Origin of the sequence: Methylicorpusculum sp. (genome assembly GCF_030651835.1) — a bacterium.
Taxonomy (GTDB): domain Bacteria; phylum Pseudomonadota; class Gammaproteobacteria; order Methylococcales; family Methylomonadaceae; genus Methylicorpusculum.
Genome location: NZ_JAUSBX010000128.1, coordinates 1 through 115,343, shown reverse-complemented (window position 1 = coordinate 115,343; position 115,343 = coordinate 1). Strand labels below are relative to the sequence as shown.

Genomic DNA, 115,343 nt, shown 5'->3' with positions numbered 1-115,343 from the left:
GAAACGCAACATCCAGGTTTGCTACCAGGTATTTCCATGCCTGCAACCTAAAACCAAAGCCTCCGCTGGCGAGACTGAATTTACTGTCCACACCCGGCAGCACATCCTTGGACCAACCTTGGCCTGCATCCAAAAACACGAGCCCCTTCAATTTATTGACGAATTCCCATTCTTCATTAACAGGCAGCAAATGCGGCGAATACAGTTCGAATGACCCTTGAATGCCGTCATCCGATAACACCTGGGTTTCAAAATAGCCACGCACACTTTCGTCGCCACCGATTGAATATTGTTCGTTACTGATGATGGGCGAGTCTGAGACTTGCCCGGAAACCCGGCTGATAAAATCAATCCCTTTGGGCAAATTGTGGGTGTAGTCGATACCCCCGTTAAAAATCATATAATTCGGCTTTGCCAAAAACCGCTTATCGGCAAATTCCTGTTCATCGTTTCCGAGGCCCCGAATCGAAAAATTCAGCCCCGTATTGAATGACAACAACGAGGATTCACCGCGCAAATTACCGGAATATTGCACCATGAACGGCAGATAGGTAATCGGCGTTTTCAACTTATCGGCACCGATCAAATTCAAATCCTCTTCAAATGATTTGTAATCCACACCGGCGGTAAACGTATGAAAATAATTATCTTTGGCGGTCAAAGGCAATACAATTCGCGCACCGTAGATATCACCGATACCGATGACGGATAACGCACCGGCACTGGCAATTTGAGAATCGGATGACGAACTCACCCCGTAAAGTGCCAAGCGGGCATCGGTTTGGAACACCGGCATTACATACGTCCCGACAAAGACTTCCACTTGCTCCGGTGATTCAGGCGCGGTCTGATACATGAAGGAGGCACTGTGAAACTTTTGCCATAAATTGTCATAACGCACCGAGGCAATTGTTCTTAATCGGCTGGTGTCGGCAACGTTACGTCCGTTAACCTCGACTTTGCCGTGCAACGGCAGCTCATCTTTTACTTTTAAATCCACTTCCAGCGTTCCCGGCGTTTCCCCTGCCCGCAAAATCGGCACGACAGTCCGGTCCGATGATTCCTTGCCCAGTTCTGCCAGCTGTTCCTGCATTTTCGGTAAATTGGGCACTTTGCCCTCCGCCAGTTCCGGCACTTTGGCCTTAATACTGCCTAACGAGAAGTAGCGCGAATCGGTCACGCGCAAGCGAGAGACACGGCCCTCGGTTACTTCCAGATAGACCACACCGCCGACGACATCCTGCTCGGGAATGTCGACTGCGATAGTCTGATAACCTTTGCCATGGTAGGCTTCTTCCAATGCGGTACGGGCTTTTTCAACCGTGTCGATATTTTTGCCTTCTCCCAAAAAGGGATAGACGGTTTTTTCAATGTCTTTGCGTTCCAGCAGGGTATTCCCCTTGACTCTCAATTCCCATAAATCGAAATGGTCGGCATCCTCGGCAAAAACCGAACGGCATAAGCCGGCTAACACGAACCCTCCTATCAGCAACCAACGAAACCCGCAATTTTCCTTCCTGACCATAGCTAATATTTTTAATGTTTTACAAACAGGTCAGCCCCCGCCGAAGCGGGGGCTGTTTTTTGCATCCTTGCCGGCCCCGTTGCGGAGTCCTAATCCATTGACACGTTGTCGATAGCTAATTACAGAGGTTTCTTGGTGACCGCTGCCGGCAACATAGGTACGACACAGTTGTTGATACCGGCGCCGGTGTTATGTGTGTACGGCCAAATAGGTGCGTTTTCGTTCAGCAAGCCGGTAAAGCTTGGTGAAGTCGCAAAAGGAACCGCAGGCGCCAGATAACCTGACTTACCGAAAGGGTAGTTCGATGCCACGTTCAGCACACTGCCAACGACAATCGGCTGACTGGCTTCTTCGCGCATTTGGTCGATAATCACCTTGACATCTTGCTCAGGCGGTCTTGGTCCGCAGGTCGCAGGATGTGAGCCTAATTGACCGTATGCGCAAGCCGGCAGTTTGTTGGTGTTGGGTTTCAACCATTGGTAGGTCATCTCGACTACATCCATATATTTGCCGGTGAAAGCATTTTCCAAAGTTGGCGCTACGCCGTCGATCTTGACAAACTTATAAGGCCATTGCGGATTGGCATTAGCATCATTTTTCTCCAAGCTTTGTACGCCGAAGGCCCAGGCTCTAGCCAGTGGTGCCAAGCCAGAAACACCGTTCTGCCCGGTATTGTTCAAACCCAATTGATAGTCGTTCAAGCACAGCTCGATGTCTCCTGAACCCGAGTTTTGGATAACGATAGGACCGGTCGTGAATACTGAGGCTTGCATGGGTTCAGCTGCACCGTCCGTACAAGGATTATGCAAAAATTTGGCGTATTGCTGCGCGCCGGTTCCGGAACCGTTGACGCGTTTGCAATAACGAACAAAGTTTTTGGATGCTTCGCGGGCCGCCGTGCCGCCCAGCCTTGTAGGAAGCGAAAGCCCCTGAACACCTCCGGCAATACCGTCGCTCACGACATCTACCAGACTTCTACCGGTCGCGCTTCCGTCGTCGATCATGTATTGAGTCCAGGAAGCAACACGGCCGTTCATCAATGACGCCACATCGCTCTTGCTTAAGCTGGGAATACATTCCTCACGGCTGTATTCGCCGATCGCACAATCGCTGGGAATCGGACCGAACTGTCTTTGTGCATACTGCAACGCGTTATACAGACTGTTGTTGACCGGAACACCGAAAATCAAAGCTGCGACCGAAACGCTGTCGAGGTCGTTCGCACTTTCCGGATTGACCGGGTTGAAACCGGCCGGCGTGTTAACACCCCTGAACATTCTGACGTCAACATCCGAAATCCCGATATCCGAGTATCTCAATTCCAAATCGCCTGGCTGGCTGGTCCGGCACAACCATCTTTTGGGGTTGTTGGCGGTAGGGCTCAGCGTACAGTTGTTATTGAATATATTTAAGGCTTGCAGTCTTTGTTGATCGATGATCGGATTGACGCCTTGAGCCGAACCGCCCGCTGAACGTTTGACGAACAACACTTTCAATGGGCTGACCGACAATCCCGGTACCTTATTGGCCGTCAATGTGCAATAGAACGCGCGGTAGGCATTGCCGGGATTCGCGCTATCATTGAAATAACTGTCCAAGGTGCCAGGCTCGCACAAGGTTGTGAACAAACTGGTGATCGAGTTGTCCATGGCCGTCGCGCCGGACATGTTGATTTGTAAGTCCGGCGCGCCTTGGCTCGGCGTCCAGGCAGACGCCAAGCCGGAAAAGCCGGCTAATGTCACGGCCGCAAGGACCGCAGTAATTTTTTTGTTCATTGTTATGATTCCTCAATTCAAATTGGGTCAAAAGCTAATTTCCCGACACCGATAACGCCGGGAACGAGCGTTATTAAGCCTTACGGCGTTTGGCCGCCAACAAGCCCATCAGACCGGTTCCGAACAACCAGACCGCGGCAGGCACGGGTACCACAGCAGGAGCACTAGAAAATTCCAGATTCGCTGTATTACCCGCAACAGTGAAGTTCCAGTAGCCCAACAGTGTTGCAGTTGGGACATGATCGCCCAGCTCTTCATCAAACGGCTGGCTTAACCACCAAAATTCGGCCGCTTCGCCGGCACTCACCGCTACGCTGCTACCGAATGAATTGCCTAGGTTTGAACCCCAGTTGACCGGATAGTACGCCGCCGTTCCCGGAGTCGAGAAAGAATCCAGATTAACGGCTTTATTACCGGTCTGTTGATTGGTTCCGGTCAACTGACCTGAGCGTGAATTTAACTGGTCAATATGTTGCGAAACTTTAGCCACACTATTGTTAAATCCATTGAAATCCTGAAGTGCTGGCTGGCCTTTACTGGTCACAAACAAGCCCAAATAGTCCAGATCCGGGAGATCCGAGAAAAAATTGTTGGCGCCAACAATACTGTAAACAAGCGATTGTCCTGCCGATGTACCGGCCATGAACGATAAAAATGCGTTGCTGGAAATGTTGAAGCTAAGCGGTTTAGTTGGATCGAAGTCTTTAGTCCGGATACCCAAATCCAAGGCATAGGAAATTTGACCTTCCGCGTTGTAAACGCTTAAAAACAATTCAGAGCCCAAGGGATCATTTTCAAAACCCGATAATGCAGACGATGCAACTCGCGCCTGAGCGCCAGTCGCAGCCAGTGCCATCGCACCGACTAATAATGATTTACTCACAATGTTCATAACTGCCTCTTAAAAAGTTAAAGTTTGTTAACAAAAAAACCGGGAGCTGTGCCCATTCGTAGTAAATGGCTGCGACTCGGCTATCTTGCTGGCAAGACCCGTGGCTTTCCGTCCCCGCCTCACGACGGGTTTGGCAACATCATCACACCCGGCATATCCAGCCTTACGCCGGAACTGCCTGTCCGTGTCCTGGTCGTTGCATCATCTTTATTCCTTAAACTGATTGGTGCAACGACTGGTCTATCTCCCTTTTCCATTATCGACCTACCGAACTCCTTCGGCTTTCAACTTGGCGCAAATTCTTTCATACTCAATGCACTCTAAGTTTTACAGTTGTGTTAAATTTTGATGACATGTAATACGAATTGATCAAAATCCAATTCAAAACAATTAGATTAGTCCTGTTTGATTACACGATTTTGACAGCCTTAAATTTGACTGATTTTTGAAATTCCTGATAAGAAACAATCGACTTTAAATCCGGCTAAAGGACTATTAATGCTGTTTTACAATGACTTTTATGTGACATAACGTCTAACATGATAAGTGATTCGCAAGCACTATTCGGCATCGGATTTATTGGCCCTTCCATTACAGACTAACCCTATTTCCTAGAGCACTTTCTTTTTTCAAATTGTTCATTGTCGCAATTCTGTCATATTGATCTTTTAAATTGTCCTGATTGATGTAGCGTTAAACCGGGTATTTAAAGTGAGTGAAATAAAACAGATTGTTTCGATGCGGCTGGAAAACACCAAGCGAGAACAGGTCCAGGCGCTGGCCACCCGCCTATATGTAAGAGAATCGGATTTGTACCGTTTTGCGGTGGCGTATCTTATAAGCAAGTTGGAACTCATCATGGACAGTACGCACGTCGGCAGTGAATTACTGCCTTTGTTACTGGAACTTCGAGAAGAAATTAATACCCATTTGAATATAAAAAAACATCAACTCTTTAAAATCGTCAACTCAGGACATACCCCGCCCGACAAATTCGTCGCAATGGCCGACATAGAATTATTGCTGATGCCGGAACACATTCTCAAACAGCACCTGCTCAAACTGGGCGAACGACCTAAAGACAGCAATGATGCTGATGAGTGGCTTAAACGCTATCTTTATGAGAAATACGACTTGATCGGACCGGACCCATTGCCGGATCTGATCTAACGCCAATTTGTCAATCGACAGATGCGACCGTCAAGGCCCCTGGAAGACACAGTGAGCAATCCACTTCAACTAATTGACCGATATGCCGTTGACGCAATGGGCGTGATTTTCCATCGCGTCGATTCATTGCGTTAAACAGCATGACTTCCATTTTTATCACTTCACGCTCATGCTCAAAGAGATACAGGCTTGGCTTCATGCCGCCTTCCGCAATAAACCGGCCGGTGTCGTTAAGCATGATATTCACATGCAACAGTTCGTGCAGCAAAGCGTCAGCCGGTGCGATATAACAAGCAGGATTTCCTGAACATTGGCTATGAAATCCAAATTTAGCGCCCGTCCGGGAGTCAAAAAATACAGTCGTTGAATCAACCCTAAATCGGTTTCCATACGCCTGGGTTTCCCAGGCATTTTTCCGGTATTGCAGACTGAGTGATTTATTTTCGAGGCTTTTCAGTAATTCAATGGTGTCGCTAAACTGCGCGTAATAGCGGGCCATCTGATCCAAATCGGCTCGAATGCCTGCCGGATCTCCAGGCTTTTGCTGATAGGCCTGTTGTAATAATCGCCTGATTTGCCGGTAGGCGGCCTTATCTACTGTCATTTCAGTGCGGAGTTGCCGACTGAAGGGTTTTACAGACGGCGCCGAACGCGTCAAGCGCAGATTATTTTTCTGATCTTTTTGGAGTTTTAAAGCATCGATTCTATTCAGAAGTGCGACAGGATTTGAGCTGATTGAAACTGTCATCGGTTGCTGACTTAGAGAGTCCGCTTTTGATTGTGTTGTGGCAATCAGTAATCCGATACACAAGGACAAAACCATGGCTGATTTTTGCCTGCGCTCAGATCCGTATTGCTCGACTTTTTGGACCCTGCTGTCTTCTTTTAGGCGAATGCCACAGTGTTTTGTTATCTCGGATAAAGCCTCAAAGGCTTTAGGGTGCGTGTTGTTTAGATTTTTATTGCAGATTAAAGCCCGTTGTTCGTCAATCAGGCAAGGATGAAGAAAATCACACTCTGAATAGTCTTGCGACCACTTCCTTAACTTTTCAAAAAAAACAGTGAGCTGTTGAATTTGACTATCCGTCTGAGGACGGTAAACGCTGATTATGGCGGAAAGTGCGTTCATTAATATCCTGTGCAATTTAAGCTGATTTTTCCGACATGCATGCTGTAGTCGTGTAAAGCATGCATCCGGTCATGATTTATTAATCATTATCAGAATAGATTAAACAGATAATTCCTGCAGTAATTACAGTTTTAAATTAGAAGGGTGGTGCAAGCCTTGCGAGGAACCCGAAAACCCATTGCCCACTTCAAGTTAAGCGTATTTTATAGGAACGAGCCATTCCTGCGGTTGAACCACCTTAGATCGCGGGCATTACCCGCTCCTACGATACGTTATCGATTTATTACGATGGTCGCCATTGAACCCATCCTTGGGTAATTGCTGCCGCATAGGGGTGTTTACAACTTGAGTTAATCAACCGATAAGTATTTTAGTTTTGATTCAATCCGGGAACTTGAATGGTTTGGTTAGGTGATGATTTTAAAAATACCTGATCATCTAACTGGTTTAGCAAAATAGCATTCAGTGTTATTTCTTCATATAACCAAAAGTAGAAATCTTTTTCAAAGACACGGCGCCGGTTGAAATATCGGAACTTTAACCAACGATTTAAACCGAGCTGACTTGTGCAACCGTCTGATTCAATTTCGCATTCATTTAAATTCAGTGTGAACGGACTGAATCTAACCCTATTATTTTTATACTGTGAAAAAATCAAATCAGACTCAAAGCTGCCAAATCGGTGATGATCTATGAGGCATTTTTGATCGCAAATAAAGGTTGCAGGAGGAATATTTACAGGGAATTGGTCTGGAATGGCTGATCTTTTTTCTGTGTGATAGTCCGTCAATTCACTTTTATCCCACTGTTTAAGGATGGTTTGCAAAATAATTAAAGTCACTTAATCACGCGTAAGTTGAATACATATTTTGCGATTTTTCATAAATCTGACGGACTGAAAGCTTAAACTTTTACCATTGTGATTCGCCGGTTTCCGGGTCATACATTTCATGGCTGATTTTATGCCGATTGGCAATCAACTCTTCAATGCTTGGCGAGTTACTCAGTGCGCGTTGGATAGCTAGCTTCATTGCTTCGTAGTTGGTTCGATATAAATCTTTTCGATCCAAATCCGGATTGGTGGCGCACTCAGGCGCTATCCAAATCATCGCAATAATACACAGATCATTAGCTTGAATTCTGGGAATGACACCTTCTATAACGCTGTCAAGCACCGCATCAGCAACGGCCGATTGAACGGGGCCACCCAGAAGATTGACATAGGCATTGGATTTAATCGTAACTTTTGGAACCATCAAAGTTGCCGGGCGAACCTGTTGGTTGCAGGCGCGAATAGCAAACATGCGCGTATGTCCTGCAGTTTGCCCCATCAGATTGGCAAAAGCATGACCTGCGGGACCTTTTATATCGCCAATTAAAATTTCGGGCATCGCATCTGTTCCCTGCCCTTCGCTCGAAAATACAGTCGCTTCGCCGGTTCTAAACCAAATTGTTTCTGACATGATACTTTTGCCTCCCAGAAAATATTTTAAGAGTATTCATTTTAGGTGCTAAGTCATCAAGCGGCAACTTTATACTTTTCTTGGATTAAAGTTATAACTTTCGCACTTCAAATTTCGGCAGTACCTAAGGAAGCAACGGGTTGTTCGGCAAAGGCTATGCCAGCATGGATGCTGGCATAGAGCCTATAGGGATGTATTTACGGCGTCCTTTGACGGGCACCCCGGTGCCGAATTTCGATCTACGATAAGTATATAAGTGCATTCCTAGTCAAATTCAGCGCATTCCGTTGCCGAATAATGAGCCTGCAGCGGCGCCTATTCCAGCTGCAATAGGATCGCCTCTACCTGCTTCATACCCGAGCGCACCTCCCAATGCGCCACCAACCAAACCGCTTGTTGTTCTTCTATCGTCATAATAGCGGTCCGGTTCACGATAATATCGATCGACCCGCTGTGGATAATAACGGACTTCTTCTCGGTAATAATGACGTTCAACCGGAACATAATAAACCGGGGCGGCATATCGGATTCGGTGATGAGGATGAGGATGATGACTATGACGATAACCTCTTTCACGGTGACCATGGCCACCTGAGGCTAAAGCAAATGGAGAATAGACAAGACTGACAATCAATATCGCGATCAGTTTTTTCATTTTAATGACCCTCAGGTTAAGAGAAAATTTAATTCCGTTTCGATTGAATAATACGGGGAAGTAAATTAATGAGGGCTTAATCGAATTCAGTTTATCAGATGTAAAAGATTGAGAGGGTTTAAAAAATGGGCACTTCTATCACAATAAAATGCCCATATGCCCTGGAAGGTTTTGGGATGGATTTATCTTCGAGACTTAAGCCTGATTATTTCGGAGAAACGCTTCAAACATCAGTAATGACCAAATGGACGCGCTGTAATCTCTCAAGCCACTTTGGTGCTGATTGACCATTTTAGTAATGAATTGCTGGTCAAACAATCCGCTTTGCGCCATCGTGTCACCCAATAACGCTTGCCTGACCTTGTCTTTTAGAGGTCCTTTAAACCAATTATCCAATGGCACAGCAAAACCCATTTTTGGCCGGTATAAAATATCTTCGGGTAAATAGGGTTCCAATGATTTTTTAAAGATAAATTTGCCTTCCTTTTCTCTAAGCTTAAGGTCGGGTTGTAAACTGGCCATCCATTCAACCAGTTTATGGTCCAATAAAGGCACTCGCACTTCTAATGCATGAGCCATGCTGGCCCTGTCGACTTTGGTCAGGATATCGCCCGGCAAGTAGGTTTTTATGTCAAGATATTGAACCATCGATTGTGCATCTTCTATGTTGACATCTTTAGCATAGCGCCTGAATACTTCAACGGCCTGGTAGCCTTGTAACTCTTGTTTCAGCTTGGGACTGAACAAAGCGCTTCTTAGTCCGTTTGAATTTACAGAAACACTGTGAAAATAGCCTTCTAAAGAATCGCGGGCTATTGATTCGAAAGTGGTTTTAGCTCTGAACATTTTAGGCGCCCAATCCGCTTTCGGATAGGCGGCTCCTAAAAAGCCGAAGAGTGGTTTACGAATAGCGGTGGGCACCAATGACCTCATTCTATCTTCGTAAGTATGCCAGCGGTAACGCCGGTAACCGGCCAGATTTTCATCGCCGCCATCGCCTGAAAGCACCACGGTCACTTGTTTTTTGGCTAACTCACAAACACGGTAAGTCGGCAAAGCCGACGAATCGGCATAAGGCTCATCATAAAGATCGGCCAACTTATCGATCAAATGAAAGTCATCCGAATCTACCTGTTCTACCCGGTGAGCGGTATGGTAGCGGTCAGCCACCATTTGTGCATATTTTGATTCATTAAAAGCCGGATCACCGAATGAAATTGAACACGTGTTGACCGGTTGATCTGATAAACCGGCCATCATTGCAACAACACCACTGGAATCTACGCCACCGGATAAAAAGGCTCCCAAAGGCACGTCAGCCATCATGCGGATTTTAACGGCTTCACGGAATCTTTCGATTAATTCTTCGCCTATTTCCGCCTCACTTTTAACGTTTTGCACTGAAAAATTAACATTCCAATACTGTTCAGGTTTAAATTGGCCCTGCCCTCTTTTAATTTTCAGCTTATAGCCAGGCTCCAACTTATGAACGTTTTTGTAGATAGTCTTAGGGTCCGGAATATAGCCAAAGCCGAAATAATCTTCTATTGCGCTAGGGTCAAGTTCACGGGGAAGATCGGGGTGGACTTTTAGCGCTTTGAGCTCTGATCCAAAAATGAATTGTCCATTAGGCAATTCGGCATAATACAGAGGCTTTTCGCCAAGCCGGTCACGCGCCAGAAACAAAACCTCTTTGGCTCTGTCCCAGATTGCAAAAGCAAACATGCCGCGCAAGCGATCTACACAGGCTTCACCCCAGGCCTGCCAGCCTATCAATATCACTTCTGTGTCGCAATGAGTCGTGAATCGGTAACCCAGTGCCTCTAACTCCAGCCTCAATTCAGGAAAGTTATACACTTCGCCGTTATAAGTCAGTACGACATTGCCGTCCTGGCTGTGCATAGGTTGCTGACCGCTGGATAAATCTATGATTGACAAGCGCCTATGACCAAAGCCCAAGCCTGGTTCAGTATGCAATCCCCCTTCATTGGGTCCGCGGTGAAATTGAATTTCATTCATTCGCGACAGTAAATCCTTGTTGATATCGCGTTTTTCTTTTAGATCAAAAATTCCGACTATTCCACACATACTGGTTGTTTCCACTTAAAAGTTAAAAATGGCACGCGTTGTTCAATCCGCTAAATAATCATAGACGCTTAAGTAATGCTCAACCATGATGTTTAAAGAAAATTCCTGATGAATTCGTTTAAGTCCATTTTCGCCATGAGTTAATCGCTTTTGTTTGTCAGTGACATACTCATTTATAGCATTTGCCATTTCAACAGCGTTTTCTTTCTGAACCAAGCGCCCAGTCACGTCATTGATGACCAATTCCGGATTGCCGCCGACGCGTGTGGCTATGACGGGTAAACCGGTTGCCATCGCTTCAAGAATCGTATTGGATATCCCCTCTGCCTTTGAAGGCAAAACAAAAACATCAAAACAGCGCATCAAATCAGCGATATCGTCTCGTTCACCCGGCAGCCAAGTCCATTCAGTCAACTCATGTTGTTTGAGCAGTTCCAAAGCTTCATTTCTTAAGGGCCCGTCACCGATAATGACCAGCCGGACAGACTGCTTTAATTCGGGGTATTGATGGCACAGGTTTATAAACGCATTAACCAGGGTAATTTGGTCTTTTACGCCGTGCATTCTGCCTACAGCGCCGATAATGACTGTATTTTCATTCAGTTGAAAAGGGATTGTCTGCTCACAGTGTTTGGCGTCTTTTGCCGGAAAAAATTTTTCAGTATCAACCCCATTACAGATTCTTTGCACTTTTGACGCGGGGATTTTTGCCTTTTCTATAAGGTAACGCTCAAGATGGCCGGAAAGAGGAATAAAACGCTGAATGATGAGCCCCATCAACCGCCTGAGTCTTTGATATTTTTTTTGGGTGCCGTCCGGATCAAACACATCCCAGCCATGTTCGCCATGAACTCGACGTTTAATACCAGCCAACAAAGCCGGGATTTGATATTCAATAGCCGCCAAATTACGCGTATGAACAATAGCCGGTTGAATTTCTCTGAGTAAGCGGTACATACGAACAAAAGAAGCCAAATCGTGCCCTTCTTTTTTATTAAGCTCGTAAATTGCAACATCATCTCGTTGCAGCCGTTTACTAAAGTCGGTGCTTGCTTTCAGGCAAATAATGGCGTGGCGGTATTTTTCTTTAGGAATCCGGTTAATTAAATTAACCAGGCCATTTTCCAGTCCGCCCACGCCAAAACTGTAAATAACATGGGCAATGAGCGGGGGCTCCGTGAGTGTCTGATTCATCAGCGCCTTCTGAAGATGAGTTGCGGAGGCAATGGTTTAGCCATTTCAAAGACGGTAATAGTCCCGGTACCAATTAACGAACCGCTCAATACCAATTTCTATGGGTGTGGAAGGTTTATAGCCAACGTCCTGGACCAATGCTTCCACATCGGCATACGTATCAGGAACATCGCCGGGCTGCAAAGGCAGTAATTCTTTTTCAGCCGTTTTGCCTAATCTTTTTTCTAATACTTCGATATAGTCCATCAATTCAACGGGGTTTTGATTGCCTATATTATAAACCCGCCACGGTGAGCGACTGGTTCCTGGATCCGGGTTTTTCCCTGACCACTCGGGATTGGGCTGAGCAGGATGATCCAGCGTTCGAATAACCCCTTCGACAATATCATCGATATAGGTGAAGTCCCTGCGGTGCTTTCCATAATTGAAAACCTTAATCTTTTCTCCCGTAAGAATGGCTTTAGTAAATAAAAACAAAGCCATATCGGGACGCCCCCAGGGGCCATAAACGGTAAAAAAACGTAATCCGGTTGTCGGTAAACCGTAAAGGTTACTGTAGGTATGCGCCATCAATTCATTGGCTTTTTTTGATGCCGCATAAAGACTGAGCGGGTGATCAACATTATCATGCACTGAAAAGGGCATGCTTTCATTAGCCCCATAGACTGAACTACTGGATGCATAGACCAAGTGTTCAACCCCGTTATGCCTGCAGCCTTCCAAAATATTAATGAAACCCACAATATTGCTATCAATATAAGCATGTGGATTTTCGATTGAATAACGCACGCCGGCTTGAGCGGCGAGATTAACAACCCGTTGCGGTTGATGTTGTTTAAAGATCCCTTCCATCGCGGTTCGATCGGCCAAATCGGCTCTAATATCGGTATAACCCGCATGGTCTCCTATTAATTTGAGTCGTGATAACTTCAAATTAACATCGTAATAATCGTTCAAGTTATCAACACCGATAACTTCGTCGCCGCGTTCTAATAATTTTTGGGCTAAACGGTTACCAATAAATCCGGCTGTACCGGTGACTAAGATTTTCATAGGTTATAAACGGGCATCCGTCTGATCAGTTGGAAAAAGGTATTTTAAATCATAAATAACCGAGTCTTTTTTGGTCAGCGCTTTAATTGAGGCAATCGGCATTTCCTTGAATTGCTGATGGGCAACGGCAAGTATAATCGCATCAAACTTTCCTTCTTCAAGCTTGGTTAAAGGTTTAATTCCATACTCAGCGATGGCCTCTTCTGCATCCACCCACGGATCGTAAACTTGAACATTAACACCATAGCTTTGCAATTCATGGTAAATATCAACCACTCTCGTATTGCGCAGGTCGGGACAATTTTCCTTAAATGCCAAGCCCATAATCAGGACCTCGGCTTCCTTGACATGAATACGTTTTTTCAACATCAACTTTACCAGTTGATTGACTACATATTCACCCATACCATCGTTGATGCGACGCCCGGAAAGAATCACTTCGGGATAATAGCCTATAGCCTGAGCTTTATGGGTCAAATAATAAGGATCCACACCGATACAATGCCCACCGACAAGACCCGGTCTGAAAGGTAAAAAATTCCATTTGGTCCCTGCTGCCAGTAAGACTTCCTCCGTATCAATGCCCAAACGGTTAAATATAAGCGCCAATTCATTGATTAAGGCAATATTGACGTCACGCTGTGTATTTTCAATCACTTTAGCAGCTTCGGCGACTTTTATACTGCTCGCCTTATGGGTTCCGGCAGTGATAATGCTTTTATAAAGTCGGTCGACTTTTTCGGCAATTTCAGGGGTTGAGCCGGAAGTCACTTTGAGTATATTGGTGACTCTGTGTTCTTTGTCTCCAGGGTTAATCCGCTCCGGACTATAACCGACAAAAAAGTCCTGGTTAAAAACCAGTCCGGATACTTTTTCAAGTATAGGTACACAGACTTCCTCGGTCGCCCCCGGATAAACCGTTGATTCATAAATGACAATGTCATTGGATTTGATAACTTGACCGAGTAGATTACTTGCCTTTTCAAGTGGAGAAAGATCAGGTTGTTTAAATTCGTTGATGGGCGTAGGTACCGTAACAATATAAATGCTGCAATCTTTAATATCATCAATGGATGAGCTATACGTCAGTTGATTTGCTTCACTTAGCTCTTCTGAACTGACTTCAAGGGTGTGGTCATGGCCCTGTTGTAATTCCTTGATTCTGGCAGCGTTAATATCAAAGCCTACCGTAGAATATTTTTTGCCGAATTCAACAGCAAGAGGCAGACCGACATAACCTAAACCTATCATGCCTAACTTTATGTTTTCTAACATGTTCAAGCCTTTTTAAGGTAAATATTTATGAGCTGTAAATTTTTTGGATTCGCTAATTAATCATAGCGATTAATTTCTCAGTGCTGCTGTACCAACTAAAATGATCAATAACAAATTGCCGGTTCGATTCGGCTTTATTCCGGTCTTTTTCAGTCAAAAGATGGCCGGCAAGTTTCGCAGTCTGCAAAGGGTCATCTTCTATAAAGACTCTAAGCTGGTCATTTACCGGAATCCCTTCGATAGCGGCCGCAGTACCTAATACGGTTTTTTCCATGGCCATAGCCTCCAATACTTTATTTTGAATACCCCGGGCAATACGAAGGGGGGCGACCACCAGTGCAGCAAAAGCCAGATAAGGTCTGACATCTTCAACACGTCCGGTAACAACAATGCCTGGCAGCTCGATCAAGGCCTGCACGTCTTTGGCAGGTTTTGATCCTACTATATAGAATCGGGCAGAAGGATCTTTAGAATAGATAGCTGGAAAAACAGCTTTTGCAAACCAAACGACCGCATCGACATTCGCCCAATAATCCATGGCACCGGTAAATACAATCGGTGTTTCACTCGCTTGATAAGGTGATGGGTAATTCAGTAAGGGCGAAAAATAATCGGTATCCACCCCATTATTGACAAAACTAATTCGGTCTTTATATTCGGGGACTAAAGCTTGAAAATGCGCGGCTTCTTGTTCTGAAACAAATATTCCGGATATCGACCTGGATACAACTTGACGTTCAAAGCTTAACAACTTTTCTGATTCTCGCCGGTAAATCCAACTCTCCGGCCATCTTTTTTTCAATGCATATTGCCGCCATTTATCGGAATCCACATCAACATAGTCAGTGATAATCTCAAGATCCTGTTTATTTAAGACAAACTGCGCCATGACAGAAGAAAAAATCAGGACTTTTTTTATAGCTGCTGATTTAAGGATTTGATCGATCCAATCCTGCATTTCTTTATTTTTATAATAGGGAAGACTTAAAGCTTCACCGGATAATAATCCAGTCAAGCTCTTAACTTTTGAAATGCGCGGATTAAGGCTGACAATACAGGTTTCCTGGCAATAGCTTTTAACGGTTTGCTCGTATTGCCAGTCTTCAGGATCATCTACAAAGGTGCCCAGGTAGATCTCATACTGTTGAGATAAGGCCTTTAGAAAGTGAAAAGAACGTATCTTATCGCCTTTATTTGGCGGATAAGGTAAGCGATGCACCAAAAATAATAATTTTTCCATTAAGCCGGTTATCCTAAATCTTTAGATAACCAAGGTCCGACAAATTGGCTCATAGCCAGCGGAAGTTTCTTCCAGGCGGCTATGAACAACTGGTATTTCGGATTTAACGGATTAATATCTGGAAGCGCTTCGGCTTTGACCAGGTGAAATTCATAAAATAAGGGTTCAGGCTCAAACCCCCAATGTTTTTTAAAGCTATAAGATCCTGTTCCAATTTTACTTCGACCATAGTCAAAGACTTTGACGCCATTTTCAACGGCTCTTCTCATGACTTCCCAATACATAAAGTCATTACCCTGAACGGCTCTGGCTAAATCTGTGCCGCCGCCATAATAAGGCAGAACCTCATCCTTAAAATAAAAACTCATGACACTGCTGATCAATTGGCCGTCTTTTTCAACGGTAAGAATTTCGCATTGATCCTGAAATATTTCTTTAAGGATTTTAAAATATTTTTTGGAGAAAACCGGCGTACCCAGGTTTCTGACACTTTCTGAATAAGCCTGATAAAAGCGTTCGACATTCGAGTCAAGATGGCTTTGTAAACCGGCAGCAATACCTTTTCTTATCATTGCCCTTTGTTTACGAGGGATAGCTTGCATGTTTTTTTCAACATCGGTATCCAGCGTTTTTCTAAAAGTGACATAGAGATCTTTAAAGGGCCGATCAGGTGTCTGGCGGGTCCGGTTTCGAAGTTCCAGATAATCCACACCGAGTTCTTCGGCTAATTCGCAGGCTCTTTTGTCCAGCAGTTGCATGGATTCTTGATCTGATCCGACAATGCCACCATAAACACAAAACGATAATGAAGTGAGGGCGTTTCCAAACAAAGCACTTTTGATATGGGCAAGAGGCAAAATAGCCGTAATGGCACCATTAATTTCAACATAAAGATAATAGGTTTTATGGCCAAATGATCGCTCGATGACTTCCTTCCATCCTGACAGATGAAAAAAAGTAGCATCGTGATGGTTATTTACAAAATCATCCCATTTCTGGTAATCAGTAGCATCCAGTATTTTTATCATTTACAACGCAATAATGTATAAGTAATTGTATCGGGGGTATTAATGAGGCTTTTGCAAAAAAACGTTGGCCATCGTATCCCATTTAAAATCGGTCAAAAGTCTGATTATTCGATGTTCCATTTTATCCAGATTCAAATAGTGCCTGAATCTGGATTTTAAATTGATACCTTTCTGTCTAGGTTGTTCCGGATCGATTTCCCATGGGTGAAAATAGAAGATACCGGATTGCTGTTCTTTATTATTAATGACCTGGAAAGCCCATTTTGAAAAAGCATACGGATAAAACCTGAAGAACCCGCCGCCTCCACAAGGAAAATTCTTGTTTCCAATTGTTACTGTCGTTATGGGAATTTCTTTAAAGTGACTGTTTTTAAGCGGTTGATAAATATGCCGTGGAGCATCGGGCATACCATAAAGATCATGTTTAACTGGATAAACACTGGAACTGTATAAAAAACCGACTTCATTCAGAATGTCGTGAGCCCAGAGATTTTTTGCGCCAATTGAATAACTCGGTGCTCTATAGCCATTTACGGCTTGCCCACCAAGATCTTCAAGCAGGGTTTTTGCTTTAATAATATCGGAGCTAAATTGCGCAGGGGTTTGGTCTGTTACACGTTGATGGGCATAGCCATGACAAGCCAATTCGTGTCCCTCATTCACTATACGTTTAACCAGGTCAGGGTTTCGTTCCGCAACCCAACCGAGAGTAAAAAAAGTCGCATGGATATTATGTTCGGCAAATACATCCAATATCCTATGTGTATTTTGGCTTGCACGCTGAGGCAGTGAATCCCAATCGCTGCGATTTATATATTTTTCAAATGCAGAGACCTGGAAATAGTCCTCGACATCTACTGTCATCGCGTTAACTGGGCTTGTCAATTGCATGTGATCCTACTGATGCAGGGAAAGAAAAATCAACGTTCAAAAAAACGCCGACAAACCTAATGTAATGCGATTTTCATCATATTCATTTTCGGCATCATCAGACATTTGTTTAAAATAACGATATTCTAAATTACCGCTTATGTTACGACCGAGGACTCTGCTAAGTCCGATAGAGGCATCTATCAACTGATTGCTCGATGATGGCTGGTTTGCTACCGTATTTGCATCTGTGTTTTGCCAGTTTGTTCTGAGAAAGGTCGTCATTTTAGGACTGTATTGCCAGAACCAGGAACCAGAAATACCATAGACTTCATCTTGCGTAGTCTGTACTTGATAATCACGTGTCTCAGTAAAGGCTTGGGCACTTAAAACAGATTTTCCTGTATTGTACGAGTAACTGATTTCGGCTCTTTTTCTTACAAAAACTTCATCAATAAACAGTGGAAGTCCCAAGTTTCTGCCAAATAAGTTAGGATTATTAGGGTTGTTTAAATTGTTCGGATCGTTGCCAAACAAGCCGCCCTGAAGTTGCTGTTCAAGTATAACCTGCTGAACTGTGGTCGTGTCTTCGTTATAGGTCACCCCCCAAACAGACCGGCGGGTTACATATCGTAAGTTGGTTTGCCAGACACTACCGGTATTCGTGCCAATGTCATTATTTCTGTAAGTTGTGGTCCATTGTAGACGTTGAATCGGGGCCACATAGACTGTAACAAATGAATTATTTCCACCGCCCGCTGAAAGGGAGAAAATCCGGCTAGGCTGCCACGTCCCGCCAAAGGTATAAAAGAAACCGTTTTGGTTTGTGTCAGTCGTCGTTTCAAAATCATTGTTACTGTGCCCGCCCTGGGCAAAAACGCTGAACAAACGATTTAGATTATATTGAATAAGGCCTGACGAACTTTGGAAATTAACATCGTCACCATCGGCGCGTTGATTCATTTCATTGTTGAAATTGCCCGACCAGTTGATTTTAGAAAAATACCGGCCGCTGGTTAAGCCAATATTTTGTGAGATATTATCGGTATCTGATAACTCGCCCCCGTCGGAGGTGACTCTATCATACGAAACACGGGCTATGCCGTTGGCATAATTACTAAAGTGCGGTGTCCAGTAAGGTGAGAGTCCAAATGTTGTCACTGTAGAAGTGTTCTCGGAACCCACCACATTGTCTGTTATGAGGCGATTATTGTTGATATTTTGTTGGCTCATTGAGCTACGCGTATCTAGAAACAAACGACCGGGCGCCACTACATAATTGGAATTGTAATTAAGCTGATGATTAATATCGATATCTGAAGTGCCGCCTGCATTGTATAGGCCCTGCAGGCGATAATCGAGGTTCAATCGGTAGCGAGGAGCAAGACCGAATACTGACAATCCAGGACTGACTTCAGTCACAAAAGCGCTTTTTTCGGAACCTGACGGTGCCAGACTAATATTATCTGAATAAATTTCATTCACCGTCATACTGGGCCTTGCTGTTATATTCAAAGCCCACGCGACATGACTGGGTGAGAAAATACAGTACACACCGAGGGATGCGATTAATATTCGCCGATTATTTTTGCCCGGGTTTTTCATTGTTTCCTAGTATTGCCCATAGCCATAATAATTCATATCCAACCCGCGTTTTGTCTTGTTTAAAAGTGCGAGGACAACATCACAGGCTTCCAGTTTTTTTACGGACTCCATCACTATATTTTGTGCTGTTTGTTCTGCTTCAATCACCAAAACAACCTGACCCACCATTGAAGATAATACTTCCGCCTGAGTTGCAGCGAGTAAAGGAGGAGAGTCAAAAATCACGATACGGTCAGCGTACCGTTCGCTTAATTCTTGAGCTAGACTAAGCATCTTGTTACTAGCCAGTAATTCGGTTGAAAATTGGTGACTTTTACCCGCAGGGACAATTCTGAGACCATCTATCTCAGTTTTTAAAATAATATCGGAAAGTTTAGTATTTTTTCCTTCAAGGTATTCAATCAATCCAGGTCCTTTTTTTATACCTAAAACTCTGGATATTGAAGGCTTGGCGACGTCGGCATCAATCAATAAAACTTGCTTATCTCTCTCTGCAGCAATACTTATCGCAAGATTAATTGCAGTAAAGCTTTTTCCTTCGCCAGGAACACTGCTTGTTATCAAAATGAGATTGGAACGCTCAATGCCCCTTTCCATTCCGCTTAATGCATTGATAACCAAAGGTCTTTTGATTGTTCGAAACTCTTCGGCTATCTGAAGATACTTAACTGTGGGATCAATGAAGCCATTTTCACGTAAATAGTCCCAATTAAAGGTTTCTATTTCAGAATTAGATTTATCATTTTTATGAGCCATCGTTTGTGATTCATAAAAAACAATCTCAGTTTCGTCTGAAGCATCATCATGTATCGATGGGTTATCAAGCTCGGTGTCTTCTTCATTGGATGCGTTAGAGTCGTTTTCAGCTGTTGCTTTCTCTAAGGCTTTTTCAATCAGGTTCATAAGACTCCAATAATCGATGTCAATTTCATGATATTAAGTACTTCATTCCAATCTAAAAAATATTACTCGTATATTGCGCAGGGTTGGCAGTCAGGTTTTAAATAACATAATGCCTGTATAAGCAGATATCAGCAAACTGCATGATAGGCCATAGAGGACCAACTCTTTACTAAATTTTTTCTTTCTGTCTACATTTGAAATGATTGAAATACTTCCAAGCACAGGCAATCCGGTTAGATTTCTTACCTGATTAACGGCAATAAAAGTGGGTTTAATTAACACAGAAAAGAATGCAACAGCTAAGCCTAACGCAATTCCAACACCGAAGGCTGCCGAATAAAGCAGTGCTCTGTTAGGCGCAGATGGCTTGAGCGGTTTATTAGGCGGGTCAGCTACTTTAAATCGCAACGCAGTGGCCTGATTGTCCGCTTTTTCAGAAAGACTGGCCTGCTCTTTACGTTGTAATAAGGACTGGTAATTGCCTTTTATCGTATCGTAGTCCCTGTTGAGGTTTTGCATTTCAGTTTCAATGCTTAATCGCTGATTAAACTCTTCATCCAACGTTTTTATTTTTGCTTCATAGGCTGAGATTCGTGACTTCATTGCAGCAATTTGAGCATCGACATCGTTAAGCGCCGCTTTAATCGATTGCGCAAAAGGATTTGTGGATGATGGATTTGTTAGCGGTTCCACACTATCAGCAACAGGGGTTTCGGCCGCTCTTTTTCTGGCGTCAGCTTCGATAGACTTGATATTTTCATTGAGTACCTTGATGCTGGGGTGCTTTGGCGTGTATTTCAGTAATAACTCATCCCTTTGCGCTTTTAATGAAGTTAATCTGGCGTCTTCGCTGCTCGTTGTGCTCTCAAGACCCAGATCCCACTCATCCTCCCCGCTTTCTTGCGCCTCAATCAATTGTTCTTTAAGTACTTCTTTACGCGAGTTTAGTTCCTCTATGAATAATTTGGCTTCTTCAAGAGTGCTGTTAAGCTGTTGGATTTGCGAAATTTGATCGCCTCCTTGTCCCGGCAACAAATTCATATTGGCTTTTTTAAAACTTTCCCTGGCTTTTTCTGCATTGCGTAATCGCTGCTCGTATTCCTGGATCTGGTCAATAATAAATCGCTGAGCAGAGCCCGCATCATCCAAAGCGGTTTTTTGAGTTTGTTCTGAAAAAACGGTAAGCACAGCTTGAACGACATGTTTTGCTTCAACCGGATCCTCAGAATCAAAACTGATTGAAAAAATCTCATTGGAACCGCCGTCTATCCTTATATTGGCCTTTAATCGGTCAATTATCTGGTTTTTGTTGGACTCGGAAGAAGAGTCCAATCCTAAATCAGCAAGATTTGCAATCGTTTCCAGGTTTTGCTGAGAAAACATAAGCTGTTTCATGATCAAAACCATACCTTGAACATCAGCCTGAATGGCAAGCCCTGACAGCAAGGGTCTTAGCATGGTACGGGTATCCACCTGGACTCGGGCTGTGGAAGTATATTTGTCCGGCATCTTCAAGATAAACCACCACGCAGGCAGGCAAACAAGCCATGCAGCTATTATGACCAACCATTTATATCTAAATGTTGCCTTTATGTAATATAAAATCTCTGCGAACTGCTCTTGCATAATTCGTATTTAGCCTAAATTCATGCGTTCAATTTATAAATCCTGCAACCAAGCTTACCATCAAAAACTCGATAATTTGGTTTGCCCAAAACAAGGATTAGCCCTAAAGTCATTTATATCAAATTCGAGCTATTAAAAAGGTTAATCAGAAAAATGACTCCGGAATAATCAAAATATCACCCGGCATAATTTTTACGTTCGCAGTCAAATCACCTCTGCTCATCAAATCATCTATCCTGACGCTGAAATGCTTCTGTTCGCCATCCACTGTCCGGATAATACTGGCTTTATTCCCATCAGAAAACATGCCTAAACCACCAATTTGGATCATCAGATCTAACAATGTCATGCCCTTTTTATAAGGGAAAGCCTGAGGGGAACTGATGCCGCCACCACCGCCTCCGCCCATGCCGCCTCCGCCCATGCCTCCGCCAAAGCCGCCACCGGTTCCTCCGCCAAAGCTTGCTCCAGTTTGCAATACTCTGACTTGTTGATCATAAACCCCCTGAAACCCCCCGACAATAATTGCAACCTGAGGATCACGAACATATTCCCCAAGAATCACCTCCATTTCTCTGGCTAATTGTGATGGCGTTCTTCCAAAAGCTTCGACATCATCAATGAGTGGGGTAGTAATTTTTCCATCGGGTCTTACCGTGGCCGTGGTTGATATTTCAGGGTAACCCCACACAAAAATCTCAATGCTATCACCGGGACCTATTTGGTAAGTATAGTCATCGGGTAATTCAGCTTCATCCATTAACGGTGGATAAGTACAACCTGAGAGGCTTAATAAAAAAACAACGATTGCAATCTTACTTTTTTTCATATGTTTACAAATCCAGGTTGATAGATTAAATCTTTTTTCATCCTTAAATGGACTAAGGTGGCTTGCAGTTAAAATAATGCTATTGTTTCGCTTTAACTTCGTTTTGAAGTTTATTCAATAATGCTTGGGCAGAATCCAATTGTTCAAAATCATGTGTTTGAGCTATAGCCAACGCTTGCCGTAATTCAGAAATTGCGCCGGTTTTGTTACCAAGTGCGTTATAAACTTCAGCCAAATGATACCTGAATATTGGGGTGTTGGGTGACGCCACGATCACTTTCTCAAGGATTGTTAACGCTTGATTCAAGCGTCCGGCTTTAAACTCAGCCCATGCATAAGTATCCATAAAATAAGGTTGATCCGAGTATTTAAACCGATCCACTAATTTTAAAGCTTTATCAATCGATTCAGGCCCCGATTGATAATCCAGTAACATGGACGCTAGATTATTTCTCGCAACATCCAATCTTGGATTTTTTTCCAGAACATACTCGTAGATTTTAGCAGCTTCATCATATTTTTTTTGATTCACATAATTAGAAGCCAACAACATGGAGAGTTGGAGGTTATCAGGATTATCAGATACCCCTTTTTGATAGATTTCTGTCGCTTCATTTACCATTCCTTTGAGATTGTAAATCCTGCCTAATTCAGCTATCAAACTAACCGAGTTGGGGCTGTTTTCTAACGACATTTTTAGTAAAGAAACAGCACCATCAAAATTCTTATCCAATGATAACAATTTACTTTTAAGTATTATTGCCGGTAAATTGTCAGGATACTTGCCTAGTATTTCAGTCAAAAAAGACACCATCTTGGGCCTTTGTTTGAGTAATTCGTAGCAACGGGCTAATTCAGTCAATGTATCAGTTTGAACGGGTGATTTTTCCAATATGCCTTTGAATAGTGGCACCGCCTGACTACATTCGCCTTTTTCCTGATACAGCTTTGCCTGAAGGAATTGTGCTAACTGGTTTGCTTTGGGTTGTTTTTGAAGCTGCTGCAAAAGATTTTCAGCCGCTATCCAATCTTTTTCAATCATATGGATTTGAATCAACTTGTTAATCAAAACAAGCTCGCCAGGCATCCTGGCTAAAGCTTTATTCAAAACCTCTTTTGCAAAATTATTGTGTTTTTCACGGAGCGCCTTATCCACAACCGGAAACAGTGCCTGAAGATTGGTGGGGTTAATATCCAATGCATCTTTGAAATATTTCTCTCCTTTGGTCCGATCCCCCTGAAGAAGCGCAATTTGCCCCAACAATACAATCGTTTCATCAGAGTTAGGCATATCCCAGAGAACTGAATTTAGCAAAGTAGACGCCTCGTCTAATTTTTCACTTTCAAGCAGCAATTTAGCTTTCAGGATTTTTGCTTCTACAAAATTAGGTTTGCCTTTTAGGATAGATTCAACACTAGCAAGCGAGTTAGCATAATCTCGCTGCTGAAAGTCAATCTGTGCCAGCATCAAACTTGCTGTCGATTTTAATTCATCATTAATATCATCGGAACTGACTATAGCCCTCAATTGAGATTTTGCATCCTCAATCCGATTTGCAGCCAACGTCCAGCGCGCCAAAGCCATCAGCATATCCGGCTTACCTTTAGCCTGCTCTATGTAGAGTCGCAATTTTTCGTCTGTCTTTGCTTTATCCAACGCATTGTAAAAGCCCAGTGCAACCAGCTTGGGTTTTATTTGACCGGGCTTTGATTCAACCAGATCGGTGAGCAATTTTTCCGCCAAGTCATTTTTCTTGGCCAGTACATAAATTTTTGCCAGCGCATATTTAAGATCATCTTTCTCCGGGAAGACATTAATCAATTCCAGATAATCGGCAATGACTGCATCTATGTCATTTTTTCTTGAGTCTAATTTAATTTTTAAAAGATGCAGCGATAAGTTATTTTTATCTTCTGATATTGCAGGCTCAAGCAAGGCCAATGCTTCATCGAAGCTTTCATTTTCCATCAATAAAACAGCTTTCAGTGACAATGCTTCATTATGTTTTGAGTTTTTGGCTAAAACATTATCCAAAACAGTCATGGCATCCGCCAACTTATTATCCCTGACCAATGCCGCTGCTTTTAACGACAATGCATCTTCGGAATCAGGTGTATTGGCAAGAATTTCATCAACAATCTTCATTGTTTCTGCAGACTCGTCAAAGAGCAGATGCACCTTTCCCAGCTTGATTTTAGCCTCGACGTTTTGGGGATTTAACTTAATCGCCTGGATCAAGTTTTCCTTCATTGCTTTGAAATTTCGTCTTTTTTCATTTAACAATGCCAGATAATAATATGAATCGGCACCTTCTTTGTCTTGTTGAATAGCGCTTTTTAATTCTAATTCCGCTTTATCATAGTCACCCTTGTCAAATAGCTGTATTCCCTTAGTTTGTCTGTCTTTCGCTTCTTCCTCGGGAGTACTGCAAGCAAAAAGAGACATGATGCTTGTGAGAAACAATACGTTTATTGCATTTTTTTTTAACATTTTCTCTAGACCTTGAGGCAACTTTTCAGAAATTGACTTTAATTGATTACGCGCCAGTAAAAAAATAACAAACAAAGAGTAAATAACAATTTAGGTAAAACCAAAACTCGGACAGACTTCATAAACTAACAGGCAAATTAATCATAGTTCAATTTACCTTGGTTTCGCAGTTAAAATCGCCTTTTTCCAATTAGTTTATAATTGCTCGACAAACCTCTTCTAAAACACATAAACACATAAACACTAAACTTTTATGTTTATGCGTCAAAGCTGACTTTTTTGTTTCAAGCAATTTGCGCGGGAAATTTATGAATTGTAGTAATAAATAAGAATTAAACAATTTTCTGTAAATGAAATCCCTTAACTGTTGAAGTTATTCTCGCAATTAAGACATTGAAAACGGCTTTACCTAATCAAGTCCCAACAAACAAAAAATGAAATATGAATGCCTTTGAAGATTATAGTTTTTTAAGCTACCTGGCGGCCTCTATCGCTTATTTATTGCTGCTCCCGTTGAGCATATTCAGCTTAAAAAAAAGCAACCTGGCATTACCGATAATGATTGCAACCGGACTGTCTTTTGTTTGGGCCGGCTATACAACTCTAGCACTCAAAATCGATACTATTTACACACCGGAAACATTGCCGTTTGAAACGTTGCGCAGCGCAGGCTGGCTGCTCTTGTTGAGCTTTATAATATATCAACAGCAAAACCATGAACACCTCTCATTTCTAAAAGGGTCAAAACTGGCTCAATCACTTATCCTCATTGTTACCCTGACTTTTTTGATAGAAAGCCATAGCCCATGGCTGACGCTGGTCAATTTTTATCTGGGTACTGATTTCCGGCTGTTTGCCCACGTTGGTTTTGCCATTGCCGGATTGATTCTGATCGAACAAGTCTATCGTAATGCCTTATTTGAACAGCGATGGGCTATTAAATTTCTTTGCCTGGCATTGGGCTCTTTATTTGTTATTGATTTTTTTCTTTACAGCAAATCTTTGTTGTTTTCGAATATTGATTCAGCGCTCCGGGACTCAAGAGGCATTATTAATGCGATTGTAGCGCCATTACTGGCTATTTCTATCGTCCGTCTTCAAGAACATACCACCTCGTTAACCGTATCCAGAAAGCTGGTATTTCATACAACCGTCTTGTTTGCTACCGGCATCTATTTAATTTTAATGTCAGTGGTCGGTTACTACATTCGCGATTATGGTGGAAATTGGGGACAACTGGCTCAAATAGCTTTTATTTTCCTGTCAATTCTGCTGCTTATCATCCTGTTTGTCTCAGGAAGAACTCGAGCACTGGTGAAGGTTTACTTTAATAAACATTTTTTTCAATACAGTTACGACTATAGGGAAGAATGGATCAAATTAAGTAAAACTATCGCACAAATGGATTCAATTACCGAATTATATGGCCTGATATTAAAAACCATGGCCAATCTTGTCGAAAGCTCAGGGGGTGGCCTGTGGATCAAGAATGAGCAAGGCGACTTTTATTTTGCCGAACACTACAACATGGGGTTCGAACCCGAAATTTTATTTAAAAAAGACACCCCGTTCATACGATTCATACAGTCCAAACAATGGGTGATAGATTTTGCTGAATATGCTTTGGCTCCCGATGTCTATGAAGATGTTGACTTATCCGCCTGGGATAATAAAGAACATTCCATCTGGCTTCTGGTTCCGTTACTCCGCTTGAACTCCGTTGAAGCCTTTGTTGTCCTGACCCAAGCAAGAGCGCCCCGCATTCTCAATTGGGAAGATCATGATTTACTAAAAACGGTAGGCATGCAATTAACGAATGCTTTAGCACTGAATCGAACCATTGATGAACTGGCAAGATCCAAGCAGTTTGAAGCCTATAACCGATTGTCTGCATTTATTGTTCATGATCTGAAAAACCAAGTTGCCCAGATTGCTTTAATTGTAAAGAATGCCGAAAAGCACAAAAGGAATCCTGAATTCATTGATGATTCCATCGATACATTAAAAAATGTTGCTGAGAAAATGCAACACGTCATCGATCAACTGAGAAAAGGCAATATTCATTCGGAAACCAGAACGTTGATTGATTTAAATGACATAGTACAAGATGTCGCCATTCAACAGTCCTGCAATAATCCCGGCCTTCAAATTATCAATGAAATGAGCGACTCGTCAATCAGAGTCATAGGCGAACAAGCTAAAATGATTGCAGTATTAGGGCATTTGGTGCAAAACGCTCAGGAAGCGACACCCCAAAATGGCGTTGTTAAGCTAGAATTATTCAACGATAACACCGACGTGATCATCAAGATAATCGATAACGGAATTGGCATGGACAAACAATTTATCGCCACTCGTTTATTTAAACCCTTTGATACCACTAAAGGCAATGCCGGGATGGGCATTGGTGTGTATGAAGCGAAAGACTATGTAACCAAACTATCGGGGAGCATTGATGTTGAGAGCAACCCAGGCGTGGGTTCAGTATTTACGATAAAACTCCCCATCTATAAATCTGCAGAACATTGACAACCGTGAGTACCACAGCCGTTAAGGACCCAATTAATGGAAGACAGAAAAATATTATTGATAATTGAAGACGATCCGGGATTACAAAAACAACTTAAATGGAGCTTTGAAGATTATCAAACCGTCATTGCCGGTCATCGCCTGGATGCCATTAACGCACTGAGACGGTTCATGCCCAGCGTTGTTACGCTGGATTTGGGACTGCCGCCCGACCCTACTAATGCCAGCGAGGGCTTGCAGACATTACGAGAAATTCTTGAACTGGCACCTTTAACCAAAGTGATTGTGGTCACCGGTAATGATGATCGGTCTAATGCACTGGAAGCGGTGTCATTGGGCGCCTATGATTTTTATCAAAAACCGATTGATCTGGATGTTTTGAAAACCATTATCCAGAGAGCCTTCCATCTGGACGAATTAGAAAAGGAAAATGTCCGGCTGCAGCAAAAAAATAAAGAGCCTTTAAACGGCATTATTGCATCCTGTAAAAAAATGCAAACGCTGTCCCGCACGGTTGAGAAAATTGCACCGACACAAATTACAACGTTATTACTGGGCGAAACAGGAACAGGCAAAGAGTTGCTTGCAAAAGCCATACATGATCTGAGCGACCGCTCGTCCAAGCCTTTTGTTGCAGTCAACTGTGCTGCGATACCGGAAAACCTTCTTGAAAGTGAGCTTTTTGGCTATGAAAAAGGGGCATTTACCGGCGCTACCAAACAAACCAAAGGCAAAATTGAATACGCGGACGGAGGCACCTTCTTTCTTGATGAAATCGGTGATTTGCCGTTTTCACTGCAATCCAAACTTTTACGCTTTATTCAGGAGCGAAAAATTGAACGCTTGGGCGGCCGTGGTGAAATCCCTGTCGATGTCAGAATTATTTGCGCAACACATCAGAATATTGAGGGATTGATTACCCAGGGCTCCTTCAGAGAAGACCTTTTTTATCGTGTCAGTGAAATGGTGATCAATATTCCTCCGCTAAGAGAGCGTGAAGGCGATGCAATCGTCATTGCAACGGCCCTGCTTCGAAAATTTAGCGAGCTCAATAAAAAAACAATCCGTGGCTTCAGTAAAGAGGCGGCTCTTGCGATCGAAACCTTTGACTGGCCGGGAAATATTCGCCAGTTAGAAAACAAAATAAAACGGGCAGTCATTATGTCTAACGAGCCTTTGATTACCCTGGAAGACCTTGAAATAGCGATCAACGACAAACCGTCCTCCCCCTTCAATCTGAGAGAAGTAAGAGAAGAGTCCGAGACGGCTGCGATTAAACGGGCATTAACTCATTGTGACAATAACATATCCAAAACGGCCCAACTCCTGGGCGTTACCCGGCCTACGTTATACAGCTTATTTGAAAAATACGGCATTCAAATATGACGGCTTTGATAAATTGCCCAGGCGACATCAAGTGCTTGTTTATTTTCCTTAACATCATGCACGCGAAAACATTTAACTCCGTTCATAACACCTAATGCAGTCGTCACCGCAGTGGCCGTGACCAATTCTTCAGGATTGTTCACATCGCAAATTGAACCCATGAAACGTTTGCGGCTTGTGCCCAGTAAAACGGGATAACCGGTCGCTACAAACTGGTCCAGATGGGCCAGTAAATCAATGTTATCCTGTTTACGCTTACCAAAACCTATGCCCGGATCAATAAGCAATTGACGCTTATCGAGCCCTCTGCTGATAGCCACCTCGACCCGTTGCATCAAACCGTCCAGCACTTCTCTGACAACATTGACATACGATGGACTTTCCTGCATGTTTTTTGGGGTGCCCTGCCGGTGCATCAGGATGAGAGGGACTTGTTTTTGAACTGCAACATCGAATATCAATTCATCATCAAGACCGGCCGAAATATCATTAATCAGCGTTGCCCCGGCATCCAGCGCCGCAGCCGCAACGCGATGTAGTGTTGTATCGATACTTATAGGAATGGTTTCATTCAGTTGTAGTCTTATCGCATCAATTATGGGAACGACGCGCCGAATTTGCTCTTCCGCGGATACCGGATCCGCGCCAGGGCGGGTAGATTCACCACCAATATCAATAATATCAACCCCCTGCTCTATCATCTTGCGGCATTGCTCCAGGGCTTCGGCAGCCCCGTTGAACCGACCGCCGTCGGAAAAACTGTCAGGAGTGACATTCAAAATACCCATAATCATGGGCTTGGTATTTTCAACAAAATTCACTTTAATGCCTCATTTATTAATCAATGTCATGATTAAGGTATAATGCCACCCTTTTAATCCCTTACTTAATCAATGGATCATCCGCGTTTAGCCTGGGCTGTTACCGGCTCAGGCCATTATATAGAAGAATGCCTGGAATTTATTTTGACCCTGGACCGCGTGGATCTTTACCTCAGTTTAGCGGGTGAAGAAGTGTTGAAAATGTACGGCATCAAGCTGGACACTATTCGCGCAAGAATGCCGGTCTATCGCGATAAAACTGCTTCTTCTCCACCTGTAGGCCTATTCTACAAGGGTTATTATCACACTTTTGTAATGGCGCCGACGACCTCCAATACCGTCGCCAAATGTGTGTTGGGCATTGCTGATTCGCTGGTCACCAACCTCTACTCGCAAGCCGGAAAATGTAGAGTTCCCAGTATTGTTTATCCTTGTGATATTGCGCCTGAAATGGAAACCACAGCACCCGGCGGCAAAGTCATGGTTTATCCCCGGCCGATAGACCTTGAAGCCACTGATAAAATTCGAACATTTCCATACACACAGGTAGTTGAAAGTGTGGATGAACTGATTGAGGCCGTGCAACTACGATTAAAGACGCTGGCATGAGTGAACATATTCTCTTCTTAACCGGAAAGCTGGCAGAAAAGCAATTACGCCGCATTCTGGAGCAAATACAGCCGGAGTTCAGCTATACAGTTCATCAACTGGGCATTAAAGTCGCGGCGCTAATGACCACGGATATGATTGCCAGACGATTGACCGACACGTTTAATGCGGATCGCATCATCGTTCCCGGACGTTGCCGTGGAGATATAGACAAACTGTCCACGGACTTAAGTGTGCCGGTTGAGCGCGGCCCCGATGAGCTAAAGGATCTGCCTCAATATTTTGGTAAAGCCGCGCATAAAGTAGATATCAGCCAATATACGGTTAAAGTGTTTGCCGAAATTGTCGATGCACCCTTCGTCAGTATAGAAACCATTCTGCAGCGAGCGTCTTATTACCGTGATAACGGTGCCGATGTCATCGATATCGGGTGCTTGCCGGGCACACCTTTTCCGCATATGGAAGAGACCATTCAAGCGCTAAAACAGGCCGGATTTCTGGTCAGCGTCGATTCTTTAACATCGGATGATCTGCTTAAAGGCGGTAAGGCCGGAGCCGATTATTTGCTCAGTCTGCATGAAAGCAGCCTTTGGATTGCCGACGAAGTCGACGCCATACCGGTCATAATCCCTGAGACACATGAAGACCTCGATTCGTTATACCGGTCGATTGAAGCGCTGCAAGCACACAATCGCCCGTTTATTGTCGATCCGATTCTGGACCCTATCCATTTTGGATTTACTGCTTCTATCGTTCGCTATCATGAAGTCAGAAACCGTTTTCCCGCTATCGAAATGATGCTGGGCGTTGGCAATATTACCGAACTGACGCATGCCGATACCCTAGGCATGAATACACTGTTGCTTGGTATTTGTTCAGAACTCGATATTAATCATATTTTAACGACCGAAGTCAGCAAGCATGCGTGCAGAGCGATTAAAGAAGCTGACCTCGCGAGACGGATCATGTATGCCGCCAAACAACAGGATAGGTTGCCCAAACATATTGACAACGGCTTGATGGCACTGCATGAAACCGCGCCTTTTCCCTATTCAGCAGATGAAGTTAAAGAATTAGCCGAGCAAATAACAGACCCCAGCTTCAGAATTCAAACCAGCCCGGACGGTATCCATATTTTTAACCGCGATGGAATGCATACCGCTCAGGACCCGTTTGATTTATACCCCAAGCTCGATGTAGCAAGCGATGGCGGCCATGCCTTTTACCTGGGCGTGGAATTGGCCCGTGCGCAGATAGCCTGGCAACTCGGCAAGCGCTTTACTCAAGATGAGCCGTTACAATGGGGGTGTGCCGTGGATCTAAAAGAAAACACCGTAGACTTACATCAATTCAAACCGGCAGGTTCCACATTACAAAAATAAAGATTAAAACCAATCAGGTTAAGCCCTGCTTGATTCCTTTCCTTTAAAACATCATAACAGTTAACGTTTTGATGGCTAACGACAGCCCTTACACCGAATTATGATTTTTGAAACCATCGTCACGACTCAAAACAGCTCAGGCGAAGTCCATATCGCCCCTATGGGCATCCATAAACAGGATGATCTGTTCATTATTTTGCCTTTTCGACCTTCCACAACCTTGACGAATCTGCTGTCGACACAAACGGCTATTATCAATTTCAGCGATGATGTGCGCATATTTGCAGGTTGTTTAACCGGACGGCGTAATTGGCCTTTGAAAATGGCGGAAAAAGTAACCGGTCATGTACTCGAAAACACCCTCGCACACTCCGAGGTTAAGTTACTGCGAATGGAAGATGACCCTGTCCGTCCGAAACTATTCTGTCAGACCGTGCATACGGTCAACCACAAGCCGTTTACTGGGTTCAACAGAGCACAATTCGCTGTTCTTGAAGCGGCAATACTGGTCAGCCGGCTCGATAGATTGACGCCCAAAAAAATTGAATCCGAACTCGACTATTTACGCATAGGCCTGGAAAAAACAGCAGGGCCGGTTGAATTAGAAGCGTGGCAATGGCTGATGGAGGCTGTCGCACACTACCAGCAAGAGAGTAAACCATGACAGGAATGCTAGCCAGTATCACTAACTTGCAAGAGGCATTACAGGTACTTAAGTACGATGTTGATATCATCGACCTCAAAGATCCGGCCCAAGGCGCACTCGGCGACCTTGAGATAGAAAGCATAAAAACCATAGTCCAAGCCATAAAGGGACAACGCCGCATCAGTGCGACCATCGGCGATTTGCCCATGCACCCTCAGACTATCCTTTCCGCCGTTCTTGCCAAAGCTGAAACGGACGTCGACTTTATTAAAATCGGTTTTTTTCCAGGTGGCGACTGGCACGGAACCCTTGATGCGCTGGCAGATCTAGGCGATAGCGGCACCCGCATGATTGCTGTGTTATTTGCGGACACGCAACCGGAACTTGGCCTCTTAAACAAAATCAAGTCGGCTCAATTTCGCGGTGTAATGCTGGATACGATGGATAAACAGAAAGGTTCATTAACCGATCTGATGCCGCAAAAAGCCCTTCAAAACTTTGTCGAACAAGCCGCCGCTAACCATCTTATTTGCGGCCTGGCGGGCTCACTGCGACTTGCCGATATTCCCGCATTAAAGTCATTAAAACCCGATTATTTGGGTTTTCGCGGCGCGCTATGCTCTCAGCAGAAAAGAACCGCAGAACTGGATGAACCGGCAATTAAAGCGATTTGTTCACTGATTAAAAAAGTATAACTATCAGCGGAACAAAAAAACGAAGGAGAGGCACTGTGTAGGTGCGGTTGGCGGTTGACGGTTGGCGGTTGGCGATAGCCAACCCAACGCACTGAATAATTACCTGAATTTTAGTCCACCACCTCCTTAAGGCTAAACCATGAAACGACCGCTTCCGCTCACCACACAAATTCTGCTCGGTATGGGCCTGGGCCTGCTCATCGGATCACTGATCAACAACTTTGTCATCGAACACTCTTTTGTCGCTACCTATGTGGTTAACGGCGTTTTTTATGTATTGGGCGCGCTGTTCATCAATGCATTAAAAATGTTAGTGGTGCCTCTGGTCACTTTTTCCCTGATTGAGGGCGTCAATGCTATCGGTGATGCCGGTGCCGTTGGCAGAATTGGTTGTAAAACCATTTTTTGGTATTTATTGACTACAGCCATGGCGGTATCCATGGCTTTGGCTGTTGCCTCGGTAGTGTCACCCGGGCAAAACTTTGAGGCCGTCATCAATCATACGGCTTTTACTCCGCCCTCTGCCCCATCGCTGAATGAAGTATTGATTAATCTGGTCCCAGGTAATCCGGTAAAAGCATTTGCCGATGGGGAAATGCTGCAAATTATCTGTTTTGCTCTGTTCTTCGGAATTGCCATGTTAAAAACCGGAAACACCGGTAAAAAAATGGCCGGCTATGTGTCAATGGTCAACGAAGTGATGATGTCACTGGTATCGATAGTCATGCGTTTCGCCCCATTAGGTGTCTTTTGCTTGATGGCAAAAACATTCTCCGAACAGGGCTTAACCCTCATCATACCCATGCTCGGTTATGCGTTCACCGTGATCACATGTTTGCTCCTGCATTCCATCGTCACGCTGAATCTGCTGCTTTATGTCAACACGCGACTGAGCCCATGGATTTTTTTGAGGAAAATGCGCCCTGTTTATCTTTTTGCATTCAGCACAGCCAGTTCCAACGCCACCCTGCCGGTTACCTTACAAACCGTGGAAAAAAAACTGGGGGTTCACACCGGTACGGCATCGTTTACCATTCCATTAGGGGCTACGTTTAACATGGATGGAACGGCAATCATGCAGGGTGTCGCCACTGTTTTTATTGCCAATGTTTATCACATTCCACTGACTTTAGAACAGTTTTTAACCGTAATCGGCATGTCCCTGCTGGCCTCAATTGGCACTGCCGGAGTTCCCGGTGTCGGCTTGATCATGCTCGCCATGGTATTAAATCAGGTGGGTCTGCCGGTTGAAGGAATCGCGCTGATTATCGGCATAGACCGCTTGCTGGATATGATGAGGACTGTTATCAATGTCAACGGCGATGCAGTGGTTACCTGTATCGTTTCAGATAGCGAGAAAACCCTGGATAAAAAGGTTTATCAAACTATTGAAGGAAATTACGACTGATCATTTTTTACAGGATAAATTCAAGAGCAAAGCCTTTGCCCGGTATCAACCTGACTACTTTGGTTTTCAATACGGGCGCGTCATCCAATTCCAGTGTTTGCACACTCATTAAGTCACCCAACTGAGGCAATTCGGTTGGACAAAAAATAAATAAACCACTCTCTGAAAAATCATTCATTTTAAGTTGTTCGGAATTACCGGAGGAATAAGTCACCTTGACCAATGCCCTGTGAACTAATCGGGCATGCCTCCTTCTGTTGGTATCATTTGTCATAAAGTCTTAAGTCTATAAAGAAAAAATGCAACTATTAAGCCCCCCCTCTTTGAAAAAGAGGGGTTAGGTAAGATTTTTTAAATAAATCCCCCTTTTTTAAAGAGAGAAAATAGTTTCGAAAAAATAGTAACCGCCAAAACTGCTTCAATAATAGTTGGTAAATAGGCAGGATGTCATGAAGTTTACTTGTCTTGATCATGATTTTGCCAATCTCTGAGCAGGAGATGTTGGGTATTTTGACTAAATTGTTGCTGGACTTGCCTGATAAACTGCAATGCCCCCTGAACATGTCTCATTTCCGGCAATTCATTGACTCCCTGGTTATCAATAGCCTCCAGAACATCAGCAACTTTAAGTTGAGTGCTTTCCAGGCCGGGTTGAAAAACAGCGGCGCGCCCCACTTCGGTCTTTAGCTCAACAATCAATCGTGCATTGATCAGTTTGGTCAGTAACTCATTAATGATGCCGGGAGGTATTTTTAATGCTTCACCAAGTTGGTCAATGGAATATGGCGGGCGTCGCTCAATAAAGGCTAACGAAATGAGTCGGGTTATTTGCAAGGCAATTGCTTTTTCCAGATTGACACTCAATGAACCATTAGTTGGGTGCTCATCATCTGGATTTTGATGGTAAAAAACGACTTCACAGCCAAACAGTACAATCATCCAGCCCGCTTGTAACCAGACCAGAAACAAGGGTAAAGCGGCAAAACTGCCATAAATTGCATTGTAGCCTGACACACCGATTTGTAATGACAAATAACTCCATTGCAAAATCTGGTAAAGCAAACTGGCAAGAATGCCGCCCAGCATGGCGGACTTTAAAGCAACTTTTTGGTTCGGTATAAACAGGTACAGGCTGGTGAACAAAATAAACATGATAACCAGGGGCGATAGCCCGAAAATCCAGGTAATCACCGCAACGCCCAACTCAGGCAAGTAATAAGTGGCAAGCCATTCCAAAATATGTGTTTTTACAAAAACGGTCATGCTGCTAGCCGAAAGAGCCAATACCGGGGCCAAAAACATGAACGAAATATAGTCAGTCAACTTTTTTTGCAGCGGCCTGGATTGTTTCAATTTCCAAATGGCATTAAAAGCATCCTCAATATTGCTCATTACTTTAACGCCGGACCAAACCAGAACAACAATACCTATCCCGGCAATGAGCCCTCCTTTGGTTTCTGCCAATATATTTTCGGCGAAGCCCAAAACTTGCAAAAGCATGGTTTCCTGATTGGGCACCTGTTCGAGCAATCGCTTTTTTAGATGAATTTCATAACCGAAACCTTTCGCAACTCCAAACAATAAAGCAAACACAGGCACAATCGATAATAGGCTGTATAAGGTAAGCGCTGATGCATGTAATGGGCAATAATCGGCAACAAACCCTTTAACGGATCGAAAAAGCAGGGCTCTTAATGCCAACAGCTTTTTAACAAAATCCTTTTGATGCCAGTTGCTCAAAGTGGACTCCGATAAGAGTCCCAAATAATGACTTTTTTGATTCATTGTTTTGGTATTTGAAACTTTAAAAAAGGGGTTCAAATCAGGCATTGCCAAAATAAAGGCTCAATTCATATACATAAAAGTGAATGTTAACCAATAACCTGAACGGCCATCTGTACCTAAGACGTTAACATGTATTCAAAAGATTGCTAAGTTTTGAGTGTAGAATAATAAAATTGAACATGAACGCAGTCCCGGCCCGACATTAAGTCACGGATATCGAGCACGATCAGGATTTTTCTCACATTACCCAACACAATATGAATTCACGATTTAATCCGGTGGATCTATTCCAGACCTGTGTTTTGATCATTTTTGTAATGTGCGCTTATTTCCTTCTGGGTTTAATAGGCCTTCAATTGGCAGTCCCGCCCAGCAATGCCGGCGCCGTTTGGCCTCCGGCCGGCATCGCATTGGCTGCGATAGTTCTAAAAGGGCCTCGCGTACTGCCGGGCATTTTTCTGGGCAATTTTTCTATCAGCGCCTGGGCGTTAGGTTTCAGCCCGAATGCCTGTTTGATTTATACCGGCACAGGGTTAGGAGCAACAGCCTGCGCCTACACAGGTTACCGGTTAATCAAGCACTTCATTGGGTTACCCAATCCATTACTCGAAACCCAAAAGATTATGTTATTTTTTACGCTGGGCGGACCAGTCAGTTGCCTGATTCCGGCAACGCTGGGTATTTCATTGATGGTAGCCATGGGGAATATCTTCCCCGCTGACATTCCGTTTAACTGGTTTAGCTGGTGGGTCGGCGACACCATAGGCGTATTGGTTTTTGCTCCGCTTACCCTTATATTATTTGCCAAATCCCACTCTATTTGGCGAACCCGGTTAAATACCGTTGGCACGCCATTATTACTCAGTTTTCTTCTTGTTTCAGGCAGTTTTCTTTTTATACAGCAGGATGAAAACCGCAGGCATGCAAAAGAATTTGAGCGTCAAACCCTATCATTGGTCAAATTGATTAATGAACGCCTTCAGAATCATCTGCAAATTGTTTACGGAATACGTAACTTATTTACAGTAAGCGCGTCATCAGTTGATCAAGCCGGTTTCTCATTTTTTACGCACTCTTTTTTTCAACAGTACCCTGAACTTAAATCCTTGGCTTATTTGTCATTATCGTCACAAGGATCGGAAATTAAAAACCTTATTCCGTACTTCATTGAGCCAGAACAAAGCCGTGATTTTCTTGCCACCGCAATCAACGATCCGAACTTATTCTTTAATTTTTCCAGCTCATTCGAATCGACTAAACACCCGACCGCGTTTTTTGAATTTATCGATGAAAACGTTATTATTCTGACCCCTGTCTATAAAAATTCAAACAATAAAAAGGCTCTGACCGGTGTGGCTTTATCGATGTTTATACTCCCTGAACTCCTGGATTCAGCTTTTACCGGATTAACGATGGAAGGAATACAGGTGAGTATTGATGTGCTTGATAAAAAAACAGGAGCCATCAATGTTCATACGCTTGCAAAAAACCAGTTGATCGACCGACAAATTCAGCATCAATTTAAGTTGTCTGATCAAAATTGGCTGGTCAATTTTTTTCATGATAAAAGCCATATACATGCTCAATATCATTGGTCTTTATGGTGGTATTTTACCTGCGGTTTATTTTTTATCAGTGTTATGGGCGTGGGATTGCTGGCGCTAACCGGGCGTCATGCCATCACAGAGAGCATTGTAAATGAAAGAACCCGCGATTTATTGAAAGCCAAAAATACCGCAGAAACTGCGAATACTGCAAAAAATCATTTTCTCGCGAAAATAAGCCATGAACTGAGGACGCCTTTAAACGGCATCATGGGGTTTACACAACTGCTTCAAAACAACCAGGGGCTGGGCGATGACGAAAAACAACACGTCAATATCATCAGGCAATGCAGTCAGGATTTGCTCGGTTTAATCAACGATATTCTTGATTTTACGGCAATCGAAACCAACAACACCAAGGTCGTTAACAGACTTTTTGACTTTACTGCCTTTTTAAATGATATCGATGCGATTTATCAGCTGATTGCAGCAAAAAAAGGTCTGAAATTAACCACCTCAATCAACAATGCCCCCATCAAGCTCCGCGGAGATGAAAAACGTATCCGCCAAATCTTATGTAATCTGCTCAATAATGCCTTCAAATATACCGATCACGGTCAGATCCAATTAATAGTGAATGCCTCGGAAAATGAACTTTATCTGACCGTAGCGGATACCGGCAATGGCATTGCCCAACACGATATGGATCGAATCTTTGACCCATTCATTCAATTGAACAATCATGATGCTGCTCAGGAAGGCATCGGTATAGGTTTGACTATAACCAAAGAACTGCTGAAAATCATGAATGGTCGCATCACTGTCCAGAGTGATTTAGGAGCCGGCAGTATTTTTACCGTTACTCTTCCTATTGAGAATCAAACGACAGCTTCAAGTTGAGCTCGAATTGGCCTATCAGTAAAAGCTTGAAAACAGTCAAAATCCAACCTGATTCCCTGCCGAGATGACGGCTTTTGACTTGGCTGAACAATCTTTATAAACAGGAATTCCAAAGACCCAAGTAAACCACTATTTAATGATAATAATCACTAATCTCTGATGTTGTCGGATTAATAGTAAAAGCAGGATGACTTATCAGGTTATAACTCTATAAAATGTGTTTTTTATTAAAAATCCCTCAACGAAATGCGCACATCACAATTTCCACTGAATACTGTAAAAGAAACACCTGCGGATGCAGAAATCATCAGTCATAAACTGATGATCAGAGCGGGTCTGATTCGCAAATTAGCCGCTGGTTTGTACTCCTGGTTACCGTTGGGTCTGCGCGTTATGCGCAAAGTCGAGCAATATACCCGTGAGGAAATGGAAAAAGCCGGAGCACTTGAAGTTTTGATGCCCGCACTGCAACCGGCCGAATTGTGGCAGGAAACCGGACGCTGGGAAAAATACGGACCCGAATTAGCCAGACTTAAAGACCGACACCAACGCGATTTCTGTCTGGGACCCACGCATGAAGAAATCATTACCGATCTGGCCCGTAATGAAATAAAAAGCTACAAGCAATTGCCCATTACTTATTACCAGATTCAAACCAAGTTCAGAGATGAAATCAGGCCGAGATTCGGGGTAATGCGCTCACGCGAGTTTGTCATGAAAGATGCCTATTCCTTTCATTTGGATGAAGCCTCGTTGCAGGAGACTTATGATCAAATGTATCAGGCCTACACCAACCTGTTTAAACGTTTGGGCTTAGGCTTTAGAGCCGTTATCGCCGATTCCGGATCCATTGGCGGTGCGGTATCTCATGAATTTCACGTCTTAGCCGATTCAGGTGAAGACGCCATCGCCTTTTCAACTGAAAGCCAGTATGCCGCAAACGTTGAAAAAGCAGAGGCGCTTGCCCCAGCTGAACCCAGAAACCCGCCCTCTCAAGCCTTGGCATTAATTGATACGCCCCAGCAAAAAACCATTGAGGAAGTCAGTCGCTTTTTCAATGTGCCCGCCTCACAATGCCTTAAAACACTCATTGTCAAAGGTGAGGAAGAAGGCAGTTTATTCGCCTTACTGATCAGGGGCGACCACGAACTGAATACCGTTAAAGCACAAAAGATTCCGGGTGTTTTAAGTCCAATGGAAATGGCGACTGACGAACAGATTAACAAATCCTGTGGCTGCAATCCTGGCTCCATCGGCCCCATCAATCTGAGCATGAAGATCATTGCGGATCGTAGCGTGATAGCGATGTCTGATTTTATCTGTGGTGCTAATCAAGACGACAAACATTATCAAGGTGTCAACTGGGAAAGAGATCTTCCGCTACCTGAAACAATCGCTGATTTGAGAATGATTTGTGAAGGCGACCCGAGTCCGGATGGTCATGGATCAATAACCATTGCGCGCGGCATTGAAGTGGGCCATATTTTTCAATTAGGCACCAAATACAGCGAAGCGATGAAAGCTTCCATCATCAATGAAGCCGGGAAAAATCAAACCATGATCATGGGCTGCTACGGCATCGGCATTTCCCGTATTGTCGCTGCGACTATCGAGCAAAACCACGATGACAAAGGCATCATTTGGCCGGTAAATTTAGCCCCGTTTCAAGTAGCGTTGTGCCCGATGAACATGCATAAATCAGAACGCCTGCGCGAAACAGCAGAAGCGTTGTATCAAGATTTGCTTGCGGCAGGTATCGAAGTGTTATTCGACGACCGCAAAGTCAGAGCCGGCTTTATGTTTTCGGATATGGAACTGATAGGTATACCGTATCGCATAGTCATCGGCGATCGCGGCCTGGATTCAGGACACGTCGAATATCAGGGTCGAACCGATCAGGCCAGTATCGAAGTTCCGATGGATGGCTTGGTCGACTGGCTTAAAAAGAAAATTGCCGGTTAACTTGGAAGAGCATTGGGTCGGCGAACAACAAAAAGGATTTCGCCAAAAATCCCCCCTTAAAAAAAGCTATTTTAGCGTTAGTAGTTGAAAGAACTTTAACGCCGTCATCCCGGCAGGGATTGCCGGGATCCAGGTCACAAGGATGTGAAAGTCCGACACCATACATGGCTTCTGGACCTCTATCAACCCTATGCTACTGCCCCACCTTCTGCATTCGCGCATAAATAGAGGGGTGTCGATAACGACGTTTAGAGGTAATGTTTTTCCCGATATTTTTTCACTATCCAGCGATTAAACTCAGTCTGTGCTAAATTTAGGACCATCATCCAGTGAAGATAAGGGTAGTCAGTAAAATTAGCTCTGACGGAGCAACAAAACAAAAGTGATGTAACGTGTAGGTTGCGGTTGGCGACAGCCAACCCAACATTTCACCTGATTAGCAAGCTGTTTCAGCTAAATCCATAAGCGCCCGTCATGCCCGTCGGGAAACGGGCATCCAGTGCCATGGATGGTAAGCTCCGAGCTATCCATGTGACCTGGATTCCGGCAATCCCTGCCGGAATGACGCGTCCGAATATATAGCTGAAACATCTTTATAATCAGGACATTTCAAAATTATGGCGCTAATTGTTGAGTTGCGAAAAGCATTCAACCCAACGCTGAATAATCACAAAACAGGTAATATTCTTTTCGTATTTAACAAATAGAATAATTGATAGCAAACACAAACAGGTCGTTTATGATCACTGACACACAAATTCCGCTTCAATCGCAATACTCAAGTAGCGACCGATGGCTATTAGGGTTTGCAGCGACCCTCTTCGTTTTGGTTTTTGCGCCTACCCTTTCCTGGTTATGGGGGCGCTGGACGATGAGCGTTTGGCAAAATGGTCACGGCATACTCGTAACCTTGTTAGTCATTTATCTGGTCAGAGAAGAACTCATAAAACGCAAAGACTTACCCCAACAAACCAGTGCCTGGGGGTTTGCGATACTGATTCCAGCCTTAATCATTCACATGCTGGACACAGGACTGAATTCGCAATTGCTCTCAGCATTTGCATTTTTTATGTCACTGCCCGGCTTAGCCTTGTTGTTTCTGGGACTGGAACGCAGCAAAGCCATTCTTTTTCCGCTGATTATCCTGATGTTAACCTTGCCTATACCGCTTGTATTTACTGAGTCGCTTCACATGGGACTGCGTATCATCGCCACAAAGTCAGTCGCTTGGTTGCTTAAAATACTGGGCGTTCCTGTTTACTCGACCGGCACCATACTTCAGGTAGAAAATGGGACTTTACAGGTTGCAGATGCCTGCAGCGGCTTTTCCACCCTCTATGCGGCTGTCACGATAGCGATACTGACCGCTTATTTTTGCAATAGCACGAAACGCAGAATTCTTTTACTGATTATTGCAGCCCCACTGGCTATTGCGGTCAATATTGCCCGTGTGCTGATACTGACACTGCTGGTCAATTGGATAGGATTGGATGTGCTGGCCACTGCTGCCCACGAAATTTCAGGATTGATGACCTTCATGATCGCATTGCCGATTATTTTTATGCTGGGCCAAAATCCCAGGGAGCCCGAAAATCTGACGAACGAGCCGCATCCATGATAGCGCCTCGTTATTCATTACCCGTCATTGGTTTGTTACTGGTGGCCTTGATACCGACCGTGATCCACAATTACCTGGGACTGCAAGCAAAAGACGATGCGCCGGTCGAGAACATCCCCACCACTTTAGATAACTTCGTTTCTAAACCATCAAGCCGACTTGCAATATGGGGAAAGGAAACCTTTAATTGTCATGACTGGATGGAGCGAATGTACACCGATGAGACCGGGCAAGTTATCCGCTTATTCGTAGGCAAGTCATTTGATCATAAGCGCTTGTATCATCACCCGGAATTAGCGCTATCTTACGGAAACAATATGGTCAGAGAGGGCGTTCAATGGCTTGAGGGTGACCAAAAAATACCGGTGAATGTGTTACGCAACAACAATAAGCCAGGCTTGGCGGCTTATGTGCTTTGGTATGATGGTCAATTTATAGAAAACCCTATTAAACATCAAATTAAAGATACGTTGGAGCTGTTAGTCAGCCCTAAAAAACCAATGACTTTGTTCTATGTTTCGGATGGCTACAGCCAAGATAAGTTGCCGTTTCAACAAACACAAAGTGCGGGGGTTTTGTTAAAGGCAATACATAAATTTGTTGAGAGTGCAAAATAAATGAAAAAAATTCCAACTCTTATCAAAAATGTGCTAAACAAAACTTTGGCTTTGTTTTTATTAGCAATTCGCCATTTACCCAGATTTGCCCAAAATGAATATCGACAGTATCTTTATATTGAGAAGCAACTATCACAAATCAAGCTTAATAAAATAAGCAGTATATTGCCCTCCTTTTTACTAAATAAGCCAAGCATAAGAGACTCGCTTTTAAGAAACTCTACTTATAGAGTAATTGATCCCGTCAATATGACGCACGATGATGCTGAGTTCATTAAAAGAAATTCAATATTCATTGAATACATTGAGGCAAACAAGCTTCCATTAACGGGAGAAAACTTAAACGATATCCCTGCTTATCAGGAGAAGGACAATTACGATAGAACGTTCCAACTACAAACAATTAAAAATCGGTTTATAAAGGCTATTTGCCCAAGAACAGGTGTAACTTTGCACTCGGACCGTTCTCTGTTGCCTGAAGCAGGTGGATCGGTTTTTTATCGCTTCATTGGACAAGAACATCCTTTTTATCTTGCAGTAGGGCGCGCTGGAATGGGTTATATCAAGACCTTTCTGTATATGCCAGATGTGCAAACCATAATTCTATTGGGCGACAACGATTGGGCATGGCTTGGTCGATGGGAAATTGATCAATTTAGAGCCTATCTGATTTCAGATTATAAAAAAATATTTGGTTATCTTACAAATCAGACTATTCCCGGCATTTATGCATTGCTGGATCAATATCACTTTGCCCACCACATATGGAATACATTAACGGGTTTAAGCAAGATCGCTACAAAGGAATATGGGGATCTCATCGATAGCCTTTTAATTACAAATGAACCAATGGGACCAATCGACCAACTTTTCCCTGAGTTCGAAAAAAATCAATATTTGAGACTATCCAACTCGGAAATCGTTGATTTTGTTCTAGAGAAAAATTTGTTTGTGATTAGACCTGGCGGAACAATAGTAACCGATGAGATCATGGATAGGATTTATAGAGTCGCAATTGATAACACTGTCCCATATTATTTAAAAGATGCGCAGGATTTCAGGGCGAAACACTGGCCTATATTGTGGGCGACTATTCGGACAGGTAACCGTAGTTGGCATATGCAAGCGGAAGGAATAGCCAACATTGCTAATAAATTTAAAAAAATTTACCCAAATTTTGCTTTGGTTGTTGATGGTTATGCTATTCCCTATGGAGAAGATATTATAAATAATAAGGTTACAAACGTTATTGCCAATGAAGAAGTGGTAGCACAAAAAATCAGGGATCTTTTAGATGTTTCCATTGAAGTACGTTTCTTCGTCGGTAAACCGATTTTTCAAAGCGTTATTTATTCTCGTTTTATTGACGTCTACTTGGCACACCATGGTTCGATACAACATAAAATCGCCTGGCTTTCAAACAAACCTGGCTTAGTTCATTCCAATAAAAAGGTTCTTTCCGGAATCGGTGGAACGAAAAGATACTATGCAGCTTTTACATCTACCAAGTCAGAAGTACTTCCACATTATCTTGATCCAGAAATTATGACAGACATATCTGGCGCAACCGAAGAAGGAGATTCACGATGGGACTTTGCATTAAGTCACTACGACTTTGATGATCAGCACGCTTTCGATAATTTACTCAAAATAGTACTCCTGTCTGACCGAAAAACTGTCTAATTACCGGAAGGTGCCAGGGCAAACATATTAAAAAATAATATATTATGAGATTAAAGTAGTACTTTTTGTAATAAAGCAAATGACGCCTTGTTTTATAGATCATTTTTCGAAATTACCCGATCCTCGAATTGACCATTTGTCAGTTATTATTACTGATGATTGGGGTAGTTACTACAAGCTTTGGCAGGTGGAGCTAAAAGTCCACCCCGCTTTAGTTTTATAACGAAATAAGGCCTGATCGAAGCTTGAATTACGCAACACCGTATGAAGTCCACTGCGTCTAGAAACCATGGCGTGCTCGATCTGTGGACAAAGCGCGAATATCATGCAGACCTTATGGATAAACTGATTCACCCTTTGCCCACAGTCCGCCAAGAACTGAAAAAAGGAGGATTAAAACGCCTGAGGCTCAATTGTCATAAATGATTTATTTTAACTTTACAGTTTAAACCTCTTATCTAGAAGTCTCTTATTGAGTTTCTAAATCCCAAAAACGTGACTTGTAAAAAATAATGAAGATCAGTGCCGTAATTCCTGCTTATAACAGCGCTCTCTTTATTCAGGACGCTATAAGTAGTATTAAGAAACAAAGCCGAACCGTGGATGAAATTATCGTCATTGATGATGGATCCATGGATAATACTGAAGAAATAATCAGTAATCTAAATGATCCCAACATCCGGTATTTTAAACAACTTAACCAAGGTCCTTCGGCAGCAAGAAATTTTGGCATACAAAAGGCTAAAGGGGACTGGATTGCATTCCTTGACGCCGATGATCAATGGACACCAGATAAAATTGATTTACAGCTGAAGACACTTGATAGGTCACCTTCTCTGAAACTTATTGCCGGGGATATGACAGAAATTGATACAAATGATCATATTATTACTGCTTCGGTTTTAGCTAAAAACAGCCAACGTGATTTTTTTAAGAATTTGAACGGACAACCTTTAATAAATGCTCTATCTTCATTACTGAATAAAAACTTTATTCCAACAGGAACGGTTTTAGTTCACCGTAATACACTCATATCTGCAGGTTTGTTCAACGAAAAAATTCGCTTTGGTGAGGATTTAGAGCTATGGGCAAAGATTTCGGCTAAATACCCAATTACGTGTCTTTCGGAGGTTTTAATGCTGCGGCGGCAGCATGGTAATAATGCCACTCAAATGACTGAGAACATGCTATCAGATTTGGTAAAAGTTATGACTTCCATAAAAAATACATGCTCGGCAGAACTAAAAAAACAAGGACTCGATCCGGACTTACTCCTCGCCCAGCGCTTGGCAGATTTAGGTTACTGGTATTTTAGCCAAGGTCGATACGACAAGGCTAAAGTCAAATTGAAATCGAGCTTAAAAGCCAAAATAAATAAACGAGCCGCTATTTATTATTGCAGTTCATATCTGCCAAAAATATTAATCTCTCTGATTAAGAGCGTTAAATAAATATTTGACTAAAATTTCATAGGATTCTTCTAGATTATAAGTCTTTGAAATGTAATTTACAGCTATAATCAGAATTGATTTCAAATATACCGGGCCAGCAGCAGTGAGTGAAAAAATAAAAAAAAATATTCTGTATGTTGAAAATGGCATCGGTTATGGGGGTGCCATTATATGTCTAAGGCACTTGGTCAGAAATATAGATAAAAGCCGTTACAAAGCTCTAGTTGTCACAGGAAGAACCTCCCCTCTCTACGAGGAAATTGCCGAGGAAGCTTTATGGAAATATATCGCCGATAGACATTTTGATATTGTTGGCGCCCATCAAAAAGTGGACCTTGCAATTTGGCCAGACAAGATGCCTGGAGCTAGATTCATAATCAATCAAATTCTTGCTAGAACTGACGATATTGCAAATTTTCTACCATTCTTTTTCCAACTTCTCTGGACTGCGTGGCGATTTAAAGCTGATCTTATTCACACTAATAATGAACCACTCTGTAACCGCGCAGCCCTGCTAGTTGGAAAAATCTTAAAGATTCATACTATTAGTCATGTTCGAGGCGATCAATATGGCTCCCGGTTAATGAAATATACCTTTAGTCTCCCAGACCATTTTATACCGGTATCCCATTGGATAGCAGAAAGTATGAGATCTAAACTGGATATCTCCGCCGATAAAATAACGGTAATTTATGACGGTCTTGAATTGGAAAAACTTTCTCCAGATATCAGCGGCCAGCCTTTTAGGGATAAATTTAATCTATTGAAGGATCACTTTGTGGTCGGCTTGGTAGGACTGCTTATGCCGTGGAAAGGACAGAATATTTTTATAGATGCCACCAAAGAACTCAAAGATAAAATACCTAATCTCAAAATGCTCATAATCGGAGGAACACCTGATGATTGTATTAGCTATGAAAATTCACTAAAAGAGCGCGTCAAACAAGAGAATTTAGAAGATGTAGTAATTTTTACTGGACACCTTACAGACATGCCTGTTATTTATAACGGTTTGGATGTTGTAGTATCTGCATCTACAAGCCCTGAACCTCTTGGTACTGTTGTTATTGAAAGCATGATATTGGGGAGGCCATTAATAGGACCTAACCATGGCGGAGCTGCAGAAATGATGGAACACAACCGTACAGGTTTATTGTTTTCTCCAAAAAACTCAAGTGATCTTGCAGAAAAGATTTTTACTTTATACAGTAATCCCAAATTAAGGGAAAAGCTTGGCCGGGCAGCGAGAGAAAAGGCATTAAAAACGTTTTCTGTAGAAGAACATGTTAATCAAGTACAAAATATCTATCTAAAATTTCTGCATAACATTAAAAGTGAAAATTAAAATGAATTTATCTAATTTAGTTCCTTGGCGATTTAGAGGTATTAATCCATTTTTAAATACCTATGGAGATAAGCTTCTATTTGGAAGAATAGCTAAGACCGCGTCTATAGAGACCAATCCCAACGCCAAAACTGAGATTCATTCTGCCGTTCCCCATCGTTATCTTTACGCCTATCTTTTTGCCATTAAATCTTTACTCTATTATCACTCAGATGTATCTGTAGTTATTCATGATGACGGAAGTCTCCTTGATGAAGATAAGCGCCTTATAAAAATTCATTTGCCTAATTGCAGATTAATAGACAGAGCTTTTGCTAATGCGGAATTTGAAAAATTAAATAATCCTTTTTTATCAAAGGTAAGAGGTAGTTATACCAGCTACTTAAAGTTATTCGACACGACTCTTTTTAACCAATCAGAAAGAATAATTATTCTTGATACAGATACCTTATTTTTAAAAGAACCGAAAGAAATTATTGATTGGATTATAAATGGCGGAAACCCTTGGTATCACATGGCTCCTCGGGGAAAAATGAAAGTCGAAAAAGAATTTGAGATAGCTAATTATGCCAAATTACAAGATGTCCACATACAAACATTAATTATCGATGATTTGGATGATATCAATAAATCGTTAAATAAAAACTATACTATCCAACAAGGTTTTTGCTCAGGGTTCATCGGCTATGACTCTGGGACAATCAACTTCTCCGAGCTCGAAGAATTGTTCAAATTACTCTATGAGAAATTCGGCGATAAAATCTTTCGTTGGGGGGCAGAGCAGACAACGCATGGGCTTATATTATGCTCTAAAGGCGCGGTTTCTTTGCCTCTTGAGGATTATTTTGTTTTTACCCATGCTAATGCACACTTAGCAGACAATGCGAAATTTTTACATTTCGTTGGAGAGAATAGATTTCATAAGCTCATTTATCCTAAGCTTTCGAATGTTGTTCTTAAGAAGCTAAAAACACCTAGATAAACAATTCGGACCATTTCTATTACTAATGACTTCTCATACATACGAAGTAAACGATTTTTTATTTAGACCGACATTACATTTTTGATCAGGTCGTATGTTTAATATAAATTTTCACAGCAAACTCCCTTGGAGATTTCAAAGCAAAACGAATTTCCTAAATGAGCATTCGAATTTTATTTTTCGCCATATTTTAAAAACTAATCCGGTGGCATGTAATCCCGCCAGTGATGTCAACTATTTAACATTAGTTTGCCATAGAGATGTAAATATATGTATCTTGGCAATAAAATCATTTTTAATATTCTATAATTCCATTCGAATTACGCTTCAAGACGATGGCAGCTTAACTACACAGGATATTGCAAAATTTAAACACCATATTCCCGGTATCGATATTTTGCTCAGACAGGATGCGGACAAAAGAATTAACTCGCAACTAAATAACGAGTTGTTTGAAATGAGAAAGAAAGATGTCAGTTTTTTAAAACTGATTGATGTCAATCTTTTATTTGAAGGAAGAAGAATTGTAGCGGATTCAGACATCCTGTTTCTAAAGCAGCCAACTGAAGTCATCGACTGGATAGAAACAAAACACTCAAAGCCGTTTTACCATCAAGTTAGCAATGCAAATAAAGCTTTTGAAGCCCAACTACCACTTTTAAATAGCCAACTAGGTACAGCACTTAAAGAGATTGATTATTGCTCAGGTTTTATTGGATTTAACGAAAGTCAACCGCTTGATCACATTATTCATATAACTCAGGTCTTAAATAAAATCAGTCAGGTATGGGGCCTTGAGCAAAATATTTACGCCTTTTTATTAAAAGAGCGGTCAACGCTATTAAACCCGCTCAAATACTTGGCAATTAAAGATAGCGCAGATCCTAAGTCGCTTGAAAATGCTTGTATGCTCCATTATGTCGGAAAGCTAAAACATACTAATTACCTGACTGATGCCAAAACAGTCATAAATAGTCTGCGTTAAATAATCGAAAATCTTTTTGGGAGGCTCATTCATGAGGTTATATCAATTCACTATTACTGTAAGTATTTTTGTATTTTCAATGCATATTCAAGCTGCTCCTTGGGAGGCGGCATTAGGAGCTAAGGGCGAGTGGACTGAGCAACCTGAAGCAAGAAACTTACCCCCTTTTTGTGGTACGAATCCGAGATATAAAAACTACAAAGTAAACTTTAGTTCTGCTTATCTTAATCACCCGTGTGAATCATTAGTCAGAAGACCAATATGTTTCAATTATAGCGGTAGAGATAAAAGTAATTGCTTCAAGGCAATCACTAAAGGATTTCTCTATACATTAAACCTCGAAAAAGACCCAAATTTTCCACTACGACCCTTCTTATGGTGTGAAACAGGACTAACCTATTTTTATGGAGATAGCTATAGGGAAGCCATAGATGCCTATTCCCAATCGATCAAAATCAACCAAAAATATACAAAAGCTTATGCGGGATTGGCGGATGTTTATATCAAATTAAAACAGTATGACGAAGCTAATGATATTATTGAGAAAGGCTTAAAACAGGACCCACGGTCCAAAAAACTATTATTAAAAAAAGAAAAAGTTTCAAAAATATTAAAAAAATAAATCTTACAGCAATATTTTCTGTCTTGGATTTACCTTGATTTATTTATAAAACCAGATCAAATCTATTACATTTATAAGTGATGAATTAATGGCATCGTCAACAAAAAATATTTTTCAATACCGGGAACTCATTGCCGCACTGGCCTGGAAAAACATCGTCATCCGCTATAAACAGGCCTATCTAGGTATTTTGTGGGCTGTTTTAAAACCCTTAATGCTGATGATGATTTTTACCCTGGTTAGAAGCTTCGTCGGCATAGAAAGCGGCGATGTACCCTACCCTATTCTCACTTTCGCAGCACTTTTACCTTGGGTTTTTTTTCAGGAATCTGCATCCGAGGGCGTCAACAGCGTCACATCAAACGCAGCATTAATAAAAAAAATTTACTTCCCACGTGAAGTATTCCCTCTGACCGCCATGGCTACCAAGTTAGTTGAATTGGCTATTAGTTTCGTGATACTAGCCGGCATGATGGTTTATTATAAGATGATGCCAACTATTTATGCTTTTTGGGTGCCTGCTATTGTGTTTTACACAATGATCGTTGCACTGACGATCAGTTTTTTTGGTGCCGCGTTAAATGTATATTACCGCGATGTATCTCAGGCCCTTCCTGTTGCCCTTTCGCTTTTAATGTACGGCTCACCCGTTATTTACCCGCTAAGCCTCGTGCATAAAAAACTGATCGTAGAGCAAGCCGCTGGGGAATGGTCTGAGAGACTTTATACGCTTTACACATTAAATCCCATGGCAGGGATAATTGATGCATTTCAAAACGTGATGCTCAAAGGCCTGCCGCCTGATTTCGATACATTATACCCCGGTGCCATACTGACTATTGTCATTCTGCCCTTTAGCTACTGGTATTTTAAACGCGCGGAAAACTGGTTTGCAGATGTTATTTGATAACAGGACATTGTATCTAAAAGATGAGAACAGGCAGAGTCCCTTTTACCGGCTATTTAAAAATGCTCCAAAGCTGGTATTGTTGATAGCAGACCTGAACTATGACGAAAGTGAAAAATATGACTTTCGTTCCGAAGAAATAAAAAAAGCTACTTTTCGTTTCGATGGCATTATTACACCAGCCTCAGCACAATTTCTCCTCAAACAATTGACAGCTTTAAATAACTTAACATCGAGCAACTTGAAAGTCTGGCCGACCATCTATTCGAAATGAAAAAAGCTCATGATCTGGACGACTGACTAACAAAACGGTTTAAGACTTAAGCTGACCAATACCCAAAGTCATGAAGCTTAATTTAGGCTTTTCGTTATTTATCAATACGACAAAACACTTAATATCCAAAAAACCATGCCGATTATAGAAGTTAATTATCTGACAAAAGAATATCAGCTCGGTCATTTGACCAGTCTAAAAGAAACTGCATTAAACACATTAAGACGATTAACATTTCGCCCTGTGCAAAAACGAGAACAGTTTAAAGCACTTGATAATATCAACTTCCATATCGAAGAAGGCGAAGTGGTCGGCATCATCGGGCATAATGGCGCTGGCAAAAGCACTTTACTTAAACACTTGGCAAATATAAGCAAACCAACCAAAGGTGAAGTGATTGTCAGAGGTAGCGTTGCGCCATTGATCGAAGTCGGTGCTGGCGTCAATCCGGAACTGACCGGAAGGGAAAATATTTTTTTGAATGCCGCAATATTGGGCATACCGAAAAAGATTGTTCGACAAAAGCTGGATGAAATTATCGACTTTTCTAATCTGGAACAATTTATTGACACACCAGTTAAGCGTTACAGTTCGGGTATGACAGTCAAGCTGGGGTTTTCGATCGCTACCAGCATGGATGCAGATATTTTGATCATTGATGAAGTCTTAGCGGTGGGGGATTTGGCATTTCAGCGAAAATGTTTTGATCGCATGGAAGACATGATTAAAAGACAAGGGAAAACTGTATTGTTAGTAAGCCACAACATAAGACAAGTCCAACGTTTGTGTAGTCGAGTAATCTTACTTGATCATGGACAGATCGACACAGATGGCGAACCAAAAACAGTGTGCGACATGTTTTATGAAAAGAATGATAGAGAAATAAAAACCAACATTGATCACGCTCAGAGCAGTGCTATTGGTAGTGGTGAAATTGAATTGGTGGATATACATTTTTTAGATCAACTTGGTCATAGAGTAAATTGTCTTACGTATGATCAAAATTGTTCGATCCACTTTAGAATCCATGTACTTCAAGAGTTAGAAAATGTTACATTCGGCTTTGGATTTCATACCACTGACTTTCTTTACTTAACTACACATAACAGTGAAGAACAACTATCTATTTCGACTATCCCACCTGGAAACCATGAAATATCATGCCAAGTAAACCGATTACCACTATTGCCAGGTATCTATTCAATCCGATTTGGCATAACTGCCGGTCAAGCGGCAGGAACAATTTTTTATGGTGAAAGCTTAAAACATTTTCAAGTTATAGGAAAAATACCTATTACTATAAGAGATGGGTTCTTTGCATTAGATGCAAATTGGTGCTCAGATAATATTAAGGACTGCCAAATGATAGACTTCAATTCTAAAGAGACACAAAAATTATGAGTAGCTCACCTAATATTTGTGGTATCTGTAATACTGAAGATTATCACCCAATATATGTTGGCTATGAAATGATGTTTGGTACTAGGGAGGAATTTGAATATTTTCAATGCACCTCATGTGGTTGTTTACAAATAAGACATATCCCTAACGATTTAGGACGATTTTACCCTCCTAATTACTATTCGTTAAGTATTTCCCGAGACAAAAAAAGATCAAAACTATTTGATTATCTTATTAAACAAAGATTCAGAAATGCACTGTTTAATCAAGGCTATAAATTAAACAAAATAATTTCTAAATTTATTGAAATGCCTTACTTATGTGTCGATCAAGTTTTACTTGTAACAACGATTTTAAAACAAGCAGAAATCAAAGATTTTGATGCTAAATTTCTAGATATAGGTTGCGGTAGCTGGTCAACTTGGCTAGAAAGTCTAAGGATAATGGGATTTCACAACCTTTATGGGGCTGATCCATTTATAAAAAGTGATTTAAACGAGCATGGAATAATAATATATAAAAAAGAAATAAGTGATATAGAAGGTAAGTTTGATCTAATCACCATGCATCATTCTCTTGAACACATTCCTAATCAAAGAAATGCTTTAATTTCCGCTTCTAATTTGCTAGCTCCAGATGGTGTAATTCTAGTTCGTATTCCAATAGTTTCATCCTATGTATGGGAACAATATGGAACTAATTGGGTAGAAATGGATGCACCACGCCATCTATACCTCCACTCAAGAGAAAGTATCGAGTTGCTTGGCAAACAAGTTGGCTTGGAACTCTATAAATACATTCCAGATTCACTCGATCTCGAATTTTATGGGAGTGAACAATACTCAAGGAATATTCCTCTTACGGCACCAAACTCTTATTGGCTAAATTTTGATAATCAGATTTTTACTCCAGAGGAAATCGATAACTTTAAAAATATGGCTAAAAGAGTTAATAAAGAAAATAAAGCCGGACGAGCATGTTTCTTTTTTAAGAAAAAGAATAAAACAAATTAATTACACATGTCTAAAGTTAGCATTTGCATTCCAACATATAATGGCGAACATTATTTAGAGGAAACTTTAAATGCAGTTTTAAATCAATCGTATACTAACTTTGAAGTGATCATAGTTGACGATCAGTCTTCAGATAATACACTTGAAATAGTAAAAAGTTTTAGTGAAAAAGATAATCGAATAAATGTTTTTCAAAACGACAAAAACTTGGGGCTTGTTGGTAATTGGAACAAATGTATTGAATTAGCCAAAGGCGATTGGATAAAATTTGTTTTTCAAGATGACATAATCCACCCCAATTGTCTTGAGTTATTAATGAATTCAACTAATGATAATTCAAAGTTCATAGTATGTTGGAGAAATTTTATCTTCGAGAGTGATACGGATACTAAAACTAAAGAAGTGTACGAAAGCTTTATCTCCTTACAAGATGTATTCGATAGTTCAAATAATATTGACAAACAACATTTTGCTAAAACTGTTTTATCCTATTCTAGTAATTTTATAGGGGAACCCACGAGCACTTTAATTCATAAATCTATATTTTTAGAATATGGGCTTTTTAATCCTCTATTTAACCAATTATGTGATCTTGAATATTGGATTAGGGTTGGACTGAATGAGGGTGTGACTGTGGTTCCAGAATATTTAGTTGATTTTAGAGTGCATACCCAAGCAACCAGTTTTATGAATTCAAATCAAAAATTATTTCGTGCCGATGAACTAGATCCATTATTGTTACTTCACGAGTTTACTTATAATCCTTATTTCTCAATTCTTCATGAAACTCATACTATTTTTGGAAACAAAAGAAATCTTAAAAAAGAATTTGCCAAAAAAGCTCATTGGGTTAAAAATCGAGCTAGAGAGCTACAAAAGTTAGAAATAAATAATAATGAATTATTAAGTTGGAATGAGTTGGCAAATGTATATCCAAAACTCGAAAATTCAATCCATATAATGCCTTTAAAATTAAAAGGCTGGATAAAGAAGAATTTTTGGTGGTTTTACCAATGAGAAGTTTAATATATTTAGTCATACTTAACTGGAATGGCAAAGAAGATACACTTGCCTGTCTTAATTCTTTAAAAAAACTGAATTACATTAATTATGAAGTTATTGTCGTTGATAATGGCTCAACTGATGGTTCGGAAGATGTATTTCGTGCCTATTATCCTGACTTGAAAGTTATACAAACGGGTCAGAATTTAGGGTACGCTGAGGGTAACAACGTAGGTATTCGATATGCTCTTGAAAAGAATGCAGAATATATTTTATTACTCAACAATGACACTATTGTAGATTCTGATTTACTGAATGAGCTTGAATTAGCTGCAGACAATAATCCAAATGTAGGTGTTTTTGGCGCAACTTTGTTATATATGGATAACCCTAAAATTATCTGGTTTGCTGGTGCAAAATGGAACCCCCAAACACTGACTTTTGATTATCCCTACCAAGATCAAAAAATACCTGAAAATCTTTATACTAAAACTGATTATGCTTGTGGCGCAGCACTTTTTTTTCGTTCTGAAGTGGCCAAGTCCATCGGGTTATTAGACGCCCGTTTTTTTCTTGTTTGGGAAGAATCAGATTGGTGTTTAAGAGCAAAAAGAGTAGGTTATGGATGCCAACAAGTTCCTGCAGCTTATGTATGGCATAAAGTCGGTGTATCGTTTGATGGAGAAGATTCTCCATTACGAGAATACTTTGATTTTCGCAATCGCTTACTGTGGGCAGAAAAGAACATACCTTTGAATGATTTTTTTCGCCTAATAATTAGTTCAATATTTTCATTATTTCCTCACTTTTCTATTTATAGTTCTGAAAAAACACCCTTTTTAAAATCATTAGCCTGGGCAGTCGTTGATTTTAAAACTAATTGGTTTAATCCAAATTTGCGTGCTAAACGCAGAGGCATTATGGATTATTTTTTTAGGCAGTTTGGAGATTGCCCTGACAGCATCAGAATGTTAAATAAAACTTATAAAGTGACGACTCATAAAAACAACTGAACGGATTTTGATAGAAAATGAGTTCGCTAATAATCAATCTTTCCAGCGTGTGAAGCCGAAACTTATGCAAGAACATTCTAATGGCACGAGCCAACTAAAACCTATATTCGGCATAAATGTGATTGGTTATGTTAGTAGTAATCTAAGCCTTGGTATTACTGCTAGACATTTTATTAAGCTCTTTATTGAAAAAGGTATACCTGTTTCTGTATTTGATATTGATTATCAAAGTGCACCTAATGCAAAATCAAATGAATATGAAGCTCTTACGATAAAACCCGGAACAGAGCTTCCTTATTCAATCAATATTTTTTTTATCGCATTACGTAATCTACCTGCGCTTTTTTTAAATCAAAAACCGGGTATCTTTTCTCAGGAACGACTTAATGTTGGTCTAATTTGGTGTGAGGAAACCGCTCTCCCAAAGCGGTGTTGTGAGGCTTTACGTTTGTTTGATGTTATTCTGACAGGCTCTCATTTTGTTCGCCAAGTTTACGATACTAATATTTCCGATATATTAACAGTACCTTGTATACACCCTTTATTTCTTCCATCAAATATTTCACCAGACCGTGATCGCTTTGGCTTACCAAAAGACCGGCTGTTATTTGTGTCTAGCTTTGACCCACATTCAGATCCAGCCCGAAAAAACCCATTTGGTGCAATAGATGCTTTTATGACCGCTTTTCCGGAGTGTCCGAACGATAATGAGCAACCGCATCTAATAATCAAACTAAACAATGCAGAAGTAAAAAGCAGTACTAGTGACCCTTTAGTTTTGGTCAATAAATTAAAAATTCATTGCTCTAATAATCCTAGAATTCACTTCATTGCTAAATCGTTATCCTATACTGATGTTTTAAGTCTATATGCCAGTTGTGACGTATTTGTTTCAATGCATCGAGCAGAAGGCTTGGGCTTAGGCCTTTTAGAGTGTATGGCTTTAGGTAAACCTGTTATTGCCACCGCTTGGTCAGGCAATATGTCCTTTATGAAGCACACTAATTCTTGTTTGGTAGGTTATGACCTGGCGCCATACTCTGCTTTGGATGCTAATAATCCAGATAAATTGGGCAAAAAGGCGCTATGGGCTGAGCCTCATATAGATGAGGCTGTGGACTGGATGAAAAAACTAGCTAGTGATGAATTACTTAGACGACGTATTGGCGAACAAGCCTCGATTGATGCAAGAACCTACCACGCAGCAGCAGAACGAATTGAATTCATGGATGAACTTATCGTCATTTTGGAAGAGAAAAAATTTATGAAACGCCGTCAAAATGAAAAGGTAAAAAATTTGTCGGCTTTAAGACAAGCCCAACAAGATTTTATTTATTATGGATGGGATGGAGTTAAGCGCCGTATTGAAGATGTACTTAACAGACATTTGCTGTGGCGTTACAAAAAGCCTTAAGAAAACCAGTTGATCAATTACGATCTAACTAATTGGTTTACTAGACCTGTACCCTACATTATTCAAACTTTTATTTAGCTATAACCCATGGTGACATCCAAGATAACGCCAACTATATCGGTCATTATGCCCTGCTTTAATGCGGAAAATCATTTGCAATCTAGTATTAGCAGTATATTAGAGCAAACATTTTCTAATTTTGAGTTACTCATTGTGAATGATGGTTCAACAGATAAAAGCATTTCCATAGCAAAATCTTTTAATGACTCAAGAATAAAAATTATAAACCAAAATAATCAAGGCGTTTGTAACGCACGAAATAATGCAATTTCAATCGCTTCAGGTGAGTATATTGCTTTTCAAGATGCAGATGATACTTGGCATAAAAGCTGTCTAGACGAACTATATAATGCTTTGAAAATGCATCCCGATGCTGTCCTTGCATATTGTGGCTGGCAAAATGTTGGTTTGCCAGGTCCGCGAGGCGAACTATTCATTCCTCCAGACTATGAAAATGAAAATAAACTAATCAATTTATTTGAAAATTGTCTTTGGCCAATAAATGCTTGCTTAACTAAAAAAAGGGCCATTGTTGATGCTGGTGGCTTTGATAAGCGATTCAAAACCTCCGAGGACTATTTGCTCTGGTTAAAAATTGCTAAAGATCAATCTATAATTTTAGTACCAAAAATTCTGGCTTTTTATAATCATCACGGTGAAGCGCAAGCAACACTAAATAAATCTGGGATGGCTATTAATCACTTGTTGGCACAGCAAAGCTTTTTAAGAGAATATCCCTATGATGAAAATAAATTATCAGTAGAAATCCAAAAAAAATTGATGTTTGATTATTTAATTAAACAAGGATTTGATTGCTACTGGAATAGGGAATTACATCATGCCAGAATAATATTTCGTATAATCATGAAATCTGGCTATGGAGACATTAAATATTGGAAATATATGTTACCGGCACTGTTGCCTTTTAAATTACATAAATACCTTGTTTACCTGCTTGAATCAAAATGAGCATATATTTCATTATGATTGTTCTAGTTTTATTTTAATTTCTAAATGGAAAATTTATGAGTCGTTTTGTCATTTTGATGTATCACATGATTTCAGAACCAAGAACAACGACTGAAAAAAGGTATGCCTGCCCTCCTCAGCAATTTGAAAAACATATACAGATGCTATTAGATAATAACTATACTCCAATAAGTATTGATCAAGTATGGAATTATTATTCTGAAAATATACCCTTACCCGATAAAGCTGTTTTAATTTCATTAGACGATGGTTTTGAAGACAATTACTTGAATGCCTTTCCTGTTTTTAAGCGTTACAACATTCCCGCTATTATTTACTTGGCTTCAGGGGTTATTGGTCATATAAATACTTGGATGGTAGCACCGGCATTTTCCCAACGAAAAATGTTATCTTGGGAACAAATTAAAGAAATGTCTAATGAGGGTATTCAATTTGGCTCTCATACAGTAACTCATCCTCAATTGGATAAACTAAGCAATGATGAAGCTTATCAGGAGCTAATTGATTCTAAACAATCTATTGAAAATCATTTAGGCTGCGAGTGCTCGCATTTTGCTTACCCCTTCGGCCTGTTTAATGAACATACTCAAAAATTAGTTAGTGACGCAGGCTATAAAACAGCTTGCTCAACCCGTTCTGGATTTAACAATGCAGAACGGAACCCCTTAATTCTTCATCGAATTGATGTTTACGGTACTGATTCCGCATGGAAACTAAAGCAAAAGTTAACTTACGGTATAAATAACTCCAGTCTCTTTTATCCCATGAGGTATGTTTATAATCGTCTTATAGAGAAGACTAAGAATCTAATGGGGTAGCTTATTCTAAACCAATTACCCTTACGAAACTAGATAGCGATAGCTCATAAGCTATTCATCTTAATATAATTATATAAATATGATAGATACTTCCGTTGTTATTTGTACTTATAACCGTGCCAATTCACTCGACGACACCCTAAACTGCCTTACTAAACAGTCCTATGATGCGTCAAAATGGGAATTAATTGTTGTTGATAATAATTCAAATGATAATACAAAAGAAATTATTAATAAATACAGCGGAATACTACCCCATTTAAATTACCAATTTGAGCCTCAACAAGGACTTTCCTACGCTAGAAACTTGGGTATTAAAACTGCAACAGGCTCAATAATTGTTTTCACTGATGATGATGTTCTGCCTGAAACTGATTGGCTGGAAACCACCTTATCGGGTATGGAAAAATATAAGGCTGATGCATGTGGAGGTTATATCGCCCCAATTTGGGAAACGCCCCCGCCTTCATGGCTAACAGAACGGTTTTATGGCTTTTTGGCCATAAAAACCGATCGTACTGATGATTACATCATTACTAACCTTAAATTGGCCCCCTTTGGTGCTAATATGGCTTTTAGGAAATCGACTTTTCAAAAAGTAGGCCTTTTTAATACTGACCGCGGTAGAAAAGGAATGACACTGTCGAGTGGCGAAGATGATGATTTATTTGAAAGAATACTCGCAACTGGTCTTAAAGCGGTTTTTCTCGGTCAATCACGTGTCCACCACAAAGTTGAGCGTTTCCGATTGAGTAAATCCTATTTTCGAAAGTGGCGATTTCAGAGCAGTAGTAACATGGCCAAAAGTAATGGCATTCCAGAGGGCCGTCGAATTTTCAACATCCCTTTATATCTTTTTCCTCAATTACTGAGAAGTGTTTTAAAAACGATATGGGGTTATGTGGCTAAGCCAGCCGATGAGGCGTTTTATCGAGAAATGATTGTTTTTCATTTTCTTGGACTGATACACGGTTTGTATCGCTTTTGATCAATGACCTCCAAAACTTTACACTACGACAATGACTGATCTAACTATAATAATCTGTACGCACAATAGATCAGAATTGCTTGTTTCTGCAATTGAATCCATTAATGCTGCTGAAAGACCTATTAGCTGTAATTTAAAAATTCTAGTTATTGCAAATGCATGCACTGACAATACTGTCAAAAAACTCAAGGATTACCAATATCACCACCACAACACTAACACTGTACCCCTTCTGTTTGAAGAAGAATTAAGACCCGGTAAATCTTATGCTTTAAATCATGCTATTAGATGTGTAAAAACTGGGTTTCTTTGCTTTATGGACGATGATCAACGGATTGACAAAAACTACCTGATCTCAATTATAGAAACCATTGCTGAATTTCCGCAAACTACGATGCTTTGTGGGCCACTTTATCCTGACTGGCAAGGCAATGAACCGGCTTGGGTACATGAAAATGGCAAATATCGTATTTACCCTTTGCCTGTCCCTGAATTCAATCTTGGAATTAATTTAATACAGGTAACAAAGGAAAATCAGACACCTCCGGGTGGTCAAATAATTATACGCAAAGATGTGTTTGATAGAGTAGGTTACTTTTCAGAAGATTTAGGACCTAAGGGCCATAATTTAGTTGGGGGCGAGGATACTGATTTTTTCCTTAGAGCAATAAATTTAGGCGAACAATTTTTATATGCGCCCACTATTATTCAATACCACTTTGTTGATCCAAATCGCTTCAAATTAAGTTATCTCTTACACACCAGTTATCAAAGAAATCGATCATTAACCTCGATAACCCGTCAATCTAATAGGATCCCACTTTATTTATACGCAAAACTTACAAACTATCTCCTTTCGGCTATTTTTTCTTTAAGTTATAAAAAGATACGCTTTTACCTAATACGTACCGCCTGTATCTTGGGTCAAATAGCCGGACATCTTCAAACGCCTCGTTAACCATCGGTTATACTTATGCGTGACATTGTAATACTAATATTTTTAGCTGGGTGTATTATTGCGGCTTTAAAAAAGCCTTGGTGGGGTGTTTTATCCCTAGCTATTTTCAGTTATATGAATCCACATGCTTATGCTTGGGGTTTTGTTCGTACTCTCCCCGTTTATTATGTACTGTTTCTAGTCGTTGCATTTCGAACTTTTACTACGAAGGATAAACAACCCATTCCAAGTGACTGGCGAGTGAAGGTGTTTATACTACTTTGGCTTTATTTTTTAATGACGACAACTGTCGCTTATGTTCCAGATATTGCCTGGGAGAGATTTTGGTTTGTCACGAAAATCTATATTCCTTTTTACTTTACCTTAGTGCTAATAAATACACGCGAAAAACTTTACTATCTCATTGCTACTATTGGCCTATCCATTGGAATTGTAGCTTTAAAAGGGGGGATTTTTGCTATTATGACCGGCTTTGGCCATCGAGTGTATGGTCCTCCTGCATCTCTTTTTGGTGGCAACAATGAGTTTGCAATCGCTATGCTCATTTCAATACCGCTGTTACTAATTTGGCGAAATGAAACAACAAATACACTGATAAAAAAAGGATTACTTTATTCAATCCCTATTATTTTCATTGCATCGATATCTTCCTGGTCACGAGGTGCTTTGCTAACCATGACTGCTTTGACACTAATGTTAATCTGGCACAGCAAACGAAAATTCTTTGCTATCCCTTTAGCCATTGTAGGTGCTGGCATAGCTATTGATTTCTTGCCTCAAGAATGGTTTGGGCGTATGGAAACTCTTGAAACTTACAACGAAGACGCTTCTGCTATGGGCCGTATTACGGTGTGGATTGATGGATGGAACCACACTTTAAGCCATCCATTTACAGGAACAGGTTTTGAAGGTTGGATTTGGATTACGGAGCGTGACTGGCATAGCTCCTATGTGGAAATGTTTGCAGAACATGGCTTCGTTGCATTTGGGCTTTGGTTATCTTTAATATTTGGAACACTTTTCAGCTTAACCACACTTCCATCCAAAGTAAAAAACGTTGCTAGTATGGAATGGGTGAGCAATTACTGTTACATGTTACGTGCATCTATTATCTGCTATATGATAGGCACTGCATTTTTAGGTCTTGCTTATTGGGACTTACTCTATCACTTGATCTTTATTTCCGCTTTATTAAAAAAGTTCGTCAATGAAGAGTTTTTGCAAAAACAAGAATTGACAAGCCCAATTAAAGTCAGAAGTTTTACTGGCCGAATTCATCAAACAGAAAAACTGAATGAACGGATTTAATAGATATTAAGCGTGAATCAAGAAAGAGTAATTAGGATTCCGTCATAAATAACTTCCCGGAATAAGGATTGTGTCGAACTGTACGATTACCCCCCCTTTGAAAAAGAGAGGCTGGGAGGGAGTTTTTAATAAATCTCCCTCAATCCCCCTTTTTCAAAGGGGGGAAGTTATTTTTATTTGGTTTTATTCCGATAATCAAACTCATGCCATTTCAAAGTTTCCCATTCGCTAATTAAATAGGTAATTCGATCCTTTTGTTTGGAGTCGGCCAATAATTCCAGCAGTGTTTTCCATTGTTTATATTCACTGAGATAAGCCTGCTCAGAACGAAAATCAAAAGTTAACCGGTCTCCACCGAATTTAACGTGTCCAATTAGCGAAGGAAATGATAGATTTCCAACCAATTGAAACACTGTTTTCTCTTGATTAAGCCATTGATTAGACAATTCAAAGGCCGACCTAACCGCCATTTCAGCGACATCGACTTGTCCTATTGCTTGGCTGATTTCTATATTCGGGTCATTAAAGACCAATGGAATGTGTGTTTGAGCTTCATTAATCGCATGACCATGCCCCAAAAACCCATCTTCAAATAATGATTCGCCGTGATCTCCGAGAATGACCAATGTAGTTTTATCGTACAGATTATTTTTTTTGAGCGTTTCAACCACTTGCCCGACCGCCCAATCGGCATTAGAGATTGCATTCCAATAGGTAGCCGCTACGCGATCCCGGTTTTCTGCAACAATCTCGGAGCGAGGAATAAATTCCTTGATGAGTCTTTTTTGCATATTCGGATGCGAATAGGGGAAATGAGCCGCCTGAAAATTTAAATAAATAAATTGCGGCGTCTTTAAATCCAGCTCACTGAAACGTTTTTGAAACTGCTCAACCACCCTCTCTTCACTTAGTCTCAGGCTGCCTGAATCTTTGCTGGGAAACACCCTATCTTCAATCGCCGTGCGCGCATCAAAATAATTAACGCCCTCTTTTGTCATGCCGGTATTCAAGGCGATATCACCGAAAGATTCATCCTGTCCTGAAATAATTGAAATGCCATAACCGGAGGCCTGCAGAAAATCAATCAACCTAATGCGATGATCGTGTTGAATCAGTTCGCGGTTAAATAGCGCCATGAGCGAGGTTACAGTATAGCCCGTATGACTGTAAGCATATTCGGCTGAAGTTCCGGTTCGTGCAATTTCACGCATAACCGGCGCTACATATTGTCCGCCGATTTGTTGCTCTAACAAATCGACGCGTGCTGTTTCTAAAACGATCAAAATAATATGTTTGCCGGCACGCGGCTGAATTTCTTTTAACGGATCGGGCGCGAGAGGCATTAATATCGCGTCACCCAATAAGCCATCTTCATCGATTTCATTGCCGGGAATATCCAACGCACCTGGAAAAATTCGCGCATCGAATAAGGCGGAATCTTTTGGATAGCCAAATAAACCATAACCATCATTATCAAAGTCACTCAATGCGTCAAGGCCAGAACTAATTAAACGATAAGACGTTTTTTTTCCCAGTCCATAACGCAGATAGTCGCTGTCAGAAACGGCATAGGTTAAAAAAGGTGTGACGACCGACATGACAATCAGTATCCACTTTAAGATCAGAGATTGAGGTAAGTCTTGGTGATAATCTCTAATATACTCATGGTTTTTTAAATACCGGGCGATAAATATAAAAACGCCAATAATAATGACCATAATCCCGGTAAACAGCGCAATCTCATTAGATGCATAAAGTAATCCCTCCTTAATGCTGCCGCCGCCCAGACTGGCGATAATCTGATAATTGATGGTGTCATTAAAATAAGACAGTACTTTGAATTTTAGACCCAGCCAAATACCCATGACTAATAACATAAGTACTGTAAAACTGTAATAAATAAGAATACCGAATTTATTTAACTTATCGGCGAGATAAAACCAGAAAATTCCAAAAATACCGAATAACAGAAAGTCATACCATAACGAAAGCAGTATAAAAAAAGCTCTTTCCGGTAATGTCCTGTAGGCGTAGGGTTGTAAAAAACCGCCAATAAAAATATCGTATTTGACCTGCAAAAGTGCGAGTTCAAATAATTGAACAATTAAAATAACGGCTAATACTGAAATAAGTCTCCGGTGACACCATATGAATTTTTCTAGTTTGACCGAAAACATTTTGTATCCTGAGTGAATTAAATAATCTTATTGTTATGATATAACAAACGCACTTTATATGACTTGAATTTCTACTTAACCTACGAATGCTTTAGCTTAAAAATTCAAGCATATCTTCATTTTTTACGCGGTAATAAATTGTCTCTACCGGTAACGTTAAGCTGATCGATTCAAAAGTTATCTGATCGCCTAAAAAATAATGTTTTGGCAGCCAGGCTTCGCTTCGCCGTATGACCTGAATATCGACATAATCCTGCTCGATTAATACATATTCCTGCAAACTCGGAATGTTGATATAGGACATCAATTTGATTGTTTCATCAGTTTTGCGCGTTGTTTTTGATACTACTTCAACAATGATAATAGGTGTTTCAGTATAGTACGGTTGTGATTCATCAAAATTACAAGCTACGATGACATCAGGATAAAAGTAATTAGGACCTGCTTTTACTTTCATATCCGAACCAAAAGGTTCACATGGTGAGCCATCCAAATGATCGCCGAACTTTCTTGAAATATTCAAACAAATCCGTTCATGATTAGCCGATGCCCCGGTCATCGCCAAAACAGAACCACCGATAAGTTCATGCTTTACATCGCTGGTTAATTCGCCCTGTAAATAGTCTTCTTCACTTAAATTGGAAGGCTTTGCTCTTAACACTTTAGATAACTCCAGGCAGAGTTTGTAAATCAACTCTTAAATAAATGGTTCGTCCAAACTGCTCTAATACGTTTTTCTCTCATTCCTAATCCTGATTAGCAGGATGTTTTAGCTCTAACTCATTATCCTTAGCCAACCGCGTCATTTCGGCAGGGATTGCCGAACCCCAGACTTCATGGATAGCTCGAAGCTTACCCTCCATGGCACTGGATGCCCGTTTCCAGACGGGCATGACGGGCTCGTGGATTTAGCTGAAACATCTTGCTAATCAGGTTCCTAATTATCGTTTTTTCGCTTGAAACCACTGCTCCAACATCATCAAAATCCAAATCAATTCACCGTAATATGCGGCATGGACGCTTTGATGCATGTTTATGGCATGGTCAAGAAAATCACTGCGCAGATAGTCTCTTTTTTTCAGTGAGTTGATGCTGTCATAAGCCAATTCTTTCAGGGGTTGATGATCTTTTAACCAGATGCCGAAAGGAAGACCGAAACCATGTTTTGATTTGTTGATAATTTGATCAGGTAAATAATTGCGCATGGCTTCTTTATAAAACCACCTCAATTGCTGGCCTTTAAGTTTGTCGGATGAAGGAATTTGACAAGACAAATCGATGATAGATTTATCCAATAATGGATAGCGAACTTCAACCCCGGCCATTTCGCACATCTTATTGACTTTAACCAGATCGTTATCATGCAGCGTTGTTTTCCAGTCCATATAAAGCATACGGTTTAACGCGCTAGCCTTGGCAGGCCGGTTATAACAATCACGCAGGCTTTGTATCGGTGAATTGACGTCAATAGCCTCTAAAAAGTCAGCATTGAATATGTCATTCGCCGAATGCCGGTTCATGAAATTATAATCCTGCAGCCGATCGGGTAAGGGTATCTCGGCTTGTTCAACATAACGCTTGGCTTTAAAGATGATTTTATTCTTCAATAAAATCTGTGGCGCGTGCGTTAAACCTGATTTAAGTAAATTTCTTGCCAAACCAGGGATTTGGTAATATTTATCGAACAGCAACTGTTTGGCATAACGCTCATTGCCTGCAAACAATTCATCACCACCATCTCCAGCCAACATGACATTTATTCCGCTATCTTTCGCCATTTTGGCGCAATAGTAAGCGGCCAATGCGGATGAGTTGCCGAAGGGTTCATCATAATAAGCTGCGATTTTTGGAATGGCGGCAACGGTATCTTCGGGAGTCAGATAATATTCATTGGAACGGGTTTTGAATCGATCCACGGCGATGCGTGCATACTCGATTTCATCGTATCCTTCCACAGGAAAGCCCATCGTATAAGTTCTGGCCTGCCCCGGATAGACTTCTGATAAGGCACCGGCAACACTGGAACTGTCCAACCCGCCGCTTAAAAACGCCCCGGTTTGATCGGACCCTACAGCAGCCTGTCTAACCGCATCAATCAGTTTTTCTTTTAAACTCTTGCCGGCTTCTTCATTCGAAACTCGCCGGTTTTCTGAGAACTCCGGCACCCAGTAATAACTGAGTGTCACCCTGCCCTCTTGGTAAACCAGGAGTTGCCCACCCTCTAATTTTTTGACCTGTTTGTAAATGGTATTGGGACTGGGACAGTGATGGAAGTAAAGGTATTCATAAATCGTCTGTTGAGATATTTCATCACTCACCATGGGGTGAGCAATTACCGCATCAGCCGTTGATCCGAAAACAAGACCACCGGGTATCTCAGCGTAATAAAGATGAGTAAGTCCCAGAAAATCGGTCATCAACAGAAGTTCTTTTTTGGCCGGATTGAACATTAAGCCATTAAACGGGTATTCGGCTTGATTTAAAGATGGAGGTCCCTGCTCTATATAGCGTTCCGCCAGTTTTTGCAGTTGATCTTTAGCGAGATGATGACCGCCCTCATCCGCAATCACATAATGCGGACCGGCGATCAGGCTCTTATCCAAAGCCAAGTAAGCTAACTCTCCAGCTTTGGACACATTCAGGTCATCACGAAAAAACTGCGGCGCCTGTTGTTTAATTCTTTGCAACCACTGTTCTGGTTGATTCTGGTTTGGCGTGTCCGTGAAACTACCGGCAATAAATCCCATATGCTTACCTATTCTTTTAATTCGACATGACTCACAACATAGCGGAATTTACCTGATTTTTCCTTCTCTATGTGGTCAACATAATCGATGTGTATCGCAACATCGCTACCCAAACGTTTTTTAAAGGTCTGTTGTATCGCTTCTTCGCAAGCAGGGTCATAACCCTGATCTCTTGCAATTTGAATACGGGTTTCGTCAAGACTGGTTTGTATAATCTTGAATCCTCCGATACCCGGTAAATCCCGCAAAACATAGATTAAAGCCAAGCCATGTAAGACCGTGCCGTCTTTTGCGACGACAAAATCGGTAGTTCGTCCCTGAATGTCTTTAAGCAAAGGTAACCCACGCCCGCAGACGCACAGATCATTACTAAGTTTGGCTATATCGCCGGTGCGGTAACGAATAAACGGAAAATCCGCAGTTGCCAAATGCGTAATGACAATCTCCCCTTCTTCACCCACGGGCAATACCTGCCCCTGCTTATCGATTATTTCTACGATGATATCTTCAGCGGTTATGTGCATTCCTCCGGCCGGACATTGATGAGCAATAAATCCGGCATCCCTGCCACCATAACCATTGGCAACAGGACAGCCGAATGTTGTTTCAATCATCTCCCGTTGATGATCGTACAGCCGCTCTGATGTGACAAAGGCGACTTTAATGCCAAGATCGTTCAGTTTTTTATTATGCTTTTGCGCGTGACGGGCAATGTGCGCAAGCGCTGAAGGATAGCCAAACAGCATTTTTGGCTTTAGCGCTTGTATGTGCTGAACAAATTCATCGAGTTTGGCTTCCGACATTTCAAATGCAGGCAACAAATGGGTTCTGAGCAGTTTGTCCCGGATTAATTTGATGCGGTCCTGTTTGCCTAATTCGATGGGTGATCCCCAAACGACTATTTCCGGATCACCGATATCGACACCCCACCAGCGCGTCGCGCGCCATTTTGCCGCCACATCGTGACTGACTCTGTTTTTTCCTATATAGAAAACCAAAGGTTCACCGCTTGAACCTCCGGTATTAAAACGGCTGAGTCCGATAGCATCGAATGCCTTTAATTCGTCACTGTGCTGCCTGATAATTGACTTATCAGTTAGCGGTAAATGACTTAAGTCTTCAAGTGAATTTAAGTTATTCGGATCAAAGTTGAGCGTTTTGAATAAGTTCCGGTAATAAGGAACCCGTTGTTCAACTTCTTTTAAAAATGACTTGAGATTCTCCAACTGGCGCTTTTTTAAATCAGATGCGGCTAGCCATTGAGTTTTTTCCATGTCTTTGCGAACAGCAACTGTCGTGTGTTTTTTCAACCATTCGTGCACTGGAAAGACAACATGAGTCACCCAATTTGTATAACAATTCATTGTTTATCCTCAATCACACCTTGAAAAATAGTGACCAGCCGATCTACCCGCGTTTGCCAGGCATTTTGTTTTGCGTAATCGATGATTTTGTTTTTATTCCAGTTTTTGTTTAATGCCCTTGACAGCGCCTCTTGAAGTTCAGCCGGATTACCTAAGGATACTATCTCGCCCAGGCTTTCGTTATTGACCACTTCCTTATTACCGCCCACATCCGTTGTAACGACAGGAAGTCCGCAGGCCATGGCTTCAAGAAAAACATTGGCCCAACCTTCGTTAGCTGTCGCCAAAACAAACACATCGGCGGCCGAGAGTGGATACTTGAGCTCTTCTGAGGGTAAGGGTCCTAAAAATTTGACGTGGTCAGACACATTCAAGAATGCGGCTTGCTGTTCCAAAAAGGGGCGATTATTACCTTCTGGCGATGCGCCGCCGACGATGATATAGATCAAATCGGGAAATTCATTCAATAAGGCGGGCAAAACTTCTATCACCCGATGATAGCCTTTTCTGTCAACCAAACCACCGACTGAAATAATTACTTTAGCGTTTTCGGGCACAGCGAATCGCTCTCGCACTTTATGTCTGTCAACAGGGTGAAATTTAGCCGTGTCGACACCGTTTCCTATCACTTCAATTTTATCGTTTTGAGCACCCAGCAAGACAACATGGCGCTTAAGCGAATCCGCAACAGAAAATATTTTGGTTGCATCAGCTAGCGCTTTAAGCAATCTTTTTTTCCTACCGGGCATTTTTGATAAGGGAACTTCAGTGCCTCGCAAGGTGATGGTCACCGGTACCTTAAACCATTTTCCAAGCAAAGTTGCGGCATAGCCATCAGGATAAGCAAAATGGGCGTCAATGATATTAAACGCAAAGGATTTCTTCAGCTTATACAGAGTGAACAGTGAACCCAATGCCATAAAAAAACCATCCAGATTTTTGAAGAGTCCGGGCACGGAAAAGAAACGCGGGAAATAAACATCTACACCTTGCTGATTCTCATAGTGCGGTGGCTGAGGTCTAAAACCCGGTTTGAAGCGACGCAGCAGATGTTGAAAGGGAAACCAGGGAACGGGAGAAACCACCACAATCGGACAATGCTGACCGACTTTAAATAGCCGTTCTCGAATGAATACTCCGGCATTCGGCTGCATAGAACTTGGGAACAATGAACAATAAACGATCAGGCGCGGCTGCTGCGATTTCATGCGTTAACTCATTGACACAGCTTTGAATAAACGGCTTGATACCGGCCAACGCTAGCTGCCCAATTTCTTTCCTGTTCGACAAAACGCCGTCCATTGACTCGTATTCTGTCCCAGTCAGCTCGATCATCAATGAGCGTAGTCAATGTCTGGGTCAAGTTACCGGCATTTCCCGCTTCAAATAAATAACCTGTCTGACCCTTGTTAATGAGCTCCTTATGCCCGCCTACATCCGACGCGACAACCAACCTGCCCTGAGCCATTGCTTCCAGCGGTTTCAGCGGTGTGACCAATTCGGTCAAACGCATGGGCAAACGAGGGTAAACGAAAATATCAACCTGATTATAATAATCCTGAACCTTATCATGCGGCACGCGCCCAGTAAAAATCACATGATCATTAAGATTCAGATCTTTTGTTTTTTGTTTGATTACACTTTCCTGTGGCCCCCCGCCTACCAGTAATAATCGGACATTGGGGCTTTTTTCAAGTAGGGTGGGCATCGCTTCCAGCAATAAAGGAATACCTTCATATGCATAAAAAGAGCCGATAAAACCCAATACAATTTTATCGTTAAGTCCTAATTGGTCCCGTAAGTCTGGATCGGCTTTTATACCATAAGTGAATTTGTCGATGTCCACCGCATTGGGAATGACCGTGACTTTATCTTCGGTAATACCTCGGCCGATGATGTCTAGACGCAGACCCTCGCAGATGGTGGTCACCGCATTTGCCCGTTTGAAAACATAGGTTTCCAGGGCATGGGTCAATCGGTAACGCAGACTTCCTTCTGTTGTACTGCCATGATCAACTGCCGCATCTTCCCAGAACGCCCGGCATTCATAGACCAGCGGAATACCGAATTTCTTTGAAGCTTTTACTGCCGCCAAGCCATTTAAAGCCGGCGAATGCGCATGCAGAATATCAGGTTTGATTTCAGGAATAATTTGATCCAGCCGTTTAGCCAAGGCATCGACAACAGCCCATTGGTTAACAATAGGTAATTGAGCCTTTAATCCAGTAACTTCTTGAGAGCGATAAAATTTGAATCCGTCAGCCCATTCGACGGACTCTTTTACCCCTAACTGTTTTGGGGATGTCACATGAAAAGTCTCCCAACCCAAAAGCCGTTGCTGTTCCAAAATGGCTCTGGTCCGAAACGTATAGCCGCTATGCAACGGAATGGAATGATCAAGGATATGTAAAACTTTCATACTCAAGCTTAAAAAGTAAAATCAGCTTGAAATTATAGCTGGTTATGAGATTGAGCTAGGTTACTTTTTAGTGGGTATGAATGTATTCAATCTGATTTGTGTGTAACCCTTTTAAAATAGCTAAGTTTGCTTTAGTAATTGAAAGAATATCAACGCCGTCATTCCGGCAATTACATTACGGTTATCTTCCATCATGTTGAAATTTAGTCCCCCTCTTTGAAAAAGAGGGGTTAGGGGAGATTTTTTGAATCCGCGAAGGGGGAAGAAGCCTAACTTAACGGTATTGGCTTCTTTAAGAAGTGTTGCGCTTATTGTATGAATTCAAGAAACTTAAAGTGTTTTAGCGAGATTTTTTAAGTAAACAGCGAAATCCTCTTTCAGCTCTTTATGTAATAAACCGAGTTCGACTGTAGCGGTTAAAAATCCCAGTTTGGAACCACAATCATAACGTTTCCCTTCAAATTCAAAAGCAAGAACCCGTTCATCAGCAAGCAGCGAGGCAATGGCGTCCGTCAATTGAATCTCGCCACCGGCTCCCCTTTGGGTATTTTTTATTTTATCGAAAATAGCCGGCGTTAAGATATAACGACCTACCACAGCGAGATTGGAGGGTGCCACTTCGGGTTTGGGTTTTTCAACAATCAAGTCAACCCGACCGAAAGTTCCTGAATAATCTTCCGTTTTGACGATGCCGTAGCTGCCGGTCTCGGAGGGCGCCACTCGCTCTACACCCAGAATGCTGCAATGTTGTTGGTGATAAAGCTCTACCATCTGCCGCATACAGCCCCGATTTTTATCATAAATCAGATCGTCCGCCAGTATCACTGCGAAAGGCTCATCACCTACTATCGGCCGGGCACAATAAACCGCATGACCTAGGCCCAAGGCTTCAGATTGGCGGATAAAAACGCAGGAGATATGGGGTGGAACAATGTTTTGCAAAATTTTCAGGAGTTCCGTTTTATTCTTTGACTCCAGTTCTTTTTCAAGCTCGTAAGCTTTATCAAAGTGATCCATGATTGAATTTTTGGTTCGTCCAGTCACAAAAATCATGGTATCGATACCGGCCGCTACGGCCTCCTCGACGGCATATTGAATCAGCGGTTTATCAACCACCGGCAACATTTCTTTGGGGCTTGCTTTGGTTGCAGGCAAAAAACGGGTGCCTAATCCGGCAACAGGGAAAACTGCTTTAGTGACTATTTGTTTCATTGTTTTAAATATCCTCTTTTAAATTCGACCGTATTTATCTTCAAACCTGACAATATCATCTTCGCCGAGATAACTTCCTGATTGGACTTCCACCATTTCAAGAGGAATGACACCTGGATTTTCGAGGCTATGGACAGTACCTAAAGGAATATAGATTGATTCGTTTTCAGCAATCAGAAGCTGCTCATCGCCTTTGGTTACCAATGCGGTTCCTCTGACAACAATCCAATGCTCGGCGCGGTGATGATGTTTTTGTAAAGAAAGTTTAGCCCGTGGCTTAACCACTATTCGTTTGGTCTGGTGGCGTTCGCCTTTGTCCACGGTATCGTAATGCCCCCAAGGCCTGAAAACTTTTCGATGTGTATCGGCTTCCGGACGATTTTGGCTTTTTAACAGGTTAACCACGTCCTTGACATCCTGAACGCGGCTTTTTGTCGCCACCAAAACAGCATCATCGGTTTCGATGATGACCAAATCTTCAACACCAATCGCACTGACCAATTTATTTCTTGAATAAATATAGGAATTTTTTGTGTCGATAGTGACCACATCGCCGAATACCGCGTTGCCCGAGCCATCTTTTTGAGTCACATCCCACAAAGCAGACCAGGAACCCACATCATTCCATTCGGCATCCAGCGGAATAACCACCGCTTTATCGGTTTTTTCCATCACAGCATAATCAATGGAATCGGAGGGACAGGCCGAAAAAGCGTCTTTATCAAGTCGGGTAAAATCAAGATCGACTTGAGCGCCATTCAATGCGTTTTTGCAGGCTTGCAGCATTTCCGGGTTGAACTTTTGCAATTCATCCAAAAAAGTCTGGGCTTTAAAAGCAAACATGCCACTGTTCCAGAAAAATTCGCCGCTGCTGACATAGCTCTCTGCGGTTTTTTGATCGGGCTTTTCTACAAAAGCGGCCACCTGATAGGCTTCACCGATACGGGAAGATGAACGCTTGATGTAGCCGTACCCCGTTTCCGGCTCAGTGGGTACAATGCCAAAAGTGACCAGTTGTCCTGATTGAGCCAGTTGATTCGCTGCGATTGCCGCCTTGTGAAACGCAGCCACATTGGCAATCACATGATCAGCTGGAAGAACCAGCAACACGTCTTCAGGTTTGACCGACAATGCAGCCATGGCCACTGCGGGCGCTGTATTTTTGCCCATGGGTTCAAGAATAATAGCTTGCGGTTTGCCGCCAATTTCCCATAACTGCTCGGCCATCATAAAGCGATGATCTTCATTGCAGACAGCAATAGGTGCTTTAATCCCTTCAAGACCATTCAGTCTCAGCAAGGTTTCTTGCACCATCGTTTTGTCGGTGACCAACGGTAAAAACTGTTTGGGATACTGACCCCGCGATAGAGGCCATAAACGGGTGCCTGAACCGCCGGATAAAATGACAGGAATCATAGGTGTCCTTTAAATAAAAATGTGATTACGGATGACATCAGCAATTGAAAAATTGCTCTGAAATGGATCGGGATGCTTATGCCGCTAATTATAGTGATAGATGCTGAGAATTTTCTTAAGGATTTTTGGGTCAGCCCCAGAATGCAGTCAAATTTACAAAATTTCTTCGTTAAGTATAAGTTCCAAGCTAGACTTTACCAACTTTCTACAACTTTATAATGCTATGCAATACGATGTATTTAACGGCGATGCCGATGGTATTTGTGCACTGATACAGCTTCGATTGGCTGAACCTGTCAATTCAACCCTGATTACCGGGGTAAAAAGGGATATTTCATTACTTGAAACTGTTACTGCTGAACCAGGAGACCGTATCGTCGTTCTGGATATTTCACTTGAAAAAAACTGTGCCGCTTTAAATGCCGTGCTCAAACAGGGAGCAACCGTATTCTACGTTGATCATCATCGTCCCGGTGAGATACCTGTCCATAGCAACCTGACAACCCTGATCGACACCGATACCAATATCTGTACCAGCTTGTTGGTAGATCAGCATTTGCAGGGACGTTTCCGCTTATGGGCTATCACGGCCGCGTTTGGCGATAATCTTGATGCTGTGGCCTTAAAGCTGGCGGCTGATTCCCATTTATCCTCCGAACAAACCGATCAGTTAAAACAACTCGGCGTTTGCATCAATTACAATAGTTATGGCCATTCAATTGAAGATTTGCATTTGCCTCCCGCTCAACTTTATAAAGAAATGGTCAGTTATTTATCCCCGTTTGAATTTATTGCCAATAATCGCTTAATTCATCAGACTTTGATCAATGGCTTTGAAGATGACATGAATCAAGCTTTACAGCTCAAGCCTGAGTACAGCAACGAGATTATTGCCGTGTACGTCTTGCCTGATGAGACCTGGTCCAGGCGGATCAGTGGCGTATTTGCAAACGAACTGGCCAATGGAACGCCCAATAGGGCTCATGCTATTGTCAGCCTGAATGAAAAAGGAGGCTATTTAGTGAGTGTAAGAGCGCCAATAAACAATAAATCCGGTGCTGATGAAATTTGCGCTGCTTTTCCTAGCGGCGGCGGTCGTAAAGCGGCAGCCGGCATCAATCACTTGGAAAAGGCGAGTCTTCCAACATTTATTAAACAATTTGAATCTTATTACGCTAATTAAAAAACTAAACAGCGACCGCATTTTATGACTAAAAAAAGCTCAAACACCGTTTGGCATAATGCCACTGTAACCCGTAATGACAGGGAACGACTCCATCGCCACAAAAGCGTGATTCTTTGGTTTACCGGATTATCAGGCTCCGGTAAGTCAACGCTTGCGCACGCCGTAGAGGATTACCTTCATCGTTCGGAATGCTCTACCTTTGTGCTGGATGGCGACAATGTCCGTCATGGCTTATGCAGTGACCTGGGTTTTAACGATGAAGACCGGATTGAGAACATCAGAAGAATTGGTGAACTGGCCAAGTTAATGGTCGAAGCGGGGGTTATTACGCTGACTGCCTTCATATCGCCCTTCAGATCTGATCGAAGTGCGGCCAGAAAGCTGGTTCCTCATGGTGATTTTATTGAAATTTACTGCCAATGCCCATTACAGACCTGCGAGGAACGCGACGTAAAAGGCTTATATAAAAAAGCACGTGAGGGTAAGATTCCTTTCTTCACCGGCATTGGCTCTCCTTACGAAGAGCCGGATAGGCCCGAACTGATTGTGAATACCCATCAGCAATCATTGGATGAATGCGTGCAATCCGTGATCAATCTATTGCTGAGCCGAGGCCTGATTTCGCAAAATTTATTGGCCAAATAAAATAAGGTGTTGGTTGGGATGAACTGGTAGGCAGTATTGTTGGAGTGAGCCATGCCCGTGACCTCAGGAGGTTCAAGCGCGGGCATGGCCCGCTCCTACGACAAGTTCACGTTTGTATCCGGCAAAGTACAAGGCTAGGCGTAACCAGCAGGATTGTTACTTTGCCAATTCCAGGTATCCCTCATCATATCGTCCAGATTCTTCTCTGTTTCCCAGCTCAATTCATCAGCAGAAAGTGAAGGATCGGCATAGCATTCTGCAATATCGCCTTCCCGACGATCAACAAAGCGGTATTTGATTTCCAGTCCGGTTACGCGGGAAAATGCATTTACCATATCCAGCACGCTGTAGCCTTTTCCGGTCCCCAAATTATAGGCTTTGCAAGTACGGGAGTCGTCATGGCAAGAAAACAAGGCCTCAAGGGCTTTAAGATGGCCTTTCGCCAAATCAACCACATGGATATAGTCTCTTACCCCGGTACCGTCTTTAGTAGGATAGTCATTACCAAAAATCGACAACTGACTAAGTTTGCCAACGGCAACCTGGGCAATGTAAGGCATCAAATTATTTGGAATTCCATTAGGGTCTTCACCTATCAAACCGCTGTGATGAGCCCCCACCGGATTAAAGTAACGCAGAATTGCAATATTCCATGGCTTTTTCTTGGCACCGAATAGATCGGCTTTCGATAAATCCCGCAATATTTCCTCAATATGCAGTTTTGTTTTGCCATAAGGATTGGTGGCGGATAAAGGAAAGTTTTCCATGATCGGCACGGCATGAGGGTCGCCATATACGGTCGCCGAAGAACTGAAAACCAGATCTTTCACGTTGAATTGTTCCATCACCTGCAGTAAAACCAGCGTGCCATGCACATTATTATCGTAATACGCTAACGGCTGCTGACAGGATTCTCCCACCGCTTTAAGTCCGGCAAAATGAATGACCGCATCAAAATGATGCTGGTTAAAAACTGAAGTTAGCGCGTCTTTGTCTCTTATATCCGCTTGATAAAATGCGACGGTTTTTTCAGTAATTCGCTCGACACGCTTTAGCGCTTCAATTTTACTGTTGGAAAGGTTATCAACCACCACAATATTGAAACCGGCATTTAATAACTCTACACAAGTGTGGCTGCCGATATACCCCGCACCGCCTGTTACCAAAATCGTTTTATTCGTCAAAACAAAATCACCTGAACTGAGTTTAAAAGTTTTTTTTACTGGTCTATCGAATGTTATCTGGCGCCTTTGCCCCATAGGACAATCTCTATCGTATGCAAAATGATGCTCATATCAAGAAACATGCTGTAGTTTTTTACATAATAAAGGTCATATTCCAATTTTCTTACTGTATCTTCTTCGCTGGCACCGTAGGGATAACAAATCTGCGCCCACCCGGTAATGCCCGGCTTAACCCGATGACGTTCGGCATAGTAATCAATGCGCTCAATAAATCCGTCTACAAACTCGGGGCGTTCGGGTCTGGGTCCGACAAAACTCATGTCACCCTTCAATACATTAAAAATTTGCGGCAATTCGTCAATTCTTACTTTTCTGATGACAGCGCCTACCCGTGTAATTCTGTTGTCGCGCAGTTTCGCCCATTGCGCGCCATTCTTTTCGGCATTGACGACCATACTTCTGAATTTAATGACTTTAAAATGCTTGTTATTCTCGCCTACCCTGACCTGTTTATAAAAAAATGGCGCATGGATGCCATCTTCCAGCATGATAGCGATGACGGTCATCAGCATAACAGGCCAGGAAACGGCCAGTAAAATAATACTGGTGACGATATCAAACACTCTTTTGGTGAGTGATCGAAAACCGCTGACCGCAAATCCGTCTGAGAATAAAAACCAGCTCGGGTAAACATTATTTAACGAGACAAGTCCTTGCTCGCGTTCATAAAAGGTGACCAAATCGATGATATCCAAACCGGACATTTTGCAATCCAGTAAAGTGCTGATCGGCATACTGCGTCGTCTATCATCAATGGCCAGGACAATTTCGTCAATGTTCAACTGCTGACAGGTCTCGCACAGCGAGGTGTCAGAATTGATCAACAATGATTTATCGACCAACACCTGCTCGTCCGGAAGAGCCAGAAAGCCGGTGATATTGAAGGTTTTATGAATATAACTGTCATTTAAAGTCACCAATTCAACCGCTTTTTTTCCGCTACCAACGACTAAAACCTGTTTTTTAATGCGCTCAATTTTGGCGTAACGGTAAAAAAAATAGCGGATGATCATCATGCCCAAAAAGGCAATAATTACCGCCGCACCCAGGACACTTCTGGCAATCAGAAATTCAGGAAAAATATAATAAATGGAAACGACGGCCGCGATCGCCAGACCAAAACTGAAGCTGACCCGGGCCAATAAATCGTAATCGTGGGTTCCCAGATTACGCCGGTATAAACCAAGAGAGACATTACACAAGGTCACGACAACGACAAAAACCAGACTAGCAGCGATGATATCCGACTCTGAATACCAACTGGCCTCGTACAGAAACCGGAGCTGACTGCCAAGATACATGGAAAAATAGAACACAATTGCTTCTAAAATAAGCAACCACAAGAACGCACTTGAGATGTAATGGCGGAAAATCCTTATCATTGGGAATTTTTCGAATAAGTTAAAAATAAAAACTGTTTATGAGCAAGAACCGGCTTCTTGGAGCTGAATGGCGCTGAAATTTAACATTGCTAACCAAAAAGTCTCTGTTGCAGAATCAAGGTTAACTATTGCTTATGCATGATGAAAAGCATAGCTCAAGAGCGGCATTCAATCGACATTATCTAATAATTTTTTCAGGTAAGTGACTGGCATGGCATAGGTTATGCCGCTGGGTTTTGTGATCGCCGACTCCTTACCTTCCTGTACAAATACCTTATTAATGATTCCAATGACAGTGCCTGTTTGCCGATCATAAAGCGGACTGCCACTGTTGCCCGGATACGCCGTGGCATCCAGTTGAAAGACGTCGTAAGGTTCTCGCAAGCGTTTCAGCATATCCGAGCTTAATAACTTTCCGCTTAACTGGGGAATGACTGTTGGCGAAATGGCCGAAATAATACCCTGATGTGTAACAGGATAAAGGCCTAAAACCATGCCGATTGGAAATCCGGTAAATGCAATGTCTTGACCTTCTTTAACCTGGTCGGCATTGCCCAGTATCATCGGCGTTAAACGCGCATTGCCTGCCAGTTTTAAAACCGCAATGTCATGAACTGGATCCACTTTTAATTCCGTGGCATAAGCCATCTCCTCTTTACCGTTTCTTCGAACGAATATCGCTAAAGCTTCTTTGTGGCTTAAATCTTTTTCTTTGGAAATAACATGGGCATTGGTAGCAATCAACGTGCCGTCACCAATAGCAAAACCAGTGCCTAAAAAAAGGCCGCGAGGTGTGCGTGTTTTCTGGAATGAGCCCACGACAACAATGCTCGGTTTAATTCTGGCAATTGTCGCTGACAGTACTTCATCAGCTTGCGTTTGATGAAATTGCAGCCATAAAAATAAAGCCGCGATAATTCTTATAATTTGTAAGCGCATGAAACTCCTGCAGAATAAAACAATGTCACTTGGCCTAAGGTCATAATAAACGTGACTACTCGCCCGTTTGGAATAGAGGGTGTAGGTGATTGATTGAAAAGGCTTCTGCAAGAGGGATGTTGCAGAGAGCTGTAGGGACGTATTTATGTGTCCTTTGAAATCAAGCACCTACACCCAATAAAATCGGAGGGGGTGAGCAGATAACGAATAAACTTTGATTCATAAAGTTATAAACAGAAGCCTATTAGAAAAGATCAGCTTGCTGATATGATGCTAACGATAAATACACCACAGTATCCATCGTTTACTAGCTGAATGAGCTTAATCAATTTTCATCCTGCCGTTTCAGAATGGTTTACAAGCCATTTTTCAGCGCCTTCCGACGTTCAATCGCTGGCTTGGCCGGCTATACAAGCCGGTCATGCTACGCTGATTGCAGCCCCTACCGGCTCAGGTAAAACACTGGCCGCATTTTTAGCGGCAATCAACCAGCTTATTGTTCAGGGAATATCGTCATCTTTACCTGATGAAACGGTGATACTTTATATCTCACCTTTAAAAGCCCTGTCCAACGATATTCATAAAAATCTGGAATGGCCACTGGACGGCATTCAGTTTGCGCTGTTGGAAAATGGTCTCCCGGATGTCCCCATTCGTGTGCAAACACGCACCGGCGACACCTCAACGTCAGAGCGCAATGCCATGAAACGATGCGCGCCGCATATCCTGGTTACCACACCTGAATCGCTTTATGTTTTGCTCACGTCAGATTCCGGCCGTATCATGCTTGGCACCGTCAAAACCGTCATTGTCGATGAAATTCACGCGCTGGCAGGTAACAAACGGGGGGCTCATCTGGCTTTATCATTGGAGCGTCTGGACCAGTTAACCGCAGCGCCAGTGGTTCGAATCGGTCTGTCAGCCACACAAAAACCCATTGAACACATGGCAAGGTTCTTGACGGGAAATCGCAATACGGCTTGCCAAATCATTGATACTGGCCATAAGCGTTTGCGCGACCTTCAGATTGAAGTTCCCGGCTCGCCTCTGGAATCGATCATGGCCAGTGAAGTATGGCAGGAAATTTATACTCGCCTGGTTGATTTGATCGAACAACACCGGACCACCTTGATTTTTGTCAATACCCGCAGACTGGCTGAACGCCTGGCTGCTGCTCTTGCGGAACGTTTAGGCGAAGAGCATGTAACCGCTCACCATGGCAGCCTTGCCAAAGAACATCGGCTCAACGCCGAACAACGTTTGAAACAGGGCAGCCTCAAAGCGCTGGTAGCAACGGCATCACTGGAATTGGGCATTGATATTGGCGATGTCGATCTGGTCTGTCAAATCGGCTCACCGCGCAGCATTGCCGCGTTATTACAGCGGGTCGGCCGGTCCGGTCACCGCTTGGGTGCTACGCCTAAGGGCAGGCTGTTTCCTTTATCACGCGACGATTTGGTCGAATGCACGGCGATGCTTATCGCTATTAGCCATGACGAACTGGACAAAATCAAGCTGCCTGAACATCCTTTGGATGTTTTGGCTCAGCAAATTGTGGCCGAAGTTGCCTGCCGTGAATGGCAGGAAAAAGCACTTTATGACGCCTTTGCCCAAGCCTGGCCTTATCATGCTCTGGATTATGAAACCTTTGCAAAGGTGGTCAAAATGCTCAGCGAAGGCTATAGCACGCGAAGAGGCCGACGAGGCGCTTATTTGCACCGCGATGTCGTTCACGGCGTATTGAGAGCCAGAAAAGGTGCGCGTCTAACTGCCATCGTAAACGGCGGCGCGATACCGGATCAATTCGATTATGACGTGATAATGCAACCGGAGGGTTTATTCGTAGGCACGTTAAACGAAGACTTTGCATTCGAAAGTATACCCGGTGATATTTTTCAACTGGGAAATAACTCGTATCGGCTTTTAAAAGTCGAACAAGGTCGGGTTTATGTTGAAGATGCGCACGGTTTGCCGCCCAATATTCCATTTTGGTTTGGCGAAGCGCCCGGGCGCACTGATGAACTCTCCAAGGCAGTATCGAATCTGCGTGACACCATGGATCATAAGCTCGATCAAGGCATTCAGCCTGCGCTTCAGTATTTGACTGACTCGATCAGCCTCAATGCTGCCGCTGCTGACCAATTGGTTCAGTATTTAGCCTCAGCAAAAGCAGCGCTCTCGATTATTCCTACCCAACAAACCATCGTGTTCGAACGTTTTTTTGATGAAACCGGCGATATGCATTTCGTCATTCACTCACCTTACGGTTCCCGTATCAACCGAGCCTGGGGACTGGCTTTGCGTAAACGCTTTTGCCGGACGTTCAACTTTGAACTGCAGGCCGCCGCAGGAGAAGATGCTATTGTTCTGTCTTTGGGACCTACCCATAGTTTTCCACTGGAGGAACCCGCTCATTACCTGAAATCGGCGACGGTCAAAGCGATTTTGATCCAGGCATTGCTTGCAGCGCCCATGTTTCCGACTCGCTGGCGGTGGGTTGCCAATACGGCCTTGGCGGTGCCTCGAAACCGTGCCGGAAAAAAGGTGCCCGCCTATTTTCAGCGTAACGATGCTGAAGACCTGATCGCCGTCATTTTTCCGGATCAACTCGCCTGCCAGGAAAATATTGCGGGGGACCGGGCTATACCTGATCACCCCTTAGTCAATCAGACGCTCTATGACTGTTTGCATGAACTGATGGATATCGATGGCTTGATTCGCTTGTTGTCCGGAATCGAACAAAAAACCATACAGATACTTGCCAAAGATTTAACCTCCCCTTCCCCGTTGGCCCTGGAAATATTGAATGCGCGTCCTTATGCCTTTTTGGATGATGCACCGGCGGAAGAGCGGCGAACGCTGGCGGTTCAGCAACGCCGGTTTATAGACCCTCAAAGCGCGGGCGATTTAGGTCGGCTAAGTCCGGAGGCCATTGCCCGTGTAAAAATGGAAGCCTGGCCACAGGTAAATTCACCTGATGAACTTCATGATGCGTTGGTGGTGCTGGCCTATATCACAGAAAACGAGGGCCTGAACGGTCACGAATCAATTAATCAGACGGATCAAGCATGGCCCGCATTTTTTAAAAGCCTTCAGCAAACACAGCGTGCTACCTTACTCACCCTGGATTCAGGAGTAAGACTGTGGGTCGCGGCTGAACGCTTGCAAAACCTGATGCAGGCATTTCCCAATGCACATCTTGAACCTGTCATATCAGCTGTCGCTGGTGAATGCGATACACCGGAAAATAGCCTGGTCGACATCATACGCAGCCGGATGGAAGGCTTAGGCCCTGTAACCGCAAGCGCGCTGGCAGCATCTTTGGGCATAGAAAAAATGCCGGTTCAAGCGGCTCTTGAAGCGCTGCAGGTTGAAGGTTTTGCCATACAAGGTCAGTTTAGTCATGTTGAGTCAGGCGTTGTTGAATGGTGTGATCGGGGCTTATTGGCAAGAATTCACCGCTACACGCTTAAACAATTGCGCAGCGAAATAGAGCCGGTTCCTGCAGCTGACTTCATGCGCTTTTTATTTCATTGGCATCGATTTGATGATAAAGGCGAAGGTGCCGGGGCTTTGCAGGAATCTTTGTTGCAATTAGAAGGATTGGGGCTTCCTGCTGTCAGTTGGGAGGCCGATATATTGCCCTCGCGTATTCGCAGTTATCAGAAATCCGATCTTGATCAGTTATGCAGCATGGGCAAGATCATTTGGTTACGTTTGCAGCCGCCTCAAAACCAGAATCACCGGAAAAATCCGGCCGGCAAAAGCACGTCCATCAGTTTTATCGCACGACCCCATCTTGACCACTGGCGTGCTTATGCGCCGCTATCAACACCCGAACCGGAAACACTCTCCAGTCCGGCACAAAAAATCATCACGGCTCTCAGACAATGGGGCGCCAGTTTTTTTGAGGACTTGTCTTTAGAAACAGGCTTATTGAAAGTGCAAGTTGAAGAAGGATTGGCAGAACTGGCCGCATGGGGACTTATCACAGCCGACAGTTTTCAAGGATTACGTACCCTTATTACGCCACAAAAAATCCTGCATCGGCGCAGCAAGCGTTACCCGTCATACGATCCTTTTACAGCTGCCGGACGCTGGTCTCTCATCAGGCCAGGCTCGACCAAGGACAATGAGCGCTATGAACACTGTGAACATGTCGCTAAAATCCTACTCAAGCGCTATGGCGTGGTGTTCAGAAAAGTACTGGAAATGGAATCTATCATGCCATCATGGCGGGAATTACTCTATGTATTTCGAAGAATGGAAGCCCGCGGTGAATTACGCGGAGGACGTTTTGTGCAGGGTTTTTCCGGTGAGCAGTTCGCCTTGCCGCAAGCCCTTGAAGGGTTAAGAGCCGCCCGAAGAAATGCAAAGCAGGATGATCTTGTGGTAATCAATGCCGCCGACCCGCTCAATTTGACCGGAGTGATTACCCCCGGCCAGCGCATCCCGGCTTTAGCCAATCATAAAATTTTATACCGGAACGGCGTACCGGTTGCAACCGGAGCTCAAAGTAAAATCAGCTTTCTTAAAGCCGTCGAACCCGAAGAGGAATGGCGCTTAAAAAATGTCTTGCTCAAAAAAGCTTAAGAATGAAGATCGCCAGATGACGTCGGTAAAACAAATAATAATCGCTTGGTCAAAAACGGATTATTCAGGGTTTAACTGCCTGAGCTGATAAACCAATACTAACCAAGCTCCTGATACCCCTAACAAGGTGGATATTCCAAAAAGCGCCATTACCTCAATGAACCCCAAATAGAGGACGTTAAATAGGCCATCGTAGAGCTTGGACAGTTCATCTACCGGTGTCTGTAATACCATCATCATCATCGTCACAATCAGCCAGGCTGTTATACCGGATAATAAGCCCAGCCAAAATCCGGTATAAAGAAATGGACGGCTGATAAAGCGGTCTGTAGCGCCGACCAATTTGGCGATGATGACTTCTTCGCGGCGATTATGTAATTCAAGACGAATGGTATTGCCGGTAATAAACAAGACCCCTATACCGAATATCGTACTCAATAGCGTAACGCCTCGCTCAGCCAACGCCAACATGGACTGCAATCGTTTGACCCACTCTAAATCCAGCTGAACCTGATCCACCTCGGGCAACTGCGAAAGGGTATGGCGCAGCTGTTCCAATTGTTGCTGCGTCATTGATTCAGACGAAGGCATTACTTGTATGACGGCCGGTAAAGGATTTTTGTCCAGTGCATCAATGGCTGCCCCAAAGCCGCTGTATTCACGAAATTCCGTTAATGCTTGCGATCTGGATATCAACTTCGTGTCTTTAATGTTGCCATAGCTGCGAAGAGTCTCTGCTAACTTTGCACCCGCTTGATCACTGACCTGTTCTTTCAAAAACACGGACATATGATTACTGTCTTCAAAACTGTCGGTTAATTGCTGAATATTGGCCACGAATAAATAGAACCCGGCCGACAAAGCAATGGCAATGGACATGACCGCGATGGTCATGATGGATGAGAACGGCGCTCTAACCAAGCGTCCCAGGCTGGAAAAAAAAGCATGGGCATGAATATCCAGATAGGCATGTAATTTATCGCCCAAATTGGAGACAAAACCTTTTTTTCGAACCGGTACTTTGGCTTTTCGGTAATACTCTTTTCTCATGACTCAGCTCGCCACCAAGCGGCCATGATCCAGCTTTAATACGCGATGACCCATTTTTTTAACCAGTGGAATATCATGAGTGGCTATCAAAATAGTCACTCCTACTTGCTGAAAATCCTCGAATAATTTCATGATTTCTGCAGAAAGCTCAGGATCTAGGTTACCCGTTGGTTCGTCGGCCAGTATCAACGGCGGTTTGTTAACAACCGCACGCGCGATACCGACCCGTTGCTGCTCGCCGCCTGACAAGGTGAGCGGATATTTTTTCTCTTTACCCAATAAACCGACTTTATCCAGAGACGCGCGGACCCGACGGCTGATTTCCTGATGACCATGCCCGGCTATGACTAAGGGCAAAGCCACATTATCAAAAACAGTTCTGTCATTGAGCAATTTGAAATCCTGAAAAATCAGACCTAATTTCCTTCTTATATAAGGAATGTGCCTGTTTTTGGCTTTGTTCAAATTTTGCCCGTCCAGCAACACATTACCCCGGTTACATCGCTCCATCAGTGCAATCAATTTCAGCAGTGTGCTTTTTCCAGCACCTGAGTGGCCTGTGAGGAAAGCAAATTCGCCGGGCTTTAAATGAAAAGTTACATCTGTCAAGACATCACCCGCTTCAGGGTAACGCTTGCAAACATGGTCAAATTTCAACATGGTCAGTTATCATTCAGAAATAAGGCATCGACAAATTTTTCCGCATCGAAATCCTGCAAATCATCAATACCTTCACCAATGCCAATATAACGGATCGGGATAGCATGTTGTTTGGCCAGCGCGAAGATGATTCCGCCTTTCGCAGTCCCATCGAGTTTTGTCAAAGCAATGCCGGATAATTTTACCGTCTCATTGAATTGCCGGGCTTGTGACAAAGCATTTTGTCCTGTGCCTGCATCCAAAACCAGCAGCACTTCATGAGGGGCGTCCTCATCAAGTTTAGTCATAATTCGTTTTACTTTTTTTAATTCATCCATCAAATTGGACTTGGTATGCAAGCGGCCTGCAGTATCGGCAATCAATACGTCAACGCCTTTAGCCTGTGCCGATTGTAAACCGTCATAAATGACTGACGCAGAATCGGCTCCGGTATGTTGCGCGACGACATGAATTTTATTACGTTCGCCCCAGGTTTGAAGCTGTTCAACTGCCGCCGCCCTAAAAGTATCTCCTGCGGCCAACATGACACTGTGACCTTGAGCTTGAAGCCGTTTTGCCATCTTGCCGATAGTCGTTGTTTTGCCGGCACCGTTTACCCCCACCACCAATATCACAAAGGGCTTTTCTTGCTTTGGGATGACCAGGGGTTCACAACAGGGTTTCAGAATCGTCAATAATTCATGCTTAAGCACATCAGTTATGGTGCTGCCTTGCTTGATCTGTTCCTTAACAGCCGGGCTGTTAAGTTTATTGATGATAAAGGTAGTGACATCCATGCCCATATCAGCCATCAAAAGATTAGCCTCAATCTCTTCCAGAACCTCATCATCAATCGTTTTCTGGCCTATCGGTATCGCGTTCAACAAAGAACCCAAACCCGTCCGGGTTCTTTGCAATTGAGATTTAAGCCTTGAATAAAGGGATTCCGGCTCAGGCTCTGTGTAGGTGGCTTCGGAAGGCTCAACTCTGGCTAGCTGCGCTTTAACTAACTTCGGTTGAGTAAGCTCAATTTCACCTTTAAGCTCATAACGGCTGTATAAACGGATGGCAATCAGCGGCAACATTAACAGAAACGCCAGATTGCTATGCATTGAAACCGCCCATAAAGGCAGGTTTGCAATCACCATAAAGGCTGCGGTCATCATTTGCAGCAACAGAAGCACAGCCAGACTCAGGCTTGCGATTCGGACTTGTTTAGCATTATTTGAAGTGCTTGCCGCCCCGACAACGCTGCTCAAGACAATGAAGCTAATCAGTGCAGTAATCCGATGTAACCAGTGAATCGCAACTTGAGCCTCATTTCCGGCAGGCATTCCGCCAAGTACTTGTACTAGTACTTTGTAATCCGCTTCGGGCCACCATTGTCCATTGCAATGAGGGAAACCGGAGCAAGCCATCCCGGAGCCGGTACCGGTTACCCAGATGCCGGACATGATGAGCAATAGCAACAACAGGATGCCGAAGGTACTCAAAAAATGGGCACTGGAAAATCCGGAAACTTCTGATTTTTTTAGCTCGGGATGTGTTTTTAAAAACAGCCAAAACAGCATCCAGACGGTTAAAAAACCGAGCACTAAATGAGCACTGCCAATTACCGGCATTACCTTAAGACCCAAGTTAATCAAGCCGGTAAACGTTTGCAATGCCACCAGCACCAGAATGCCGGTTGCTCCTAATACTGCCGATAGCTTATGGCGGGACTGAAACCATGCGCTTAGAAATAAAATAACGGCGAAAACAGACAAAAGGCCGGAAAGATAGAAATGCCCTTTTTCTTTCCAGATTTTAATAATATCAAGCCCTTGAGCCGGCTCATTGACCGGTAATTGTTCCTGTAAGTCAAGATCATCCGGATTCACCAGCTGGCTGTGACAACCGGGCCCTTCCGGGCAGCCTAAACCGGCATCGGACAGCCGTTCATAAGTGCCGAATATAACGAGCAGCAAAGCGATGAAAAAACACAGAAATGTAATTTTTCTAAACATTGTCTATCCAATTTGTGAAATGCTGAGAAGTTTCCTAAGGTCGCTCTTGACCTTGTAGGGATCAAACCCGGGTTGATAGTGCATCATCAGATTTCCAAGTGGATCCATCAATATAAACATGCCATGAGGTACTTTGCCCTGTTTTAACGCTTCTATTTTTTTTTGCAGCGCCTGATTCGGTTTCACTTTCAATAAGCGGCTATCTTCTGACCACCAGGCGCCCTGTGTATCAACGGTAACGCCTTCAAAGACCATGACCGCTCTTCGGATTCTGGTTAAATCCTTGCCCATCATCAGCAATAATTGTTTTGACTTGAAGATCGATTCTTTACAATCAACATTGCAATCGGATGCCGGAATCAGATTGATCATGACCCAGCGACCTTTAAGTTCACCCAGGTTTTCACTAGAAAACTGGTCAAATCCGGTCAAATCAGTTCTTTCAGTCGTGATGGGTGGAATGATCAATTCACCGTAATTTGTTCTACCCGCCACCGTTTCAGGATGCTCGGCTAGATACCAGGCAATGATAAAAGGGATGACCGACATACCAAAAATAGCGAGGATCAGTCGTTGATTTCTCTTTTGTTGATTATTCATTAGATTTTTTTATGCTGTACCAAACAAATAAAATTGTGAGTGTTAATGCCAATCCAAACCATTGAATGGCATAAGCAATATGTTTTTCCGGTGTTATTTCAACAGAAATGTGCCACGACCGCTCATAGCCATCGGGGGATTCCGGATGCAATTCGATCTGAAAATCTGCTAAAGGCCGATTAATTATTTTTGCCAAAACCTGCGAGTCAATCAACTGCACCACCGATGGCCATGTGTCCGTAGGAATTTCCGCGCCTTTCAGCTTGACTCCCAAACCGGGAAAATGGTTAATTCTGCCGGAAATTGTGATTTGATTTTCATGCACGGCGATACCAGGCAACTGATTTCTATCCAGATTTGCAGGAATCCATCCTCTATTTACTAAAATGGCAATCGTTGATCCGGTCAGATAAAAAGGGGTCATGACAAAATAACCTACCTTACCACGACGAACCTGGTTATCCAGTAAAAACTGATGTTGATCATCGTAACGTCCGGAAACTTCAACTGATTGAAAACGCAATGACTTGGCTGTCTCAATCAAATCCGCTGTTAACGGGATTTTTGGCAAATCGGCACTTCGGTTTAATTCAGAAATATAAACGGCTTTTTCTTTTGACCGCGTTAATTGCCAATTACCCAGCGATAGCAATAATACTAAAAAGCAAAGATAAGCCACTAATGGAACCGATTTAATGTAAAAGCCTTTTACACGAATCTTTCTGTTCATTGTTTTTTTAATGCTCTATTGGCAAGACGGATTGAATCACTGAGAATATCCTGGTTTTTGACGTTTACACACATAATTTATGATTATCAAAATCCTTATCGGAATCGCATTTATAGGCATCATCTTTAGCTTAGGCTCAGCTCTCTTTCATTTGGTAAAACGTACCGAGGAAAATTCCACAAAAACAGTTAAAGCGTTGACGGTAAGAATTACTTTATCAGTCTTATTGTTTATTTTTATCTTTATTGCTGTGGCTACAGGGCTTATTAAGCCCCATGGTATTGGCGCAAGACTCCACACTAAAACAGGCCAGGAAGAAATTAAGCGGTAAGAACGAGATCTGAGCGATTGTTCTTTAGATTGTTCGCGCTGTATTTTCAACCCGCTGAAAAGTCAAGCCGCTACAAAAAAAAAGCGCTGCGTAAAGCAGCGCTTTAATTGCTGTGTTGCTATTAATTTAAAGCAAATAGACAAACACAAATAAGCCTAACCAAACCACGTCAACAAAATGCCAATACCAAGCGGCTGCTTCGAAAGCAAAATGGTTTTCCGGCTTGAAATGGCCTCTCCAGCTGCGAAACAGAACTACTGACAGGATAATGGCACCCACGCATACGTGAAAACCATGAAAACCGGTCAACATGAAGAAAGTAGAACCGTAAATACCCGAACCGAGTGTCAAGCCCATTTCAGTGTAGGCTTCATGGTATTCAATAGCCTGAAATGCCACGAACATAAAGCCAAGTGCTACCGTTGCAATCAATCCTTTAATCAGCTGGTCACGTTTTTGAGCTAAAAGGCCATGGTGAGCCCATGTGCATGTGACACCGCTGGTCAGCAGGATTAACGTGTTCAATAAGGGCAAACCCCATGCTCCCATAGGTTCAAATTCACCACCGATTTCACCGGGACCGTTTGTTGGCCACTGCGCCGTAAAATTTTCCCACAACAGGTGCGAAGAACGGCCGGGGCCGTCGCCCAATCCACCTAACCAGGGTACTGACAAATTTCTGGTGTACCACAAAGTGCCGAAGAAAACGGCGAAAAACATAATTTCTGAAAAAATAAACCACATCATGCCCATGCGGTAAGAAATACCGACCTGAGTGCTGTACATGCCGGACTCGCTTTCCGTTGCCTGCAAGCTAAACCAACCGGCCAACATAACAATAAAAGTCATGAACCCCATGACCATCATGGTCGAACCGATGGATGATCCATTCAAGAAATTGGCAAAACCTGCCAAAGTTAACATAAGTCCGCCCGTGCCTATGATAGGCCACGTAGCTTTATGCGGTATGTAATAAGCAGTTGTGGACATAGCCTTCCCCTGTTGTTAGTTTTTTACTGATTTATCAGTATTATCAAAAAAAGTGTAAGAAAGTGTAATAGTTTTGTACTGCTCAGGCAGATTCGGCTCAACTACGAATCGAACCGGCATTGTCTTGCTCTCACCGGGTTCAAAAACCTGTTCCGTAAAACAAAAACATTCAGTTTTTTTAAAATATTCCGACGCCAATCCGGGTGAAACACTGGGAATGGCCTGTGCCACCATTTTTTTGTCAGTCAGATTTTCGGCATAGAAATTAACCGTATAAAACTGGCCTGGATGAACGACAATCTTGTTGTTTTCAGCACGAAAAGTCATAGGCGCCGATTTATTGACCGAGGTCACAAATTCAACTTTGATTTCTCTGGTTTTGTCGACTTGATACTGCGTTTCCAGAACGGCGTCAGTGTTGGTCTTGCCGTTCAAGCCGGTGATGTCGCAAAACACATCATAAATGGGGACCAGTGCATACCCAAAACCAAACATGGCAATGGCAATCAACACCAGCTTTGTAACCAGTTTACGGTTTTTTGAATCTACGCCATCACTCATTCTGCAATTGCTCTCATCACAGCAAACACATAGACAGCAAGAACGAAAGCTGTCAAAACTAATGCCGTTAAAATGTTTTTGCTCTTGGTCGTCATGGTTTTCCTGATTATTCATGCATTTATTACGTTTAATGCAGTGTTTAGTTAAAAAACACTAAATGGGCTACGGATATTTCGTCTTATGCGTAGCCCTGGGAAACGCCGTTTGATTCAGCGCTTCCGCTAATTACCTGCATTAAGGATTTTTAAAAATGCTCAGTAGGAACTATTTCAGGTGGTGTAGTAAACGTATGGTAAGGCGGAGGAGAAGGCAATGTCCACTCAAGGCCATGCTTGCTTGCGTCTTCCCATACCTCGTCTGTTACAACTTCACCGGTTCCGCCTTTGATGGTTTTAACAACAATCCAAAGGAACAGTAATTGGCTGAAGCCGAAAATGAACGCGCCAATACTCGACACCATATTCCAATCAGCAAATTGCACGGCATAATCCGGAATACGTCTTGGCATACCAGCCAGTCCCAGAAAATGCTGAGGAAAGAACAGGATATTGACAGAGATGGCGGATAACCAAAAATGCAGTTTACCGATTTTTTCGTCATACATATGGCCGGTCCATTTGGGCAGCCAAAAATAACCGGCAGCCATCAAAATGAATATGGAAGCGGGGACTAATGTGTAATGAAAATGAGCAACGATAAAGTAAGTGTCATGGTACTGGAAGTCAGACGGCGCAACCGACATCATCAAGCCGGTAAATCCACCCATCGTAAATAACACCACGAATGCAATCGAAAACAACATCGGTGTTTCAAAGGTCATGGACCCTTTCCACATCGTGGCTGTCCAGTTGAACACTTTTACACCGGTAGGAATCGCAATCAACATGGTGGCATACATGAAGTACAACTCACCGGCTATCGGCATACCCACAGTAAACATATGGTGAGCCCATACGATAAACGACAGGAAAGCAATGGCTGCAGTCGCATAGACCATCGAGCTATAACCGAACAAAGGTTTACGTGCAAACACAGGAATAATTGTGGATGCAACACCAAAAGTAGGCAAAATCATGACATATACTTCAGGATGACCGAAAAACCAGAAAATATGCTGATACAGAACGGGATCACCGCCGCCCGCTGCGTCAAAAAAGCTGGTTCCGAAAAACCGGTCAGTCAACAGCATGGTTACCGCACCGGCAAAAACCGGCATGATCGCAATCAACAGAAAAGCGGTAATCAGCCAGGTCCATACGAAAAGCGGCATTTTCATCAATGTCATCGCAGGAGCACGCATGTTAAAAATGGTTGCGATAATGTTAATCGCGCCCATGATCGATGAAATACCCAGCAAATGCACCGAGAAGATGGCAAAGGGTAATGCCGCACCGGTTTGTAAAACCAAAGGTGGATACAAAGTCCATCCCGATGCGGGTGCGCCACCTTCCATGAATAAGGTGCTGGCCAGCATTAAAACACCGGCAACCAGCAACCAGAAACTCATGTTATTCATTCTTGGCAACGCCATATCAGGAGCGCCAATCATCATGGGAATCATCCAGTTAGCCAAGCCCACAAAAGCAGGCATTACCGCACCGAAAACCATGACCAGCGCATGCATGGTCGTCATGGAATTGAAAAACTGAGGTTGCACAAACTGCAAACCCGGTTCAAACAATTCGGCACGAATAACCAATGCCATTGCACCACCCACAAAAAACATTGCCAGTGCAAACAACAGATAAAGTGTTCCGATATCTTTATGGTTGGTGGTTATTAACCATCTTAAAAGGCCTTTACTGGGGCCGTGATCATGATCATGCTCATGATGATCATCATGTTCAGTGACTACCGCTGACATTGTGTTACCTCTATTTTTGTAAAAAAGATTTGAATTCAAACAAAGCAAACAGCTTGTTCAAAACACTAGGTGTTTCCTTCGTCTTTATCATCCTCGTCTTTATCATCATTTTGCGCAGGCGCAGATGATTTCAATGATTTAATGGCTGAGGGTTGGACTGAATCTCCTACTGCATTACCAAGAGCATTTCGGGTATAGGTTATGACGGCTGCGAAGTCCACTTCGCTCAACATTTGACCAAACGCAGGCATCATTCCCTTACCTTTGTAAACCAGATCAATCTGACTGTTGATGTCACCATTGACCAGTTTGCTTCCGGACAAAGCAGGAAATGCCCCGGCCATACCTGCTCCGTCGGCCATATGGCAGGAAGCACAGTTATTTTGATAAACAGACTCGCCCTTGGCGATAAGTTCGTCTTTTGACCATTCTTTTTCAGCCGCAGCATTGGTCTCAGCAACCAAACCTTTTTGCTCTGCCACCCAGTTATCGTAATCAACTTGTTCCATTGCAATCACTACGATAGGCATAAAGCCATGGTCTTTTCCGCACAATTCCGTACATTGCCCGCGGTACGTGCCTGGTTTTTCGACATATGTCCATGCCTCATTGATGAAACCGGGAATCGTATCTTTTTTCCAACCTAAATCGGGCACCCACCAGGAGTGCAAAACATCGGCGGCTGTAAAAAGAAAACGGATTTTCTTCTTGACCGGAATTACCAAAGGATTGTCCACATTAAGCAGATAATGAGGAACTGATCTCGGATCTATGCCGGAACCTAATTGCCTGGCTCTATTACTGGCTTCGTCCAGACTACTGAAAAAATGCACGCCCGTATCAAGATATTCATATTCCCATTTCCATTGCCAGCCTGTCACTTTGATTGACATATCGGCATCTTGCACATCGTTCAGTTCCATCATGGTCTTGGTGGCGGGTATTGCCATGCCAACAAGTATCAGCGTAGGAATAATCGTCCACAAGATTTCTATCTTTGTGCTTTCATGGAATTGGGATGCGACATGTCCTCTCGATTTACGATGATAGTAAATCGAATAAAACATGGCCCCAAACACGGCAATTCCGATAAATACGCAAATCCACAGAATCAGCATGTGCAAATCATACACATCATGACTGATCTGAGTTACCCCTTGCTTCAAATTAAGGTCGTATGCCGCCTGCGCAGATTCTAGGCTCATTGCCATTAGAATCACACATGCGATCAGTTGCTTTGCTTTCTTCACGGAGCAGCCTCCAGGTAGGTAGTTAGAAACTCTTGTATGCATTTTATTGATTGAATTTTTGATTGAGCACGTCCATCTGCCCCTTTTTAAATGGTTAAATAACTTAAGAATTTTAACCCATGAAACGACACTAAGCCAGAAGAGCTTTTCCCGAATTGGCTATCAGACAAAAAAAAGCCCGTGATGTTTCCATCACGGGCTATATTAATTATCTAATTGGAATACTCAACTTAATACAGAAGAATACCCTCTATCGAAAGTAGGAATGTGACTATCCAGCCAGCCTTTTACCATTTGACCGACTTCTTCGGTTACATCAGCCTCACCGGCATGAAATTTTTTCTGTAAATCGGCGCATGTCGCTATCAGAGCTTGGTGCTCAGCTTTATGAGCCTCTATACCGGAAAATTGCGCAGCGGCCATTTCTTTTTCTTCATGAGCAAAATGATCCACTACATAAGCAATCAAGTCATCCAACTGCCCGCCAATAGCTGAGCGCTCTGCCCCGCCAGTTGCCAAGTCATATAATTTATTCAACTTACCAAACAGGATTTGGTGTTCTTCATCGGCAAATCCAACGTTGGTTCCGTATTGATCTGCAGTCCAGTTAATTAAGCTCATAGTAGTTCCCCATAGTGTTATTGTTATTTTAAAACCACAATTTAAGTATGGATAAATTTAGATCTAAAATCAATTACTTTTTATAGGGAAATTATCATCGCTTTGGCCAGTTGCGCAAAATCAGGATTTTTCTGAAAAGGAAAGACTCCGAGCAAGGGCGCGTCAATCAATGAAACCAGCGTTTGCAATGTTTCTTCCGGCCTAAGCATGGCTTCATCAACACAGGCCGCGATCCATCCCGCACAGGGAATACCGGCATCGGCGATGACTTTATGGGTCAGACGGGCATGATTGATACAGCCCAATTTTACAGCCACAACGGTGATAACGGGAATGTTAAGGCGCATGACCACGTCACTCCAATCCTGATCCCTGCCCAAAGGGACCAGCCAACCGCCCGCTCCTTCGACTAAAACGACATCGACCAGGGTCTGTAAGTTTTTATAGGCCGCGTGTATCAAATCAATATCAATTATCTGACCATTCGCCGCCAAATGCGGTGCAACAGGCTCTTTAAATGCGTAAGGATTAATCAGTTCATAAGATACAGGGACCGATGCAAGCTCCTGAAGCAACAAGGCATCTTCGTTCCTTAGCTGACCTGAAATCTCCTCGCAACCCGAGGCGACTGGCTTCATACCGATCACCGTGCTGCCTTTCATTTTAAAATGATGCATTAACGCGGCAGTTGACCAGGTCTTACCTGCACCGGTATCAGTTCCGGTAATAAAGTAGCTTTGTTTACTCATCTAAAAGGAGACCACCACATAAATAACTTCAAACGTAGCAAAAATACCCGGCTCTTCGCTTGTTTTCGGATAAGCGGCCAACAGTTTTCGCAATTCAGCTTTAGTAGTTAACCGTCTTTTTCTGTCTCGAGCAACGTTGTGCGCACCCAGGAATTTTAATTCAGCCATTAATTCCAGCACCGATTCATAAGCCGATTTATAGATAACGGTTTCAATCTGAATTTTTTTTGATCCTGCCTGAGTTAACGCCTGAAACAGATCATCTTGCACTGCAAAGTCATTAACATGGCGGTAGTCGTCAACAGCTTCCCAGGCAAGCTTTAACTCGCTTAGAGTTTGCGGGCCGAAGGTTGAAAAAATCAATTGGCCTCCAGGTTTAACCAGTTTTTTAAACCTGGAAAAAGTTTCACTATTCAGATTGCACCATTGCAAAGCCAGATTAGAGACTATTGAATCAAATTGTTGATCCACGAACGGCAAAGACTCAGCATCAGCGCAGACATAAGCCACTCGGGAATGGTCAGCCAGCCTCAGGCGGGCCCGATGCAACATCGGCTCAGCGATATCCAGTGCGATGATGGCTTCTAGTGAAGCAAACTGCAAAAGGCGCTCGGTCAAAAAACCGGTTCCGCAACCGACATCCAAAATATTCCCAGACAATCCCTTTTCTGCGTATTGATTCAGTAAATGAAGCCCAACCTGCTGTTGCAATCGGGCAGCACTGTCATAAGAAAGGCTCGCATTACCAAAAGAAGTCTTGATTTTTTGCTTGTCCAGATCAAAAACAGCACTCATCGTTAATTCACAAAATCAGTAATCAATTCCAAAAGATCCGTTTCATGCGACAAAAAAGGCGCGTGCGCCGCATTGCTCATCACATTAACCGTGATGGAAGGATTGAGCACCTGTAAAGCCGGACCGACACTGACCGGCACCAAAGAGTCTCTATTACCGAATATTGCAGCTATTGGCATTTTAAGTTCCCTTAATGCGGGCCTTAAATCCTCGTTTTTTAACATCGTAAGTCCTTGTTGCAAAATGTGCTGGGCTGGTGTGTCGGTTTCCCTTACCGCCGCTTTCATCGTTTTTGATAATGCTTTGAAGTTCTCAAGACCATTGATTTGCAGCGACAAAAATCTGAGCAATGTGGTCTGGCAATCAAGACTCAACTGCTCGGCAAAGCTGTCTAAAACCGACTCTTTAATGCCCGGCCAGTCGGCTTTCCCGACAAAGCAAGGATTGCTCGCCAGCAAGGCGATGGCACTGACTCTGTCAGGAAACAGGCGCGCCATTTCAACGGCGACCATACCGCCCAGCGACCAGCCCAACCAGACATAAGGCTGCTTCGGCAATTGTTGAGCTAATGATTCACAAATGCGGGGCAACGAGAATTGCTCACAATGCCGGCTCAATCCATGCCCCGGCAAATCCACACAGTACACGTGATAATGCGCAGCCAAACGGCGGGCGAATGATCGCCAAATCCCGGTATGCATGGCCCAGCCGTGAACCATAACCAAAGGCAAACCCTGACCGTAGGTTTCCAGGTGTAACTTCATAAATCGGAATGACTCAAGGCTTCAAGCAGTTGATCGATATGCTGCTCTTCATGCAGCGCTGAAAACGTGATGCGCAGACGCGCCGAACCTTTAGGCACAGTCGGAGGACGTATGGCGCTGACCAAAAACCCGGCTTGCTCAAGCTGCCGACTGACATGACAGGCTTTATGACTGTCACCAATCAAGACAGGTTGAATGGGCGATTCCGTTGGCTTTATCGGCAGACCCAGTTGTCCGGCACCCTGTTGAAAACGTTCGATAAGCATTTTTAGCTTTTCACGCCGCCAAGTCTCAGCCATGATGATTTTCAAACTGGCGCGAGTCGCCTCGGCCAAAGCCGGTGGTGTCGCAGTGGTGTAGATATACGTTCTTGATTTTTGAATCAACGTTTCAATCAGTTCCTCGGAACCGGCAACAAAAGCACCGAATGTGCCGAAAGCTTTGCCCAGCGTGCCGACCAATACCGGGACCTCGTGCTGACCAAGACCATAATGCTCTAGTATGCCGCCTCCATTAGCCCCGATTACGCCGAGTCCGTGCGCATCGTCCACCATAAGCCAGGCATTTTGTTGGCGGGTGACGTTTGCCAGACTGTCCAGCGGAGCAAAATCCCCGTCCATGCTGAATACACCGTCCGTCACGACCAAAGCCTTGCCCGTTGATGTTTCCATCTGACGGCTTAAATGTTCACTATCCGCATGGGCGTAACGTTTAAATCGGCCGCCGGATAACAGGCCGCCATCCAGTAAAGAAGCATGATTTAATCGATCTTCCAGCACGGTATCGCTACGACCAACCAATGCCGAGATCACTCCCATGTTGGCCATATAACCGGTTGAAAACAACAGCGCACGAGAACGGCCGGTAAAATCGGCCAACTCCTCTTCAAGCGCATGATGCGCAAAGCTGTGGCCGCATATCAGATGCGCAGAACCGCTGCCCACTCCGTAACGGTCAATGCCTTGCTTAAATGCTTTGGCAATATCTGGATGGCTGGCGAGCCCCAGATAATCGTTACTGCAGAAATTAACAAACGGCTGCCCCTTCAAGACCCAATGAACACCCTGCCCCGAATCCGGCACTCGCCGAGAACGGTAAAGACCGTCTTGATGAATGCTTTCGAGCTGCTCGGTTAATCCGGAAAAAGGGAGTGTCATTTTAGCAATGGTCAGTTTGAAATTTTCAGCGTCATTTGGGGGGCTTGGCTAAGCCTTTCGAGAAACGCCGTAAACCCTTCCATGGGGGCTTGACGGCAGCATCCCTGCTGCCAACATCCTCGAAAAGCTTAGTCCAGCCATTTTTCCCTTCAAATTGAGAATTGCGGGTGTCATTGCGCGTGACTTGATCCACCCGAATGAAGCCCCAACCGCTTGAACAACGTTAAATCCTGATGGGTCATTGGATTATCTGTGGTCAATAATTTATCACCATAAAAAATGGAATTGGCGCCGCCGAGAAAACACAGCGCCTGCATTTCATCACTCATTTCCTTTCGGCCCGCTGACAAGCGCACGCGGGATCTGGGCATCATGATGCGTGCAACCGCAATGGTTCTGACAAAAACCAAAGGATCCAATGACTCGGTACCCATCAACGGCGTCCCTTGCACCTGAACCAACATATTGATAGGCACGCTTTCCGGATGTTTGGGTAAATTAGCCAGTTCGATCAGCAGCTTGGCTCTGTCTTGCTGCCCTTCGCCCATACCGACAATGCCGCCGCAACACACATTGATACCGGCGTCTCTAACTCTTGCCAGCGTATCCAACCGGTCCTGATAGGTTCTTGTCGTAATAACTTCTGAATAATAATCTTCCGAAGTGTCCAGATTGTGATTGTAATAATCCAGTCCGCCCGCTTTTAACTCTTCGGTTTGTTTATCGGTCAACATACCGAGCGTCACGCAGGTTTCCATACCCAGAGCCTTGACGCCTTTAATCATCTCAACAACACGTTCGATATCCTTATCCTTGGGCTGCCGCCAGGCCGCACCCATGCAAAAGCGAGATGCACCATCGTCCTTTGCGCGTTGGGCTGCCTCTAACACCTCATTGACCAGCATTAAGGCTTCCGCTTTAAGACTGGAATCATAACGCGCACTTTGCGGACAATAGCCGCAATCTTCTGAACAGGCACCGGTTTTGATGCTTAACAAACTGCTGATTTGAACTTCGTTTGGATCAAAATTGGCACGATGAACAGTCTGTGCTTGATGAATCAAATCGTTGAAAGGCAAATCAAATAGCGCCTGAACTTCATCCAGCTGCCAATCATGGCGTAGCGATAGTTCAGGAACAAAGGGGCGTATTGCAGGGTTTGCAGACATTCTGTTAATCTCCGGCCAATTAATTATTTTCGATTGGGTCAAGTTGAGCAATCCTGTCAACTTAATATCGTTAAAATGGTAAACAACTGGAGTAATATTATACAGAATTACCTGTTTCCGCCTACTTGTATCTTATGTGGTCATCCTGGACAAAGAGAAAAAGATCTCTGCCTGCACTGCGAGAGCGGTTTGATACGAGCAACTGAGTGTTGCTATCGATGCGGTGCGTTGTTTGAGCAATCATCAACAACTCCGATGTTATGCGGTGCCTGCTTAAATAAAACACCTTATTTTGATGAAACGCATGCTGTTTTTGTCTACACCGGTGCCATACGCTATTTACTCACCTCGCTCAAGTTTGGCGGCCAGCTAAAAAACGCCAGATTGATCGGACAGCTTATGGCTGAGCAGTTTTTGACTATTGCGGAAATACCCGAATGCCTGATTCCCGTGCCTTTGCATAGTGAACGTTATCGCGAAAGAGGTTTTAATCAAGCCATAGAAATAACGAAAACCATAGCCAGACTGATGGATATCCCCGTTGATCTGGACAGCAGCATCCGTCAGCGCAATACCGAGCACCAGACTGAATTGAGTGCAAAACAACGGAAAAAGAATATACTCAATGCTTTTGCGGTGAATAAAAAACTAACCTTCAACCATGTTGCTATTGTCGACGATGTCATGACGACCGGCACTACCGTTTCAGAATTGGCTAAAGCCTTAAAAAATGCAGGGGTTCATCGTGTCGATGTCTGGGTCTGTGCCAGGGCGTGAAGGTAAAGAACGTTATTACAAAATCATGATTGATCTTAGCCTGTACCGCGATCAATTCAGCAATTTCACCTTAACGAGAACCACGAATGATGAAATTACTTATTTTATGTTTAAGTCTTTTAAGTTTTAATCTGGCCGCCGAAACACGCATCGCCATCCTCGATTTTGAATTGAAAGATTTGACACTGGCACCCGGCATCCCAACTGAAGTAAAACGCACGGCTTCGATCAAACCCTTGCTGGAACAAGAATTACGCTCCGCCGGTTACCGGATCATCCAGATTCCATTGACGGCTCAGCGAGCGGCAAACGGCGGTGAAGGCTACCTGTTTGATCATGCCGATCTTGCCGCACAATTGGGGAAAAGTTTTGACGCAGACTATATTTTGGTCGGCAGATTACACAAGCCCAGTTTCCTGTTCGCTTATTTGATGGGAAACCTGATTCGGGTCAGCGACGGTCAATTATTGGATCAGATTATCTCCGAATCTAAAGGACCTAACATCGATTTAACCATCAAGGCAGTAGAAAGCCTGACGGTTAAAATCGACAAATTACTCGAGCAGCGATACACCCCGCCCCCACCCTCAAAACTGATCAAACAACCGAAGTAGACAGTGCTTGTATACCTTTCGCACTTCAAATTTCGGCAGTGCCTAAGGAGGCAACGGGTTGTTCGGCAAAGGCTTTGCCAGCATGGATGCTGGCATAGAGCCTATAGGGATGTATTGTCGGCGTCCTTTGACGGGCAATCCGGTGCCGAATTTCGATCTACGATGGGTATATCTGCACGTCTCCTCCAATTTTAGAGGGTGTAAGGTGGTGATTGAAAAGGCGTCTTCAACAGGGATTTTGCAGAGAGCTACAGGGAAGTATATACGGCGTCCTTGACGGGCACCCCGGCGCCGAATTTCGATCTGCGGTGGGTATAATTCAAAACAGGCGAGAAGTTACCAGTGCTTTTTCAACGCGCAGCAAATCGGCTTCGGTATCGACGCCGGCTTCAGGTGTTTTATCGACGGTTTTTACCAATACCGCGTCTCCGTGCCATAAAATTCTTAATTGTTCTAAAGATTCTATCGCTTCAATGGGGGATGCCTCCCACCCACAATAACGGTTCAAAAAATCAACCGTGTACGCATACAAACCGATATGACGGAGATAAAGACTATCAACCGGCATCGATTTAGACTCCACGCCAAAATGCGCCCGGTCCCAGGGAATGGGGGCACGACTAAAATACAAGGCATAACCCGCTTTATCGAGAACGACTTTAACCGAATTGGGATTGAAGATTTCGTCGCTGTCGTCAATACGTGCCGCCAGCGTTGCGATACCGGCATGATTCTGAGCGGCTAAAGCATAAGCTGCGTCACGAATGTATTGAGGAGGAATCAGCGGCTCATCGCCTTGAAGATTGACAACAACAGTGCCTCCTGACCACCCGGCTAATGCGGCGACCTCGGCAATGCGCTCTGTTCCGCTTTGATGATCGGGACGCGTCATCACAGCTTTGATACCCAGGCGGGTGACAGCATCGACAATGCGTGTATCATCGGTTGCGACCACCACTTCATCAGCACCGGCTTCCTGCGCCCGCTCACAAACATGCACAATCATCGGTTTACCGGCAATCGACAGCAGCGGCTTTCCCGGTAAACGGGTAGAACCATAACGGGCCGGAATGACCACTTTAAACGCCGGACTCATTTGCGCAGGGCTTCTGCTTCTTCTTGGGACAACACTCTGGCCTCATCTTCAAGCATGACAGGAATGCCGTCACGAATCGGAAAGGCCAGACGATCGGCAATCGAGATGAGTTCCTGCTTATCTTTGTCATAAATCAATGGTCCTTTGCTGACAGGACTGGCTAAAATTTCAAGCAGCTTTTTATCCATGATGTTTCTCTCCGAGTAAATGTAAAAAACGTTTGGCAAAATCCGGTTCAAGATTTGCCGTTACCGGCACATACCAGTAGTTATCCTTTGCAAAGGCCTGGCATTTGACCGCATCTTTTTCGGTCATTAGCACCGGATTTCCGTCATTAGGCAAATCCTTGGCGCTGTATTGATAATGATCAGGAAATTTAAGGCAAATAGCTGAAACGCCCTTGTTAGCGAGCATGTCAAAAAACCGGGCAGGATTGCCGATGCCGGCAACAGCATAACAGGGTGCCGCAGTGAAATCAGTTAACGGCACCTGTGCGCCTGAGACCAGATTCACTGCATCATTACCAACCACACGCATGTCAAAATGAGTCTCGTCTGACTTGACGCCATTGACAACAACCAGGTCGACTTCGCTTAAGCGGTCTTGCGATTCTCTCAAAGGTCCGGCAGGCAAGCAATAACCGTTACCAAACCGTCTTTCGCCATCAATTACCACAATTTCAATAGTTCTGGCCAATGCGTAATGCTGTAAACCGTCGTCAGATAAAATGACAGTGCAGGCAGAATTCTCAAGCAGCATCCTGGCGGTGGCCACGCGATCAGGCCCAACCGCAACCGGGCAACCACTGTGCCGGGCCAACAAAACAGGTTCATCTCCAACCCGTCGAGGATCCGAATTCAAGTCAACCATTTGCGGCCACGCTTCTGATTGCCCGCCATAGCCACGGCTGATAATGCCCGGCCGGTATCCATTTTGCTGAAGTACTTGCGCCATCCAGATAATCAAGGGTGTTTTACCGGTGCCGCCCACCGTCAAATTGCCTACGATAACGACCGGGACCGATAATTTGTGTGTTTTAAGCAGCCCTATGCGATACAAAAAGCGTCTGAATCTGGCAATATCCCGGTAAATAAAACCCAACGGCATCATAATCAGACCGAACAAGTCATCCTTGTACCAGATAAAATCCAGCACGGACGCGCCAATTCGTTTTAAATTCATGGATTTTGCGTCCTTATTGCAGCAAAAGTGATACGTTTAAAACCCACCTGTCCGGCAATATCCAACGCTCTGATGACCGCTTCATGCGGCGTTTTTGCATCGGCATTGATGATAAACGGTAAATTGGGTGAAACTACCGCGAGTTTTTGTAATTCCCCTTTCAGGGTTTCTTTCTTCTGATTAACCAGCTCGCGGGGCAAGCCATCGTCGCCGGACAGATAGTAGGTGCCTTGTGCATCAATGGTTAAGTTGATCACTTTGGGTTGTTGTTCAGGCTCTTCGCCTTCGGCCTGAGGTAATTTGATATTGAGCGCAGTTTCTTTATTGAACGTAGTGGTCACCATAAAAAAAATCAGCAACAGAAATACCACGTCAATCATTGGCGTGATGGATATTTCCAGCTTCTCTCTTTTTTTGCGGTGAAAGTTCATTTCACTTCCTCCCGGTCACCGTGAATAATATCAATCAGCCTCAAAGCTTCCTCTTCCATGTTCAAAACGTATTCTTCCACCAATCGCTCAAAGTAGCGGTGAAAAATCAGACTGGGAATGGCTACTGTCAAACCGGCAGCGGTCGTGATCAAGGCCTCGGATATGCCTCCGGCGAGAATGCCCGGATCACCCACGCCATGTAGCATGATGGCGGAGAAAACTTTTATCATCCCGACCACAGTCCCCAACAATCCCAGCAAAGGTGCAATGGAAGCAATGGTACCCAGCGTATTTAGAAAACGTTCCAGCTCATGAACGACTTGTCGACCGACCTCCTCGATACTGACCCGCATCATTTCCCGTCCATGTGCGCTGTTGGCCAGTCCTGCCGCCAAGACCGCTCCTAACGGGGAACTGACTCTAAGGCTGCGTATGGCGTTATTGTCCAGTTTGCGATCCCGGTGCAGCTTCCAGATTTGAGGGATCAATTCAGGAGGCAGAATTTTCTTTTTGCGTAACGACCAGAACCGTTCTCCGATAATGGCCATTGCGGCTATTGAACAAAGAATGATTGGCAGCATCAGCCACCCACCGCTTTTAATTAACTCGATCACACTATTTCCTTAGGTACAAAATATTTAATTTCTATCAAGAAGCGAACTTACTTGGAACGTGTATTTTACTAAAATCATTGGCTCAAATATATCCAGGTTCAATGCTTATCAGCGTAAATAGTAAATCTGAACATAAGTTGTAACTACTCGCCAACTTGGAATTGAGAGTGTAGGTGCTTGATTGAAAAGGCTTCTGCAACAGGGATTTTGCAGAGAGCTACAGGGACATATTCATGCGTCCATTGAAATCAAGCACCCACACTCTACTAAAATGGGCGGTGCGAACAAATACTATAAGTTTTTAATTTGCTTAATTTTGCGCAATGGCTTTTTGCGCATGATCCCGGCCCACCCAGATGTAAGCTATGATCAAAGCGACGGCACAACTGACGGCGGCCAAAGCATAGACCCGTTCCGGCCCCCAGGATTCCCATAAATATCCGCTGTATAAACTGCCCAGCATGCCTCCCAGACCAAAACTCATGCTGCTGTACAAAGCCTGACCTTTCCCTTGATGCTGGTGTCCGAAATAATGATCAACCAGATGAATGGCCGCCACATGAGTCGCACCAAAAGTGGCTGCATGTAACACCTGGGCTGCGATCAACAAACTGATCTGATTCGGAAAATAAGCAATCATATTCCAGCGAACAATACTCAGCACGATGCTGGTCAATAAAATTTTGCGCAAACTAAAGCGGGCCAGTATTTTCCGCATAAACAGAAACAATATGATTTCAGCCAATACGCCCAACGACCAGAGCAGCCCGGTCATTGTTGATGAATAACCATGGCCCTTCAGAAAAATGGAGAAAAACACATAATATGGGCCATGAGCGAGCTGAATCAGAAGATAAACCGTAAAAAAAGCGATTATTTCCGGCTTCATCAGTAAACGCGAGATTCTGACCGTACCCCGTTCACCGAGTGAGGCCTTAGCCTCCGGCGTAATCAAGGCCGTAAACCACAGAACAATCAACAAAACAGTAATGACTTGCGGCAGTATTTCAATTGTCAGGCTATCCAGTAACCAGCCCATAAAAACGACCGTAGCGATAAACCCAACCGACCCCCATAGACGGATTTCACTGTAACGATGCCGCTCGGATTTGAGATGAAACAGGGTCGCCGCTTCAAACTGAGGCAGGGCCGCATTCCAGAAAAAACTGAAAGCAACCGTTATTGCGGCAAACCAAAAATAGCCGCGCACCCAGAGGAAAGCAGCAAACAAGCACGCCGATAAAAAACAGGCTATGCGGATAATCCTTAAACTTTTACCGGTGTAATCTGCAATCCAGCCCCAAATATTGGGAGCAATGATCTTAGTGCCTACCAAAAAAGCCGAAAGCTCTCCAATTTCACCGGGATTAAAGCCCAGTGATTTAAGGTAGAGGCTCCAATACGGCAAAAAGCCGCCCAGCGTTGCAAAATAGAAAAAATAAAATCCTGACAATCGCCAGTAAGGTACCGACATTGAAGGAATCTTTTATCTTATAGCCGGTAATCCGGAATCAACTTCTGCATTTTGACCGCGATGTCTCAAAAAGTGATCCATCAGCGTGATCGCCATCATTGCTTCAGCAATCGGTGTGGCGCGAATGCCGACGCAAGGATCATGTCTGCCATGCGTGACGACATCAATCGCTTCACCATGAATATCGATACTTTTTCCTAATAAACGCAGACTGGATGTAGGTTTTAACGCGATGCTGGCGACCACATCCTGACCGGTGGAAATTCCGCCTAAAACACCGCCCGCGTGATTGCTTAAAAAGCCGTCCGGCCTTATTTCATCGCGAAAAGCCGTTCCTTTGGTATCCACGCAATCAAAGCCGCCACCGATTTCTACGCCTTTTACCGCGTTGATACTCATCAGGGCATGGGCCAAATCGGCATCAAGCCTGTCGAATATGGGCTCGCCCAAACCGGGCGGGACATGACTGGCTACAATAACAATCTTGGCACCTATCGAATCGCCTTCTTTTCGCAGCGCATCCATGTAGTTTTCCATGGCTTCGACTTTATCTTCATCCGGGCAGAAAAACGGATTATTATCCACTACCGACCAGTCGACTTTATCTATTTTAATAGGCCCCAATTGCGATAAATAACCTCTTATTTCAATACCGGCAATATGCTTGAGATATTTTTTAGCAATGGCGCCTGCAGCAACCCGCATGGCCGTCTCGCGTGCAGAAGACCGCCCTCCGCCCCGGTAATCCCGAAAGCCGTATTTTTGATGATAGGCATAATCAGCATGGCCTGGTCTGAAACTTTCCGCAATTTTTGAGTAATCTTTGGAACGCTGATCGGTATTTTCAATGATCATACCGATGGGCGTACCGGTGGTGACGCCTTCAAAAACTCCGGAAAGAATCTTGACCTCATCGGCCTCCCTGCGTTGGGTAGTATGCCTCGAGGTGCCAGGCTTGCGTCGGTCCAGATCGGTTTGAATATCGGCTTCTGAAAGCGGCATTCCGGGGGGGCAGCCATCAACGATACAGCCAATGGCAGGCCCGTGACTTTCACCAAACGTGGTTACGGTAAATAATTTTCCAAACGTGTTTCCGGACATAACTCTATTTTAAAGCTTGTTGAAAAAGAGGCGTGAACTGTCTGACTTGCTCTGCCGTCAATAAAAAAACGCCATCACCACCATGTTCAAAATCCAGCCAGTAAAAAGGTACGTCGGGGTATAAGGTTTGTAAGGTCTCGGCACTGCTGCCAACCTCAACAACCAAAATTCCCTCAGCCGTCAAAAAGTCATGCGCTCGGGCCAAAATTCGCAGCACCAGATCCAATCCCGACTCACCACCTAAAAAGCCCATATCAGGTTCGGCATGAAATTCGGCAGGCAACCCTTCCCATTCTGCCGTGCTGACATAGGGCGGATTACTGACGATCAGATCGTATTTATCAGGCGGTAAGGCATCGAACAAATCAGAATGATACAGAGTGACTTGATCGGCAGCGTCATATTTTTTCAGATTAATCTCAGCAACCGCCAGCGCATCGTCGGAAAGATCAACCGCATCGACTTTTGCCTCGGGAAAGGCGTAAGCACAGGCAATCGCAATACAGGCACTGCCGGTACACAAATCAAGTACGCGGCTTACATTATCGACTTCCAACCAAGGAGAGAAATGTTCGTTGATCAACTCAGCTATCGGAGAGCGCGGCACCAGAACCCGTTCATCCACATAAAAAGGAAGTCCGGCAAATTGCACCTGGTTGGTTAAATAGGCAACCGGCTTGCGCTCGTTGATACGTCTGTCAAATAAAGCAGACACAGCTTGACGCTCTTCATGTGTCAGTACACTATCCAGGTAAACCGGCGACAAATCAAAAGGAAGTTGCAAGGTATGAAGCAGCAATGCTGCAGCTTCATCAAGGGCACTTGCTGCACCGTGACCGAAAAAAATGTTGGCTTTATTAAAACGGGTTGCGCCCCAGCGGATGTAGTCACGTATTGTCGTTAACGTAACAAGCGCATCAGAAGAGTGATCAATCATGAATAAAAAAATGAGAACTGTATCGACTAAATCGAAGATTTTAAACTAAACTCTGACGAAGTGCCTGATTATTAAACCCAGCCCCCGAACAATCCCTATGAGCGCACCCGCTGAAATAATCAATACAGCGTCTAATCTGGCAAAAAACCGCCTTTATCACGATTGCTACCATTTTATGCAATCGGATAATTTGCAATTACCTACCATCCCTGATGTGGCCTTTAAGATTCGGCGCGCTATCAATGATGACAGAGCCAATAATGCCAAAATTGCCCGTGTTGTTCAGATAGATCCCTCTATCACGGCCCGACTGATCAGAATCGCCAACAGCCCCCTCTACCGGGGCCGAAGAAAAATTGAAAGTTGCCCGGAAGCCTTGACACGGATAGGTTTAAAAGCAGCACAAGATATTATTACCTCATTTGCCATGAAAACTGTTTTTTTGGCAAAATCGCCAGTGATAGCTCGTAAAATGACGGATTTATGGGCTCATAGCAGTTACGTAGCCGCCATCAGCGCCGTTTTCGCACACAAAATTCCCGGCTTTGACCCTGACAAAGCGATGCTCGCAGGACTTATTCACGATATTGGGGTTGTCCCCATTCTCACCTATGCCGATAAACATCCTGAAATCATTAATACTCCAAAAGACTTAGTGGAGACAGTCAGAAACTTGCGCGTTGATATCGGCTTACAAATCATTCGAAAATGGGATTTTCCGGCCGATTTTGAAGATGTCATCATCCATGCTGAAAATTGGTACAAACACAATGACGGGCCTGCTGACTACAGCGATATTGTAATGATTGCGCAATTGCACAGTTACATAGGCAAAGTGGACGTCAAGAAAATGCCGCGTATCGACGAGTTACCTTCGTTCAAAAAATTAGTCCAGGGTCATCTGGATCCGGATGCCGGTCTTTCAATTCTTGATATGGCCAAAGATGAAATTGAACATATCCGGCAGATGTTGAAATAGGCCATGGCATTGGATATTCAACCGCTTATCAATGCACTCAACACCCGATCAATCTCCAGCCAAAATGAAAATTCACTGCAACTTAAAGTGGGTCAGCAACTAGACGTTAAAGTCGGACAAATATCCAGCGATCTCAACAAGATCACGCTGGAAATTGCCAAACAAACCCTGGACGTTAGAAGTAACCTGACCGCGCCACTGCAATCCGGCCAGATGCTCAAACTGGAAGTTCTACAACTGTCCCCTACACTGGTACTGAAGCTGGTGGAACCCAAGCTTACCGAGTCCATACTCAATTTTACCCAATTGCCCGGCGCCAAAACGACGAACCCATCCGATCCGTCATCTGTTTTTGCTTCGGCTTCCGGCAATAAGACGCCCGACTCTCCTATGCCGCTTATGGCCCGCGTTATCGGCATTAAAGATCAGTCTATCCAACTGGAGCTCTTATCCAAACCGGCGGGAAGCAAATCAGCCACGATGGAAATCGCTTACAATGCCGAAGACCCTCGGGTAAAACCCGGGCAACTGATTACACTGGAAGCGGCTTCATCAAACAAGCATCAGACGTTTAAAATAATCAGTGTCGAAAGCGGGATTGCCGATTTTGTTAAACGCTTTTTGCCGAAAAATGATTCACCGACAGCCCTGGTCAATCAACTGGTTAAAGACAATGTCCGTTTGCAGACCAGTGAAACGGCTTCCATGCCATTGAAACAACTGGTCAGTGATATTTTACGCAATCTCCCCGAACATAAAGATTTGATGCAAGGCAGCCTGCTTAAAAACATACTCTCTGAATCCGGTTTATTTCTTGAAGCAAAAATTGCAAGCCTAATTACTCCCTCTGACCCCAAGCAACCGGCACCTGCCGGCCTTGAAGCTGAAAACGTCCTGTTTAAAGATGATTTAAAAGCCCATTTACTTAAACTGATTCAGACGCTAAAAATGGAAACGGCGGGTGAAAGTGAACAAATCCAATCATCCTCTGCGCTGGAACAACTTAAAAACCTGTTACAAAAAAGCGAAAACAGTCTGGCCAGAATAATTCTTGATCAATTGGCCTCAGTTCCCAAAGAGGACTCGCCCAAACAACAATGGCTGATTGAAATTCCATTTTTAAATCAAAACCACGCAGACAGTGTAAAAATCGAAATCAACAAAGACCAGCACGCCAAACAGGAAGAACACAATCAAACCTGGTCGGTCACGGTGACACTTTCTCCACCCAATATCGGTCCAATTCGCTGCAAAATTGCCTATTTTGACAATACCGTCAACACTCATTTTTTTGCAGAAAAACCGCAAACAACCGCATTGATCCAAAACCATCTGGACTATTTAAAACAACAATTAGAGCAAGCAGGCTTAAAGACCGGCCATATTGAGGCCAGCGAAGGCGTTGTGGAATCCCTCCCTAATCGTTTGACGTCAGATTCGTTGCTGGATGAAAAAGCCTGACTTTAAGTGTGTCAATAGCCGAAAGCCTGGCTGCCTAGGGATAAATTACTCTACTACTTGGCTCACTCATACTAAAGGAATAAGTTGAATTTCAAGGCATCAGTTCAATCGGCTCAATTGCAGCAACTTTTTTCTGCGAGCATTGCGTCACTGGTTACCAGTACATTGCTAGCAGCGATTCTTGCTTTTATTCAGCGAGAAGTGATTGCAACCTCAATTGTTCTTGGCTGGTTTGGTCTCGTTATGTTGGTCGCGCTGTTTCGTGCGGCGCTTGTCTATGCTTTTCGACACGCCTCCATTGAAAGTGAAACAGCGATACAGTCCTGGCTGACGAAATTTCGCTATGGCGTCCTGGCAGTGGGCATAGTCTGGGGGTCGGCAGGTTTTTTGATGTTCCCCGGCAATGAACCTCAGCATCAGATGTTCCTGATCTTTATGATGGCCGGGCTGACAGCCGGAGGCGTAATTTCATTTTCGGCTGATCTGATAAGTGCGGTGGTCTTTGCTGTGACCTCTCTTTTGCCCATCGTGATATGCCTGCTCATCAAAAGTGACACGTTGTCTGTTGGAATGGGAATGGCAGGATTTTTATATCTCGGCTTTATGATCGTCAGCTTGCGCCATATTAACCGGAGCATTACCGAGAATATTATGTTACGTCTCGAAGCTGCCGCCAGAGAGGAAGTCGTCAGGACTAGCGAGGAACGCTTACGCTTGCTGCTGAAACATTCTCCAATCGGCATTTTTCATTACGATACAAACTGCATCATTACTTACTGTAATGAACACTTTGCCGATATTCAGGGCAATTCAGTTGACGGCATAGCCGGTTTCGGCATGAATACTTTCAACGATCAATCTATCCTTCCTGCCGCAAAAAAAGCTCTTGAGGGCGAATTAGTCTTTTATGAAGGGCAAAATTACGCCTCATTAACTGACTCCGGCATAGCGATAGACATGACCTGCGCGCCCTTCCTTGATAGCACAGGAAAGATCGCGGGCGGAATCGGCATTGTCAGGGACATCACCGCTCGGAAAAAAGCGGAAGAAATGCTCCGCATCAGTGCCATCGCTTTTGAATCCCAGTCGGCGATGATCGTCACCGACGCCAACGCTGTCATCCTGAAAGTCAATCAGGCATTTGCCAGACTGACCGGCTTCAGTGTCGGAGAAACTCTCGGGCAAACTCCACACTTATTCAGTTCAGGGCGCCACGATACGTTATTTTTTCAAGCGATGTGGGCCACGCTTATTAAGTCAGGCTGCTGGCAAGGTGAAGTATGGAACCGCCGTAAGAATGGGATCATTGTTGCCGAATGGCTGGACATTGCAGCCGTCACGGCGCCCGACGGTAACATTACCCATTATGTCGGCACATACGCCGACATCACTCAGAACAAGGATGCAATAGCTGAAATCCACCGCCTGGCCTATTACGACCCACTAACTCATTTACCCAACCGCCGGTTGCTGCAAGACCGGCTTGACCAGATACTGAACGTTGCGGCGCAAAATAGGTTATATGGCGCGATTCTGTTTTTAGATCTGGATAATTTCAAAACGCTCAACGACACACGCGGCCACGATGCCGGCGACCAGTTACTTATCGAAGTGGCCAGACGGCTGCGTGCAGACGTTCGTGAAAATGACATTGTCGGCAGGCTTGGCGGTGACGAATTCGTGGTTTTCCTGGACAATCTGAGCTCAGAACCCGAGGTTGCTGCTGTGTTAGCCAAACAATTGGGTGAAAAAGTGCGGAACAATCTAGCCAGGCCCTACCTCATTGACGACTTTGACTTTCATTGTACAGCCAGCATCGGCATTCGCTTGTACCGGGATCAAAAGCAGGCAGAGGAACTGCTTAGACATGCCGACCTTGCCATGTATCAGGCCAAAACGGAGGGAAGAAATACAGTGCGTTTCTTCAATCCCGGCATGCAAGCTGCGGTAACCGCGCAGGCAGACATGGAGAAAGACTTGCGCTGTGCACTTAAAAACAATCAATTCAAGCTTTATTTCCAACCTCAGGTCTATCTTGACCGACACATAATCGGCGCTGAAGTATTGCTGCGTTGGGACCATCCTCAGCAGGGCCTGATCTCCCCTTTAAAATTTATCCCGTTGGCTGAAAAAACCAACCTCATTCTCTCCATAGGTCAGTGGGTCATGGAATCTGCCTGCGCTCAATTAATTCTTTGGAAGGAAAATTCGTATACCCGGAATTTGCGGCTTGCCGTCAATGTCAGTGCCCGGCAGTTCAGACAACCGGATTTTGTCGCCCGGATGAAGCAGGCACTGAACAACACCGGGATCAATCCGGAACTTCTCAAGCTTGAACTCACGGAAAGCCTGGTACTCGACAACATCAATGACACTATTAAGAAGATGAATGCACTCAGGGAAATCGGCGTGCGGTTCTCATTGGATGACTTTGGCACCGGCTATTCATCCTTTTCCTACCTGACCCAATTGCCCCTGGACCAGTTGAAAATCGACCGGTCCTTCGTGCACAACATCGGGTTGAAATCCACTGACGCGATCATAGTGCAAACCATTATCGGCATGGCCGGGAATTTGGGGATAGAAGTCATTGCCGAGGGAGTGGAAACGGAAGCGCAACTTGCCTTCCTACAGCAGCATGGCTGCCATACCTATCAGGGCTATCTGTTCAGCAAGCCTGTGCCCATACAAGAATTTGTCGATGTTGTGGCAACCTGACGTCCCAATTGAACGCCTGAATCCGTATTGGTTGATGCAAAACCTGAAAAACACGATTAAGAAGTGATTTTTAGCTGGGCACCCGGCTGTATTTTGTTTAGTATTAACTCATCATAAAAAATTGATTTACGCGATTCAATCTGACGAACCGCCAATCAGTAAGGAGCATCGTTAAACAATACAATGAACGGCATCTATAGGTTTTTTGGCTAAAAATAGGGCTTAACCATTCTGGTACAACTGCTTTTTGGGAGATGGCTTTTACAGGGCAGATTAATCCCTGCCGTTAAATTCCAGGAACGGCCTGAAAACAGGTTTTTTGAGTGAAACATAACATACCAAGCAACTTAAATGACCGGTAACGATACGATGAAAACTTTTTTAGAAACAGTCCTGGCGGAAGCAGACTACCAACCGGTCAGGCTGTTAAAAATATTAAGAGCAGTACAAGCCCAATACCGGCATATTCCGGCAACGGCCATTGATTTCCTGTCTGACAAACTCAACATTCCACGCACCCAGATCATTGCGGTGGTTGAATTCTACAGTTTTCTGCATGCCACACCACAAGGCCGTTACGATCTTTTGTTCAGCGACTCGATTACCGATCGCATGCAGAATAAAGAAAGCCTGCTGGCCTATGCGGCCGAAATCTTAAAAGTCAGAGTGGGCGAAGTCCGAAAGGACGAACTGGTCAGCCTTAACAATACGTCCTGCACCGGCATGTGTGATCAGGGACCGGCAGGCCTGGTCAACGGCTATCCTCTACCTAGACTGGATAGACCCAAAATCGACACCATTGCCGCCTTGATTGAACAGGAAATACCTTTAGACGATTGGCCTGCAGAACTATTCCAAGTCGAAGAAACCATCTACAAGCCCGGGCTGCTGTTGACTCAGCCCTTTAGCAATGGTGATGCCATAAAAGCGACTTTTAATCGAGGCTTGACTGAAACTTTGGCGGAAGTTGACTTATCCAATCTTCGTGGCCGGGGTGGCGCCGGATTCAAGACGGCATTGAAATGGCGCACCTGCGCTATCCAAGCCGCTACACCCCGCTATGTGATTTGTAACGCCGATGAAGGTGAGCCGGGTACTTACAAAGACCGAATGTTACTCAACCTGTATGCAGATCAGGTATTCGAAGGCATGACGCTATGTGCGGCGATCATCGGCTCCACTCAGGGTTTAGTTTATCTGCGCGCCGAATATTTATTCCTTTACGAAAAACTCCAGAACGTATTACAAAACCGCCGCGACCAGGGTTTACTCGGCACCACTATTCTTGGGCAAGCGGGCTTTGATTTCGACATCGAAATACGCATGGGTGCAGGCGCTTACATTTGTGGTGAAGCATCGGCACAAATCGAATCTCTGGAAGGAAAGCCCGGCATTCCGCGCACTAAGCCACCTAATTCGGTTATCTGCGGTTATCTGCGCAAACCGACGGTAGTCGACAATGTTGAAACCTTTTTCGCCACCACGCACATTGCAATAAAAGGCGGACAATGGTTTGCCGATGTCGGGACGCCGCAATCGACTGGCAGCAAATTACTCAGCATCAGTGGCGACTGTGCCCGGCCGGGTATTTACGAATACCCGTTTGGTACCCGCATCAGTGAGATATTGTCGGACTGTGGCGCCGAAGAAGTCATGGGGGTACAAATTGGCGGCCCGTCAGGTACTTTTATTTCCAACCGGGAACTGGAACGCACACTTGCATTTGAAGATTTATCCTCTGCCGGCTCGTTCATGGTGTTTAACCACACCCGAAACATTTTTGACGTCGTGCAGAACTTTACCGATTTTTTTGCCCATGAAAGCTGCGGCTTTTGCGCTCCCTGCCGAGTCGGTACCTCATTGCTGAAAAATCAGTTAAACAAGATCATAGACGGTCATGGTTCCGCTGTTGATATGGAAAAACTGAGCGAAATATGTATGGTCGTTAAAAACTTCAGCCATTGTGGCTTGGGAGAAACCGCCGCGAATCCAATTTTAACAACGCTGGCGAGCTATCCCGAGTTGTATCTGGAGCAGTTAAAACGATCCGGTTTTTCACCCGGTTTTAACCTTGATGCTACGTTAGCTATAGCCCGCCAGTTAACGCAGCGCGACGATTCAGGTGCGCACTTATCGCAGCAAGTGGAGAATTGACATGAGCGGAACGCTTACCATCGATGATCAAACCATCCCCTTCACCGATGGCCAAACCATCATAGAAGCCGCCCGTACAGCAGGCGTCTACATCCCCCATCTGTGTCATAGACCCGGCTACACGCCACACGGCAGCTGCAAATTATGCACGGTAAAAGTCAACGGCCGTACCTGTTCAGCGTGTACTTTTCCAGCTGCTGAAGGCCAGAAAGTCGTCAACAACAGTGAAGAATTGCAAGAAGCCCGTCTGCGCATCACCCAAATGCTGTTCGTGGAAGGCAATCATTTTTGCCCGACCTGTGAAAAATCGGGTAATTGCGAGTTGCAAGCCGTGGGCTACCATCTGAATATGCTGGACAGCCACTTCCCGCATTTTTATGCACATAGAAAAGTGGATGCTTCGCATCCCGATATATTGATTGACCATAACCGCTGCATTTTCTGCAACTTGTGTGTTCGTGCCAGCCGCGAGAGCGATGGTAAAGACGTGTTCGGTATCGCCGGGCGCGGCATCCACAAACGCCTGATAATAAATTCACCAACGGGACAACTTAAAGACAGCAACATCAGTGTTGAAGATAGTGCAGTACAGGTATGTCCTACCGGAGCGATTCTGGTCAAGAGAACCGGTTATAAGACACCGATCGGCGGGCGCATTTACGACCAGCATCCCATCAGCACAATTGCCTGCAAAAAAAGGGAAACCGATTCAACAGGATAACTTGGACTTATCGGTCCTGTAAGTGAAGCCGAAGTTATTTTATGAGTTTTTACTAACCCTTTTCACGTAACCCCAACACGAATTGGCGTAGATCAGAAGCCATGGATGGCAGATTACGTTTAGATCAATGTAATCCTTCTTCATGGAACCCCCTGCCGTAACCACGGACTTGATGTCGATCAAGGGTCACCAATAGGCATAACATTTTGCGACAAAAAGACTCAAGCCATTGTTTAAGTGGAAAACATTTTTAAATTAAACTGTTACACATCACAGTTTAATTTAATGCGATCATCAAACTTTATGCTTCTGAATTATACAAAGCGGACCGATATTTATAATTTGCCAAGGTAGGAAACGGCCATTAGCGGTCTATGAAAAATACAAAAAATCAGTTTTCCGAATGACTGGTTTATAGCAGCAATTCTCATTTTAAAACCCTACCCGGAGTCAGGAATTGTGCCGTTGAGTCCTTTCAGCATAAACCGCATCAAATGATCCCAGTCATCGAATGGAAGATACTGCATTAAAGCGCGAAGATGTTCAAAAAAAGTCCG

The 115,343-nt window shown here is 43.5% G+C and carries 98 protein-coding genes and 1 riboswitch (1 of these 99 running past the window's edge); of the genes, 41 read left to right on the top strand and 57 right to left on the bottom strand.

Annotated elements, in window-relative coordinates:
* The 3 genes from Q7V32_RS16980 to Q7V32_RS16970 form a co-directional block, all read right to left on the bottom strand.
* On the bottom strand, positions 1–1,474 hold the 5' portion of the coding sequence (locus Q7V32_RS16980) for a ShlB/FhaC/HecB family hemolysin secretion/activation protein (protein WP_304898171.1). It extends 71 nt beyond the left edge of the window; the window shows 1,474 of its 1,545 coding nt (coding positions 1–1,474); its start codon is at positions 1,472–1,474; its stop codon lies off the left edge, out of view.
* A gap of 170 nt (positions 1,475–1,644) precedes the next feature.
* Positions 1,645–3,300, bottom strand: a complete 1,656-nt coding sequence (locus tag Q7V32_RS16975) for a hypothetical protein (protein ID WP_304898170.1) — start codon at positions 3,298–3,300, stop codon at positions 1,645–1,647.
* A gap of 73 nt (positions 3,301–3,373) precedes the next feature.
* Complete coding sequence (locus Q7V32_RS16970; protein WP_304898169.1) at positions 3,374–4,192, bottom strand: PEP-CTERM sorting domain-containing protein; 819 nt, start codon at positions 4,190–4,192, stop codon at positions 3,374–3,376.
* A 67-nt stretch (positions 4,193–4,259) separates the two neighbouring features.
* A riboswitch (cyclic di-GMP riboswitch) is annotated at positions 4,260–4,337 on the bottom strand.
* Between the two features lie 566 nt (positions 4,338–4,903).
* Here Q7V32_RS16970 and Q7V32_RS16965 point away from each other — a divergent pair.
* Positions 4,904–5,362: a hypothetical protein gene (locus tag Q7V32_RS16965; RefSeq protein ID WP_304898168.1), complete on the top strand. Its 459-nt coding sequence runs from the start codon at positions 4,904–4,906 to the stop codon at positions 5,360–5,362.
* A 10-nt stretch (positions 5,363–5,372) separates the two neighbouring features.
* Here Q7V32_RS16965 and Q7V32_RS16960 read toward each other — a convergent pair whose 3' ends face one another.
* The 16 genes from Q7V32_RS16960 to Q7V32_RS16885 form a co-directional block, all read right to left on the bottom strand.
* A complete protein-coding gene (locus Q7V32_RS16960; protein ID WP_304898167.1) occupies positions 5,373–6,491 on the bottom strand; it encodes a hypothetical protein in 1,119 nt (372 codons plus the stop codon).
* A 370-nt stretch (positions 6,492–6,861) separates the two neighbouring features.
* Positions 6,862–7,332 (bottom strand): hypothetical protein, encoded by a 471-nt coding sequence (locus tag Q7V32_RS16955; protein ID WP_304898166.1) that lies wholly within the window; start codon positions 7,330–7,332, stop codon positions 6,862–6,864.
* A gap of 70 nt (positions 7,333–7,402) precedes the next feature.
* Positions 7,403–7,954 (bottom strand): formaldehyde-activating enzyme, encoded by a 552-nt coding sequence (gene fae, locus Q7V32_RS16950; RefSeq protein ID WP_304898165.1) that lies wholly within the window; start codon positions 7,952–7,954, stop codon positions 7,403–7,405.
* 274 nt (positions 7,955–8,228) lie between these two features.
* Positions 8,229–8,609, bottom strand: a complete 381-nt coding sequence (locus Q7V32_RS16945; RefSeq protein WP_304898164.1) for a hypothetical protein — start codon at positions 8,607–8,609, stop codon at positions 8,229–8,231.
* Between the two features lie 195 nt (positions 8,610–8,804).
* Entirely contained in the window at positions 8,805–10,697 is a 1,893-nt protein-coding gene (locus tag Q7V32_RS16940) for an XrtA/PEP-CTERM system amidotransferase (RefSeq protein ID WP_304898163.1), read from the bottom strand.
* 42 nt (positions 10,698–10,739) lie between these two features.
* Positions 10,740–11,891, bottom strand: a complete 1,152-nt coding sequence (locus Q7V32_RS16935) for a TIGR03088 family PEP-CTERM/XrtA system glycosyltransferase (protein ID WP_304898162.1) — start codon at positions 11,889–11,891, stop codon at positions 10,740–10,742.
* A 45-nt stretch (positions 11,892–11,936) separates the two neighbouring features.
* Positions 11,937–12,944 (bottom strand): NAD-dependent epimerase, encoded by a 1,008-nt coding sequence (locus Q7V32_RS16930; protein WP_304898161.1) that lies wholly within the window; start codon positions 12,942–12,944, stop codon positions 11,937–11,939.
* Positions 12,945–12,947: 3 nt separating this feature from the next.
* Positions 12,948–14,219, bottom strand: a complete 1,272-nt coding sequence (gene tviB, locus Q7V32_RS16925) for a Vi polysaccharide biosynthesis UDP-N-acetylglucosamine C-6 dehydrogenase TviB (RefSeq protein ID WP_304898160.1) — start codon at positions 14,217–14,219, stop codon at positions 12,948–12,950.
* 52 nt (positions 14,220–14,271) lie between these two features.
* Positions 14,272–15,459, bottom strand: coding sequence for a TIGR03087 family PEP-CTERM/XrtA system glycosyltransferase (locus tag Q7V32_RS16920; RefSeq protein WP_304898159.1), 1,188 nt, complete (start codon positions 15,457–15,459; stop codon positions 14,272–14,274).
* A gap of 8 nt (positions 15,460–15,467) precedes the next feature.
* The gene (locus tag Q7V32_RS16915; protein ID WP_304898158.1) at positions 15,468–16,487 is read right to left on the bottom strand and encodes a FemAB family XrtA/PEP-CTERM system-associated protein; all 1,020 of its coding nucleotides are present in this window, start codon (positions 16,485–16,487) and stop codon (positions 15,468–15,470) included.
* A gap of 39 nt (positions 16,488–16,526) precedes the next feature.
* A complete protein-coding gene (locus tag Q7V32_RS16910; RefSeq protein ID WP_304898157.1) occupies positions 16,527–17,378 on the bottom strand; it encodes an XrtA system polysaccharide deacetylase in 852 nt (283 codons plus the stop codon).
* A gap of 36 nt (positions 17,379–17,414) precedes the next feature.
* Complete coding sequence (locus tag Q7V32_RS16905) at positions 17,415–18,962, bottom strand: TIGR03016 family PEP-CTERM system-associated outer membrane protein (RefSeq protein WP_304898156.1); 1,548 nt, start codon at positions 18,960–18,962, stop codon at positions 17,415–17,417.
* A gap of 6 nt (positions 18,963–18,968) precedes the next feature.
* Positions 18,969–19,865, bottom strand: a complete 897-nt coding sequence (locus tag Q7V32_RS16900; RefSeq protein WP_304898155.1) for an XrtA-associated tyrosine autokinase — start codon at positions 19,863–19,865, stop codon at positions 18,969–18,971.
* 90 nt (positions 19,866–19,955) lie between these two features.
* Complete coding sequence (locus tag Q7V32_RS16895; RefSeq protein WP_304898154.1) at positions 19,956–21,491, bottom strand: XrtA system polysaccharide chain length determinant; 1,536 nt, start codon at positions 21,489–21,491, stop codon at positions 19,956–19,958.
* A 145-nt stretch (positions 21,492–21,636) separates the two neighbouring features.
* Entirely contained in the window at positions 21,637–22,320 is a 684-nt protein-coding gene (locus tag Q7V32_RS16890) for a polysaccharide export protein (RefSeq protein WP_304898153.1), read from the bottom strand.
* A gap of 79 nt (positions 22,321–22,399) precedes the next feature.
* On the bottom strand, positions 22,400–24,886 hold the full coding sequence (locus Q7V32_RS16885; protein ID WP_304898152.1) for a tetratricopeptide repeat protein: 2,487 nt from the start codon (positions 24,884–24,886) through the stop codon (positions 22,400–22,402).
* A gap of 366 nt (positions 24,887–25,252) precedes the next feature.
* Here Q7V32_RS16885 and prsK point away from each other — a divergent pair, with 366 nt between their 5' ends.
* Together prsK and prsR are read left to right on the top strand one after the other, a co-directional pair.
* A complete protein-coding gene (prsK, locus tag Q7V32_RS16880; RefSeq protein ID WP_304898151.1) occupies positions 25,253–27,340 on the top strand; it encodes an XrtA/PEP-CTERM system histidine kinase PrsK in 2,088 nt (695 codons plus the stop codon).
* A 36-nt stretch (positions 27,341–27,376) separates the two neighbouring features.
* Entirely contained in the window at positions 27,377–28,726 is a 1,350-nt protein-coding gene (gene prsR / locus Q7V32_RS16875; protein ID WP_304898150.1) for a PEP-CTERM-box response regulator transcription factor, read from the top strand.
* Here the strand turns inward: prsR and folP are convergent.
* On the bottom strand, positions 28,717–29,520 hold the full coding sequence (folP, locus tag Q7V32_RS16870; RefSeq protein WP_304898179.1) for a dihydropteroate synthase: 804 nt from the start codon (positions 29,518–29,520) through the stop codon (positions 28,717–28,719). The two genes, prsR and folP, sit on opposite strands and share 10 nt — an antisense overlap.
* Positions 29,521–29,619: 99 nt before the next feature.
* Between folP and Q7V32_RS16865 the strand changes: the two genes are divergently transcribed.
* The 5 genes from Q7V32_RS16865 (at position 29,620) to Q7V32_RS16845 (ending at position 34,287) form a co-directional block, all read left to right on the top strand.
* The gene (locus Q7V32_RS16865; RefSeq protein ID WP_304898149.1) at positions 29,620–30,156 is read left to right on the top strand and encodes a flavoprotein; all 537 of its coding nucleotides are present in this window, start codon (positions 29,620–29,622) and stop codon (positions 30,154–30,156) included.
* Entirely contained in the window at positions 30,153–31,538 is a 1,386-nt protein-coding gene (locus Q7V32_RS16860) for a DUF6513 domain-containing protein (RefSeq protein WP_304898148.1), read from the top strand. The genes Q7V32_RS16865 and Q7V32_RS16860 overlap by 4 nt, the downstream gene beginning before the upstream one ends.
* A gap of 100 nt (positions 31,539–31,638) precedes the next feature.
* Positions 31,639–32,202 carry a DUF447 domain-containing protein gene (locus Q7V32_RS16855; protein WP_304898147.1) on the top strand — a complete coding sequence of 188 codons (564 nt, stop codon included), beginning with the start codon at positions 31,639–31,641 and terminating at the stop codon, positions 32,200–32,202.
* Positions 32,199–32,879, top strand: coding sequence for a (5-formylfuran-3-yl)methyl phosphate synthase (locus Q7V32_RS16850; RefSeq protein ID WP_304898146.1), 681 nt, complete (start codon positions 32,199–32,201; stop codon positions 32,877–32,879). The genes Q7V32_RS16855 and Q7V32_RS16850 overlap by 4 nt, the downstream gene beginning before the upstream one ends.
* A 139-nt stretch (positions 32,880–33,018) precedes the next feature.
* The gene (locus Q7V32_RS16845; RefSeq protein WP_304898145.1) at positions 33,019–34,287 is read left to right on the top strand and encodes a dicarboxylate/amino acid:cation symporter; all 1,269 of its coding nucleotides are present in this window, start codon (positions 33,019–33,021) and stop codon (positions 34,285–34,287) included.
* 7 nt (positions 34,288–34,294) lie between these two features.
* On the opposite strand, the gene Q7V32_RS16840 is transcribed toward Q7V32_RS16845, so the two are convergent.
* Both Q7V32_RS16840 and Q7V32_RS16835 read right to left on the bottom strand, forming a co-directional pair.
* Positions 34,295–34,561 carry a PilZ domain-containing protein gene (locus tag Q7V32_RS16840; protein ID WP_304898144.1) on the bottom strand — a complete coding sequence of 89 codons (267 nt, stop codon included), beginning with the start codon at positions 34,559–34,561 and terminating at the stop codon, positions 34,295–34,297.
* Positions 34,562–34,743: 182 nt separating this feature from the next.
* Positions 34,744–36,072 (bottom strand): YihY/virulence factor BrkB family protein, encoded by a 1,329-nt coding sequence (locus Q7V32_RS16835; RefSeq protein WP_304898143.1) that lies wholly within the window; start codon positions 36,070–36,072, stop codon positions 34,744–34,746.
* Positions 36,073–36,329: 257 nt separating this feature from the next.
* On the opposite strand from Q7V32_RS16835, the gene Q7V32_RS16830 reads away from it, so the two are divergent.
* The 22 genes from Q7V32_RS16830 to Q7V32_RS16730 all read left to right on the top strand — a co-directional run bounded on the left by Q7V32_RS16830 (position 36,330) and on the right by Q7V32_RS16730 (position 61,927).
* Positions 36,330–38,516 carry an ATP-binding protein gene (locus Q7V32_RS16830; protein WP_304898142.1) on the top strand — a complete coding sequence of 729 codons (2,187 nt, stop codon included), beginning with the start codon at positions 36,330–36,332 and terminating at the stop codon, positions 38,514–38,516.
* A 246-nt stretch (positions 38,517–38,762) separates the two neighbouring features.
* Entirely contained in the window at positions 38,763–40,478 is a 1,716-nt protein-coding gene (locus tag Q7V32_RS16825) for a proline--tRNA ligase (RefSeq protein WP_304898141.1), read from the top strand.
* Between the two features lie 739 nt (positions 40,479–41,217).
* A complete protein-coding gene (locus Q7V32_RS16820) occupies positions 41,218–42,096 on the top strand; it encodes an exosortase/archaeosortase family protein (protein WP_304898140.1) in 879 nt (292 codons plus the stop codon).
* A complete protein-coding gene (locus tag Q7V32_RS16815) occupies positions 42,093–42,713 on the top strand; it encodes a hypothetical protein (protein WP_304898139.1) in 621 nt (206 codons plus the stop codon). The genes Q7V32_RS16820 and Q7V32_RS16815 overlap by 4 nt, the downstream gene beginning before the upstream one ends.
* Entirely contained in the window at positions 42,714–44,396 is a 1,683-nt protein-coding gene (locus Q7V32_RS16810) for a hypothetical protein (RefSeq protein ID WP_304898138.1), read from the top strand.
* A gap of 512 nt (positions 44,397–44,908) precedes the next feature.
* Positions 44,909–45,847 (top strand): glycosyltransferase, encoded by a 939-nt coding sequence (locus Q7V32_RS16805; protein ID WP_304898137.1) that lies wholly within the window; start codon positions 44,909–44,911, stop codon positions 45,845–45,847.
* A gap of 103 nt (positions 45,848–45,950) precedes the next feature.
* Entirely contained in the window at positions 45,951–47,192 is a 1,242-nt protein-coding gene (locus tag Q7V32_RS16800; protein WP_304898136.1) for a glycosyltransferase family 4 protein, read from the top strand.
* Position 47,193: 1 nt separating this feature from the next.
* On the top strand, positions 47,194–48,174 hold the full coding sequence (locus Q7V32_RS16795) for a glycosyltransferase (RefSeq protein WP_304898135.1): 981 nt from the start codon (positions 47,194–47,196) through the stop codon (positions 48,172–48,174).
* A 94-nt stretch (positions 48,175–48,268) separates the two neighbouring features.
* Positions 48,269–49,159, top strand: a complete 891-nt coding sequence (locus Q7V32_RS16790) for a hypothetical protein (RefSeq protein WP_304898134.1) — start codon at positions 48,269–48,271, stop codon at positions 49,157–49,159.
* Between the two features lie 31 nt (positions 49,160–49,190).
* Entirely contained in the window at positions 49,191–49,781 is a 591-nt protein-coding gene (locus tag Q7V32_RS16785; protein ID WP_304898133.1) for a tetratricopeptide repeat protein, read from the top strand.
* 88 nt (positions 49,782–49,869) lie between these two features.
* Positions 49,870–50,688: an ABC transporter permease gene (locus Q7V32_RS16780; RefSeq protein ID WP_304898132.1), complete on the top strand. Its 819-nt coding sequence runs from the start codon at positions 49,870–49,872 to the stop codon at positions 50,686–50,688.
* Positions 50,678–50,962, top strand: a complete 285-nt coding sequence (locus tag Q7V32_RS20865) for a DUF2887 domain-containing protein (RefSeq protein ID WP_370691475.1) — start codon at positions 50,678–50,680, stop codon at positions 50,960–50,962. Before Q7V32_RS16780 ends, Q7V32_RS20865 begins: the two co-directional genes overlap by 11 nt.
* A gap of 135 nt (positions 50,963–51,097) precedes the next feature.
* On the top strand, positions 51,098–52,363 hold the full coding sequence (locus Q7V32_RS16775) for an ABC transporter ATP-binding protein (RefSeq protein ID WP_304898131.1): 1,266 nt from the start codon (positions 51,098–51,100) through the stop codon (positions 52,361–52,363).
* Entirely contained in the window at positions 52,360–53,376 is a 1,017-nt protein-coding gene (locus Q7V32_RS16770) for a class I SAM-dependent methyltransferase (protein ID WP_304898130.1), read from the top strand. Before Q7V32_RS16775 ends, Q7V32_RS16770 begins: the two co-directional genes overlap by 4 nt.
* Before the next feature lie 6 nt (positions 53,377–53,382).
* A complete protein-coding gene (locus Q7V32_RS16765) occupies positions 53,383–54,393 on the top strand; it encodes a glycosyltransferase family 2 protein (RefSeq protein WP_304898129.1) in 1,011 nt (336 codons plus the stop codon).
* Positions 54,390–55,391, top strand: coding sequence for a glycosyltransferase family 2 protein (locus tag Q7V32_RS16760; protein WP_304898128.1), 1,002 nt, complete (start codon positions 54,390–54,392; stop codon positions 55,389–55,391). The genes Q7V32_RS16765 and Q7V32_RS16760 overlap by 4 nt, the downstream gene beginning before the upstream one ends.
* A 64-nt stretch (positions 55,392–55,455) precedes the next feature.
* Positions 55,456–56,805, top strand: a complete 1,350-nt coding sequence (locus Q7V32_RS16755) for a glycosyltransferase family 4 protein (protein ID WP_304898127.1) — start codon at positions 55,456–55,458, stop codon at positions 56,803–56,805.
* Between the two features lie 87 nt (positions 56,806–56,892).
* The gene (locus Q7V32_RS16750) at positions 56,893–57,834 is read left to right on the top strand and encodes a glycosyltransferase (protein ID WP_304898126.1); all 942 of its coding nucleotides are present in this window, start codon (positions 56,893–56,895) and stop codon (positions 57,832–57,834) included.
* Positions 57,835–57,890: 56 nt separating this feature from the next.
* Complete coding sequence (locus tag Q7V32_RS16745; RefSeq protein ID WP_304898125.1) at positions 57,891–58,673, top strand: polysaccharide deacetylase family protein; 783 nt, start codon at positions 57,891–57,893, stop codon at positions 58,671–58,673.
* A 79-nt stretch (positions 58,674–58,752) separates the two neighbouring features.
* The gene (locus tag Q7V32_RS16740; protein WP_304898124.1) at positions 58,753–59,661 is read left to right on the top strand and encodes a glycosyltransferase; all 909 of its coding nucleotides are present in this window, start codon (positions 58,753–58,755) and stop codon (positions 59,659–59,661) included.
* Positions 59,662–59,692: 31 nt separating this feature from the next.
* Positions 59,693–60,619: a glycosyltransferase family 2 protein gene (locus Q7V32_RS16735; protein ID WP_304898123.1), complete on the top strand. Its 927-nt coding sequence runs from the start codon at positions 59,693–59,695 to the stop codon at positions 60,617–60,619.
* Positions 60,620–60,634: 15 nt separating this feature from the next.
* Positions 60,635–61,927 carry a putative O-glycosylation ligase, exosortase A system-associated gene (locus Q7V32_RS16730; protein ID WP_304898122.1) on the top strand — a complete coding sequence of 431 codons (1,293 nt, stop codon included), beginning with the start codon at positions 60,635–60,637 and terminating at the stop codon, positions 61,925–61,927.
* Positions 61,928–62,100: 173 nt separating this feature from the next.
* Here the strand turns inward: Q7V32_RS16730 and Q7V32_RS16725 are convergent, their stop codons facing one another.
* From Q7V32_RS16725 to Q7V32_RS16685, 9 genes are all read right to left on the bottom strand, one after another.
* Complete coding sequence (locus Q7V32_RS16725) at positions 62,101–64,104, bottom strand: sulfatase-like hydrolase/transferase (RefSeq protein WP_304898121.1); 2,004 nt, start codon at positions 64,102–64,104, stop codon at positions 62,101–62,103.
* Between the two features lie 91 nt (positions 64,105–64,195).
* The gene (locus tag Q7V32_RS16720; RefSeq protein ID WP_304898120.1) at positions 64,196–64,765 is read right to left on the bottom strand and encodes a Uma2 family endonuclease; all 570 of its coding nucleotides are present in this window, start codon (positions 64,763–64,765) and stop codon (positions 64,196–64,198) included.
* 85 nt (positions 64,766–64,850) lie between these two features.
* On the bottom strand, positions 64,851–64,997 hold the full coding sequence (locus Q7V32_RS16715; RefSeq protein ID WP_304898119.1) for a hypothetical protein: 147 nt from the start codon (positions 64,995–64,997) through the stop codon (positions 64,851–64,853).
* Between the two features lie 48 nt (positions 64,998–65,045).
* Positions 65,046–66,851 (bottom strand): asparagine synthetase B, encoded by a 1,806-nt coding sequence (locus Q7V32_RS16710; protein ID WP_304898118.1) that lies wholly within the window; start codon positions 66,849–66,851, stop codon positions 65,046–65,048.
* 8 nt (positions 66,852–66,859) lie between these two features.
* On the bottom strand, positions 66,860–68,215 hold the full coding sequence (locus Q7V32_RS16705) for a phenylacetate--CoA ligase family protein (protein ID WP_304898117.1): 1,356 nt from the start codon (positions 68,213–68,215) through the stop codon (positions 66,860–66,862).
* Positions 68,212–69,423 carry a glycosyltransferase gene (locus Q7V32_RS16700; protein ID WP_304898116.1) on the bottom strand — a complete coding sequence of 404 codons (1,212 nt, stop codon included), beginning with the start codon at positions 69,421–69,423 and terminating at the stop codon, positions 68,212–68,214. The genes Q7V32_RS16705 and Q7V32_RS16700 overlap by 4 nt, the downstream gene beginning before the upstream one ends.
* An 8-nt stretch (positions 69,424–69,431) precedes the next feature.
* Positions 69,432–70,634: a TIGR04063 family PEP-CTERM/XrtA system glycosyltransferase gene (locus Q7V32_RS16695; RefSeq protein WP_304898115.1), complete on the bottom strand. Its 1,203-nt coding sequence runs from the start codon at positions 70,632–70,634 to the stop codon at positions 69,432–69,434.
* A 330-nt stretch (positions 70,635–70,964) separates the two neighbouring features.
* Entirely contained in the window at positions 70,965–71,846 is an 882-nt protein-coding gene (gene galU, locus Q7V32_RS16690) for a UTP--glucose-1-phosphate uridylyltransferase GalU (RefSeq protein ID WP_304898114.1), read from the bottom strand.
* 18 nt (positions 71,847–71,864) lie between these two features.
* On the bottom strand, positions 71,865–73,262 hold the full coding sequence (locus Q7V32_RS16685; RefSeq protein ID WP_304898113.1) for a mannose-1-phosphate guanylyltransferase/mannose-6-phosphate isomerase: 1,398 nt from the start codon (positions 73,260–73,262) through the stop codon (positions 71,865–71,867).
* Between the two features lie 223 nt (positions 73,263–73,485).
* Between Q7V32_RS16685 and Q7V32_RS16680 the strand changes: the two genes are divergently transcribed.
* On the top strand, positions 73,486–74,445 hold the full coding sequence (locus Q7V32_RS16680) for a DHH family phosphoesterase (RefSeq protein ID WP_304898112.1): 960 nt from the start codon (positions 73,486–73,488) through the stop codon (positions 74,443–74,445).
* Between the two features lie 24 nt (positions 74,446–74,469).
* Positions 74,470–75,093, top strand: a complete 624-nt coding sequence (cysC, locus tag Q7V32_RS16675; protein ID WP_304898111.1) for an adenylyl-sulfate kinase — start codon at positions 74,470–74,472, stop codon at positions 75,091–75,093.
* 134 nt (positions 75,094–75,227) lie between these two features.
* Here the strand turns inward: cysC and galE are convergent, their stop codons facing one another.
* The 3 genes from galE to Q7V32_RS16660 all read right to left on the bottom strand — a co-directional run bounded on the left by galE (position 75,228) and on the right by Q7V32_RS16660 (position 78,658).
* Positions 75,228–76,277 carry a UDP-glucose 4-epimerase GalE gene (gene galE, locus Q7V32_RS16670; protein WP_304898110.1) on the bottom strand — a complete coding sequence of 350 codons (1,050 nt, stop codon included), beginning with the start codon at positions 76,275–76,277 and terminating at the stop codon, positions 75,228–75,230.
* A 53-nt stretch (positions 76,278–76,330) separates the two neighbouring features.
* Complete coding sequence (locus Q7V32_RS16665; protein WP_304898109.1) at positions 76,331–77,653, bottom strand: TIGR03013 family XrtA/PEP-CTERM system glycosyltransferase; 1,323 nt, start codon at positions 77,651–77,653, stop codon at positions 76,331–76,333.
* A 234-nt stretch (positions 77,654–77,887) separates the two neighbouring features.
* Positions 77,888–78,658 carry a serine protease gene (locus Q7V32_RS16660; RefSeq protein WP_304898108.1) on the bottom strand — a complete coding sequence of 257 codons (771 nt, stop codon included), beginning with the start codon at positions 78,656–78,658 and terminating at the stop codon, positions 77,888–77,890.
* A gap of 315 nt (positions 78,659–78,973) precedes the next feature.
* Between Q7V32_RS16660 and Q7V32_RS16655 the strand changes: the two genes are divergently transcribed.
* A complete protein-coding gene (locus Q7V32_RS16655) occupies positions 78,974–83,251 on the top strand; it encodes a DEAD/DEAH box helicase (protein ID WP_304898107.1) in 4,278 nt (1,425 codons plus the stop codon).
* A 60-nt stretch (positions 83,252–83,311) separates the two neighbouring features.
* On the opposite strand, the gene ftsX is transcribed toward Q7V32_RS16655, so the two are convergent.
* Genes ftsX through Q7V32_RS16630 form a run of 5 tightly spaced genes read right to left on the bottom strand, consistent with a single transcriptional unit; the run spans position 83,312 to position 88,276 of the window.
* The gene (gene ftsX / locus Q7V32_RS16650; protein ID WP_304898106.1) at positions 83,312–84,301 is read right to left on the bottom strand and encodes a permease-like cell division protein FtsX; all 990 of its coding nucleotides are present in this window, start codon (positions 84,299–84,301) and stop codon (positions 83,312–83,314) included.
* A gap of 3 nt (positions 84,302–84,304) precedes the next feature.
* Positions 84,305–84,961, bottom strand: coding sequence for a cell division ATP-binding protein FtsE (gene ftsE, locus Q7V32_RS16645; protein ID WP_304898105.1), 657 nt, complete (start codon positions 84,959–84,961; stop codon positions 84,305–84,307).
* Between the two features lie 2 nt (positions 84,962–84,963).
* On the bottom strand, positions 84,964–86,946 hold the full coding sequence (ftsY, locus tag Q7V32_RS16640) for a signal recognition particle-docking protein FtsY (protein ID WP_304898104.1): 1,983 nt from the start codon (positions 86,944–86,946) through the stop codon (positions 84,964–84,966).
* A gap of 3 nt (positions 86,947–86,949) precedes the next feature.
* Positions 86,950–87,546 carry a hypothetical protein gene (locus Q7V32_RS16635; RefSeq protein WP_304898103.1) on the bottom strand — a complete coding sequence of 199 codons (597 nt, stop codon included), beginning with the start codon at positions 87,544–87,546 and terminating at the stop codon, positions 86,950–86,952.
* Positions 87,539–88,276: an SURF1 family protein gene (locus tag Q7V32_RS16630; RefSeq protein WP_304898102.1), complete on the bottom strand. Its 738-nt coding sequence runs from the start codon at positions 88,274–88,276 to the stop codon at positions 87,539–87,541. Before Q7V32_RS16630 ends, Q7V32_RS16635 begins: the two co-directional genes overlap by 8 nt.
* A gap of 79 nt (positions 88,277–88,355) precedes the next feature.
* On the opposite strand from Q7V32_RS16630, the gene Q7V32_RS16625 reads away from it, so the two are divergent.
* The gene (locus tag Q7V32_RS16625; protein ID WP_304898101.1) at positions 88,356–88,607 is read left to right on the top strand and encodes a twin transmembrane helix small protein; all 252 of its coding nucleotides are present in this window, start codon (positions 88,356–88,358) and stop codon (positions 88,605–88,607) included.
* 126 nt (positions 88,608–88,733) lie between these two features.
* On the opposite strand, the gene Q7V32_RS16620 is transcribed toward Q7V32_RS16625, so the two are convergent.
* The 10 genes from Q7V32_RS16620 to bioB form a co-directional block, all read right to left on the bottom strand.
* The gene (locus tag Q7V32_RS16620) at positions 88,734–89,597 is read right to left on the bottom strand and encodes a cytochrome c oxidase subunit 3 (protein ID WP_304898100.1); all 864 of its coding nucleotides are present in this window, start codon (positions 89,595–89,597) and stop codon (positions 88,734–88,736) included.
* 15 nt (positions 89,598–89,612) lie between these two features.
* The gene (locus tag Q7V32_RS16615) at positions 89,613–90,158 is read right to left on the bottom strand and encodes a cytochrome c oxidase assembly protein (RefSeq protein ID WP_304898099.1); all 546 of its coding nucleotides are present in this window, start codon (positions 90,156–90,158) and stop codon (positions 89,613–89,615) included.
* A 244-nt stretch (positions 90,159–90,402) separates the two neighbouring features.
* A complete protein-coding gene (gene ctaD, locus Q7V32_RS16610; RefSeq protein ID WP_304898098.1) occupies positions 90,403–92,022 on the bottom strand; it encodes a cytochrome c oxidase subunit I in 1,620 nt (539 codons plus the stop codon).
* Between the two features lie 65 nt (positions 92,023–92,087).
* On the bottom strand, positions 92,088–93,233 hold the full coding sequence (coxB, locus tag Q7V32_RS16605) for a cytochrome c oxidase subunit II (RefSeq protein WP_304898097.1): 1,146 nt from the start codon (positions 93,231–93,233) through the stop codon (positions 92,088–92,090).
* Positions 93,234–93,497: 264 nt separating this feature from the next.
* Positions 93,498–93,893 carry a bacteriohemerythrin gene (locus Q7V32_RS16600; protein ID WP_304898096.1) on the bottom strand — a complete coding sequence of 132 codons (396 nt, stop codon included), beginning with the start codon at positions 93,891–93,893 and terminating at the stop codon, positions 93,498–93,500.
* An 80-nt stretch (positions 93,894–93,973) separates the two neighbouring features.
* Positions 93,974–94,642, bottom strand: a complete 669-nt coding sequence (gene bioD / locus Q7V32_RS16595; RefSeq protein ID WP_304898095.1) for a dethiobiotin synthase — start codon at positions 94,640–94,642, stop codon at positions 93,974–93,976.
* Positions 94,643–95,437 (bottom strand): malonyl-ACP O-methyltransferase BioC, encoded by a 795-nt coding sequence (bioC, locus tag Q7V32_RS16590; RefSeq protein ID WP_304898094.1) that lies wholly within the window; start codon positions 95,435–95,437, stop codon positions 94,643–94,645.
* Positions 95,438–95,439: 2 nt separating this feature from the next.
* Complete coding sequence (gene bioH / locus Q7V32_RS16585) at positions 95,440–96,201, bottom strand: pimeloyl-ACP methyl ester esterase BioH (protein WP_304898093.1); 762 nt, start codon at positions 96,199–96,201, stop codon at positions 95,440–95,442.
* Positions 96,198–97,358, bottom strand: coding sequence for an 8-amino-7-oxononanoate synthase (bioF, locus tag Q7V32_RS16580; protein WP_304898092.1), 1,161 nt, complete (start codon positions 97,356–97,358; stop codon positions 96,198–96,200). The genes bioH and bioF overlap by 4 nt, the downstream gene beginning before the upstream one ends.
* Before the next feature lie 170 nt (positions 97,359–97,528).
* Positions 97,529–98,527 (bottom strand): biotin synthase BioB, encoded by a 999-nt coding sequence (gene bioB, locus Q7V32_RS16575; RefSeq protein ID WP_304898091.1) that lies wholly within the window; start codon positions 98,525–98,527, stop codon positions 97,529–97,531.
* Between the two features lie 75 nt (positions 98,528–98,602).
* On the opposite strand from bioB, the gene Q7V32_RS16570 reads away from it, so the two are divergent.
* Both Q7V32_RS16570 and Q7V32_RS16565 read left to right on the top strand, forming a co-directional pair.
* Entirely contained in the window at positions 98,603–99,304 is a 702-nt protein-coding gene (locus Q7V32_RS16570; RefSeq protein ID WP_304898090.1) for a ComF family protein, read from the top strand.
* Positions 99,305–99,393: 89 nt separating this feature from the next.
* Entirely contained in the window at positions 99,394–99,918 is a 525-nt protein-coding gene (locus Q7V32_RS16565) for a DUF2380 domain-containing protein (protein WP_304898089.1), read from the top strand.
* Positions 99,919–100,237: 319 nt separating this feature from the next.
* Here Q7V32_RS16565 and kdsB read toward each other — a convergent pair whose 3' ends face one another.
* The 8 genes from kdsB to prmB form a co-directional block, all read right to left on the bottom strand.
* Positions 100,238–101,014 (bottom strand): 3-deoxy-manno-octulosonate cytidylyltransferase, encoded by a 777-nt coding sequence (gene kdsB, locus Q7V32_RS16560; protein WP_304898088.1) that lies wholly within the window; start codon positions 101,012–101,014, stop codon positions 100,238–100,240.
* Positions 101,011–101,202, bottom strand: coding sequence for a Trm112 family protein (locus Q7V32_RS16555; RefSeq protein ID WP_304898087.1), 192 nt, complete (start codon positions 101,200–101,202; stop codon positions 101,011–101,013). The genes kdsB and Q7V32_RS16555 overlap by 4 nt, the downstream gene beginning before the upstream one ends.
* Complete coding sequence (lpxK, locus tag Q7V32_RS16550; RefSeq protein WP_304898086.1) at positions 101,195–102,196, bottom strand: tetraacyldisaccharide 4'-kinase; 1,002 nt, start codon at positions 102,194–102,196, stop codon at positions 101,195–101,197. The genes Q7V32_RS16555 and lpxK overlap by 8 nt, the downstream gene beginning before the upstream one ends.
* Positions 102,193–102,627, bottom strand: coding sequence for a biopolymer transporter ExbD (locus tag Q7V32_RS16545; protein WP_304898085.1), 435 nt, complete (start codon positions 102,625–102,627; stop codon positions 102,193–102,195). Before Q7V32_RS16545 ends, lpxK begins: the two co-directional genes overlap by 4 nt.
* Entirely contained in the window at positions 102,624–103,241 is a 618-nt protein-coding gene (locus Q7V32_RS16540; RefSeq protein ID WP_304898084.1) for a MotA/TolQ/ExbB proton channel family protein, read from the bottom strand. The genes Q7V32_RS16545 and Q7V32_RS16540 overlap by 4 nt, the downstream gene beginning before the upstream one ends.
* Before the next feature lie 310 nt (positions 103,242–103,551).
* Positions 103,552–104,715: an MFS transporter gene (locus Q7V32_RS16535; RefSeq protein WP_304898083.1), complete on the bottom strand. Its 1,164-nt coding sequence runs from the start codon at positions 104,713–104,715 to the stop codon at positions 103,552–103,554.
* 12 nt (positions 104,716–104,727) lie between these two features.
* Complete coding sequence (gene aroC, locus Q7V32_RS16530; RefSeq protein ID WP_304898082.1) at positions 104,728–105,816, bottom strand: chorismate synthase; 1,089 nt, start codon at positions 105,814–105,816, stop codon at positions 104,728–104,730.
* A gap of 4 nt (positions 105,817–105,820) precedes the next feature.
* On the bottom strand, positions 105,821–106,753 hold the full coding sequence (gene prmB, locus Q7V32_RS16525; protein ID WP_304898081.1) for a 50S ribosomal protein L3 N(5)-glutamine methyltransferase: 933 nt from the start codon (positions 106,751–106,753) through the stop codon (positions 105,821–105,823).
* 97 nt (positions 106,754–106,850) lie between these two features.
* On the opposite strand from prmB, the gene Q7V32_RS16520 reads away from it, so the two are divergent.
* From Q7V32_RS16520 to Q7V32_RS16500, 5 genes are all read left to right on the top strand, one after another.
* Entirely contained in the window at positions 106,851–107,732 is an 882-nt protein-coding gene (locus Q7V32_RS16520; protein ID WP_304898080.1) for an HDOD domain-containing protein, read from the top strand.
* A 3-nt stretch (positions 107,733–107,735) separates the two neighbouring features.
* Positions 107,736–109,193 carry a flagellar hook-length control protein FliK gene (locus tag Q7V32_RS16515; protein ID WP_304898079.1) on the top strand — a complete coding sequence of 486 codons (1,458 nt, stop codon included), beginning with the start codon at positions 107,736–107,738 and terminating at the stop codon, positions 109,191–109,193.
* Between the two features lie 84 nt (positions 109,194–109,277).
* On the top strand, positions 109,278–111,911 hold the full coding sequence (locus Q7V32_RS16510) for a bifunctional diguanylate cyclase/phosphodiesterase (RefSeq protein WP_304898078.1): 2,634 nt from the start codon (positions 109,278–109,280) through the stop codon (positions 111,909–111,911).
* A 369-nt stretch (positions 111,912–112,280) separates the two neighbouring features.
* A complete protein-coding gene (locus Q7V32_RS16505; protein WP_304898077.1) occupies positions 112,281–114,065 on the top strand; it encodes an NAD(P)H-dependent oxidoreductase subunit E in 1,785 nt (594 codons plus the stop codon).
* Position 114,066: 1 nt separating this feature from the next.
* Positions 114,067–114,786, top strand: a complete 720-nt coding sequence (locus Q7V32_RS16500; RefSeq protein WP_304898076.1) for a 2Fe-2S iron-sulfur cluster-binding protein — start codon at positions 114,067–114,069, stop codon at positions 114,784–114,786.
* The last annotated feature ends 557 nt before the right edge of the window (positions 114,787–115,343 follow it).

What these genes read in the sequence shown, in the direction of transcription:
- Q7V32_RS16975 (WP_304898170.1), bottom strand. Translation starts at nt 3,300, where the DNA reads ATGAACAAAAAAATTACTGCGGTCCTTGCGGCCGTGACATTAGCCGGC.
- Q7V32_RS16970 (WP_304898169.1), bottom strand. Translation starts at nt 4,192, where the DNA reads ATGAACATTGTGAGTAAATCATTATTAGTCGGTGCGATGGCACTGGCT.
- Q7V32_RS16960 (WP_304898167.1), bottom strand. Translation starts at nt 6,491, where the DNA reads ATGAACGCACTTTCCGCCATAATCAGCGTTTACCGTCCTCAGACGGAT.
- fae (WP_304898165.1), bottom strand. Translation starts at nt 7,954, where the DNA reads ATGTCAGAAACAATTTGGTTTAGAACCGGCGAAGCGACTGTATTTTCG.
- Q7V32_RS16945 (WP_304898164.1), bottom strand. Translation starts at nt 8,609, where the DNA reads ATGAAAAAACTGATCGCGATATTGATTGTCAGTCTTGTCTATTCTCCA.
- Q7V32_RS16940 (WP_304898163.1), bottom strand. Translation starts at nt 10,697, where the DNA reads ATGTGTGGAATAGTCGGAATTTTTGATCTAAAAGAAAAACGCGATATC.
- Q7V32_RS16935 (WP_304898162.1), bottom strand. Translation starts at nt 11,891, where the DNA reads ATGAATCAGACACTCACGGAGCCCCCGCTCATTGCCCATGTTATTTAC.
- Q7V32_RS16930 (WP_304898161.1), bottom strand. Translation starts at nt 12,944, where the DNA reads ATGAAAATCTTAGTCACCGGTACAGCCGGATTTATTGGTAACCGTTTA.
- tviB (WP_304898160.1), bottom strand. Translation starts at nt 14,219, where the DNA reads ATGTTAGAAAACATAAAGTTAGGCATGATAGGTTTAGGTTATGTCGGT.
- Q7V32_RS16920 (WP_304898159.1), bottom strand. Translation starts at nt 15,459, where the DNA reads ATGGAAAAATTATTATTTTTGGTGCATCGCTTACCTTATCCGCCAAAT.
- Q7V32_RS16915 (WP_304898158.1), bottom strand. Translation starts at nt 16,487, where the DNA reads ATGATAAAAATACTGGATGCTACTGATTACCAGAAATGGGATGATTTT.
- Q7V32_RS16910 (WP_304898157.1), bottom strand. Translation starts at nt 17,378, where the DNA reads ATGCAATTGACAAGCCCAGTTAACGCGATGACAGTAGATGTCGAGGAC.
- Q7V32_RS16905 (WP_304898156.1), bottom strand. Translation starts at nt 18,962, where the DNA reads ATGAAAAACCCGGGCAAAAATAATCGGCGAATATTAATCGCATCCCTC.
- Q7V32_RS16900 (WP_304898155.1), bottom strand. Translation starts at nt 19,865, where the DNA reads ATGAACCTGATTGAAAAAGCCTTAGAGAAAGCAACAGCTGAAAACGAC.
- Q7V32_RS16895 (WP_304898154.1), bottom strand. Translation starts at nt 21,491, where the DNA reads ATGCAAGAGCAGTTCGCAGAGATTTTATATTACATAAAGGCAACATTT.
- Q7V32_RS16890 (WP_304898153.1), bottom strand. Translation starts at nt 22,320, where the DNA reads ATGAAAAAAAGTAAGATTGCAATCGTTGTTTTTTTATTAAGCCTCTCA.
- prsK (WP_304898151.1), top strand. Translation starts at nt 25,253, where the DNA reads ATGAATGCCTTTGAAGATTATAGTTTTTTAAGCTACCTGGCGGCCTCT.
- prsR (WP_304898150.1), top strand. Translation starts at nt 27,377, where the DNA reads ATGGAAGACAGAAAAATATTATTGATAATTGAAGACGATCCGGGATTA.
- folP (WP_304898179.1), bottom strand. Translation starts at nt 29,520, where the DNA reads ATGATTATGGGTATTTTGAATGTCACTCCTGACAGTTTTTCCGACGGC.
- Q7V32_RS16865 (WP_304898149.1), top strand. Translation starts at nt 29,620, where the DNA reads ATGGATCATCCGCGTTTAGCCTGGGCTGTTACCGGCTCAGGCCATTAT.
- Q7V32_RS16860 (WP_304898148.1), top strand. Translation starts at nt 30,153, where the DNA reads ATGAGTGAACATATTCTCTTCTTAACCGGAAAGCTGGCAGAAAAGCAA.
- Q7V32_RS16855 (WP_304898147.1), top strand. Translation starts at nt 31,639, where the DNA reads ATGATTTTTGAAACCATCGTCACGACTCAAAACAGCTCAGGCGAAGTC.
- Q7V32_RS16850 (WP_304898146.1), top strand. Translation starts at nt 32,199, where the DNA reads ATGACAGGAATGCTAGCCAGTATCACTAACTTGCAAGAGGCATTACAG.
- Q7V32_RS16845 (WP_304898145.1), top strand. Translation starts at nt 33,019, where the DNA reads ATGAAACGACCGCTTCCGCTCACCACACAAATTCTGCTCGGTATGGGC.
- Q7V32_RS16840 (WP_304898144.1), bottom strand. Translation starts at nt 34,561, where the DNA reads ATGACAAATGATACCAACAGAAGGAGGCATGCCCGATTAGTTCACAGG.
- Q7V32_RS16835 (WP_304898143.1), bottom strand. Translation starts at nt 36,072, where the DNA reads ATGAATCAAAAAAGTCATTATTTGGGACTCTTATCGGAGTCCACTTTG.
- Q7V32_RS16830 (WP_304898142.1), top strand. Translation starts at nt 36,330, where the DNA reads ATGAATTCACGATTTAATCCGGTGGATCTATTCCAGACCTGTGTTTTG.
- Q7V32_RS16825 (WP_304898141.1), top strand. Translation starts at nt 38,763, where the DNA reads ATGCGCACATCACAATTTCCACTGAATACTGTAAAAGAAACACCTGCG.
- Q7V32_RS16820 (WP_304898140.1), top strand. Translation starts at nt 41,218, where the DNA reads ATGATCACTGACACACAAATTCCGCTTCAATCGCAATACTCAAGTAGC.
- Q7V32_RS16815 (WP_304898139.1), top strand. Translation starts at nt 42,093, where the DNA reads ATGATAGCGCCTCGTTATTCATTACCCGTCATTGGTTTGTTACTGGTG.
- Q7V32_RS16810 (WP_304898138.1), top strand. Translation starts at nt 42,714, where the DNA reads ATGAAAAAAATTCCAACTCTTATCAAAAATGTGCTAAACAAAACTTTG.
- Q7V32_RS16805 (WP_304898137.1), top strand. Translation starts at nt 44,909, where the DNA reads ATGAAGATCAGTGCCGTAATTCCTGCTTATAACAGCGCTCTCTTTATT.
- Q7V32_RS16795 (WP_304898135.1), top strand. Translation starts at nt 47,194, where the DNA reads ATGAATTTATCTAATTTAGTTCCTTGGCGATTTAGAGGTATTAATCCA.
- Q7V32_RS16790 (WP_304898134.1), top strand. Translation starts at nt 48,269, where the DNA reads ATGTTTAATATAAATTTTCACAGCAAACTCCCTTGGAGATTTCAAAGC.
- Q7V32_RS16785 (WP_304898133.1), top strand. Translation starts at nt 49,191, where the DNA reads ATGAGGTTATATCAATTCACTATTACTGTAAGTATTTTTGTATTTTCA.
- Q7V32_RS16780 (WP_304898132.1), top strand. Translation starts at nt 49,870, where the DNA reads ATGGCATCGTCAACAAAAAATATTTTTCAATACCGGGAACTCATTGCC.
- Q7V32_RS20865 (WP_370691475.1), top strand. Translation starts at nt 50,678, where the DNA reads ATGTTATTTGATAACAGGACATTGTATCTAAAAGATGAGAACAGGCAG.
- Q7V32_RS16775 (WP_304898131.1), top strand. Translation starts at nt 51,098, where the DNA reads ATGCCGATTATAGAAGTTAATTATCTGACAAAAGAATATCAGCTCGGT.
- Q7V32_RS16770 (WP_304898130.1), top strand. Translation starts at nt 52,360, where the DNA reads ATGAGTAGCTCACCTAATATTTGTGGTATCTGTAATACTGAAGATTAT.
- Q7V32_RS16765 (WP_304898129.1), top strand. Translation starts at nt 53,383, where the DNA reads ATGTCTAAAGTTAGCATTTGCATTCCAACATATAATGGCGAACATTAT.
- Q7V32_RS16760 (WP_304898128.1), top strand. Translation starts at nt 54,390, where the DNA reads ATGAGAAGTTTAATATATTTAGTCATACTTAACTGGAATGGCAAAGAA.
- Q7V32_RS16755 (WP_304898127.1), top strand. Translation starts at nt 55,456, where the DNA reads ATGCAAGAACATTCTAATGGCACGAGCCAACTAAAACCTATATTCGGC.
- Q7V32_RS16750 (WP_304898126.1), top strand. Translation starts at nt 56,893, where the DNA reads ATGGTGACATCCAAGATAACGCCAACTATATCGGTCATTATGCCCTGC.
- Q7V32_RS16745 (WP_304898125.1), top strand. Translation starts at nt 57,891, where the DNA reads ATGAGTCGTTTTGTCATTTTGATGTATCACATGATTTCAGAACCAAGA.
- Q7V32_RS16740 (WP_304898124.1), top strand. Translation starts at nt 58,753, where the DNA reads ATGATAGATACTTCCGTTGTTATTTGTACTTATAACCGTGCCAATTCA.
- Q7V32_RS16735 (WP_304898123.1), top strand. Translation starts at nt 59,693, where the DNA reads ATGACTGATCTAACTATAATAATCTGTACGCACAATAGATCAGAATTG.
- Q7V32_RS16730 (WP_304898122.1), top strand. Translation starts at nt 60,635, where the DNA reads ATGCGTGACATTGTAATACTAATATTTTTAGCTGGGTGTATTATTGCG.
- Q7V32_RS16725 (WP_304898121.1), bottom strand. Translation starts at nt 64,104, where the DNA reads ATGTTTTCGGTCAAACTAGAAAAATTCATATGGTGTCACCGGAGACTT.
- Q7V32_RS16715 (WP_304898119.1), bottom strand. Translation starts at nt 64,997, where the DNA reads ATGCCCGTCTGGAAACGGGCATCCAGTGCCATGGAGGGTAAGCTTCGA.
- Q7V32_RS16710 (WP_304898118.1), bottom strand. Translation starts at nt 66,851, where the DNA reads ATGGGATTTATTGCCGGTAGTTTCACGGACACGCCAAACCAGAATCAA.
- Q7V32_RS16705 (WP_304898117.1), bottom strand. Translation starts at nt 68,215, where the DNA reads ATGAATTGTTATACAAATTGGGTGACTCATGTTGTCTTTCCAGTGCAC.
- Q7V32_RS16700 (WP_304898116.1), bottom strand. Translation starts at nt 69,423, where the DNA reads ATGAAATCGCAGCAGCCGCGCCTGATCGTTTATTGTTCATTGTTCCCA.
- Q7V32_RS16695 (WP_304898115.1), bottom strand. Translation starts at nt 70,634, where the DNA reads ATGAAAGTTTTACATATCCTTGATCATTCCATTCCGTTGCATAGCGGC.
- galU (WP_304898114.1), bottom strand. Translation starts at nt 71,846, where the DNA reads ATGAAACAAATAGTCACTAAAGCAGTTTTCCCTGTTGCCGGATTAGGC.
- Q7V32_RS16685 (WP_304898113.1), bottom strand. Translation starts at nt 73,262, where the DNA reads ATGATTCCTGTCATTTTATCCGGCGGTTCAGGCACCCGTTTATGGCCT.
- Q7V32_RS16680 (WP_304898112.1), top strand. Translation starts at nt 73,486, where the DNA reads ATGCAATACGATGTATTTAACGGCGATGCCGATGGTATTTGTGCACTG.
- cysC (WP_304898111.1), top strand. Translation starts at nt 74,470, where the DNA reads ATGACTAAAAAAAGCTCAAACACCGTTTGGCATAATGCCACTGTAACC.
- Q7V32_RS16660 (WP_304898108.1), bottom strand. Translation starts at nt 78,658, where the DNA reads ATGCGCTTACAAATTATAAGAATTATCGCGGCTTTATTTTTATGGCTG.
- Q7V32_RS16655 (WP_304898107.1), top strand. Translation starts at nt 78,974, where the DNA reads ATGAGCTTAATCAATTTTCATCCTGCCGTTTCAGAATGGTTTACAAGC.
- ftsX (WP_304898106.1), bottom strand. Translation starts at nt 84,301, where the DNA reads ATGAGAAAAGAGTATTACCGAAAAGCCAAAGTACCGGTTCGAAAAAAA.
- ftsE (WP_304898105.1), bottom strand. Translation starts at nt 84,961, where the DNA reads ATGTTGAAATTTGACCATGTTTGCAAGCGTTACCCTGAAGCGGGTGAT.
- ftsY (WP_304898104.1), bottom strand. Translation starts at nt 86,946, where the DNA reads ATGTTTAGAAAAATTACATTTCTGTGTTTTTTCATCGCTTTGCTGCTC.
- Q7V32_RS16635 (WP_304898103.1), bottom strand. Translation starts at nt 87,546, where the DNA reads ATGAATAATCAACAAAAGAGAAATCAACGACTGATCCTCGCTATTTTT.
- Q7V32_RS16630 (WP_304898102.1), bottom strand. Translation starts at nt 88,276, where the DNA reads ATGAACAGAAAGATTCGTGTAAAAGGCTTTTACATTAAATCGGTTCCA.
- Q7V32_RS16625 (WP_304898101.1), top strand. Translation starts at nt 88,356, where the DNA reads ATGATTATCAAAATCCTTATCGGAATCGCATTTATAGGCATCATCTTT.
- Q7V32_RS16620 (WP_304898100.1), bottom strand. Translation starts at nt 89,597, where the DNA reads ATGTCCACAACTGCTTATTACATACCGCATAAAGCTACGTGGCCTATC.
- Q7V32_RS16615 (WP_304898099.1), bottom strand. Translation starts at nt 90,158, where the DNA reads ATGAGTGATGGCGTAGATTCAAAAAACCGTAAACTGGTTACAAAGCTG.
- ctaD (WP_304898098.1), bottom strand. Translation starts at nt 92,022, where the DNA reads ATGTCAGCGGTAGTCACTGAACATGATGATCATCATGAGCATGATCAT.
- coxB (WP_304898097.1), bottom strand. Translation starts at nt 93,233, where the DNA reads ATGGCAATGAGCCTAGAATCTGCGCAGGCGGCATACGACCTTAATTTG.
- Q7V32_RS16600 (WP_304898096.1), bottom strand. Translation starts at nt 93,893, where the DNA reads ATGAGCTTAATTAACTGGACTGCAGATCAATACGGAACCAACGTTGGA.
- bioD (WP_304898095.1), bottom strand. Translation starts at nt 94,642, where the DNA reads ATGAGTAAACAAAGCTACTTTATTACCGGAACTGATACCGGTGCAGGT.
- bioC (WP_304898094.1), bottom strand. Translation starts at nt 95,437, where the DNA reads ATGAGTGCTGTTTTTGATCTGGACAAGCAAAAAATCAAGACTTCTTTT.
- bioH (WP_304898093.1), bottom strand. Translation starts at nt 96,201, where the DNA reads ATGAAGTTACACCTGGAAACCTACGGTCAGGGTTTGCCTTTGGTTATG.
- bioF (WP_304898092.1), bottom strand. Translation starts at nt 97,358, where the DNA reads ATGACACTCCCTTTTTCCGGATTAACCGAGCAGCTCGAAAGCATTCAT.
- bioB (WP_304898091.1), bottom strand. Translation starts at nt 98,527, where the DNA reads ATGTCTGCAAACCCTGCAATACGCCCCTTTGTTCCTGAACTATCGCTA.
- Q7V32_RS16570 (WP_304898090.1), top strand. Translation starts at nt 98,603, where the DNA reads ATGGTAAACAACTGGAGTAATATTATACAGAATTACCTGTTTCCGCCT.
- Q7V32_RS16565 (WP_304898089.1), top strand. Translation starts at nt 99,394, where the DNA reads ATGAAATTACTTATTTTATGTTTAAGTCTTTTAAGTTTTAATCTGGCC.
- kdsB (WP_304898088.1), bottom strand. Translation starts at nt 101,014, where the DNA reads ATGAGTCCGGCGTTTAAAGTGGTCATTCCGGCCCGTTATGGTTCTACC.
- Q7V32_RS16555 (WP_304898087.1), bottom strand. Translation starts at nt 101,202, where the DNA reads ATGGATAAAAAGCTGCTTGAAATTTTAGCCAGTCCTGTCAGCAAAGGA.
- lpxK (WP_304898086.1), bottom strand. Translation starts at nt 102,196, where the DNA reads ATGAATTTAAAACGAATTGGCGCGTCCGTGCTGGATTTTATCTGGTAC.
- Q7V32_RS16545 (WP_304898085.1), bottom strand. Translation starts at nt 102,627, where the DNA reads ATGAACTTTCACCGCAAAAAAAGAGAGAAGCTGGAAATATCCATCACG.
- Q7V32_RS16535 (WP_304898083.1), bottom strand. Translation starts at nt 104,715, where the DNA reads ATGTCGGTACCTTACTGGCGATTGTCAGGATTTTATTTTTTCTATTTT.
- aroC (WP_304898082.1), bottom strand. Translation starts at nt 105,816, where the DNA reads ATGTCCGGAAACACGTTTGGAAAATTATTTACCGTAACCACGTTTGGT.
- prmB (WP_304898081.1), bottom strand. Translation starts at nt 106,753, where the DNA reads ATGATTGATCACTCTTCTGATGCGCTTGTTACGTTAACGACAATACGT.
- Q7V32_RS16520 (WP_304898080.1), top strand. Translation starts at nt 106,851, where the DNA reads ATGAGCGCACCCGCTGAAATAATCAATACAGCGTCTAATCTGGCAAAA.
- Q7V32_RS16515 (WP_304898079.1), top strand. Translation starts at nt 107,736, where the DNA reads ATGGCATTGGATATTCAACCGCTTATCAATGCACTCAACACCCGATCA.
- Q7V32_RS16505 (WP_304898077.1), top strand. Translation starts at nt 112,281, where the DNA reads ATGAAAACTTTTTTAGAAACAGTCCTGGCGGAAGCAGACTACCAACCG.
- Q7V32_RS16500 (WP_304898076.1), top strand. Translation starts at nt 114,067, where the DNA reads ATGAGCGGAACGCTTACCATCGATGATCAAACCATCCCCTTCACCGAT.